The organism is Variovorax sp. JS1663 (assembly GCF_002157355.1).
Classification (GTDB): domain Bacteria; phylum Pseudomonadota; class Gammaproteobacteria; order Burkholderiales; family Burkholderiaceae_C; genus Variovorax.
Genome location: NZ_LYMK01000020.1, coordinates 1 through 110,986 on the forward strand (window position 1 = coordinate 1; position 110,986 = coordinate 110,986).

The window sequence follows — 110,986 nt, forward strand, 5'->3', positions numbered from 1 at the left end:
GGTTCACCACATAGGCGTTGTGGTGCTTGCCGTAGTGGTACTCCAGCGTTTCCTTGGAGTACTCGGGGGCCAGCGCGTCCAGGGGGTACGGAAGGGGTGGGAGGACGTGTTCCATGTCTTTTCTCGCAGGTTGGTTGTGGGGACGACGCATTCTAGAAAGGAATCAAGACGCTCGCGTCGGACGCAGTCCCGTCGTATCCGTCCGCCCGACTGTCATGTCGGCCGTGCCATCGAGCAGCCTCGCCCGCACGGCGTCGCCCGGTGCCATCTGCTGAACGCTGGTGACTGCTTTGCCGTCCGCGTCCGTGAGCCAGGCATAGCCGCGCTCGAGGACCAGGGCTGGATCCAGCAGTTGCAGCCGCAGCGCCGCACGCTCGAGCCGCTCCCTGCGTTGCAGCAGCGCGCGCGCAAACCGCTGCGGCAGCACCGCCTCCAGACCCTGCTGCGCCTGCGCGAGCCGCTGGATGCGCGACTGCGCGCCATAGCGCAGCCGCTGCGCGTGCTGCGCCAGCCGCAACTGCTGCCGCAGGACCAGCGTCGAAGGTCGCGCCAGCCTCCCGGCCGCATCGTCGACGCGCTGATGCAGCGCATCGAGACGCCCCGACAGCGCACCGCGCAGCCGCTCCTCCAGCAGCACCAGCGCGCTCAGCCAGAGTTCACGCGGGGCCGCCACCAACTCGGCGGCGGCGGTGGGCGTCGGTGCACGAAGATCGGCGCAGAAGTCGGCGATGGTGAAGTCGGTCTCGTGGCCGACACCGCTGATGACCGGCACCGGACTCTGAACGATCGTTCGCGCCAGGCCTTCGTCGTTGAAGGCCCACAGATCCTCGATCGAGCCGCCGCCGCGCACTAGCAGAATCGCCTCGACCGGCGGCTGCAGTGCGTAAAGCGCCCGCAGCGAACGCACCAGTTCCGCCGGCGCCCCGTTGCCTTGCACCGCCGCCGGCGCCAGCACGACGGGAATGTGGGGCACGCGCCGCCGCAGGGCTGTCACCACGTCGTGCAGCGCCGCGGCGCCCAGCGAGGTCACGAGCCCGACCGCACGCGGCATGGCAGGCAGCGGCCGCTTGCGAGCCGGATCGAACAGGCCTTCCGCCTCCAGCCGCGCCTTGCGTTGCATGAACTGCTCGAACAGCGCGCCCTGCCCGGCTCGGCGCAAGCTCTCGACCACCAGCTGCAGGTCGCCGCGCGGCTCGTACACGGCCAGGCGCCCGCGGACCTCGACCTGATCGCCATCGCGCGGCGAGAAATCGAGCAGCCCCGCTGCGCGCCTGAACATGGCGCAGCGCAGCTGCCCCGCCTCGTCCTTCAGGGCAAAGTAGCAATGCCCGCTGGCTGCGCGCGAGAACCCGCTGATCTCGCCGCGCACGGCCACCGGATTGAAGCGGGCCTCGAGCGCATCCGCGACGGCACGGCACAGCGCGCCCACAGCCCAGACGCGGGGTCCGGCAGCCGGTGTTTCAGGTCCGTTCATTTCCAGGCAGCGTCAACAGGAGGCCCAGTCGTCCACAACGGAGATGCCACGCACCGGCGCGGCCAGCCATGGACACCACATGCACGAGTTCACGTGCAACACATTGATTTGATTGAAGAAAGTGCTGCTCAAAATTCAGTCGTTCCAAGGCGAGGCCCGTGGAATGGGGCTGCAGCGGAGTTGCCCCGTGGGTTAGCCACAAAGTTATCCACAGAATCTGTGCGTCGTCGCCGACACGCGAATACAAATCGGAACATCTGCCGCCGACGGTGGATAATCGCCGCGCATTTGCAGTCCACGGGCCGGAGGGTTTCTTTGTTTTCGATCATAGTTGCTGCGGGCTGGCCGATCTGGCCATTGCTTGCTTGTTCGGTGGTTGGGCTGGCGCTGGTCATCGAAAGATTCAGCAGTCTCAAGACCGCCAAGGTCCTTCCTCCCAAACTGCTCGACGAGGCCATCGGCGTCTCGCGCAACGCCATACCGGGCCCGGAAGTGGTGACCAAGCTGGAAAGGAATTCAGGACTCGGCGAGGTGCTGGCCGCCGGCTTTCGCGCGTTGAACTCCAACCCCCAGTCGACCGAAGACGATCTGCGCGCGGCCATGGAAGCCGCAGGCCGCATCGTCGCGCACCGGCTGGAACGCTACCTGCCCGCGCTCGCGACCATCGCGTCGGCCGCGCCCCTGCTCGGCCTGCTGGGCACGGTGATCGGCATGATCGAGATCTTCGGCTCGCAATCGCCGAGCACCGGCGCGGTCGGCTCCGGAAATCCCGCGCAGTTGGCTCACGGCATCTCGATCGCGCTGTACAACACGGCCTTTGGCCTGATGGTCGCGATCCCGGCGCTGATCTTCTGGCGCTATTTCCGCACGCGGGTCGATGAATACCTGCTCAACCTCGAATTGGCCGGCGAACGCTTTGCGCGCCACCTGAACACGCTGCGGTCATGAGACGAATGCACTTCAGCCACGGCTCCAAGGAGGAGCCGGAGATCAACCTGATCCCCTTCATCGACGTGCTGCTGGTCGTGCTCATCTTCCTGATGCTCTCGACCACCTACAGCAAGTTCACCGAGATGCAGCTGCGGCTGCCGGTGGCCGACGTGGAAGCCCAGCGCGACTATCCGAAGGAAGTCATCGTGGCCGTTTCCGCCGATGGCCGCTATTCGGTCAACAAGACCCCGCTGGCCGAGCGCAGCGTGGAGGCCGTGGCCGACGCCTTGGGCGCCGCGGCCACCGGCGGCAAGGACAGCGTGGTGATCATCAGCGCCGACGCCAACGCCGCCCACCAGTCGGTGATCACGGTGATGGAAGCCGCGCGCCGCGCCGGCCTCGTGCAGATCACCTTCGCCACCCAATCGGCCGCCAAGGCCGGCCGCTAGCCTTGAGCCTGCAGCAGGCCTGGCTCGGGCGCGGGGCGCTCGTGCGGCTGCTGTGGCCTCTCTCGCTCGTCTTCGGGGCGCTGGCCGCGGTCCGGCGCACTCTTTACCGTCTCCAGATCCTGAAAGCCGAGCGCATCGGCGTGCCGGTGATCGTGGTCGGCAACGTGATCGCCGGCGGATCCGGCAAGACGCCGGTCGTGATGGCCGTGGTGCGCCATCTCCAGGCCCGTGGGCTTCAGACGGGCGTGGTGTCGCGCGGCTATGGCCGCATCACCGACGACTGCCGGGAAGTCGACGAAGACAGCGATCCGTGCGACGTTGGCGACGAGCCGGCCCTGATCCGGCGCGCGACAGGCGCGCCCGTCTTCGTGGCGCGCCGGCGCGCGCAGGCGGCGCGCGCGCTGCTCGCGCACCACCCGGACACGTGCTGCATCGTCAGTGACGATGGCCTCCAGCACCTCGCGCTGGCCCGCGACATCGAGATCTGCGTCTTCGACGATCGCGGCACGGGCAACGGCTGGCTTTTGCCGGCGGGCCCGCTGCGCGAGTCCTGGCCGCGGCGCTGCGACCTGGTGCTGCACACCGGCGCCCGGCCCGCTTTCGCGGGCTTCTCCGCCCGCCGCTCGCTGGCCGGCCACGCCTTGCGCCAGGACGGCACGCCGGTCCCACTCGCCGACCTGGCCGGCCGTTCGCTGGTGGCGGTCGCCGCCATCGCGAAACCGGAGGCCTTTTTCCAGATGCTGCGCGAGCGCGGACTGGTGCCGCAGCAATGCATCGCCCTCCCCGACCATGACGACTTCGCCGACTGGCGCGCCCCACCGGGCGACGGCTATGCACTGCTGTGCACCGAGAAGGATGCGCTCAAGCTGTGGCGCCGCGCGCCCGACGCATTGGCCGTTCCGCTGCTGTTCGAGCCCGAGCCCGCCTTCTTCCGCGCGCTGGACGCGAAGCTATCATCGCCCGATGGACCCCAAGCTGCTTGAACTGCTCGTCTGCCCCGTGACCAAGGGACCGCTCACCTGGAACCGCGAGAAGCAGGAGCTGGTGTCGCGCAGCGCGCGCCTGGCCTATCCGGTGCGAGATGGCATCCCGGTGCTGCTCGAGACCGAGGCCCGCACCCTCTCCGACGAAGAACTGGGACTGTGAGCCTGCAGTGGACTTGCGCTTCACCGTCCTGATCCCGGCCCGGCTCGCCTCCACCCGGTTGCCGGACAAGCCGCTGGCCGACATCGCCGGCCTGCCGATGGTGGTGCGCGTCGCCCAGCGCGCATTGCAGTCCCGAGCCGGGCGCGTCGCGGTGGCCGCCGACGATGCGCGCATCGTCGCCGCCTGCGAGGCGCACGGTATCCAGGTCCTGCTCACGCACACCGACCATCCGAGCGGCAGCGACCGGCTGGCCGAGGCCTGCAAGTTGCTCGGTCTGGCCGACGAGGAGATCGTGGTCAACGTCCAGGGCGATGAGCCGCTGATCGACCCGACGCTGATCGACGCCGTGGCCCGGACGCTGGCCGCACATCCGGACGCCGCGATGAGCACGGCTGCGCACGCGATCGATTCGCTGGAGGATTTCCTCAATCCGAACGTCGTCAAGACCGTGCTCGACGCGCAGGGCAACGCGCTCTACTTCAGCCGTGCGCCCATCCCCTGGTGGCGCGACGGTTTCGCCAAGGGTACGCCCAACGCCCTTCCGACCGCACCCGCGCCCCTGCGCCACATCGGCATTTACGGCTACCGTGCCGGCTTCGTTCGCCGCTTCCCAAGCCTGCCGCCGGCCCCGGTCGAGGCGACCGAAGCGCTGGAACAGCTGCGCGCACTCTGGCATGGGCACCGCATCGCCGTGCACGTGAGCACGCATGCACCCGGGCCGGGCATCGACACACCGGAAGACCTCGAGCGCGTGCGCGCCCTGTTCGCCACGGGCTGACACCGGCGGCCGAGTGCACGGCGTACACCGGGGTGCGTGCTATCCTCGACCTGATTGCGCCCTTGCTGCCGTCGCCTGCGACAGGCAGGCGCGCCAGAAATCGAAGAACCGTCCGAGGACACCATGAGACTGATTTTGTTGGGCGCCCCCGGGGCGGGCAAGGGCACACAGGCCGCCTTCATCTGCCAGAAGTACGGCATCCCCCAGATCTCCACCGGCGACATGCTGCGCGCCGCCGTCAAGGCCGGCACCCCGCTCGGCCTGCAGGCCAAGGCCGTCATGGATGCCGGAGCACTGGTCAGCGACGACCTCATCATCAACCTCGTCAAGGAACGCCTCACGCAGCCGGACTGCGGCAACGGCTTCCTCTTCGACGGCTTTCCCCGGACCATCCCGCAGGCCGATGCGATGCGCGCCGCCAGCGTCAAGCTCGACTACGTGCTCGAGATCGACGTGCCTTTCGCCGACATCATCGAGCGCATGAGCGGGCGCCGCTCGCACCCGGCATCGGGGCGCACCTACCACGTCAAGTTCAACCCGCCGAAGGTCGACGGCAAGGACGATGTCACGGGCGAAGACCTGATCCAGCGCGATGACGACAAGGAAGAGACGGTCCGCCACCGCCTCGACGTCTACAGCCGGCAGACCCGGCCGCTGGTCGACTACTACGCAGCCTGGGCCAAGGCCGAGCCGGAGGCGGCGCCGAAGTACCGCGCCATCAGCGGCGTCGGCACGGTCGAGGAAATCACCCAGCGGGCCCTCGCCGCGCTGGGGAGCTGATCAGGCTGGGCTGGAACGCAGCCCGTAGGCCTTGCCTTCGACGAACAGGTACTCGACGCGCATCACCGCGTCCTGCTCGTCCTTGTGCGTGAAGCCCACCGCGGAGACGGTGGTGCCTGGCTTGATCTCCGCGACCTTCCAGGCTTCCATGCGCGTCAGCGGCGCCAACTCGAGTTCCCATTGCCGCTCGCTGCGTCGAGGCAGCGCGGCGCGCGCCAGCAGGGCCGCGCCATCGACCGGCGCGCTTTGCGCCGGCAGCGTGCGCTTCGCCAGATCAGCCGGCAGCTTGAGTCCCGCCGGCACCTCGATCACCAGCTCGGCATGTGGGTTCTGCCACTTCGTGCGCACCACCTTGCCCTCGAGATAGACCGGGCGGTCCTGGTCGAAGCTGCTCCAGCCATGGTGCGCCCAGGCGAGTTGGCTTGCGAGGGGAACGGATGCGGCGGCAACGAGGATGCGACGACGTTTCATCAGGACGGCTCCTTCTTCATTCCATTCAGTACGCGATCCAGCGGCCGCAGAACACGACGGCCAGCCAGATCGAAGTAGACATCAGCATCTGTATCCGCGCCAGCGCATCGAGTTTGCGCAGGGAGCCGCGGGCGTGGAACCACCCGGCGTTGCAGCCGGCGACCAGCAGCAGGCCCATCTTGATGATGAAGGCGCGGTTGGCCAGCAGGTCCGTCGGCTGGGTAGCGAACATCATCGAGCCGCTGGCCGCCGCGAGCCCGAAGCCGACCAAGGCGATTGAGAGCGACAGCCTGGCCATCGCCGCCACCGGCAAGGCGGCGGCGCGGCCGAACACCCGCATCTCGAGTGCGACGAGGTTGCCGAGCAGCAGCGCAATGCCGACGATATGCACGACCTCCAACGCCGGATAGACCCAGGCGTGCGACTGCAGCGCGGCGAACATGCGCTCAGGCGCCGCCGGCCTCGGTTGCCATCAATTCCAGCACCAGGGCAATGCGCGCCTTGACCGGCGTCAGCGCACCCGCATCGCGCAGCGTCGCATCGGGCGTCGGGAGAATGCGGCCCTGCATGCAGCGCGTCGCGCGCACCACGGCGATTCCCGCCGCCTGCGCCCGCAGCGCCGCGGCTTCCAACGCCTCGTGCAGCGTGCCGTTGCCCGTGGCTGCGAGCACCAGGCCCTGCACCGCGCCGGGCGCACCGGCCTGCCGCTGCGCGACCAGTGCATCGACGATGCCGCCGTCCGCTTCCGCATGGCTCAGCAGGATCTCCACGCGCGGCCAGCGCGCCGCCAGGGTCATACGCTCGAAAGCCAGTCGTGCCTGCTCAGCCGGCAAGAACGGCCACTGGCGAAGCTCGCGCAGAGCACCTTCCTCCACATAGGCCACTGGCCCGGCATCGCCGGAACCGAAGGCGTCGACCCGGTAGGTGTGCACTTTCTGCACGTCGAAGGCGCCGTGGACCGCGCCCGCACACACTGCCACCACGCCCCGCGCGCCCACGCTGGCGGCAACGGCGATGGCGTCACGCACGTTCTGGGGCCCATCGGGCGTCAGCGCGGTGGCGGGCCGCATGGCGCAGGTCAGCACGATGGGTTTGGCAGGTGCCAGCACCGACTGCAGAAAGAAGGCGGTTTCTTCCAGCGTGTCGGTCCCGTGGGTGAGCACGAGGCCCACCACGTCGGGCTCGGCCAGCCAATGGGCACAGCGCTCGGCCAGCCGGCGCCAGATCGCGAAGCTCATGTTCTTGCTGTCGACCTGCGCCACCTGCTCGGTGTGCAACACGACGCCCGCAGGTGCCTCGATGCCCTCCAGCAACTGGGTCACGCCCATTTGGCCCGCCGTGTAACCGATGTTGTCGCCGACGGAGGCCGCGCGGCCGGCGATGGTGCCGCCAGTGCCCAGGACGATCACCCGGCGCCTGCTTTCTCTCGTGGAATCCGCCATGGCTTGCCAAAGCTCCGAAAACTGGTTAAAAATACAGATACTGGATGTTCAACCAGTATCGCAGGAGTCGCAAATGCAGTTCGCCGCCAAGCTTACCGCCCGCCAGCAGCAGATTCTGGACCTGATCCAGAGCGCCATCGCCCGTACCGGCGCACCGCCCACGCGTGCCGAAATCGCTGCCGAATTGGGTTTCAAGTCCGCCAACGCGGCTGAAGAACATCTGCAGGCGTTGGCACGCAAGGGCGTCATCGAGCTGGTGAGCGGCACCTCCCGTGGCATCCGTCTCAAGGGGGACGCGCTGCGGTCGCTGAACGAATCGCGCAACAACCAATACTCGCTCTCGCTGCCTGGCATGGCCCAGCTCGCGCTGCCGCTCATCGGCCGCGTCGCCGCCGGCTCGCCGATCCTCGCGCAGGAGCACGTCGACCAGACCTACTACGTCGAGAACACCCTGTTCCAGCGCCAGCCCGACTACCTGCTCAAGGTGCGTGGCATGTCCATGCGCGACGCCGGCATCATGGACGGCGACCTGCTGGCCGTGCAGGCCACCAAGGAGGCGCGCAACGGGCAGATCATCGTCGCCCGCCTGGGCGACGAGGTCACGGTCAAGCGCCTCAAGCGCAACAAGCAGGTCATCGAGCTGCATGCCGAAAACCCCGACTACCCCACGATCATCGTGCAGCCGGGCGAGCCCTTCGAGATCGAAGGCTTGGCCGTCGGCCTGATCCGCAACACGATGCTGATGTAGCCCTGACAAGGCGGGGCGCTCCGCGCGCCCCGCACCAACAGCCGCGACAGGTGGCGGGCGTATGGCTGAAGGGCCATCACCCTGCCGTGGCCGACGACAGCAATCCTGCCTGTGTTCAACCTCTGACCTTCATGGAGTTTCACATGGGAATCGCTCTGCTCAGCTTCGCCGACCTGTTCATGCCGCTGCAATCGCTGGCCACCCGCTGGATGACCTCGCGCCGCAGGCGCACGTCGGGGCTTCGCTACGTGGGCATTCGGCCCAGTTGCGCGGCCCGACCGGGCGCACCCGCAGCCTCTCGCCTGTCCTCCCCGGCCCGCCCGCTGCGTGTGGTGCGCACGGTCGATGCGCAGCCCAGCGGCCGTGGCACCGGCCGGGTCGTGATCTCGGGCCGCATGGCGGATGTCTGCGCCGAGCTCGACCGTCTGGCCGCGCTGGAAGCGGCCGGCACATCAGTGTCCTCCAGCCACCTGCATTGAACCCACGCCCGCGCGCGTCCCCTGCGCGCGGACTTAAACCCACGGGCATCCTGCGCTTCTGTCGCCAGCGCGCAGCCCCGCGGATGGTGCGAGGCACAATGGCATGCCATGAACATCGTGATCCTCGACGACTACCAGGATGCAGTGCGCAAGCTGCGCTGCGCTTCCAAGCTCGATGCGTACGCCGCCAAGGTCTATACCAACACCGTGAAGGGGATCGGGCAACTGTCCGTTCGACTCAAGGACGCCGACGTCATCGTGCTGATCCGCGAACGCACCCAGATCTCCCGCCAACTGATCGAGAAGCTGCCCAAGCTCAAGCTCATCTCGCAGACCGGCCGGGCCGGGCACCACATCGACGTCAATGCCTGCACCGAATACGGCGTGGCCGTCGCCGAAGGAACGGGCTCGCCGCTCGCTCCGGCCGAGCTCACCTGGGCGCTGATCATGGCGGCCATGCGGCGGTTGCCCCAGTACATCAGCAACCTCAAGCACGGCGCCTGGCAGCAGTCGGGGCTCAAGTCCGCGTCGATGCCGCCCAACTTCGGCCTCGGCTCGGTGCTCAAGGGCAAGACGCTCTGCATCTGGGGCTATGGTCGCATCGGCCAGTTGGTCGCGCGCTACGGGCAGGCCTTCGGCATGCAGGTCGTGATCTGGGGCCGCGAGGAGAGCTGCGCCCGTGCGCGTTCCGACGGCTTCCAGGTAGCGCCCAACCGCGAGGCGTTCTTCACCGCAGCCGACGTGCTCTCCGTCCATCTGCGCCTGACCGACGAAACCCGTGGCCTCGTGACGCTCGAGGACCTCTTGCGCATGAAGCCCACCGCGCTTTTCGTCAACACCTCGCGCGCCGAACTGGTCGAACAGGACGCGCTGCTTGCGGCGCTCAACCGCGGGCGACCCGGCCTGGCAGCCATCGACGTCTTCGAGAGTGAGCCGCCTCTGCAAGGCCATGCCCTGCTGCGGCTGGAGAACTGCATCTGCACGCCGCACATCGGCTACGTCGAGCAGGACAGCTACGAGATGTACTTCGGCCAGGCCTTCGACAACGTGGTGAGCTTCATCAAGGGCAGCCCGACCAACATCGTCAATCCGGGCGCGCTGCAGGTGCGACGTTGAAGCGCCCCGCCTTGCCGGCCTCCCTCTGGGCGCTGCTGGCAGGCAATTTCGTGATCGGCACCGGCGTCATGGTGGTGCCGGGTACCCTCAACGAGCTCAGCAGTTCGCTGCAGGTCAGCGCTGCCACCGCGGGACAGTTGATCACCGCGGCGGCAGCGGTGGTGTGCTTCGGTGCGCCCCTGCTCGCGGCCGTCGTTGCGGGCTGGGACCGGCGGGTGCTGCTGGCCTGCACGATGCTGTGGTACGCGGCGGGCCACCTGATCTCGACTCTGATGCCGAGCTTCGGCACTCTGCTCGCGGTGCGCATGCTGACGGTCATCTCCCCCGCGATCTTCACGCCCCAGGCGGCGGCCTGCGTCGGCCTGCTGGTGCCAGTGGAGCAGCGCGGCCGCGCCGTGACCTTCGTCTTTCTCGGCTGGTCCATGGCGTCCGTGCTCGGCCTGCCGCTGGGCGCCTTGATCGGCGGGCACTTCGGGTGGCGCACCGCGTTCGGCATGATCACCGTGCTCTCGCTGCTGAGCGCCGCCTGGATCTGGCGCCAGCTCCCCACCGGAATCCGTCCGCCCGCGCTGACGCGGGCCGCCTGGGCCCAGGTGCTCCGCAGCCCGATGCTCATGGGGGTGGTGGCAGTCACCGCGCTGCAGGGCGGCGGCCAGTTCGTGCTGTTCAGCTATTTCGCGCCCGTGCTTCGGCAGACCGTGGGCGCGAATGCCACCGCGCTCGGCCTGGTGTGGGCCTGGTTCGGCATCTGCGGCCTCGCAGGCAACATGCTGGTGAGCCGCGCCATCGACCGCGTCGGCGCCTCGCGCATGGTGCTGCTCACCAGCTCGCTGATCGCCCTGAGCCTGCTGCTCTGGCCGCTTGGCGTCAGCTTCGCGATGCTGGCACTGATCCTGGTGCCCTGGGGCCTGGGCTGCTTCGCCACCAACTCGGCCCAGCAGGCGCGCCTGGTGTCGATGGCACCGGCGCTCGCGCCCGGCTCGGTGGCACTCAACAGCTCCGGAATCTACGTGGGGCAAGCTGTGGGCGCCGCGGCCGGCGGCTGGCTGCTGGCCCACGACGCGATCGCCTGGATGAGCTGGGCCGGCTTTGCGATGCTGGTGTGTGCCCTGGTACTGAGCCTGGCGGTCGACCGAGCCCAGCGCCGCTCGCCGATGCTCAGCGCTTCTTGATCGGCTTCGGCGCGATCTCGGCCTCAGTGTCCGGGTCGAAGAGCTCGAAGTCGATCACATGCGGATCAGTGGAAGGCGCCGGCGGCGGCGTGGGCGTTTCGATCGGCGCCCGCATGGTCTCGAAGGCGGTGCGATCGAAGTCCTCCAGGTCCAGGCTGACATCAGGCTGCACGCGAACCGAATCGCGGTCCGGAACGTGCGGAGCCGATGAAGGGATTTCGGGCGACAGAACGGTCTCGTGGTCCAGCTTGTCGTCGATCGCGGCGTAGAGCGAGGGCGGCAGCGTCGGCCCGGCATCGATGACATCGGGCGGGCTCTCCGGCTCGATTGGCGCTGGCGCCGTCATCATCTGTTCGTGCCCGAAGGTGTCGACGAAGGACTGCGGCGTGACCGGCGCAGGCGGGGCGCTGTCCGGATCGATCACCTCCTTCGCCACCGAATAGAGCAGGAGCAGTTCCTGGTAGGCGGCCAGGTCGAAGGGCTCGTCTTCGTGCATGCCGGGCTTGCGGAAGATCAGCTCCTCGATCAACGCCAGGGTGCCCGCCGCGGGCCATTGCGACTCGATACGCGCCAGCGTGCTGCGGTAATGTTCCAGGCCCTTGCCGGTCTGGTTGAAATGCTCGAAGGCCGGCACATCGGCATTGAAGGCGCGCTCGAACTCCTCCGACAGACGCGTGTAGTCCTCCCTGCGGTCCAGCGAATGGTAGATGCGCAGCAGGTCCAGGTAGGCGAGCGCACTGGTGCCGGGGTTGGTGGCGATGTGCTCGCGCAGGACGGCGATCGCCTGGTCTTGCTGGCCCAGCGACAGGAAGAAGTCGGACTGCTGCTGGACGTCGTACAGCTCCTCGGTGTTGACCGGCCGCACCGGCATGCCGTCGGGCGTGCGCGCAGGTGGGGGCTCTGCCTCTTCCTCCTCTTCGGGCGCCAGGCCGGTGAAGGTGGTGGTGCCAAAGTTGGTGGCGTTCGCGCTGTCCCGCCGGCTGGACTTTTGGGCCAGATCGTCGTCGAGCATGTCGCCGAAGGCGTCGGGACGGGTCGGCCCCTCTTCGCTCTTGGCTGCCGGCTCGCGCCACCAGACCGGCTCGGCGCGCCGCGCGGCCAGGCGCCACAGCATCAGGATGGCGATCAGCGCAAGCAGGAGCAGGCCGACCAGGGCGTAGACGAGCGGGTTGCTGTAGCGGCTTTCCCGCGCCTGGGCGAGCTCGGTACGCAATTCCAGGAGGGCGCGCTGGTTCTGCGCCGTCTGTTCGCGCAGCGCGGTCAGCGTGGCCTCCAGCGTCTGGATCCGCTCGCTCTCGCGCTGGGCTTCACGCTGCGCGGCGCCGGGTTCGGCGCTGAGCGCGCGCCAGTCCGCTGCGGCAGCAGCGCGGCGGGCCGTATCCTCCGTCGCCGGCAAGGCCAATTGCGTCGTCGTCTTGAGACCGGGCTGAGCCACCGGAACGGGCTCCAGCGCCTCGAGTTGAAGGCGGGAACCACCTGCCGTCGCGTCGCGTCGGGGCGCCTCGGCGGCAGCCGGCGTGGCCGGCGGTGTGCGCGGCGCCGCGGCTCGCGCAACGGCCGGCGGCGGTGTCGCAGCCGGACGGCGTGGTGCGGGTGCCGGTGCAGCGCTGCGGCGCGGCGGCGTCGCATCCTCGGTCGATGCGCGGGACGCAGCAGCCGCCTGGCGTCGGACCGGTGCGCTGCCTTCAGGGTCGAACGAAGAGCCCGCTCCCGCGGTTCGCGAAGAAGGAGTGCCTTGCGATGCTCGGACAGGCGCGGCGGGCTGCGGCTGCGCAATGATTGGCAGGGAGGACTGCGCCGGCACATCTGCCAGCAATACGTAGCTGCGCGTGGAGCGCATCTCGCAACCGGCACGAACGCTCACGTTGATCACCGGCTCGTCGACGGTGGCGGACGACCGGATGCGAATGCGCGAATTGGAGGGACTGGACCCCGGCTCGAGCGCTACCCTCAAGCTGCTGTTCGGCATCGGGACATCGCCCTGCATGACCTCGGCTTCGAGGCACAGCGCGCCACCGGCCTCGGCTTCGTCCAGCGAAAGCGGGATCACCACGTCCAACGGCTTGCCGATCCAGACAGCGCCTTGCGGCCGTCCGATCGTCAAGGCAAACGATTCAAATGCGAGCCCAACAAGAAACAGGGCCGCAGCCAAACGTGGTGGTTGCAAAATGACTAGTTACGAAAGTATTCGAAAGTAGACGCATTCTGGCATGCCCGAAGGCGTGCCTTTTTCTCGGAGAGACAATTATCAAATGACTGTGCAGTTTTCCAATGTAGGAATTGTCGGAGCGGGCGCCATGGGCCGCGGCATAGCGCAAATCGCGGCGCAAGCCGGCAGCGAGGTGTTCCTGCTCGACAGCTTCGAGGGCGCGGCCGCCCGCGGCCGGGATGCCATCGTCGCCCAGTGGCGCAAGCTGCTGGAGAAGGGCAAGCTGGACCCCGCCCGTTGCGACCTTCTGTCGGGCCGCATCCATGCTGCCGACTCCATGCAGGCGCTCGCGGGCTGCGACCTGGTGGTCGAGGCGGTGGTCGAGGACCTCGAGGTCAAGCGCAAGCTGTTTCGCGAGCTCGAGGCGGTGGTGGCGCCCTCTGCCGTCCTCGCGACCAATACCTCCTCGCTCTCGGTGACGGCCATCGGGGCCGCGATGGCACAGCCGGAGCGAATGGTGGGCTTCCATTTCTTCAACCCGGTCCCGCTGATGAAAGTGGTCGAAGTCGTGGCAGGCTTCAAAACCGAGGCCGAGGTCTGCCGCCGGCTCGCTGCCTACGCGGCCGAGATGGGCCACGCAGCGGTGCAAGCGAAGGACACGCCCGGCTTCATCGTCAACCATGCGGGGCGCGGCTACGGCACGGAGGCACTGCGCATCGCGGGCGAGGGCGTGGCGGACTTCGCCACCATCGACCGCATCCTCAAGGACCAGGCCGGCTTCCGCCTCGGCCCCTTCGAGCTGCTGGACCTGACGGCGCTGGACGTCTCCCACCCGGTGATGGAGTCGATCTACCGCCAGTACTACGACGAACCACGCTACCGGCCGAGCGTCATCACCGCGCAGCGGCTCGCCGCCGGCGCGCTCGGGCGCAAGACGGGCGAAGGCTTCTACCGCTATATCGACGGCGCGGCGCAGGTGGCGCCGGAGCCGCCCACGCCGGCGCTCGAAGGCCATCCCTCGGTCTGGATCTCGCCTCGGGCGGCGCGGCGGCCGGAGTTGCTACGCCTGGTCCATGCGCTGGGCGCCCAGCTCGAAAGCGGTGCGACGCCCTCCTCCGCCGCACTCATCCTGGTCGCGCCGCTGGGCTTCGATGTCACCACCGTCGCGGCGGTCGACCGGCTGGACGCCACGCGCACGGTCGGCATCGACCTGATGGCGGACGACGCGGCCACGAAGCGCCGCGTTCTGGCCACCAACCCGGCAACACGGCCCGACATGCGCGACGCTGCCCATGCGCTCTTCGCGCGCGACGGCAAGGCCGTCAGCGTGATCCGCGACAGCGCCGGCTTCGTCACGCAGCGCGTGGTCGGCACCATCGTGAACATCGCGTCCGATATGTGCCAGCAGCAGGTCTGCACGCCGGCCGACCTCGACCTGGCAGTGAAGCTGGGCCTGGGCTATCCGCAGGGGCCGCTGGCGATGGGCGACCTGTACGGCCCGACCAATATCCTGGAAGTGCTGTTCAACATCCAGACGGTGTACGGCGACCCGCGCTACCGTCCCAGCCCCTGGCTGCGCCGTCGCGGCGCGCTGGGCCTGAGCCTCACCCATCCCGAAGAGTAGAGAGACGCAAGGACGAGAGACCCGACCCGATGACCGCAGAACTCAAGAGCACGACCGAGGGCAGCACCATGGTGCTCACCCTGTCCAACCCCTCGCAGCGCAACGCGCTGGGCCCCGAGATGTACGCTGCGGGCGTCGAGGCCCTCAACGGCGCGGAGAACAGCGACGAGATCCGCAGCGTGGTGCTCGTGGGCGAAGGCGCCTGGTTCTGCGCCGGCGGCTCCCTGCAGCGCCTGCTGGGCAACCGCGAGCGCGAGCCCGCGGTGCAGGCCGAGAGCATCGAGGCGCTGCACAGCTGGATCGACTCGATCCGTACCTTCCCCAAGCCGGTGATTGCGGCGGTCGAGGGCGCGGCCGCTGGCGCCGGCTTCTCGCTCGCCATGGCCTGCGACCTGATCGTCTCGGCCCGCGACGCCGTGTTCGCCGCCTCCTACAGCAGCGTTGCGCTGTCGCCCGATGGTGGACTGAGCTGGCACCTGGCGCAGATGCTGCCGCGCCAGCTCGCCAGCGAATGGCTGATGCTGGGCGGGCGCATCGATGCCGCGCGCCTGCACGCCCTCGGCGTGGTCAACGAGATCACCGAGAACGGCCAGGCCCTGGCGGCCGCGCTCGCGCTGGCGAAGCGCCTGGGCGAACGCGCGCCCAACTCGCTGGCCAGCATCAAGGAGCTGCTGAGCGAAGGCCGAGGCGCCACCCTCAGTGCGCAGCTCTCGCAGGAGCGCGACCATTTCGTGCGCAACCTGCACCACCCCAACGCGGCCATCGGGATCAACGCGTTCCTGGCCAAGGAAAAGCCGCGCTACGAATAGCGGCGCGTCGCTCGGGCGACAAGGCCCGGCATTTCAGTCACGCACAGGACAGTCCATGGACGAGCCCATTCTTACCATCGAAGAACGAGAAGCGATCAATGGTGGTCGCTGGTTCTCTTCTCTTTCACCTTCCCTGCGTCACGACATTCTTCGATGCACCTTCGTCAAGCGCTACAAGGACGGCGAGCTGATCGCGGCGCGCGGCGACCCGCCCGAGCAGTGGATCGCCTGCGCCAAGGGCGCGGTGCGCGTGAGTTCGACAGCGGTGTCGGGCAAGCAGGTGACGTTGACGTACGTGGAGCCCGGCATCTGGTTCGGCGACATCGCGATGTTCGACGGGGACCGGCGCACGCACGACGCGTACGCGCATGGCGACACCACGATCGTCTGCGTGGCGCGGGCGGACTTCCAGAAGATCCTGGCCACGCACGTCGAGCTCTACGAGGCGCTGATGCGCCTGCAGGCGCGGCGGCTGCGCCAGCTCTTCGGGCTGGTGGAAGACCTCAACACCCTGCCCCTGCGGGCGCGGCTGGCCAAGCAGCTGATCCACCTGGTGCGCAGCTACGGCGTGCCGAACCTGGCGGATGGCAGCCAGATGCGCATCGGCCTTCACCTGGCGCAGGAGGAGCTGGCCCAGCTGCTGGGCGCCTCGCGCCAGCGCGTCAACCAGGAGCTCAAGGCCATGGAACGCGAGGAAGTGATCCGCATCGAGCCCGGCGGTCTGGTGGTGCTGGACCGCGCCGCACTGATGCGCATCTCGGAAGCCGACGACCAATAACAGAACGCAGAGACATGACCCAGGACTTCGACAACTTCGTCGGCACCCGCGCCGTTTCCAAGCAGCACCTCTTCGACGTCGGCGCGCTCACCGACTGGCTCGAGAAGAACCTCGACGGCTTCAGGGGCCCGCTCACGGTCGAAATGTTCAAGGGTGGGCAGTCCAACCCAACCTACAAGCTGATCACGCCGGGACGGAACTACGTGATGCGCGCCAAGCCGGGCCCCGTGGCGAAGCTGCTGCCCTCGGCACACGCCATCGAGCGCGAGTTCAAGGTCATGAGCGGACTGGCCGGCACCGACGTGCCGGTGCCGCGGATGCATTGCCTGTGCGAGGACGAGAGCGTCATCGGCCGGGCCTTCTACGTCATGGAGTTCATGGAAGGCCGCGTGCTCTGGGACCAGTCCCTGCCCGGCATGAGCAACACGGAGCGCGACGCCATCTACGACGAGATGAACCGCGTCATCGCCGCGCTGCACACGGTGAAGTTCGCGGAGCGCGGCCTGGCCGACTACGGCAAGCCCGGCAACTACTTCGACCGCCAGATCGGGCGCTGGAGCAAGCAGTACAAGGCCTCCGCCGACGGCGCCGGCGAGCTGTCGCAGCCGATCGACGAAATGGAGCGCTTGATCGACTGGCTGCCCGCGCACATGCCCGCGAGCGCGCGCGACGAGAGCAAGGTCTCGATCGTGCATGGCGACTACCGGCTCGACAACGTGATGTTCCACGCCAGCGAGCCGCGCATCATCGCGGTGCTCGACTGGGAGCTGTCGACGCTGGGCCATCCGCTGGCTGACTTCAGCTACCACTGCATGTCGTGGCACATGCCGCCCAGCACCGGCCGCGGCATCGGCGGCGTGGACGTGGCGGCGCTGGGCATCCCCACCGAGGGCGAATACATCCGCCGCTACTGCGCACGCACCGGCATCAGCACGCCCGAGGCGCTGGCGCCCGACTGGAACTTCTACCAGGCCTACAACCTGTTCCGCATGGCCGCGATCCTGCAGGGCATCGCCAAGCGCGTCGAGGCGGGCACCGCCTCGAGCGAGCAGGCGGTGGCCTCGGCCCGCGGCGCTCGGCCCATGGCCGCGATGGCCTGGCAGTTCGCTCAACGCGCGTGACGGCGCCTGACCCCTTTTCCCACCCGGAGACACCCCCATGGATTTCGACTATTCGGCCAAGACCCAGGACTTGCAGAAGCGCGTCAGCGCCTTCATGGAAACCCACATCTACCCCGCAGAGGCCGAATACGCGGCCGAGTTGGCGGCGAACACCGCGGCCGGCAAGCGCTGGAGCGCTCTGCAGACGGTCGAGAAGCTCAAGCAGAAAGCCAAGACGCAGGGCCTGTGGAACCTGTTCCTGCCGGTCGACAGCGCCGAGGTCTCGGGCTACAAGGGCGCCGGCCTCACCAACCAGGAATACGCGCCGCTGGCCGAAATCATGGGCCGCGTGCCATGGGCTTCCGAGGTCTTCAACTGTTCGGCGCCCGACACCGGCAACATGGAGACCATTGCCCGCTACGGCTCCGACGAGATCAAGTCGCGCTGGCTCAAGCCGCTGCTGGAGGGCGAGATCCGCTCCGCCTTCGCGATGACCGAGCCCGATGTGGCCTCGAGCGACGCGACCAACATCTCCACGCGCATCGAGCGCCAGGGCGACGAATACGTGGTCAACGGCCACAAGTGGTGGATCTCCGGCGCGGCCGATCCGCGCTGCAAGGTCTTCATCACCATGGGCAAGACCGATCCCGAGGCGCCGAAGCATTCGCAGCAGAGCATGATCGTGGTCCCGGCCGATGCCAAGGGCATCCGCATCGTGCGCCCGCTCAACGTGATGGGCTACGACGACGCGCCGCACGGCCACGTCGAGATGTACTTCGAGAACGTGCGCGTGCCGGCCGCCAACATGCTGCTGGGCGAAGGCCGCGGCTTCGAAATCGCCCAGGGCCGCCTTGGCCCGGGACGCATCCACCACTGCATGCGCCTGATCGGCCTGGCCGAGCGTGCGCTCGAGCTGATGTGCCGGCGCGCCTCCTCGCGCGTGGCCTTCGGCAAGACCGTGGCCTCGCAGACCGTGACCCAGGAACGCATCGCCGAGGCCCGCTGCAAGATCGACATGGCGCGCCTGCTCACGCTCAAGGCCGCCTGGCTGATGGACGTGGCGGGCAACAAGGTGGCCAGGACCGAGATCGCGATGATCAAGGTGGTGGCGCCCAACATGGCCTGCCAGGTCATCGACTGGGCCATGCAGGTGCATGGCGGCGGCGGCATGAGCGACGACTTCCCGCTGGCCTACGCCTATGCGGGCGCGCGGACGCTGCGCTTCGCAGACGGTCCGGACGAGGTCCACCGCAACGCCATTGCCAAGTGGGAGCTGGGCAAATACGGCACAGGCAAGGGCGACGACGCGATGCCCGTCACCCGCTTCTGACCTGCCGCTTCGGTCACAGGACCGCCGCGCGCCTCGAGCGCCGGCGGTCTTTTTTTGCCTATAGCCTTTTCTGGAGGAACACGGCCTGGCCGAAGGCCGGATCGAGTTGATAGCCGGCGAATCCCTCCCGCGCGTAGGCACGCAGCGCGCTGTGGTTCCCCGAGAGGACTTCGAGCGTGAGCTTGCAGGCGCCCCGGACACGGGCTTCCTCCTCCACGCGCGCGAGCATCTGCTGCGTGACGCGCCGCCCGCGGTGGCTGGGCAGCACGACCACGTCGTGCACGTTCACCAGCGGCCGGCAGGCGAAGGTGGAGAACCCTTCGATGCAGTTGACCAGGCCGACCGCCTGGTCGCCGTCATAGGCCAGCACGCTGAAGGCCTGGGGCCGTGCCGCGAGCGCCACGGGCAGCCCCGCCAGGACGTCGGGAGCCAGTGGCGCGCCGCCGCCCGCCGGGTCGCGGGCATAGCTGTCGAGCAAGCCGACCACCGCCTGCGCGTGGATCGGATCGCGATAGTCGGCGAGCAGGACCTGGATCATGCGTTCAGCCGGCTTCTACCGCCGCGACGAGGCGCTTCGCGCAGGCCTCGGCCTGTGTGGCATCGCGCGCCTCCACCATTACGCGCAGCAGCGGCTCGGTGCCACTGGCACGGATCAGCACGCGGCCGGCATCGCCCAACTCCGCCTCGCTGCGCTCGATCTCGGCGGCCAATGCCTTGTTGGCCTTCCAGTCCTGCCCGGCGGCCAGGCGCACGTTGATCAGCGTCTGGGGAAACAGCCGGAGGTCCGACAACAGTTCGCCGACATTCCTCCCGCTGCGCTGGCAGGCCTGCAGCACCTGCAGCGCGCTGACGATGCCGTCGCCGGTGGTGTGGCGGTCCAGCGCCAGCAAGTGGCCCGAGCCCTCGCCACCCAGCAGCCAGCGCCGCTTCTCGAGCTCCTCCAGCACGTAGCGATCGCCCACGCGGGCGCGCACGAACTCGATGCCCTGGGCGCGCAGCGCCATTTCGACCGCCTTGTTGGTCATGAGCGTGCCCACCACGCCGGCCAGTTTCTCGCCACGCGCGGTGCGTTCCATCGCCATCAGGTAGAGCAACTCGTCGCCGTTGAAGAGACGGCCGCTCGCGTCCACCAACTGCAGCCGGTCGGCGTCACCGTCGAGCGCAATGCCGTAGTGCGCGCCCTGGGCCTTCACCGCCTCGATCAGCGCCCGGGGGTGCGTAGCGCCCACGTCCTTGTTGATGTTCAGGCCGTCGGGGGCGCAACCGATGCTGGTCACGTCCGCGCCGAGCTCGTGGAAGACCTGCGGCGCCACCTGGTAGGCCGCACCGTGGGCACCGTCGACCACGAGCTTCAGGCCGCGCAGCGTCAGGTCGTTGGCGAAGGTGCTCTTGCAGAATTCGATATAGCGGCCCGACGCGTCGTTGAGGCGACGGGCCTTGCCGAGCTGGGCCGATTCGGCCCAGGCGGGCGCTTCTTCCAGCGCGGCCTCGACGGCCAACTCCCACTCGTCGCTGAGCTTGGTGCCGTGGGCGCTGAAGAACTTGATGCCGTTGTCCGGAAAAGCGTTGTGGCTCGCGCTGATCACCACGCCCAGGCTCGCGCGCTGGGCCCGCGTGAGGTAGGCAACGCCGGGCGTGGGGAGTGGCCCCAGCAGCACCACGTCCACACCGGCGGAGTTGAAGCCCGATTCCAGCGCCGACTCCAGCATGTAGCCCGAGATGCGCGTGTCCTTGCCGATCAGCACGGCCGGCCGCGACTCCGCTTTCTTGAGCACTCGGCCCACCGCGTGCGCGAGGCGAAGCACGAAGTCGGGCGTGATCGGCGCTTGGCCGACCGTGCCGCGGATCCCGTCGGTACCGAAATACTTTCTTGTCATGGTTGGAGCTCCTGTCCCTGTTGTTGTGAAATCATGGCCCGCCGGACGGCCAGCGCCGCCACGGTCTCGCGCACGTCATGCACGCGCACGATGGACGCACCGCGCTCCACCGCGAGCAACGCGGCTGCAACGCTGGGCGCCATGCGCTCGATCGCCGCCTCGATGCCGGTGACGGCGCCGATCGAGGACTTGCGCGACCATCCGACGAGGAGCGGCATGCCTGCAGCGAGCAGTTCGCGCTGGCGCGCGAGCAAGGCGAAATTCTGCACCACGGTCTTGCCGAAGCCGATGCCCGGATCGAGCGTGATGCGCTCGCGCGCGACGCCCAGCGCCCGCAGCGCGTGGGCCTGCTCCGACAGAAACTCGCGCACCACCGGCACCACGTCGCCTTCCATCGGCGCCGCCTGCATGGTCTGCGGATCGCGGTGCATGTGCATCAGGCAGATGCCGCAGGATGGGTGGGCGGCCACTGCCTCGCGCGCGCCCGGCTGCCGCAGCGCCCAGATGTCGTTGACGATGTCGGCGCCCAGGTCCAGTACGGCGCGCATGACCTCGGGCTTGTAGGTATCGACCGAAACCGGCATGTTGAGCTTGACGGCCTCGCGCACCACCGGGATGACGCGTGCCAGTTCCTCGTCCAGCGACACGGCCGGGCTGCCGGGCCGGGTGGATTCGCCGCCGATGTCGAGGATGTCGGCCCCCTCCTCCATCAACTGGGCGCAATGGCGCACGGCAGCCTCGGTGGACGCGTGGGCACCGCCGTCGGAGAAGGAGTCAGGCGTGACGTTCACGATGCCCATCACGCACGCTTGCGCCAGGTCGATCTCGAAGCGCGCAGTACGCCAGACCGCGGTCATTGGAGCATCTTCGCCTTCGGCAGCGGTATTCGCCTTGAAAGCGGCCCGGCGGCTCATGCGGCAGCTCCTGCATCAACGAAAAACGGGGCCAGAGGCCCCGTCGTTTGGCAAAGCGTCATCGACTCAGGCGGCGGTGGGAGTCGGGTCCGGATTCACCGCCGGCGTGCCGCCGCTGCCGCCACTGCCCGAAGGAGGCGTGCGCGGCGTCCAGTCCTTGGGCGGACGCGGCTCGCGACCGGCCATGATGTCGTCGATCTGCTCGGTGTCGATGGTTTCCCATTCGAGCAGGGCCTTGGCCATGGCGTGCATCTTGTCGCTGTTCTCCTCGATCAGGCGGCGCGCCAGGGCGTACTGCTCGTCGATGATGCGGCGCACCTCGGCATCAACCTTCTGCATGGTCGATTCGCTCATGTTGGTGGTCTTGGTGACCGAGCGGCCGAGGAAGACCTCGCCTTCGTTTTCGGCGTAGACCATCGGGCCCAGGGACTCGGTCATGCCGTAGCGCATCACCATGTCACGCGCGATCTGCGTGGCGCGCTCGAAGTCGTTGCTGGCGCCGGTGGTCATCTGGTGCATGAACACCTCTTCGGCGATGCGGCCGCCGAACAGCATGCTGATCTGGTTCAGCATGTACTCGCGGTCGTAGCTGTAGCGGTCCTGCGCCGGCAGGCTCATGGTCACGCCCAGCGCACGGCCGCGCGGGATGATGGTGACCTTGTGCACCGGGTCGCACTTGGGCAGCAGCTTGCCGATCAGCGCATGGCCGGACTCGTGGTAGGCCGTGTTGCGGCGCTCTTCCTCCGGCATCACCATGCTCTTGCGCTCGGGGCCCATGAAGATCTTGTCCTTGGCCTTCTCGAAGTCCTGCATCTCGACCACGCGTGCGTTGCGGCGCGCAGCCATCAGCGCGGCCTCGTTGCACAGGTTGGCCAGGTCGGCACCCGACATGCCCGGCGTTCCGCGCGCGATGATGCTCGCGTTCACGTCCTGGCCCAGCGGGACCTTGCGCATGTGGACGTTGAGGATCTGCTCGCGGCCGCGGATGTCGGGCAGGGTCACGTAAACCTGACGGTCGAAGCGGCCCGGACGCAGCAGTGCGGCGTCCAGGATGTCGGGGCGGTTGGTCGCGGCGACCACGATCACGCCCAGGTTGGTCTCGAAGCCGTCCATCTCGACCAGCATCTGGTTGAGGGTCTGCTCGCGCTCGTCGTTGCCGCCGCCGAGGCCCGCGCCACGCTGGCGGCCGACCGCGTCGATTTCATCGATGAAGATGATGCAGGGGGCATTCTTCTTGGCGTTCTCGAACATGTCGCGCACGCGAGCCGCGCCCACGCCGACGAACATCTCGACGAAGTCGGAACCGGAGATGGAGAAGAACGGAACCTTGGCCTCGCCCGCGATGCCCTTGGCCAGCAAGGTCTTGCCGGTACCGGGAGGGCCCACCAGCAGCAGGCCGCGCGGAATGCGGCCGCCGAGCTTCTGGAACTTGGCCGGGTCCTTCAGGAAGTCGACCACTTCCTTGACTTCTTCCTTGGCCTCGTCGCAGCCCGCGACGTCGGCGAAGGTGACCTGGTTGTTGTTCTCATCGAGCATGCGCGCCTTGCTCTTGCCGAAGCTGAAGGCGCCGCCCTTGCCGCCGCCCTGCATCTGGCGCATGAAGTAGACCCAGACGCCGATCAGGAGCAGCATCGGCCCCCAGCTCACCAGCAGCGTCATCAGCAGCGAGCCTTCCTCGCGGGGCTTGACGTCGAACTTGACGTTGTTGTTGATCAGGTCGCCGACCAGGCCGCGGTCGAGGTAGGTCGCGGTGGTGCGGATCTTGCGGTCGTCGGTAGTGATCGCAACGATCTCGCTGCCGCCCTGGCCTTCCTGGATGGTGGCGCTCTTGATGCGGTTGTTGCGGACTTCCTCCAGGAAGTCGGAATAACCGACGCTGCCGGCACCGGCGACGCCGCGAGTGTCGAACTGCTTGAACACAGTAAACAACACCATCGCGATGACCAGCCAGACGGCAACCTTGGAAAACCACTGATTGTTCAAACGAAGCTCCAGTCGATAGCGCGTGACATGGGGGAATAAAAACAATACGCGCCAGGGCACGCAATTGGCGCCCATTTTAGGCTTTTCAACCTGCGAAATGCCGGATTTTCCCTATAGCAGCCATAGGACGGGCACGGTTTTGAGGGCGAAATGCCGAGGCCGGCGGGTATCAATTCGTTTCGGCCGGCTTCAGGCCAATGCCGACCATGAAGGTCTCGGCCGACCTGTCGCGAGAGGCTTTTGGCTTGACCGGTTTCACGACTCGAAAATTCTGCTTGAATAGCTGCGCGAGTTCGGCGTATCCGCTGCCATGGAACAGCTTGGCGACCAGCGCGCCGTTCGGCTTCATATGGTGGCGGGCGAAGTCGATCGCAAGTTCGATCAGGTGTGAGATGCGGGCCGCATCGGCCGAGGCGATGCCGGAAAGATTGGGCGCCATGTCGGAGACGACCACATCGGCTAGGCGGCCCGCCATGGCCTGCTCCAACTGCGAGAGCACCTCCGCTTCGCGGAAATCGCCCTGCAGGAAGGTCACGCCCTCGATGGGCTCCATCGGCAGGATGTCGAGCGCGATGATGCAGCCCTCCAGTTGCCCCACGGCGGCCCCACCGGGCGAGAGGCGGCGGCGCAGGTACTGGCTCCAGGCGCCCGGCGTCGAGCCCAGGTCGACCACCAGTTGGCCCGGCCGGATCAGCCCCAGCGCCTCGTCGATCTCCTTGAGCTTGTAGGCGGCGCGCGCGCGGTAGCCCTCCTTCGTCGCCAGCTTGACGTAGGGGTCGGTCACATGGTCGTGCAGCCACGCGCGGTTGACCTTGCTGCTCTTGGGTTTGGACTTCATCGACGCTCGATAATACGGGGATGCCCGCCATTCAACTGACCCCTGCACAGCGCAAGGCGCACCGCGCCGACGCGCACCACCTGAACCCGATCGTGATGATCGGCGGCGACGGGCTGACACCTGCCGTGACGAAGGAAGCCGACGCCGCGCTCAAGGCTCACGGCCTGATCAAGATCCGCGTCTTCTCCGACGACCGCGCAGCGCGCGAAGCCATGCTGAACACCCTGGCGGACGCGCTCGACGCTGCCCCGATCCAGCACATTGGCAAGCTGCTCGTGCTCTGGCGCCCGATCCCGGAGAAGGAGCGCGCCGCAGACGACGACCGCATGCCCGGCCCACGCGACGTGAAGGTGATCAAGTACAGCAAACGCGGTGGCCAACGGCCCGAAATCAAGACGCTGCGCGTGCTCGGCAACCAGCGGCTCACCCCTGGAGGCAACATCAAGCGTGCCAAGGCGAAGAAGGCCTTGTCCGTCAAGAAGCGCCACCAGGCGGACTGAGGAATGGCGAGCCAAGATCCGGCGGCCAGCCCGCAGCGCCACATCCTGTGCATGAAATGGGGCACCAAGTACGGCCCCGAGTATGTCAACCGCCTCTACGCGATGGTGCGCCGGCATCTCACCGGCGACTTCAGCTTCGTCTGCCTGACGGACGACCCGAAAGGCATCCGCAGCGAGGTGCAATGCTTTCCGATCCCGCCGCTGGCCCTGGAGCTGGCGCCGGGCCAGGTCGACCGGGCCTGGAAGAAGCTGACCACCTTCGAGGCGGATCTGCACGGCCTGCGCGGCCGTGCGCTCTTCATCGATCTCGACGTGGTGATCGTCGGCAGCCTGGACGCCTTCTTCGAGTACCCGGGTGAGTTCCTGATCATCCACGACTACGCCCGCCCCTGGCGGCGCCGGCGCATCACCGGCAATTCCTCGGTCTACCGTTTCGAGCTGGGCGCGCATCCGGACGTGCTGGCACATTTCCGCCAGAACATGGACGAGGTGCAGGCCCGCTACCGCAACGAGCAGACCTACCTGTCGGCCTTCATGCACCGCAAGGGAACATTGGCCTACTGGCCGGCCGAGTGGTGCCCCAGCTTCAAGTACCACGGCATCCCGACCTGGCCCACCAACTACTGGCGCGAGCCCTTCGTGCCGGAGGGGGCGCGCATCATGGTCTTTCATGGGGAATGCAATCCGCCGGATGCGCTGGCGGGGCGGCGCAACCGGCGCTTCCGCTTCATCCGGCCGGCGCGCTGGATCACGCAGTTCTGGAACGCCTGATCAGCCGGGCTGGCGCCCCATGCGCCAAAGCAGCACGCCGGCGCACAGCCACTGGCCCAGGTACATGGCGCTGCCCAGCGAATGCCAGAGCCGGAGGTTGTCGCGCGCCAGGATGCGGGGCGCGACCGCGTACTCCTGCAGCAGCGCCAGCAGCAGCGCCACGAGGATCCATCCGATCGCCACGCGCGTGGCAGTGTCCACGTGCTCGTGGATCTTCGACCTGAAATAGGTCAGCAGCGCCAGGCCGCAGGCCAGCGCCACCCAGCTCTGGGCCGAAAACAGCCGCCCCGCAAAGTTGCCCGCTATGGCGGGATTGCCCAGCTGGGCGAAAAGCATCGGCACGACCAGGAAGCCGATCGTCGTCAGGCTGCCCCACCAGAGGGCCGCCACCAGCAACGCGATGCGATCCTTCACCGCGCCGGGCTCAGAGGTAGCTGACGCCCACGATCTCGTAGCGCTTGACGCCGCCCGGCGCCTGCACCTCGGCGGTGTCGCCCTCCTCCTTGCCGATCAGCGCGCGCGCGATCGGGCTGGAGACGTTGATCAGGCCCAGCTTCAGGTCGGCCTCGTCCTCGCCCACGATCTGGTACTTGAGCGCCTCGCCGGTGTTCTCGTCTTCCAGTTCGACGGTGGAGCCGAAGACGATCCGGCCGCCGGCATCGAGTTCGGCCGGGTCGATGATCTGGGCGTTGGACAGCATGCCCTCGATCTGCTTGATGCGACCCTCGATCCAGCCCTGGCGCTCCTTGGCGGCATCGTAGTCCGCGTTCTCGCTGAGGTCGCCCTGGGCGCGCGCTTCGGCGATAGCCGTGATGACCGCGGGCCGGTCCACGGACTTCAGCCGCTGCAGCTCGTCGCGCAGCTTCTCCGCGCCTTTCTTTGTAATCGGAATGGTGTTGGCCATGTTTTGTTGCTCCAGAAAGCGAAACCGCCGAACGCTGCCGTTCGGCGGTTCATGGATGGACAAATGATCAGACGAGGGTGCGTCCGGTCAGCCGGCTCAGGATGGCGAGCGGGCTCGAATCGGGATTGTATTGCCTTGCGGCGGGCAGGTGCAGCGTCTGCTCCAGCATGTACTGGCCGGACATCACGGCGTGCGAGGTCTGGTCCGAGAAGCACACCCAGACCGATCCAGCTGGGAACGGTACGGTCTCCTGCGGGGCATTCTTCTGGTATTCAAGGTCCGACTTCATGCCGTCGTGCAGTTGCAGCATGAGGTGGTCGTATTCGCTGCGGAAAGACTTGGTCACCCGCAGGGTCCGCAACCACCGGGCCTGCCAGCGCGAGTACGGCTTGGCGCGCGGCAGGAAGCGCCGCGCCACCGTCTCGAACGGCTCGCCCACGCGCCAGACGCGCGGCGCGTTTTCCGGGTTGACGTTGGTGAAAACCCGAAGAATGCGCTCGCCGTAGTTCGGACGTGACGGAAAGGCGTCGACATGCAGGCGCCGGTCGTCCGCCCGCCAGGACTGCACGCGCGTCTCCACCTGCACCGGCCGGTAGCTGGTCGGCGCCAAGCGCAGCGCCGACGTGTAGTGCGGCAGCAGGCCGTGGATCAGCTGCCGGGCCTGCGTGCGGAAGCGCCCGACCATCTCGGCGACCGCCTTCTGTCGCGCTTCGTCACCCGCCGCGCCCTTGAGCCGGCCCTCGGCATCCAGGCTGATGTTGCGGACGCCCTCGGCCAGCACCGAGGGCGCCAGCAGCTCATGCTCCTGCGGCAGCAGCTCGAAGCCCAGCTTCGGGAAGTACAGCACCTTGCCAGCCTCGAGCTCGGCGATCCACGCCTCGTTGGGCGTGGCCGCATTCCAGTCGGCCAGGTCCAGTTCGACGAGCTGCGTTTCCATGGCGTCAAGCCAGCGCGAGCTGCGCGTGCATCTCCTGGATCGAGATCACGTCCAGGGCCTTCATGTGGCGCATGCCCTCCACCGCGGCCTCGGCGCCGAAGATGGTGGTGAAGGTGGTCACGCGGGCCAGCAGGGCCGAGGTCCGGATCTGGCGCGAATCGGTGATCGCGTTGCGGCGCTCTTCCACCGTGTTGATGACCAGCACGATCTCGTTGTTCTTGATCATGTCCACGATGTGCGGGCGGCCTTCGGTCACCTTGTTGACCGTGGCACAGGCGATGCCCGCTGCGTTGATGGCGGCCGACGTGCCCTTGGTCGCAATCAGCTCGAAGCCCAGCGCAGCCAGCCCGCGAGCGACCTCGACCGCGCGCGGCTTGTCATTGTTCTTGACCGAGATGAAGACGCGGCCCGACTTCGGCAGGTGCGTGCCGGCGCCCAGCTGCGACTTCACGAAGGCCTCGCCGAAGGTCTTGCCCACGCCCATCACCTCGCCGGTGGACTTCATCTCGGGGCCGAGAATGGTGTCCACGCCGGGGAACTTGACGAAGGGGAACACCGCTTCCTTCACGCTGAAGTAAGGCGGGGTGACCTCCTTCGTGACGCCCTGCGCCGCCAGCGACTGGCCGGCCATGCAGCGCGCCGCCACCTTGGCCAGCTGGATGCCGGTGGCCTTGCTCACATAGGGCACGGTGCGCGAGGCGCGCGGGTTCACTTCGAGCACGTAGATGACGTCCTTGCCATCCTTCTCCTGGATCGCGAACTGCACGTTCATCAGCCCCACCACGTTGAGCGCCTTGGCCATGGCCGCGCTCTGGCGCTTGAGCTCCGCCACGGTCTCGGGCTTGAGGCTGTAAGGCGGCAGCGAGCAGGCGGAATCGCCCGAGTGCACGCCGGCCTGCTCGATGTGCTCCATCACGCCGCCAATCAGCGTGGCGCCGTCGGCATCGCGCAGGCAGTCCACGTCGCATTCGGTCGCGTCGTTGAGGAAGCGGTCCAGCAGCACCGGTGAATCGTTGCTCACCTTGACCGCCTCGCGCATGTAGCGCTCCAGGTCGCGCTGCTCGTGCACGATCTCCATCGCGCGGCCGCCCAGCACGTAACTCGGGCGCACCACCAGCGGGTAGCCCAGCTGCTGGGCCTTCTCGAGCGCCTCGGCCTCGGTGCGCGCTGTCGCGTTCGGCGGCTGGCGCAGCTGCAGGTCGTGCAGCAGCTTCTGGAAGCGCTCACGGTCTTCGGCCGCGTCGATCATGTCGGGGCTGGTGCCGATGATCGGCACGCCGTTGGCCTCGAGGTCCAGCGCCAGCTTCAGCGGCGTCTGGCCGCCGTACTGGACGATCACGCCGGTGGGCTTTTCCTTGTCGACGATCTCGAGCACGTCCTCCAGCGTGAGCGGCTCGAAGTAGAGCCGATCGCTGGTGTCGTAGTCGGTCGAGACGGTCTCGGGATTGCAGTTGACCATGATGGTCTCGTAGCCGTCCTCGCGCATCGCAAGCGCCGCATGCACGCAGCAGTAGTCGAACTCGATGCCCTGGCCGATGCGGTTGGGCCCACCGCCGAGCACCATGATCTTCTTCTTGCTGCTCGGCTCGGCCTCGCACTCGTCCTCGTAGGTCGAGTACATGTAGGCCGTGTTGGTCGCGAACTCGGCCGCGCAGGTGTCCACGCGCTTGTAGGCCGGGCGCACGCCGAGCGTGCGGCGCTTTTCACGGATCGCGGTGTCGGTGGTCTTGAGCTGGCGCGCCAGGCGGCGGTCGGAGAAGCCCTTCTTCTTGAGCGCGAGCAGCGTGTCGCGGTCGATGTCGTTCAGCGACTTGGTCTCCAGCTCGAGTTCGATCTTCACGATCTCCTCGATCTGCACCAGGAACCACGGGTCGATCTTGGTCAGCGCGTGCACCTCGTCGACCGACAGGCCCATGGCGAAAGCATCGCCCACATACCAGATGCGGTCGGGGCCGGGCTCGCCCAGTTCCTTCTCGAGCACTTCGCGGTCCTGGGTCTTCTCGTTGAGGCCGTCCACACCGACCTCCAGGCCGCGCAGCGCCTTCTGGAAAGACTCCTGGAAAGTGCGGCCCATGGCCATCACCTCGCCCACCGACTTCATCTGCGTGGTCAGGCGCGAATCGGCCTGGGGAAATTTCTCGAAGGCGAAGCGCGGGATCTTGGTGACCACGTAGTCGATGCTGGGCTCGAAGCTCGCCGGCGTGGCGCCGCCGGTGATCTCGTTGCGCAGCTCATCGAGCGTGTAGCCCACGGCCAGCTTGGCCGCGACCTTGGCGATCGGGAAGCCGGTGGCCTTGGAGGCCAGCGCCGAGGAACGCGAGACGCGCGGATTCATCTCGATCACGACCATGCGGCCGTCCTTCGGGTTGATCGAGAACTGCACGTTGGAGCCGCCAGTGTCGACGCCGATCTCGCGCAGCACGGCCAGCGAGGCATTGCGCAGGATCTGGTATTCCTTGTCCGACAGCGTCTGCGCCGGCGCGACCGTGATCGAGTCGCCGGTGTGCACGCCCATCGGGTCGAGGTTCTCGATCGAGCAGACGATGATGCAGTTGTCCGCCTTGTCGCGGACCACTTCCATCTCGTACTCCTTCCAGCCGAGCAGCGATTCCTCGATCAGCAACTCGTTGGTGGGCGAGGCTTCCAGGCCGCGCTTGCAGATGGTCTCGAACTCTTCCGGGTTGTAGGCGATGCCGCCGCCGGTGCCGCCCAGCGTGAAGCTGGGGCGGATCACCACGGGGAAGCCGACCGTCTTCTGCACCGCCCAGGCCTCGTCCAGCGAATGGGCGATGCCCGAACGCGCCGAACCGAGGCCGATCTTGGTCATCGCGTCCTTGAACTTCAGGCGGTCCTCGGCCTTGTCGATGGCCTCGGGCGTGGCGCCGATCAGCTCGACCTTGTACTTGTCGAGCACGCCGTTGCGCCAGAGGTCCAGCGCGCAGTTGAGCGCCGTCTGGCCGCCCATGGTGGGCAGGATGGCATCGGGCCGCTCTTTCGCGATGATCTTCTCGACCGTGGGCCAGGTGATCGGCTCGATGTAGATGACGTCGGCCGTGGCCGGGTCGGTCATGATCGTCGCGGGGTTGCTGTTGATCAGGATGACCTTGTAGCCCTCCTCGCGCAGCGCCTTGCAGGCCTGCACGCCGGAGTAGTCGAACTCGCAGGCCTGGCCGATGATGATCGGGCCGGCCCCGATGATGAGAATGCTCTTGAGGTCGGTGCGCTTAGGCATTCTTCTGCCCTTCTTTGTGACTTTGCATGAGCGCGGTGAAGCGGTCGAACAGGTAGCCGATGTCGTGGGGGCCCGGAGAGGCTTCCGGGTGGCCCTGGAAGCAGAAGGCGGGCTTGTCGGTGCGCGCCAGGCCCTGCAGCGTGCCGTCGAACAGGCTGACGTGCGTGGGGCGCAGGTTGGCGGGCAACGTCTTCTCGTCGACCGCGAAGCCGTGGTTCTGGCTGGTGATGCTCACGCGGCGGTTGTCCAGGTCCTTCACCGGGTGGTTGGCGCCGTGGTGGCCGAACTTCATCTTGAAGGTCTTCGCGCCGGAGGCCAGGGCCATGATCTGGTGGCCCAGGCAGATGCCGAAGACCGGGATGCCGGTCTCGATCAGCGCGCGCGTGGCGGCGATCGCATAGTCGCAGGGCTCCGGGTCACCGGGGCCGTTGGCCAGGAAGATGCCGTCCGGACGCAGCTTGAGCACGTCGGCCGCCGGCGTCTGCGCCGGCACCACCGTGATGCGCGCGCCGCGCTGGGCGATCATGCGCAGGATGTTCTTCTTGACGCCGTAGTCGTAGGCCACGACGTGGAAGCGCGGCGTGATCTGCACGCCATAGCCCTGCCCCAGCTTCCACTCGGTCTGGGTCCACTCGTAGGTTTCCTTGACCGACACCACCTTGGCCAGGTCCAGGCCCGACATGCTGGGCGTGGCCTTGGCGGCGGCCACGGCCTTGTCGACCAGGGCCTGCGAGACCACCTCGCCGGCCGCCAGGCCGAGGATGCAGCCGTTCTGCGCGCCATGCGTGCGCAGGTGGCGGGTGAGCTTGCGGGTGTCGATGCCGGAGATGGCGACCGTCCTGCTGCGCGCCAGGTACTCGGTGAGCGTGGCGGTCTTGCGGAAGTTGGATGCCAGCAGCGGCAGGTCCTTGATGATCAGGCCGGCGGCGTGGACCTTGTCGGCCTCGATGTCTTCCTCGTTGACGCCGTAGTTGCCGATGTGCGGATACGTGAGCGTCACGATCTGCTGGCAGTAGCTGGGGTCGGTCAGGATTTCCTGGTACCCGGTCATGGCGGTGTTGAACACCACTTCGCCGGTGGTGGCGCCCTGGGCGCCGATCGAGTTGCCGAGAAAGACCGTGCCGTCTGCAAGCGCCAGGATGGCGGGCGGGAAATTTCCCTTGAGAGACAAAAGCACTGGGATCTCCGAATGGATGACGCCCAAGGCGTACCCAAGAGAGGACTCTGGGTCGCGACTTTCGTCGAGGAGTTGGCTTGCGTGCGCTATGGGCGGGGTGTGAGCGGGAAAGCCCTTGATTATAGCCTGCGACGGCTCAACCCTCGGCTGCGGAAGCGCTCGCGTGCAGGCAGATCGCGGCCGCCGCGGCGACGTTGAGCGACTCCTCGCCGCCTGGCTGGGAGATGCGCACCTGCAGGCCTGCGCGGGCCTCCAGCGCGGCCGAAAGTCCCTGGCCTTCGTGACCCATCAGCCAGGCGCAGGGATGCGGCAGCCGGGTTCGGTGCAGCCACTCGCCGCGGTGCGAGCTGGTGGCGATGCAGGTCACCGTCAACGCGTCCAGCGCCTCGATGCCCGCACCCTCCACCAACCGCAGCCCGAAATGCGCGCCCATGCCGGCGCGCAGCACCTTGGGCGACCATAGCGCCGCCGTGCCCTTGAGCGCGATCACCTGCGCGAAGCCGAAGGCAGCCGCGCTGCGCAGGATGGAGCCGACGTTGCCGGCGTCCTGCAGCCGGTCGAGCACCACGGTGGGCGCGTCCGGGGCGATTGGCGGGTGCGTTGGCAGGTCGAGCACGAACCCCATCGCCGCAGGCGATTCCAGCGCACTCACGTCGGCCAGCAGGGCGTCGGCGACCACCACGGTCTTGTCCGCCGCGCCGGCCCATTCGTGACGCGCCATCGGCCACGCGGACTCGGTGAAGACGGCAATGGCCGCGCGCATGCCCCGGTCGCGTGCCGCCCGGCACAGGTGATCACCTTCCAGCCAGATGCGACCCGCCTTGCGATAGGCACCCGGGTCGTGCGCCAGCTTGCGCAGTTCCTTGAGGAGCGGATTGTCCCGGGAGCTGATGTGGCTGGGGTCGGCCGTGGTCATGGCGCTGGCCGCAGCTCGACCTGCACCGTCTCGATTTGAACCGTCTCGATGAGCAGCTCGCTCGATGCGGTGACGAGCGGGACCTCCGGGCCGGCCGCGCGCGCCAGCGCAGCAGCCACCGGACTGAACGATCGGCGGTGGTGCACACAGGCGCCATGGCGCAGCAGCGCCTCCAGGTGCTCCGGCGTGCTGTAGCCCTTGTGCCCGGCAAAGCCGTAGTGCGGAAACTCGGCGTGCAACTGCTCGCAGAGCCGGTCGCGATGCACCTTGGCCAGGATCGAGGCGGCGGAGATGGCCTTCACGGTGGCATCGCCGCCGACGACGGCCTCGGCCAGCACATCCAGCCGGGGGAGCCGGTTGCCGTCCACCAGCACCTTGGCCGGCTTCAGCCGCAAGCCCTCGACCGCCCGCTTCATCGCCAGCATGGTCGCGCCGAGGATGTTGTGCTCGTCGATCTCCTCGACGCTCGCCTGGGCGATCGAGCAGCACAGCGCCTTGGCGAGAATCTGGTCGTTCAGCCGTTCGCGCTGCAGCGGCGTCAGGACCTTCGAGTCGGCCAGGCCGCGGATGCGGCGCTGGTCGTCCAGGATCACGGCCGCGGCCACCACCGGCCCAGCCAGCGGGCCGCGGCCGGCCTCGTCCACGCCGGCCACCAGACCCGGCGCATCCCAGGCGAGCGTCGCCTGTTCAGCCTTCAAGAACTTTCTGGATCGCATCAGCGCACAGTGTCGGCGTATCTCGCTGCAGTTCGGCATGCAGCGCGTCAAAACGTTGTTGCAAGGCGTGAACCTTACCCGGGGAAGCGAGCCAGGCCAGCGTCGCCTCGGCCAGCGCAGCCGGCGTGGCCGCTTCCTGGATCAGCTCGGGCACCACGAAGTCGGCGCACAGGATGTTGGGCAGGCCGACCCAGGGCTGCAGCTGCTTGCGGCGCATCAGGGCCCAGGACATCGCGTTCATGCTGTAGGCGATCACCATCGGGCGCTTGAAGAGCGCGGCCTCGAGAGTAGCGGTGCCGCTGGCGATCAGGGTGACGTCGCAGGCGGCGAGCGCTGCGTGCGAGCGGCCGTCGAGCACCTGGACGCGGCCTTGCATTCCGCTGGCGGCCAGCATCTGCTCGAGCTCGGGGCGCAGGCTGGGCAGCGCAGGCAGCACGAAGCGCAGCGCCGGCTGCGCCTTGTGCATCAGTGCCGCGGCGTCGAAGAAGCGCTGCGCCAGGTAGCGCAGCTCGGAGCGCCTGCTGCCGGGCAGCAGCGCTACGACCGGCGCGTCTGCCGGCAGGCCCAGCGCCGCGCGCGCCGCGGCACGATCGGGTGCCATGGGAATCACGTTGGCGAGCGGGTGCCCCACGTAGCTGGCCGCGATGCCGTTCTTCGCCAGCAGGGCCGGCTCGAAGGGGAAGATGCACAGCACATGGTCGGCCGCCGCGCGCAACTTGTGCACGCGCTCCGGCCGCCAGGCCCAGATCGAGGGGCAGACGAAATGGGCGGTCTTCATGCCGCGTTCGCGCAGTCCCGCTTCCAGGTCGAGATTGAAGTCCGGCGCGTCGACGCCGATGAAGAGGCTGGCCCCCTCCTCCAGCAGCCGTGCCTTGAGCTGACGCCGTATACCCGCGATCTCGGGATAGTGCCGCAGCACCTCGACGTAGCCGCGCACGGCCAGCTTCTCCTGCGGCCACCAGCTCTGGAATCCGCGCGCCAGCATCTGCGGGCCGCCGATGCCCACCGCCGGCACGCCCGGCCAACGGGCCTGCAGTCCGTCGAGCAGCAGGCCCGCAAGCAGATCGCCCGAGGCCTCGCCCGCGACCATGGCAAAGCGCCGCACCGCCTCCTGTGCCATGGGGCTCCTCAGCGAACGATGCCGCGCGTGGCGCTGGCCAGGAAGTCGGTCATCATGGCCACGTCGGCGGCCGCCTCGGGCACCTCGGCGGCCAAGGTCTGGATGGCGACGCGCGCCTCTTCCAGGGTCTTGCCCTGGCGGTACAGCAGCCGGTGCATCTGCTTCACGGCGGCGATCCGTGCGGCAGAGAAATCGCGCCGGCGCAGGCCTACCACGTTGAAGCCGCGCACCGCGAGCGGATTGCCGTCGACCAGCATGAAGGGCGGTACATCCTGCGCCACCGCGCTGGCAAAACCGACCATGGCATGGGCGCCGACCGAAACGAACTGGTGGATACCCGTCAGACCGCCCACCGTCACCCAGTCTGCCAGGTGCACGTGCCCGGCCAGAGTGGTGTTGTTGGCCAGCGTGGTGTGGTTGTCCACCCGGCAATCGTGCGCGATGTGGGTGTAGGCCATGATCCAGTTGTCGCTGCCCACGCGCGTGATGCCACCTGCCCCCGGCACGCCGATGTTGAAGGTGCAGAACTCGCGGATCGTGTTGCGGTCGCCGATCACCAGTTCGGTCGGCTCGCCGGCGTACTTCTTGTCCTGCGGGATCGCCCCCAGCGAGGCGAACTGAAAGATGCGGTTGTCGCGGCCGATGGTGGTGCGGCCCTCGACCACGCAATGCGAGCCGATCGTGGTGCCTGCGCCGACACGCACGTGCGGGCCGATGACGGCGTACGGACCGACGATGACCGTCGGGTCCAGCTCCGCCGCGGAATCGACGATGGCGGTCGGGTGAACCTGCGTCATTCCGGGATCAGTTGATCTGGCGCATCGCGCACATCAGGCTGGCCTCGCAGGCGAGTTCCTTGCCCACCAGGGCGCGCCCCTTGAACTTGGAGATGCCGGCCTTCATGCGCTCAATCTCGACTTCTAGCGTCAGTTGGTCGCCCGGCTCCACCGGACGCTTGAAGCGCGCCCCGTCGATGGCCGCGAAGTAGTACACGGTGTTGTCGTCGGGAACGATGTCGAGCGAGTGGAAAGACAGGAGCGCCGCGGCCTGCGCCATCGCCTCGAGCATCAGCACGCCTGGCATGACGGGGCGGTGCGGGAAGTGGCCATTGAAGAAGGGCTCGTTCATCGTCACGTTCTTGAGCGCAGTGATGCGCTTGCCCTTCTCCATCTCGAGCACGCGATCCACCAGCAGGAAGGGATAGCGGTGAGGGAGCAGTTTGAGGATTTGATGAATGTCGAGCGTCATGGTTGTCGGTCCTGCAGCGCCGATTTCTCCAGCGCCTTGAGGCGTTCCCGCAGGGCGTGCAGCTGTTTGAGGGTGGCGGCGTTTCTCTCCCAGGCGGCATTGTCGTCGATGGGAAACATGCCGGTGTACTGGCCCGGCTTGAGGATGGAGCGCGTGACCACGGTCGCGGCCGAGATGTGCACGCCGTCCGCCATCTTCAGGTGGCCCAGCACGATCGCGCCGCCGCCGATGGTGCAATTCGCGCCGATGTCGGCGCTGCCGGCCACGCCAACGCAGCCCGCCATGGCAGTGTTCCTGCCGACGCGCACGTTGTGGCCGATCTGGATCAGGTTGTCGAGCTTGACGCCGTCCTCGATGACCGTATCTTCCAGCGCGCCGCGGTCGATGCAGGTGTTGGCGCCGATCTCCACGTCGTCGCCGATGCGCACCGCGCCCAGCTGCTCGATCTTGACCCAGGCGCCCTGGTGGGGCGCGAGGCCGAAGCCATCAGCGCCGATCACCACGCCGGGGTGGAGCAGGCAGCGCGCGCCGATGACGCAGTCCTCGCTCACCGTCACCCGGGACTTCAGCACGGTCTGCGCGCCGATGCGGGCACCTCGTTCGATCACGCACAGCGCGCCGATGCGGGCGGTGGGGTCGATCAGCGCATCGGGATCAACCACCGCGCTCGGATGAATGCGGGCACCCTCCGGCCTGGCGTGAGCCTGCTTCCACAGCTGGGTCAGCCGGGCAAAGTAGAGGTAGGGGTCGGGGGTCTGAATGAAGGCGCCGCGCTGCGCAGCCACGTCCCGCATCGCAGGCGACACGATGACGCAGGCGGCCTTCGAGGCCGCAAGCTCTTTCTGGTACTTGGGATGGCTCAGGAAGCTGAGCCCATCGGCCTGCGCGGTCGCCAGCGGCGCGAGGCGCTCGATCGACAGCGCAGGGTCTCCCTGCAGTTCGCCCCCGAGGGCTTCAACGATCGCGCCTAGCCGCAGTGCCACGCCGCTTCGGCGTCACTTGCCGCCCGTAATGGACGCATTCAGCGCCTTGATCACCTTCTCGGTGATGTCGTGCTTGGGATTGATGTAGATCGCCTCCTGGAGGATGGCATCGTACTTCTCGGCCTCGGCGACCTGCTTGACCACCCGGTTGGCACGCTCGTAGACCTGCTGCAGCTCCTCGTTCTTGCGGGCATTGAGGTCTTCCTGGAATTCCCGCCGGCGGCGCTGGAAGTCGCGGTCCTGGTCGACCAGCGCGCGCTGGCGGCTGGTGCGCTGGCTTTCCGACAAGGTCGGCGCCTCGCGCTCGAACTTCTCGGAAGCCGCCTTGAGCGCCTCGCCCTGTGCCTGCAGATCCTTCTCGCGCTTCAGGAACTCTGCCTCGAGCTTCGCCTGCGCGGCCTTGGCGGGCTGCGCCTCGCGCAGCACACGATCGGGATTGACGAAACCGATGCGGAAGGTTTCCTGCGCCTGCGCGGGCAGGCCCACGAGCGCGAAAGCGGGGATCAGCAGCGCACCGGCGGCACGAAGCAAAGGAGTCATTAGAAGGAGGTTCCGATCTGGAATTGCAGGCGTTGAATTCTATCCTTCGGGATGGGATGCAGCGGATCGGTCACGTCTTCCTTCTGCTGCTTCACCGGGAACGCGTATGCCAGGCGCAGCGGTCCCAGCGGTGAGATCCAGCTGATGCCCAAGCCGACCGAGGCGCGCAGCTTCTTCTGTGCCTTCCACTGCGCATCCGTCATGGTCGGATCGCGCTTTTCGGCGAACACGTTGCCCACGTCGAAGAAGCCGTAGAGGCGCAATGTGCGGTCATTGCCCGCACCCGGGAAGGGCGTGCTCAACTCCATGTTGAAGATCGCCTTCTTGGTGCCGCCAAGCGCGGCGCCCTCGGTCTGGCCGAACAGCGGCACATCGCGCGGACCCAGCGAGTTCTGCTCGAAGCCCCGCACCGAACCCAGGCCGCCGGCGTAGAAGTTCTTGAAGATCGGGAAGGGCTTGCTGCCGTACGCCTTGGCGTAGCCCACCTCGCCGTTGATCGCAAAGGTGTATTGCTTGCTGATCGGGAAGAACTGCTGGTACTGGTAGCTGCTCTTCCAGTACTTCATGTCGCCGCCAGTGCCGATCTCGAGATTGGCCCGCTGCAGGCGGCCGCGGGTCGGGACCAATGCGCTGTCACGGTCGTCGCGCGACCAACCCACGGACAAGGGAACGCCCCAGACGCTGTCGTTGTTGCACTCCGTGACGATGCCCTGCGCGTTGGTGGTACAGCCGAAGTAGCTCCGGTAGGACTGCGGCGTCAGGTAGGCGACGTTGCCGCCCGGATCGAAGCGATAGCGTTCCAGGCCAATGCCGAAGTAGACGGTGTCGGTTTCGCTGAAAGGCACGCCGAAGCGGATGGTGCCCCCTTCGTTGACCAGGCGGTAGTCGCCATCAACGCTGTAGTAGGGCCGCGTGGTGGTGTGGTAGAGGCTGAAGCTGCGGGAGATGCCGTCCTTCGTGAAGTACGGGTCGGTGGTCGTGAGCGACAAGGTGCGGGCGTACTTGCTGGTGTTGACCTGCAGCCCCAGGTAGTTGCCCGAGCCGAACACGTTCTCCTGGGCGATGCCGAAGGTGAAGGACACCTTCTCGGCGCTCGAGAAGCCGGCGCCCAGCTGCAGCGTACCCGTGGGCTTCTCCGTCACGTTGATCGCCAGGTCCACCTGGTCCGGCGAGCCCGGCACCTCCTGCGTCTCCACGTTCACGTCCGTGAAGAAGCCCAGCCGGTCCACCCGGTCGCGCGACAGCTTGATCTTGTCACCGTCGTACCACGACGCCTCGTACTGGCGGAACTCCCGCCGGATCACCTCGTCGCGCGTCTTGTTGTTCCCACCGATGGCCACCCGCCGCACGTACACCCGCCGCGACGGCTCCGCCTTCAAGGTGAGGGCCACCCGGTTGTTGGTGCGATCGACTTCCGGCTCCGCCTGCACCCGCGCGAACGCATAGCCGAAGGTGCCGAAGTAGTCGCTGAAGGCCTTGGTCGTCTCCGTCACCTGCTCGCCGTTGTACGGCTCACCGGGGCGGATCGTCACCAGCGACTTGAACTCCTCGTCGCGCCCCAGGTAGTTGCCCTCCAGCTTGACCCCGGAGACCACGAACTTCTCGCCCTCGGTGATGTTCACCGTGATGCTCAGGTCCTGCCGGTCCGGCGAGATCGCCACCTGCGTGGAGTCGATGCGGAACTCCAGGTAGCCGCGCGTGATGTAGTACGAGCGCAGCGTCTCCAGGTCGGCGTTGAGCTTGGCGCGCGAGTACTGGTTGCTCTTGGTGTACCAGCTCATCCAGCCACCGGCGTCCTGGTCGAACAGGTCCAGCAGGGTACCCTCGCTGAAGGCCTTGTTGCCCGCGATGTGCACCTCGCGGATGCGCGCGGCCTCGCCCTCGGTGACGGTGAAGGTCAGGTTGACGCGGTTGCGCTCGATGGGGGTGACGGTGGTGACCACCTGGGCGTTGTAGAGGCTGCGGCTGATGTACTGGCGCTTGAGCTCCTGCTCGGCGCGGTCGGCCAGGGCCTTGTCGTAGGGGCGGCCATCGGCCAGGCCCACTTCGCGCAGCGCCTTCTGCAGTGCGGCTTTGTCGAATTCCTTGGTGCCCACGAAGTCGACGTCGGCGATGGTGGGGCGCTCCTCCACGATGACCACCAGCACGTCGCCACTGACGTCGATGCGCACGTCCTTGAACAGGCCCAGGTCGAACAACGCACGGATGGCAGCGCTGCCGCGCTCGTCGTTGTAGGTGTCGCCCACGCGCAGGGGCAGCGACGCGAAGATGGTGCCCGGCTCCACGCGCTGCAGGCCCTCGACGCGGATGTCGCGTACCGTGAAGGGCTCGACGGCCCAGGCGATCGTGGCTGAAAGCGCACTGGCGACCACCACGGCTACGCTGCGCAGGCGAAAGCGACTGAGTTTATTGTTCATCTGTGATTTGAGCCGGCGCGGAAAGGGCCGACAGATAGTTAACCAAAGAGTCGAGTCACATCGTTGAAGAGTGCAATCGACATCATGACCAGCAGTAGCGCGACGCCGCCGCGCTGGAGCCGTTCCATCCATGCCTCGGAGACGCTCTTGCCGGTCAGGCCCTCCCAAAGATAATACATCAGGTGTCCTCCATCGAGGACCGGCAGCGGCATGAGGTTCAGCACGCCGAGGCTCACGCTGATGAGGGCCAGAAACACCAGGTACTGGGTCAGCCCCATGCTGGCGGACTTGCCGGCGTAGTCGGCGATGGTCAGCGGTCCGCTCAGGTTCTTGATCGAGGCTTCGCCGATCAGCATCTTGCCCAGCATGCGCACGGTCAGCGCCGACACCTCCCAGGTACGCACGACGCCGCGCCACACCCCATCCACCAAGCCCTGCCGCACCGTGGTCATCTCGGGCGGCGTGCCCACATAGGCACCGATGCGCCCGAACTTGTTCGCGCCCTCCTCACGCACTTCGGGCGTGACCTCGACAAGCACCGGCTGGCCGGCGCGCTCGATCTGCCAGGCCTGGGTGCGCGGCTGGTCGCCGTCGACCGAAGCCCGGATTGCGTCGCGTAACTGCTGGCCATCGACGATTGCGGCGCTGCCCACCGCACGGACCACGTCGCCGCTGCGCAGGCCCGCCCGCTCGGCCGCGCCACCCGCCATCACCTCGCCGATCTCTGGTCGCGTGAGTGGCGCGACGATCCCGATCTTGCGGAACATCTGCGCGTCGGCATCCTTGGCGCCGATGCGGCTGAGCGGCAGTACGACTTCGCGCCCGGGGCGCCCGGCCTCACCCGCAATCTCGAGCGAGAGGTCGCGGCCATCGAGCGCACCGCGGGTGATGCGCCAGCGCAGGTCTTCGAAGGACTGCACCGGCTCGAACTCGCCGTCGAAGCCGGCGCGCGCGACGAACTCGCCGCCGCGCAGGCCAGCCTGCTCAGCCAGCGACGCCGCAGCCGGACGCGCGATCCGTGCGACCGGTTCCTCGACGCCGATCCAGTTGACCGCGGTGTAGAGCACGACGGCCAGCAGCAGGTTGGCGATCGGTCCCGCGGCCACGATGGCCGCACGCGAGCGCAGCGGCTGGGTGTTGAAGGCACGGTGCCGCTCCTCCGGCTCCACCGGGCCTTCACGTTCGTCGAGCATCTTCACGTAGCCGCCCAGGGGAAAGGCCGCGATCACGAACTCGGTGTCCTGGCCCGGGTGCTGGCGTTTCGGCTTCCAGCTGTAGAGCGTGTGGCCGAAGCCGATAGAGAAGCGCAGCACCCGCACCCCGCAGGCCACCGCAACGCGGTAGTGCCCGTACTCGTGCACGGCGATCAGGAGGCCCAGCGCGACGATGAAGGCAACGACGGTGAGCATGGATATCCCCTGTTTCGGATGTCAGGCCGCAAAGCGCAGCGCGGCCGCGTTGGCCGCCGCCCGCGCACTGGCGTCCAGCGCCAGCAGGTCGGCCAGCGAGGCCGGGTTGGAGGGCAGCACCGCCTCCAAAGTTTCCAGATTGACCGCGTGGATGCGGTCGAAGCGCAGGCGATGGTGGAGGAATGCGTCGACCGCCACCTCGTTGGCCGCATTGAGCACAGCGGTCGTTCCAGGCGCCGCGCGCAGCGCCTGCCAGGCCAGGTCCAGGCCGGGGAAGAGCCGCGCATCAGGCGCGTCGAAGGTCAGCGCGGCCATCTGCCGAAAATCCAGCGAAGCCGCGCCACTCTCGATGCGCTCGGGCCAGGCCAGCCCGACTGCGATGGGCACTCGCATGTCCGGCGTGCCGAGCTGCGCGATCACGGAGGCGTCGGTGAACTGCACCATCGAGTGCACCACGCTCTGCGGATGGATCACGACCTCGATCTGCTCGGGCGCGACGCCGAACAGGTGCCGGGCCTCGATCACCTCGAGTGCCTTGTTCATCATGGTCGCGGAGTCCACCGAAATCTTGCGCCCCATGACCCAGTTCGGGTGGGCGCAGGCCTGCTCCGGCGTCACCCCCGCCAAGGTCTCCGGCGAGCGGGTACGGAACGGCCCGCCCGAGGCGGTCAGGATGATCTTGTCGATGCGCCTGGGCCAGGTGGACGGATCCTCCGGCAGCGACTGGAAGATGGCCGAGTGCTCGCTGTCGATGGGCAGCAGCGTCGCTCCGCCCACCCGCACCGTGTGCATGAACAGCTCGCCGCCCACCACGAGCGCCTCCTTGTTGGCCAGCAGCAGTCGCTTGCCGGCGCGGGCAGCGGCCAGGCAGGGCCCGAGACCGGCAGCGCCCACGATGGCAGCCATCACGGCATCGCAGTCCTCGTGCGAAGCGATGGCCGCGATGGCGTCAGATCCCTGCATGACCTCGGTGCGCAGGCCGCTCTGCCTGAGCCTGTCGGCCAGCAGCCTCGCATGCGGCGCGCTGGCCATGACCGCGAAGCGGGGTGCAAAGCGCAAGCACTGCGCCAGCAACTCATCGACCTTGGTGGAGGCCGACAGCGCGAACACCTCGAAGCGCTCGGGGTGCCGCGAGATCACATCCAGCGTGCTCATGCCGACCGAACCGGTCGAACCGAGCACGGTGATGCGTTGTCGTTTCATGCCGTTCATAGAAGAGCCAGCATCATCGCGATGGGCAGCGTGGGCAGGAGCGCATCGACCCGGTCGAGCACGCCGCCGTGGCCCGGCAACAATGCGCTGCTGTCCTTGGCTCCGGCGCTGCGCTTGATCAGGGACTCGACCAAGTCGCCGACAACACTCATGGCCGCCAGGAAGATCACGCCGATAAGCAGCAGCCACCAGCCGCGTTCAGCCAGTCGGGTGTAGAGGCTGACCACGGCGGGCCGGACGGCCGCGTCTGCCCAGACCCAGGCGACGGCCAGAACGACGACCCCGAGCATGCCGCCCCAAACGCCCTCCCAGCTCTTTCCAGGGCTGATGCTCGGCGCCAGCTTGCCATGGGTGAAGCGCAGGCCGAAGGCGCGGCCGGCAAAATAGGCGAACACGTCCGCCACCCAGACCAGCACGAGGATCGACAGCAGGAAGTTGATGCCGACCATGCGTGCCTGGACTGCGGCCAGCCAGGCTACCCAGAGCATCAGCAGGCCGCCGACCAGGCGCAGCGCTCGAGGCAGCCGCGGCCAGCCCGGCACGGCGACGCGCAACAGGGCGGCACCGCCCAGCACCCAGGCCGCGCTTGCCACGATCCAGACCGTCAGCAGTGAACGGTCCAGCAGCCCGAGCCACCAGGACAGGCCGCACAGCGCCAGCGTCTCTGCGCCGAGGAACAGCGCCATGCGCGAGCTGTAGCCGTTGAGGCGCCCCCATTCCCAGGCAGCGGCCGCCACCAGGACCAGCATCACGCAGGCAAAGGGAACGTGCGACGGATAGAAGAGCGCAGGCAGAAGAATCGCCAGAAGGACGACCGCGGTGATGATGCGTTGCTTGAGCATCGCGCTCAGGCAGCCTGCGGATCGCGCCGCTCGCCGCCTGCCACCTGCGCGGACGTCTGGCCGAAGCGGCGCTCGCGGCGCCTGAAGGCCTCGATGGCCTCGTCCAGCGCGGCTTCATCGAATTCCGGCCAAAGGCGGTCGCTGAAGAAGAGCTCGGCATACGCGCTCTGCCACAGCAGGAAGTTCGACAGGCGCTGCTCCCCGCCCGTACGAACGAAAAGATCCGGATCGGGTACGTGCGACAGGGCCATTGCGGCGTCCAGGTTGGCCTCCGTCAAGGGCTCGCCGCGTGCGGCCAATTGGGCCGCGGCACGCGCGATGTCCCATCGCCCGCCGTAGTTGAAGCACACGTTGAGCACCAGCCGCGTGTTGTGCGCGGTGGCGGTCTCCGCCTGTATCAGGCCAGCGGCAATCTTGTCGGACAGGCCGCCGCGCTCACCGATGAAGTGCAGGCGCACGCCGTCCTGGGTGAGCTTCGGAACCTCGCGGCCGAGCGCGATGACCATCAGGTCCATCAGCCCCGACACCTCTTCGACAGGGCGGTTCCAGTTCTCGGAAGAGAAGGCGAACACCGTCAGGACCCCGACGCCCCGGTCGACACAGGCCTTGACGCAGCGACGCAGCGACTCGACGCCCTGCTTGTGTCCCGCCACGCGCGGCAGGAAGCGGCGCGTGGCCCAGCGCCCATTGCCATCCATGACGATGGCGATGTGGTGGGGGACGCCGGAGCTCTGGCTGCTCATCTCAGACAGCCAGGATCTCCGCTTCCTTGGCCGCCACCAGCCGGTCGATCTCCGCGATGTGGCGGTCGGTCACCTTCTGGATCTCGGCTTCGGCGCGCTTCTGGTCGTCTTCCGACGCCAGCTTGTCCTTGACCAGCTTCTTGATCGCGTCGTTGGCGTCGCGGCGCAGGTTGCGGGTCGCGATCTTGGCGTTCTCGCCCTCGGTGCGCACCAGCTTGGTCATTTCCTTGCGGCGCTCTTCGCTCATGGGCGGCATCGGCACGCGGATCAAATCGCCCATCGAAGCCGGATTCAGGCCCAGGTCACTCTCGCGGATGGCCTTCTCGATCTTGGCGCCCATGCCCTTCTCCCAGGGCTGCACGCTGATGGTGCGCGAATCGATCAGCGCCACGTTTGCCACCTGGGACAGCGGCACCGAGGAGCCGTAGTACTCGACATGGATCGAGTCCAGCAGCGCCGGGTTGGCACGGCCGGTACGGATCTTCGTCAGGTTGTTCTGGAACGCCGCGATCGACTGGTTCATCTTGGCGTCGGTCGTGCTGCGGATGTCGGCAATGGTCATCTTCTCTTACTCCTCAGGCATGCACCAGCGTGCCTTCGTCCTCGCCCATCACGACGCGCTTGAGCGCGCCGTTCTTGAAGATCGAGAACACCTTGATCGGCAGCTTCTGGTCGCGGCACAGCGCGAAGGCCGTGGCGTCCATGATGCCGAGATTCTGCGCAATGGCCTCGTCGAAGCTCAGGCGCGCATAGCGCGTGGCGCCGAGATCCTTCTTGGGGTCGGCGGTGTAGACGCCATCGACCTTGGTGGCTTTGAGCACCAACTCCGCACCGATCTCGGCGCCGCGCAGCGCGGCGGCGGTGTCGGTCGTGAAGAAGGGGTTACCGGTGCCGGCCGCGAAGATCACGACCTTGCCCTCTTCCAGGTACTGCAGGGCCTTCGGCCTCACGTAGGGCTCCACCACCTGCTCGATGGCGATGGCCGACATGACCCGCGCGGTCAGTCCCTGCTTGTTCATGGCGTCCGCCAGTGCCAGCGCGTTCATGACGGTAGCCAGCATGCCCATGTAGTCGGCGGTGGCGCGGTCCATGCCCACCGAGCCGCCGGCCACGCCACGGAAGATGTTGCCACCGCCGATCACGACGGCGACTTCCACGCCCATGTTCACCACTTCCGCCACCTCTTCCACCATGCGGACGATGGTCGCGCGGTTGATGCCGAAGGCGTCGTCACCCATCAATGCCTCGCCCGACAGCTTCAACAAGATTCGCTTGTGGGCCGGACGGGATTCGAGCATGGGGGTTTCCTTTGAGGTGGGCGGGGCGAGTGTAAAACGTGGAGGTGAAGAAGCGGCGGCGCCCTCGCGCCGCCCGGGGATGCCGCTCAGGCAGCCGCCGCCTTGGCTGCCGCGACCTGCGCCGCCACTTCGGCGGCGAAGTCGTCGACCTTCTTCTCGATGCCTTCACCGACCACATAGAGCGTGAAGCCCTTGATCGTGGTGTTGGCGGCCTTGAGCATCTGCTCGACGGTCTGCTTGTCGTTCTTGACGAAAGGCTGGTTGTGCAGCGAAACCTCCTTGAGGTACTTCTGCACGCCGCCTTCGATGCGCTTGGCGACGATGTCGGCCGGCTGCGGCTGCTTGCCGGCGGCCTCGGCCGTCTTGCGGTCTTCCTCGGCCTTGCCTGCCGCCACGGCGCGCTCCTTCTCGATCAGTTCGGCCGGCACGTCCGACGCAGCGATCGAGACCGGCTTCATGGCGGCCACGTGCATCGCCACGTCCTTGGCGGCAGTGTCGTCACCTTCGAACTCGACCATCACGCCGATGCGCGTGCCGTGCAGGTAGGAGGCCAGCTTGCCGTTGCCGGCGAACCGCTTGAAACGGCGGAAGCTCATGTTCTCGCCGATCTTGCCGATCAAGCCCTTGCGCACATCTTCCAGCGTGGGGCCGAAGCTGTCCTGCTCGTAAGGCAGCGCGCCCAGCGCGGCCAGGTCGGCCGGGTTGCGCTCGGCGACCAGCTTCGCGGCAGCGTTGGCCAGGGCCAGGAAGCTGTCGTTCTTGGAAACGAAGTCGGTCTCGCAGTTGATCTCGACCATGGCGCCGACACCGGCTTGGACATACGCGGCGACCACGCCTTCGGCCGTGATGCGGCTGGAAGCCTTGCCGGCCTTGTTGCCCAGCTTGATGCGCAGCAGCTCCTCGGCCTTTTCCATGTTGCCGTCGGCTTCGGTCAGTGCCTTTTTGCACTCCATCATCGGGGCGTCGGTCTTGGCGCGAAGCTCGGCGACCATGCTTGCGGTGATTGTTGCCATGTCGTTTCTCCGTTCGGTTTAGCAGTTGCGGCCACCCACGCCGGGCGCCGCGAAAATCAAGTTAAAAAAAAGGGGCATCGAAGCCCCTTCTTCAGGCGCTTGCAGGCGCGAATCAGGCGGAAGCGCCCTCTTCGACCTCGACGAACTCATCGGAATTGCCTTCCGACACGGCCTTGGCCACGTCGGCCACGGCGCTGGCACGGCCCTCCAGGATCGCGTCCGCGATGCCGCGGGCGTACAGCGTGACAGCCTTCGACGAGTCGTCGTTGCCGGGGATCACGTAGTCGATGCCCTCAGGCGAATGATTGGAGTCCACCACGCCAATCAGCGGGATGCCCAGCTTCTTGGCCTCGGCCACAGCGATCTTGTGGAAGCCCACGTCGATCACGAAGATGGCGTCCGGCAGCGCGCTCATGTCCTGGATGCCGCCGATATCCTTCTCGAGCTTCTCGATCTCGCGGTTGAAGGTCAGCTGTTCCTTCTTGCTGAGGTTGTCGAGGCCGGCTTCCTGCTGGGCCTTCATGTCCTTCAGGCGCTTGATGGAGGTCTTGACGGTCTTGAAGTTGGTCAGCATGCCGCCGAGCCAGCGGGTGTCGACGAAGGGGACGCCGGCGCGGCGCGCCTCGGTTGCCACAATCTCGCGGGCCTGGCGCTTGGTGCCCACCATCAGGATGGTGCCGCGGTTCGCGGTGAGTTGCTTGGCGTACTTCATCGCTTCCTGGAACATCGGAAGCGTCTTTTCCAGGTTGATGATGTGGATCTTGTTGCGATGGCCGAAGATGTACGGAGCCATCTTGGGGTTCCAGAAGCGGGTCTGGTGCCCGAAATGGACACCGGCTTCCAGCATTTCGCGCATGGTCGTCGACATAAGAAATTCTCCAAAGGTTGGGTCTAAAATCCAGCCCGTTTTGCGTCCCTCGTAAAGGGCCGCAACACCTTGAATGGGCTGGTTTGCGGATATGTTTTGCGCCGGGAAAAGCACCCAGAGTGAAACCCGTTGAGTATAGCACGCACCACCCCCTCGCCTTCCCTCGCAGCCACCTCACACCATGCGCCCTGACCTGCACGCCACCCGCCTCGCCCTGCTGGCGGGCGCTTCCGATGCGCGCACCGAGATGGAGCACTCCATCGCCACGGCGGACTCCCCGGCCTGCGACCACGTCTTCACCCGGCCCCTGTTCGAGGACGGGCGCCTGGCGGCCGCGGCCGGCCAGCCGGCGCAGCGCCTGGCGGGCCTGGCCTTTTCGGTCAAGGACCTGTTCGACCTGGCCGGCCAGCCCACCCCGGCCGGCTCGGTGGTCCTGGCCCATGCACCTGCGGCCCGGTCCGATGCGGCCGCCGTCGCCCGCCTCCGTGCCGCAGGCGGCGCCCTGATCGGTCGCACCAACATGACCGAATTCGCCTTTTCGGGCGTGGGCGTCAACCCGCACCACGGAACGCCGGCCAACCACGCAGATCCTGCAACGCCGCGCATTCCCGGCGGTTCTTCCTCGGGCGCCGCCATTTCGGTGGCCAGCGGTGCCGCCTTCATCGGGCTGGGCTCCGACACCGGCGGCTCCATCCGCATTCCTGCGGCGCTCAACGGCATCGTGGGCTTCAAGAGCACGGCGCGGCTGGTGCCGGCGGACGGCGCCCTGCCGCTTTCGACGACGCTGGACACGGTCTGCGCCATGACGCGTTCGGTGCGCGATGCGGTCGTCGCCCACGAGGTCCTGGCCGCCCGCCGCGTGACGCCGGGAACCGCGCCCCTCGCCGTCTACAGGCTGGCGGTGGTCAAGGGCCTGTTCCTCGACGAGCTCGAACCCGCCGTGGCGACCGCCTTCGAGCGCACCCTGCGCACCCTGCGGACCGCCGGTGCCCGGATCGACGAGATCGCCCTGCCGGAGCTGGCCGAGCTGCGCACCATCAACGCGACCGGCGGCTTCTCCGCCGCCGAGGCCTACGCTTGGCACCGCCTGCTGCTGGAGCGCAGCGGCGCCGGCTACGACCCGCGGGTGGCCCAGCGCATCCTCAAGGGCGCGACCATGAAGGCGCACGAGTACATCGACCTGGTCCACGCGCGGCGCGACTGGATCGCGCGCATGGAACTGGCTCTCGCCCCCTTCGACGCCCTGCTCTCGCCCACGGTGCCGATGGTCGCGCCGGCCATCGCCGAGGTCGCGCCGGGTACCGAGCGCGACGAGGCTTTCTTCCGCATCAACGCATTGCTGCTGCGCAACCCGTCGGTGGTCAACATGCTCGACGGCTGCGCCATCTCGCTGCCATGCCACGCCGAGGGCGAACTGCCGGTCGGTCTCATGCTCTGGCATGCGGCCCTGCACGACGACGCCATCCTGGCCGTCGCGCTGCAGGTGGAACGCGAGTTGCAAGCACCCCACTAGCCAGTGACCGCCTGTCCACCCGCGGGCAGGCTCATTTTTTCACCGCAAAGAATCGAATGAAGATCGCGATCGTGGGCGCCGGCATCATCGGCGTCACCACAGCCTGGGAGCTGGCCTCGGACGGGCATGAAGTGATGGTCTTCGAGCGCCGCGGCGCCGCCGCCGAGGAGTCCAGTTTCGCCAACGCCGGCGTGGTTGCCCCCGGCTACGTCACGCCCTGGGCCGGACCCGGCATGCGCGGCAAGGTGTTGCGATCGCTGCTCTCCACGCATGGCGCGGTCAAGCTGCGCTGGCCGCTCTCCGGGCGCGACCTCGGCTGGATGTCGCGCTGGCAGCGTGCCTGCAAGCTCGAGAGCTACCTGGCCAACCGGGCACGGATGCAGCGCCTGGCCTTCTACAGCCGCACCCGGCTGCACGAGATCACCGAGGCGCGGGAGCTCATCTACGAGCGCAGCGACGGCTACCTCGTGCTGTTGCGAACCAAGCGGGACAAGAAGTTGGTGCAGGCGGGACTCGAGGTGCTGCGCCAGACGGGCAGCACCTTCCGCGAGGTGGACGCCGACGAGGCGCGCCGGATCGAGCCCGCGCTGAGCACCGAGACCGCACTGGCCGGCGCCATCCACCTGCCGGACGACGAAGTCGCCAACTGCCGCCAGTTCGCCCTGTTGCTCAAGTGGGAGGCCGAGGCGCTGGGCGCGCAATTCCACTTCAACTGCGACCTCGCACCCTTCAGCCGCGCCGCGCCAACCGAACTGCGGCTGGCCAGCGGCTCCGAGGGCCTGCGCTTCGACGCGGTGGTGGTGTGCGCCGGCGTGGCGTCGGCCGAACTGCTGAAGCCGCTGGGCCTGCGCATCCCGTTGGCGCCGGTCTACGGTCATTCGATCAGCGCCCAGATCCGCGAGCCGCTCAACGCGCCGCGCAGCGCGGTGATGGACGAGCGCTTCAAGGTTGCGATCTCGCGCCTGGGCCTGCGCGTGCGGGTGGCAGGCAGCGCCGAGATCGGTGGCTCGCTCGGCAACATGCATCCGGATGCGCTGCGCACGCTCTACAAGGTGCTGCAGGACTGGTTTCCGGGGGCCGTCACGCTGCAGGCCGGCGTCCAGCAATGGAAGGGTGCGCGGCCGATGCTGCCCGACGGCCCGCCCATCATCGGCCCGAGCGGCGTGCCTGGCGTGTGGCTGAACCTCGGCCATGGCTCCAGCGGCTGGGCGCTGTCCTGCGGCAGCGCGCGGGTGCTCGCGGACCTGATGGGCGGGCGGGACGCCGGCATCGACCTGGAGGGGCTGGGCATCGAGCGTTTGCTGCAACACTAGCGGCTTCCGCAGCCTCTCCGAAACCGGAACGCCCCGCATGCAACGCATCACCGCCGCCACCGCTGCACCGCTGTTCGGCACGGCCGCCTCGCGCCGGATCGAACAGGCCGCCGCGGCCATCCTGCCGGCCCACACCCTGATGCAGCGCGCCGGGCTGGCGGTCGCACGGCTCGCGATGGCCGTGGCGCCGCATGCCCGCACGATCTGGGTCGCCTGCGGCCCAGGCAACAACGGCGGCGATGGCTTCGAGGCGGCGACCCAGCTCCAGCGCCGCGGCTTCACACCGGTCGTCACGCGCATCGGCGACGACGCCCGCCTGCCGGCCGATGCACGCGCCTCGCTGCAACGAGCGCAGGACGCCGGCGTGCGCTTCGCCGACGCGCCGCCCGCGCACGCCGATCTGGCCATCGATGCCCTGCTCGGCCTCGGCGCCGGCCGCGCCCCCGACGGCCTGATGGCGGATTGGCTGCGGCGCATGCACATGGGCACCGCGCCCGTGCTGAGCATCGATCTGCCCGCCGGGTTGAATGCCGATACGGGCACCCTCTCACTGGACTTCCTGGCACCCACCGCCGACCGCGTCCAGGAGACCCGCCGGCTGTGCCTGAGCCTGCTGACGCTCAAGCCCGGACTCTTCACTGGGCAAGGACGCGACGCCTCCGGCGAGCTGTGGTTCGATGACCTGGAGGCCTCGCCGGGCGCCGAGCCGCCCACTGCTCGCCTGCCCGGCGCGCCGGGCGCAATGGCCCGGCGCCATGCCACGCACAAGGGCAGCTACGGCGATGTAGCGGTGATCGGCGGGGCGCCCGGCATGGCAGGGGCCGCCTTGCTGGCGGCCTCCGCGGCACTCCATGCCGGCGCCGGCCGGGTGTACGTGGCATCGCTCGATGCGGAGCTTCCAGCCCTGGCCGCTGCACAGCCCGAGTTGATGTTCCGGCTCCCCGTCGCGCTGGCGCTGCCGGATCTGAGCGTGGTCTGCGGCTGCGGTGGCGGCGAGGCCGTGCGTGACCTGCTTCCCAAGGTGCTCGGCGCCTCCCAAGCCTTGGTGCTCGATGCCGACGCGCTCAATGCCATTGCCGCCGACGATGTGCTGCAACGCCAGCTCGCCGCCCGCGCCGGCCGGCCCACGGTCCTGACGCCGCATCCCCTGGAAGCCGCGCGCCTGCTGGGCACGAGCACGGCCGAGGTGCAGGCCGACCGATTGCGCACGGCGTGCGAACTCGCGCGACGCTTCGGTGCCACGGTTGTTCTCAAGGGATCGGGCACCATCGTCGCAGCCCCGGGCGAAACGCCGCTGATCAATCCCACAGGCAATGCGCGCCTCGCCACCGCCGGCACGGGTGACGTGCTGGCCGGCATGATCGGCGCAGCACTCGCAGCCGGACGCCCGCCGATGGCAGCCAGTTGGGAAGCCGCCTGGGAGCATGGCGCGCGGGCAGAGCGCTGGCCGGCACGCCTGCCCCTCACGGCCGGCGCACTGGCACGAGGTTGAAGCCCGTCTACCCGCGCCCGACGAAGGGCATCTTGGTCGCCATCACTGTGTGGAACAGCACGTTGGCCTCCAGCGGCAGGTTCGCCATGTAGAGCACGGACTGGCCGACGATGGCCACATCCATCACGGGCTCGATCGCGATCTCGCCATTGGCCTGCGGCACGCCCTTGGCCATCCGCGCGGCCAGCTCGGTCAGCGCGTTGCCCACGTCGATCTGGCCGACCGCGATGTCATGCTTGCGGCCGTCGAGCGAAGCCGTCTTGGTCAGCCCCTGCACCGCATGCTTGGTCGCGGTGTAGGCGATCGAATTGGGTCGCGGCGCGGTGGCGGAGATCGATCCGTTGTTGATGATGCGGCCGCCGCGCGGCGTCTGTGCCTTCATCGTGCGGAAGGCCTGCTGGATGCAATAGAACATCCCGTTGAGGTTGATGTCGACCACGCCGCGCCATTGTTCCGGCGTCCAGTCCTCGAAGGGTCCCGGCGGGTTGCCGACGCCGGCGTTGTTGAACAGGAGGTCGACCCGCCCGAAGCGCTCCACCGCGGCAGCAAACAGGGCCTGCACCGACTCCGGATTGGCCACGTCGGTCGGCACCGCGAACGCACGGCCCCCGGCGCCGGACTCGTCGGCCACCTGCTCCAGAGGCTCCAGCCGGCGGCCGGCCAGCACCACGCTCCATCCGTCGCCCAACAGGGCCAGCGCTGCTGCGCGGCCGATGCCAGTGCCGGCGCCCGTCACGATCGCGATGCGGCTCTTCTTGTCTGCACTCATCTTCGTTTCTCCTTCAGCGACGCGTCTTGCGCCCTTTCATCTTGTTGGCAGCCTTCTTGACGGCCGAGCGAAAAGCCTGCATCGCGGATTGCGGCGCTGCCCCCGGCACACGCTCCACCGCCGCCACCGCCTCGGGCTTCTTCCGCGCGCTGCGCTTGGTCGAAGCCTTGGCCGGCACACCGGCGGCGGCCACGCCCTTGTCCTTCATCGCGCGCGCCGCAAGCTCCTCGCCTTCGCGCACGAGACGGAAGTCGATCTTGCGGCCATCGAGGTCGACCCGGCTGACCTGCACCCGCACGCGGGTGCCGATCGCGTAGCGGATGCCGGTGCGCTCGCCGCGCAGCTCCTGCCGCTGCTCGTCGAACTTGAAGTACTCGCCGCCGAGCTCGGTGATGTGCACAAGCCCTTCCACGTACATCGCATCGAGCGTGACGAAGATGCCGAAGGTGGTGGCAGCCGTGACCACGCCCCCGTATTCCTCGCCCAGGTGCTCACGCATGTACTTGCACTTGAGCCAGGCCTCCACGTCGCGGCTGGCCTCGTCGGCACGCCGCTCATTGGCGCTGCAGTGCAAGCCTGCCGCTTCCCAGGCCAGCACTTCCTTGCTCGGCGCCACGCTGGTCTTCTGCGGCTTGGCAGTGGGCGATTTCACGCGCGAGGCCAGCCGCTTGGCAAGCTTGGCGTGGGCCTCGCCCGGCGTCGGCAGCATCGGCAACTGGTACTTGGTCCGGCTCAGGATGGCTTTGATCACGCGATGCACCAGCAGATCCGGGTAGCGACGGATCGGGCTGGTGAAATGGGTGTAGGCCTCGTAGGCCAGGCCGAAATGGCCGCTGTTGATCGGCGTGTAGATAGCCTGCTGCATCGAGCGCAACAGCATGGTGTGGATCTGCTGCGCATCGGGCCGCTCCTTCGTCGCCTCGGCAATCGCCTGGAACTCGCCGGGCCGGGGATCGTCCGTGATCGACAGGCCCACGCCCATGGCCTTGAGGTAGCCGCGCAGGATCTCCTTCTTCTCGGGGGTCGGACCTTCGTGCACACGGTAGAGCCCCGGGTGCTTGCCCTCGGCGATGAAGTCTGCGCTGCAGACGTTGGCAGCGAGCATGGCCTCCTCGATCAGGCGGTGCGCCTCGTTGCGCACGCGCGGCACGATCTTCTCGATGCGGCCGGCCTCGTCGCAGATGATCTGGGTCTCGGTGGTCTCGAAGTCCACCGCGCCGCGCTTGCCGCGCTGCTGCAGGAGCGCGCGATAGACGTCGTGCAGGTTCAACAGGTCCTTCACCCGCTCCTTGCGCCTGGCCGCCTCGGGGCCGCGGGTGTTGGCCAGGATCGCTGCCACCTCGGTGTAGGTGAAGCGTGCATGGCTCCACATCACCGCGGGGTAAAACTGATAGGCGTAGATCTCGCCATCAGCCGCCACCAGCATGTCGCACACCATGCACAGCCGCTCCACCTCGGGGTTGAGCGAGCACAGGCCATTCGACAGCTTCTCCGGCAGCATCGGGATCACGCGGCGCGGGAAGTAGACACTGGTCGCTCGGTCATAGGCATCGATGTCGATGGCCGAGCCGGTGTGCACATAAGCGCTGACGTCCGCGATCGCGACCAGCAGGCGCCAGCCCTTGCCGCGGCCCACCTTGGCGGGCTCGCAGTAAACGGCATCGTCGAAGTCGCGCGCATCCTCGCCATCGATGGTGACCAGCGGGATATCGGTCAGGTCGACGCGGCCCTTCTTGTCGGTGGTCCGCACCTTGTCGGGCAAGGCCTTGGCCTCGGCCAGGCAGGCTTCGGAGAACTCGTGCGGCACGCCGTACTTGCGCACCGCGATCTCGATCTCCATGCCCGGATCGTCGATCTCGCCAAGCACTTCCTTCACGCGGCCGACGGGCTGGCCGAACAACGCGGGCGGCTCGGTCAGTTGCACGACGACCACCTGGCCGACCTTGGCCGTGCCTGTCGCACCCTTGGGGATCAGCACGTCCTGGCCGTAGCGCTTGTCTTCGGGAGCGACCAGCCAGATGCCGCCTTCGTGCAGCAAGCGACCGATGATCGGCTGCTCCGGCCGCTCGATGATCTCGACAACGCGACCCTCGGGTCGGCCGCGCCGATCCTGGCGCACGACGCGCGCCTTGACGCGGTCCTTGTGCAACACAGCGCGCATCTCGTTGGGGGGCAGATAGATGTCGGCTTCACCATCGTCGCGCTGCACGAAACCGTGCCCATCGCGATGACCTTGCACCGTGCCTTCGACTTCGTCCAGCAGACCGCCGGAGTGGCTCAAATTTTTGATATATACTCTCTTTCTTTCCTGAAATTCAAACCTGTTGCGAGGGGTCAAACCCCAAGCAGCAAGTGGGCCCAGATGGCGGAATTGGTAGACGCACTAGTTTCAGGTACTAGCGAGTAACATCGTGGAGGTTCGAGTCCTCTTCTGGGCACCAAGTTTAGACAACCCTTCTGGGTATTCTTCGATTGAAGCCACCGGTCTCCGGTGGCTTTTTTCTTGTCCGTTCCAGACAGCATCAGATGGGCAGCGCGACCAGGTCGTGCCCCTCGGCGCCGACGATGCGGGCGCGCGTGAACTCGCCGACCTTCAGCGTCTTGCTGATCTTCTCCGGCGGCAGCAGGCGCACCGTGCCGTCGATCTCGGGTGCATCGGCATAGGTCCGACCCACGCCACCTTTGCGTCCGAGAGCCGGCGCTGAATCGACCAGCACCTGCATGGTCGCGCCGATGCGCCGCCGCAGCCTGGCAACAGACACCGCTTCGGCCACTTCCATGAAACGCGCACGACGCGCCTCGCGCTCGGCCTCCGGCAGCATGCCTGGCAGCTCGTTGGCGGCCGCACCCTGGACGGGGCTGTAGGCGAAGCAGCCGGCGCGGTCGATCTCGGCCTCGCGGATGAAGTCGAGCAGGTGCTCGAACTCCGCCTCCGTCTCGCCGGGAAAGCCGGCAATGAAGGTGCTGCGGATCACCAGGTCCGGGCAGATCTCGCGCCAGCGCGCAATGCGCTCCAGGTTCTTCTCGCCGCTGGCGGGGCGCTTCATCCGTCGCAGCACATCGGGATGGCTATGCTGCAGCGGCACGTCGAGGTACGGCAGCACCTTGCCGCTCGCCATCAGCGGAACCACTTCGTCCACGCTCGGATAGGGATAGACGTAGTGCAGACGAACCCAGGCGCCGTAGGGCTCGGCGATCTCGCCCAGCGTATGCACCAGTTCCAGCATGCGGGTCTTGACCGGCTTGCCGTCCCAGAAGCCGGTGCGGTACTTCACATCGACGCCATAGGCCGAGGTATCCTGGCTGATCACCAGCAGTTCCTTGACGCCGCCTTCGAACAGGGCCTTGGCCTCGCCGAGCACATCGCCCACAGGCCGCGACACGAGGTCGCCGCGCATCGAGGGAATGATGCAGAAGGTGCAGCGGTGGTTGCAGCCCTCGCTGATCTTCAGATAGGCGTAGTGCCGCGGCGTCAGCTTCAACCCCGCGACACCGAAGGCCTGCGGCACCAGGTCGATGAAGGGATCGTGCGGCTTGGGCAGGTTGGCGTGGACCGCGTCCATCACCTCCTGCGTCGCGTGCGGGCCGGTGACAGCCAGCACGCTCGGATGCATCTGGCGCACCAAGTTGCCGCCGGCCTCGCCGGTCTTGGCGCCCAGGCAGCCGGTGACGATCACGCGGCCGTTCTCGGCCAGCGCCTCGCCGATGGTGTCCAGGCTCTCCTTGACCGCGTCATCGATGAAGCCGCAGGTGTTGACGATCACCAAGTCGGCGCCTTCGAAGGTCTTGGAGGTCTGGTAGCCCTCGGCACTCAGTTGGGTCAGGATCAATTCGGAATCAGTCAGCGCCTTGGGGCAGCCCAGGCTGACGAAGCCCACCTTGGGCGCGGCGGCCGACACGGTCGTGGGTTCGGGGGAAGCTACTTCGCTCATAGCCCCCTATTGTCAGCGCTAACGGTCGGTCTGCCCGTTTTGGGGTCGCTTGAGGCCGAAGGCGCCCAGCACCTGCTCGGTGTTTTTTTGCATCTGCTCCTGCATCTGCAGAAAGACATTCTTGGACTGTTCAACGTAGCTGCCCATCAGGCCCTGGAGCACCGGGGATTGCAGGGTCATGAAGCGTGACCACATCTCGGGCGTGAGCGCCTGTGCCTTCTCGGCCAGTTGCGCCTGCACCTCCGCCATGGCCTGGATGTTCTTCTCCAGATAAGGCCCCATGTAGCCCTGCATCGCATGGCCATAGAAGCGGATGATGTTTGCGAGCACCTGCTCGGTGAACATCGGTGCGCCCCCGGCCTCCTCTTCCAGGATGATCTGCAGCAGGATGCTGCGCGTCAGGTCGTCCCCGCTCTTGGCATCCCGCACCACGAAGGGCGACTTGTCCATCACCAGCTGCCTGACCTCGGTGAGGGTGATGTAGGCGGAGGTTTCCGTGTCGTAGAGCCTGCGGTTCGGATATTTCTTGATGACCCGCTGCGCCGGCTTGTCACCAGCGGACTTCTTGCTCTGCACTACGGACTCCTTGAGGTTTGGCGCTTCAAGCGCAAACCATTCTAGGGAGCGGGTTTGCTGCACCGCGCCAAGGTTTACCCTGACCGGCCAGCGCCGTCAATCCAGCGTCGTGGCGTACTCGGCGCCGCACACCTTGCAGACCGCCGACTCGGGGCGCTCCTCGGTGCTGTCGCGAAAGTGCAAGGGACTCTTGACGCCGTTGAAGACCCAGCAGCGCGGGCAGTGCTCATGGCCCGCCAGCGGCAGGTAACCCCGTGCGCGCTGCTCGGCCCGTTCCCGCGTGACGGGTGACCCCTGCCGCACCGTTCGCGCGACGTCCTCGGCGGCCATGGTGCCGGCCCGACCATTGGCCCGGTCATTCAGCCCATAGACCACGCGTGCGAACTCCAGCGGGGCCTGGCGCAGCAACGCTGCCAAGCGGAGTTCCTCGAGTGCCGGACCGGTCTCAGTCTCAGGCGTGGTCATCGTTTCTCCGGATTGCGGGGTGTGGTGGTGATGGCGAGCGGCCAAGTTACCACAACTGTCGACGTATTCGCCAGTCGACGAAGGCCGTAGGCCATGCGGGGGAAGAAACGCCGTCGCGGAGGGGCAGCCGCTGGTTGTCGGCTGCTTCGCTTCGGGAAAGGATTGGTAGGCGCGATTGGACTCGAACCAACGACCCCCACCATGTCAAGGTGGTGCTCTAACCAGCTGAGCTACGCGCCTGAGTTCGTTCGAGAGATGGGAGTATAGCAGGCCGCGTGATGCACTTTTTCAGCGGCGTCGTGCGGAACGCACCCCGGGCACCACCGCGACCACGGCCAGCACCTGCGCGAGCCGCGCCGCGTCACCGATCTCGATCGTGAAGGTCATCCATGCGGTGCCCTTGACCGATTGCGTCTGCACGCCGATCACGTTCATCTTCTCGCGCGCAAATACGTCGGAGATGTCGCGCAACAGGCCCTGGCGATCTGCCGCCTCGACCGCCACGTCGACCGCATACACCGACGCATCGCCGCCGCCATGCGGCTCGCCCCACTCCACGTCGATCACGCGCTCGGCATCGCGGGCTGCCATCATCCGGAAGCTGCTGCAGTTGGCGCGGTGGATGCTGACGCCGTGCCCGCGCGTCACGAAGCCGCGGATCGGATCGGGCGGCGCCGGCTTGCAGCACTTGGCGAGCTGGGTCATCAGCGATGAGACGCCGACCACCAGCACCCCGCCCTTGCCGGTATTGGTACCGGCACGCGCCTTCTTGATGACCACGCCGTCATCCGGTGCCTGCACGGGCTCCGGCGGCGGACGCAACAGCATCTCGATGTTGCGCAGCGAGAACTCGTCCTTGCCCACCACCTCGAACAACTGATCGGCGGACTTGAACCCCAGCTGCGAAGCCAGGTCATCGAGCTTCAGCGCGGTCTTGCCCTCGCGCTGCAGCACCTTCTCGACCGCTTCGCGTCCGCGCGCCACCGTCTCATGCGTAATCTGCGCATTGAACCAGGCACGCACCTTGGCACGCGCCCGATGGCTGGCGAGATAGCCCAACTCCGCGTTGAGCCAGTCGCGCGACGGACCGCCCTCCTTGGCCGCGATGATCTCCACCGTCTGCCCGTTCTGCAGCGGCGTGTTCAAGGGCACCATCGCACCGTCGACGCGCGCACCACGGCAGCGATGACCCAGGCTGGTGTGCACCGAGTAGGCGAAGTCGACCGCCGTCGCACCCTGCGGCAATTCGACGATGGCTGCATCGGGCGTCAGCACGTAGATGCGGTCATCGAAGAGGCCCTGCCCCTGCGAGCCGCCGGACAGGTCGCGCTCCCAGGCCAGCAGTTGCCGCAGCACGGCGATCTTGGCGTCGTATTCGCCGCTCGCCCACACGCCCGCGTAGCCCTTCTGGCCCGCTTCCTTGTAGGCCCAGTGGGCCGCCACGCCATGCTCCGCATGGTCGTGCATCTCCTGCGTGCGGATCTGGATCTCGATCGGCTTGCCCACATGCCCGCCGACCACCTCGCGCACGACCGTGTGCAGCGACTGGTACCCGTTCGGCTTGGGCCGCGCGATGTAGTCGTCGAACTCCTCGGTGATCGGCTGGAAGTGCGAATGCACCCAGGCCAGCGCCGCATAGCAGTCCTTCACGTCGGCCACCACGACGCGCAGCGCCAGGATGTCGAAGACCTGCGCGAAGTCCAGCGACTTGCCGCGCATCTTCTTGACGATGCTGTAGATGTTCTTCGGCCGCCCCTGCACGGTGGCCTTGACGCCCTCCCCGGCCAGCTCGCGCTCCAGCCTCGAGCGCAACTGCTCGACGTAGCCCTCGCGCTCGATGCGCTTCTCGTCCAACAGGCGGGCGATCAGCTTGTAGGTGTCGGGCTCCAGAAAGCGGAAGGACAGGTCCTCGATCTCCCACTTGACCTGCCAGATGCCCAGCCGGTTCGCCAGCGGCGCAAACACCTGCAGCGATTCGCGCGCCACGCCCTCCGGCACCGGCTGCTTGCTCGCCGCCGCATAGCGCAGAGTCTGAAGCCGCGAAGCGAGCCGCAGCATCACGACGCGCAGGTCGCGCGAGAAGGCGAGCAGCATCTTGCGCACGTTTTCGGTCTGCGTGCCGGCCCCGTCCGCCAGGTGCGCGCTCGCCGTGGCCGTGCGTGCCTGCTTCTGCACGTGCACGAGCTTGGTGGTCTCCACCGCGAGCGCGGCGAAGTTGTCGCCGAAGACCTTGGCGATCACCTCCTGCGGACGGTTCAGGTGCTGGCAGGAATAGACCAGGTAGCTGGCCGCCTGCATCGCCTCCGAGCCGCCCATCGCGGCCACGATCGCGGCGACCGCGTCGGCATGCGCAAGCGTGTTCTCGCCAGTGTCCAGCGTCTCGTCGGCGATCAGCGGCTCGGCGAAGGCGCGGGCCCGCGCAAGCATGTTCGCCTGCACGGGCGTGCGCTCGGCGGTCGCGGCCGACAGCGGATAGTCGACCACGGAAGCGCCGGACATCGAGAGGCCGGGTTGATCGCGCTTCACTCGATCGCCCCCTCCCGGGCGGCGTGACGGACGACGGGCTCGATCATGAAACGGAGCAAAAGGCGATGAAGATAATGGGCTCGTCGCATCCTAATTCATCCGGAGATTGATCATCATGCTCAAAGGCAAAACCGCGCTTGTCACGGGGTCCACCAGTGGCATCGGCCTCGGTATCGCGAAGGCGCTGGCGCAACAGGGCGCCAACATCGTGCTCAACGGTTTCGGCGACGCCGAGGGGTCGAAGACCGAGATCGCCTCGTTGGGCGTGAAGGTCGACTACCACGGTGCCGACATGAGCAAGCCGTCGGACATCGAGGACATGATGCAGTTCGGCGCCTCGAAGTTCGGCCGCATCGACATCCTCGTCAACAATGCCGGCATCCAGCACGTCGCAAAGGTCGAGGACTTTCCGGCGGAGCGCTGGGACGCGGTGATCGCGATCAACCTCAGCAGCGCCTTCCACACCACGCGCCTGGCAGTACCGGCCATGCGCGAAGCCAATTGGGGCCGCATCATCAACATCGCTTCGGCCCACGGGCTCGTGGCCTCGGCGCAGAAGTCGGCCTACGTGGCGGCCAAGCATGGCATCGTCGGGCTCACCAAGGCAGTGGCGCTGGAGACCGCCACCACCGGCGTGACCTGCAATGCAATCTGCCCGGGCTGGGTGCTGACGCCGCTGGTCCAGAAGCAGATCGATGACCGCTCGGCGCGCGAAGGCATATCGGTCGAGCAGGCCCAGAAGGATCTGCTCGGCGAAAAGCAGCCGTCGCTGCAGTTCACCACGGTCGAGCAACTGGGTGGCCTCGCGGTCTTCCTGTGCTCGACAGCCGCCGATCAGGTGCGCGGCGTGGCCTGGCAGGTCGACGGCGGCTGGACCGCCCAGTAGTAGAGCCCCCCGGCTTTTCACTGCGCTTCGCTGCGTGTACCCCCCGAGGGGAGGCTCGGCCGCCTTGGGCCGGCCCGGGGCAGCCGACTACTTCAGCTGCACCGAGCCCGAGACGTTGACCACCACGCTGGTCTTGCCAGCCTCGACCGGCACGGCCGAGTCGTAGGCCATCTTCGAGGACGCGGCCTCCACCGCCATCATGCGGGGCCGGATCGGCCCGCCCTGGTTGGCATTGACCGAGACCTCGCGCAAGGTGTAGCCGCCGAAGCCGAAGCCCTTGGCGAGCTCTGCGGCCTTCTGCTTGAAGTTCTCGATCGCGATGGTCTGCGCCTCGGCTTCCACCTTGGCGCGCTGTTCGCGGCTCAGGCCAAAGCCGATGCCTCCCACGGTGAGGGTGGAAATGCGGCCGGCCGTCTGCGTGATGCGCGGAAAGTCCTTGCCTTCCAGCACCAGTTCAGTGGTGCCAGACCACCCGGTGATCTTGCCGTCGCGCGTGTAGCGCGGCACCAGGCTGAAGTTGCCGGTGCGCACGTCGAGCAAACCCACCTGGGCATTCTTCTTCGCCTCGGCCAGCGCGGCGTCCAACGCGGTCTTCAGCTGCGTCTGCACCGTTGCCGCGTCAGCTGCGTCGCGCGTGGTACTCAGGGTCATGGACAGCAGGTCCTGCTGCACCTCCACCGTTCCGTCGGCCGACAGCTGAAGCACGTTCTGCGGCGGCGTCCAGGGTGCGCTCTGGGCCATCACAGCGCCGGCGCTCATCAATGCGGCGCACGCCGCGATCTTCTTGATCTTTTTCAAGCTGAGTATCTTCCCGATGGAATAAAGAAAAGAACGACCGGCCCTTGCGGGCCGCGCTCACGGGCGTTGGCTGCGCGGTGCCGTCAGCAGGTTGCTGCCCGGGGGCGGCATCAAGCGCTCGGCCGGCTGTGATTCTGCCGAGTGGATCAGTTCCTGCCGGGGATCCTGCCTCGGCACCCACTGCTGCCGCACCTGCTGCCGCAATTCGACGAGCTCGGCCGGCGTTAGCCGGCGGCCGACGGCGGCCTCTTCCCGCCGGATTTCCTCCCGCTTCGCCGCCCGATGGGCCTCGACCGCTTCGCGCACCTCGGCGCGCACTTCGCTGCGCCGCTGGTCTCCGACCCGGATGAATCCCCAAGGTTCCGCTTGCGCAGACAGGGCGCAGCACAGCAGCAGGAGGGAGGAACTGACAAAAGCGGATTTCATGGATGGGAATTGGCGGGCTCGGGACGACTGTGCCACCGCCACATATGTGGCAAGCGTCAAGAGGGCTAGCGCCCGCAAGTTTTGTAACTTAGTGTCAAACGAGTACGAAAAGAGGCCTCAATGGCTCCTCATCCCCTTCAAAATCGGCACTGTTACAAATTTGGCGTTGTAGAAATGAATCAATCACCCGCTCGCACAGACAAGATCGTGATCGTCGACGACGACGCACGCATCCGCGACCTGCTGCGTCGCTACCTGACCCAGGAAGGCTTCGAGGTCATCGTGGCGGAAGACGGCAAGGCGCTCAACCGCATCCTCCTGCGCGACACGGTCGACCTGATCGTGCTCGACCTGATGATGCCCGGCGAAGACGGCCTCTCGGTCTGCCGCCGCCTCCGTGCCGCCAATGACCGCACGCCCATCATCATGCTCACCGCCAAGGGCGAGGACGTGGACCGCATCGTCGGCCTGGAGGTCGGCGCCGACGATTACCTGGGCAAGCCCTTCAACCCGCGCGAGCTGCTGGCCCGGGTGCACGCGGTGCTGCGGCGCCGCCCGCCACTGGAGGCGCCGGGTGCCCCCTCCACGGACAACGAGACGGTGAACTTCGGCCCCTTCAGCTTCGACCTCGGCTCGCGCACCCTCAAGAAGGACGGCGAGGAGCTGTCCCTCACGACCGGCGAGTTCGCGATGCTCAAGGCCCTCGTGCGGCATCCGCGCCAGCCGCTGTCACGCGAGAAGCTGGCCCAGCTGGCGCGCGGCCGCGAATTCGAGCCCTTCGACCGCAGCCTGGACGTGCAGATCTCGCGCCTGCGCAAGCTGGTCGAATCCGACGCCGCGCAGCCACGCTACATCCAGACCGTCTGGGGCGTCGGCTACGTGTTCGTGCCGGACGGCACGACCTGAGGCACCGAGTTTCCGTGGCCGCCACCTTCGGCCCCAAGACGACATCGCCCACCCCCTTCGGCGAAGACGGCCCGCAAGTCACTTTGCCGAGCCCGCTGGAGGGCCTCGGCCAGCCGAAGCGCAAGCCACGGCTGCAGCTCGGGCTGAGCCTGTTCTGGCGCACCTTCTTCCTGCTGGTGCTCCTGCTGATCGGCTGCACGGTCGCCTGGCTGCAGACCTTCCGCGCTCTCGAATACGAGCCGCGCGCCATCCAGACCGCGCACCAGATCGCTTCGCTGGTCAACCTTACGCGCGCCGCGCTGGTGTATTCCGACGCCATCACCCGCGTGTCGCTGATCAAGACCCTGGCCGACCAGGAAGGCGTGCGCATCCTGCCGCGCGAGCCCAACGACCGCTTCATGCCCTACACCACCGGCGCGCTGGACCAGCGTGTGACCGAGGAGCTGATCGACCGGCTCGGCGAGGGCACGACGGTCGCGAGCCGGGTGAACGACGAGCCCGGCCTCTGGATCGGCTTCACCATCGAGAGTGACGCCTACTGGCTGCTGCTCGACCCCACCCGTTTCACCCGCCTGGGCAGCCGCACCTGGCTGGTGTGGCTGGTGACGACCATGGCGCTCTCGCTGGCCGGGGCGGCGCTGATCACGCGCCTGATCAACCTGCCGCTCAAGCAGCTGTCGCGCGCCACCATGCAGGTACGGGAAGGTGAATACGAGGCGCACCGGCTGGACGAGCGCGCCCGCACGAACGAAATTCGCGCGGTGAACGTCGGCTTCAACCGCATGGCCGACCAGTTGGCCAAGATCGAGCAGGATCGCGCCGTGATGCTGGCGGGTATCTCCCATGACCTGCGCACCCCGCTGGCGCGCCTGCGGCTGGAAACCGAGATGAGCGTGACCGACGAGGACGCCCGCGAGCACATGGCGGCCGACATCGCCCAGCTGGACGCCATCATCGACAAGTTCCTCGACTACGCGCGGCCCGACCACGTGGAGTTCAAGCCGGTGCTGCTGCGCGACGTGGTCGACGCCTGCGTCTACGCGGTGCAGGACCACGAGGACATCAAGATCACGGTCGACGTGCCCGCCGACCTACGCGTGATGGCCGACGAGGTGGAGCTGCAGCGCGTGATCTCCAACCTGGTCGAGAACGCACGGCGCTACGGCAAGACGCCTTCCAGCGGCGTGGCCGACATCACGATCCAGGCGCAGGCGCACAACGATGCCGTGCTGATCAAGGTGCGCGACCATGGCGCCGGCGTCGCGCCCGCCCTGCTCTCCCAGCTCAGCAAGCCCTTCTTCCGCGGCGACACGGCCCGCACCTCCGCGGCCGGCGCGGGGCTGGGCCTGTCGATCGTGACCAAGAACATCGAGCGCATGGGCGGGACCTTCGCCCTCACCAGCACGCCGGGCCGCGGCCTCGCGGCCCACATCCGGATGCCGCGCGCCGCCTCGGCCAAGGTCGAAGGCCCGGTGGCGACTTCCTCCAAGTAGCCGAGCCTCAGCGATGCAGCAGCGCCACCGCGCGCGCTTCCATCGCCCGCCCCTCGCCCACCGGCCCCAGCTTCTCGGCCGTCTTGGCCTTGACGTTGACCTGGCCGGCCTCGATCCCGAGCGCAGCGGCGATCCGCGTGCACATGCCCGGGATGTGCGGCGCCAGCTTCGGCGCCTGCGCGATCACGGTGCCGTCGACGTTGCCGATCTCCCACCCCGCGGCGCGCACGCGGCGCGCCGCCTCGGCCAGCAGCACCGCCGAATCGGCGCCGCGGAACTGCGCATCGGTGTCGGGGAAATGGCGGCCGATGTCGCCCAGCCCCGCCGCGCCCAAGAGGGCGTCGGTGATGGCATGCAGCAGCACGTCGGCGTCCGAGTGGCCCAGCAGGCCGGTGGTGTGCGGGATCTCGACGCCGCCCAGGATCAGCCTGCGTCCGGCGACCAACTGGTGCACGTCCCAGCCTTCGCCGATGCGGATGTTGAAAGCGCTCATGTGGATGCGGCGCGCCGAGTCTGCAGCAGCGCCTCGGCCAGCGCGAAGTCCTCGGGGAAGGTCAGCTTGAAATTCTGCGCGCTGCCCGGAACCAGCAGGGGCGCCAGGCCGATCGCCTCGATCGCGCTGGCCTCGTCGGTCACCGTGTCGCCGGTGCGCTCGAGCGCGTCGAGCAGCATGCCGATGCGGAACATCTGCGGCGTCTGCGCCAGCCACTTGTCGGCACGGGTCAGCGTGTCCGCCACCCGGCCGTCCGGCGAGGCGGCCTTGAGGGTGTCCGCCAGACGCTGGGCCAGCAGGCCGCCGACGGCATCGTGCTCGCAGGCCGCGATCAAGGCCTCGATCTGGGTCGGCGTGACCAGGCAGCGCGCCGCATCGTGCACCAGCACCCAGTCGTGCGGGCCCGCACCGGCCACCTGCTTCAAGGCCTGCAGGCCGTTGCGAACACTCGCCGCCCGCGTGGCGCCGCCGACCTGCAGCAGGTGCTCGCCCGCCGCCGGAAAGAGCGGCAGCGCGGCCGAGATCTCGCGGTCCTGCGGCGACACAACCACCGCGATGCCGGCAAAGCGCCCGGCCAGCGCGCGGAAGGCTTCCAACGTGTGCCGCACCATCGGCCGCCCGGCCACGCGCTGGTACTGCTTGGGACCGACGCCGCCGGCGCGGCTGCCCGAGCCCGCGCAGGGAATCAACACGAAAAGACGGGAAGCGATCATGGATCGGTAGGCTGCGCCCAAAAGGCAGCCATTCTAGAATCGGGCCTCACACCCCTCGCCGCGCGGCGCGGGGTGTTCTGCATTTCTCCGGCATCCCATGGACCTCCCCCACCTCACGCCAGGCAAGCGCTTCACGCTGCCACGCCCCGCCCTCTCCGCCGATGCGCTGCTGCTGGGCCAGCTCGCCGGCCGCGAAAGCGCAGCAGGCCGCGCCACCGCCGTCTTCACCGCCGATGCCAACGACGCGCAGCGGCTGATCGACGAACTCGCCTTCTTCGCGCCCACCCTGCGCTGCGCCCTCTTCCCCGACTGGGAGACGCTGCCCTACGACAGCTTCTCGCCGCACCAGGACCTCATCAGCGAGCGCCTGGCCACGCTCTGGCGCATCAGCCAGAAGGAGGCCGACGTGGTGCTGGTGCCGGCCACCACCGCGCTCTATCGCCTCGCGCCGCCGTCCTTCCTGGCCGGCTACACCTTCCACTTCAAGGTCAAGCAGAAGCTGGAGGAGTCCAAGCTCAAGGCCCAGCTCACGCTGGCAGGTTACAGCCACGTCACGCAGGTCGTGAGCCCAGGCGAATACGCCGTGCGCGGCGGCCTGATCGACCTGTTCCCGATGGGTTCGCAGGTGCCGTTCCGGGTCGACCTGTTCGACGACGAAATCGACTCCATTCGTACCTTCGACCCGGACACCCAGCGCAGCCTCTACCCCGTGCCCGAGGTGCGCCTGCTGCCGGGCCGCGAGTTCCCGATGGACGACGACGCCCGTGCGCGCTTCCGCCATCGCTGGCGTGAGCTGCTCGAAGGCGACCCGACGCGCAGCCGCCTCTACAAGGACATGGGCAACGGCGTCGCGACCGCCGGCATCGAGTACTACCTGCCGCTCTTCTTCGAGGAGACGGCCACCGTCTTCGACTACCTGGGCGCCGACACCACCGTGGTGCTGCACGGCGAGCTCGAGCCGGCCTTCCAGCATTTCTGGCAGGACACCGGCGAGCGCTACCGCCTGGTGCGCGGCGACCCGGAGCGGCCCGCGCTGCCGCCGGAAGCGCTGTTCCTCAACGCCGAGCAGTTCTACCAGCGCGCCAAGCCGCATGCGCAGCTGGCGATCCGATCCGCCGAAGGCACGCCCTACGCCGAGTTCGACGCGCTCCCGCCCTTCGCGGTGGTGCGCGGCGCGGACGATCCGCTGGTCAAGCTCAAGGCCCACATCGCCGCCACGCCGCACCGCGTGCTCTTCATCGCCGAAAGCGACGGCCGCCGCGAGAGCCTGCTCGACTTCCTGCGCGCCAGCGGCCTCAATCCCCCGGCCTTCGACTCCCTGGCCGAGTTCGAGGCCGCGGCCGACGAGAAGACCGGCATCGCCACCGCCGCGCTCGCCGCCGGCTTCGCCTGGACCGAGCAGGGCATCGACTTCGTCACCGAGACCGAGCTCTTTGCCACCGCCCCCAGCACCCGCCGCCGCAACCGCAAGCAGGAGCAGGTCAGCGACGTCGAGGCGCTGATCAAGGATCTGAGCGAGTTGGCGGTCGGCGACCCGGTGGTGCATTCGGCGCACGGCATCGGCCGCTACCGGGGCCTCGTCCACATGGACCTGGGCCAGGGTACCGGCCCTGACGGGAAGCCCCTGATGCAGGAGATGCTGCACCTGGAGTACGCCGACAAGGCCACGCTCTACGTGCCGGTCGCGCAACTGCACCTGATCAGCCGCTACACCGGCGTCAGCGCCGACGAGGCCCCGCTGCACAAGCTGGGCTCCGGCCAGTGGGAAAAAGCCAAGCGCAAGGCGGCCGAGCAGGTGCGCGACGCCGCCGCCGAGCTGCTCAACATCTACGCCCGCCGCGCGGCGCGCGAAGGCCATGCCTTCCGCTTCTCGGCGGCCGACTACGAGGTCTTCGCCAACGACTTCGGCTTCGACGAGACCGCCGACCAGAAGGCCGCGATCCATGCCGTGATCCAGGACATGATCTCGCCCCGGCCGATGGACCGGCTGGTCTGCGGCGACGTCGGCTTCGGCAAGACCGAGGTGGCGCTGCGCGCAGCCTTCGTTGCGATGACCGGCGGCAAGCAGGTGGCTTTCCTCGCACCCACCACGCTGCTGGCCGAGCAGCACTACCAGACGCTGGTGGACCGCTTCGCCAAATGGCCGGTCAAGGTGGCGGAGATGAGCCGCTTCCGCTCGACCAAGGAAATCAACACCGCCGCCAAGGGCCTGGCCGACGGCAGCGTCGACATCGTGGTCGGCACGCACAAGCTGCTGTCCTCCAGCGTCCAGTTCAAGAACCTGGGCCTGCTGATCATCGACGAGGAGCACCGCTTCGGCGTGCGCCACAAGGAGGCCATGAAGGCCCTTCGCGCCGAGGTGGACGTGCTCACCCTCACCGCAACGCCCATCCCCCGCACCCTGGGCATGGCGCTCGAAGGCCTGCGCGACCTCAGCGTGATCGCCACCGCGCCGCAGCGCCGCCTGGCCATCAAGACCTTCGTCCGCAACGAGGGCACCGGCGTGATCCGCGAGGCCGTGCTGCGCGAGCTCAAGCGCGGCGGGCAGGTCTACTTCCTGCACAACGAGGTCGAGACCATCGAGAACCGGCGCCAGAAGCTGGAGCAGATCCTGCCCGAGGCGCGCATCGCCGTGGCCCACGGCCAGATGCCCGAGCGCGAGCTGGAGCGCGTGATGCGCGACTTCGTGGCCCAGCGCTACAACCTGCTGCTGTGTTCCACCATCATCGAGACCGGCATCGACGTGCCGAGCGCCAACACGATCGTGATGAGCCGCGCCGACAAGTTCGGCCTGGCCCAGCTGCACCAGCTGCGCGGCCGCGTCGGCCGCAGTCATCACCAAGCCTATGCCTATCTGATGGTGCCGGACATCGAGGGCCTGACCAAGCAGGCCGCGCAACGCCTCGACGCCATCCAGCAGATGGAGGAACTGGGCTCGGGCTTCTACCTCGCCATGCACGACCTGGAGATCCGCGGCGCCGGCGAGGTGCTGGGCGAGAACCAGAGCGGCAACATGATGGAGATCGGCTTCCAGCTCTACAACGAGATGCTGGCAGAGGCCGTGCGCTCGCTCAAGGCAGGCAAGGAGCCCGACCTGCTGGCGCCGCTGTCGGTCACCACCGAAATCAACCTGCACGCGCCCGCCCTGCTGCCAGAGGACTACTGCGGCGACGTGCACCTGCGCCTGTCCTTCTACAAGAAGCTCGCCACCGCCCGGACCTCCGACCAGATCGACGCCCTGCTCGAGGAGATCGTCGACCGCTTCGGCAAGCTGCCGCCGCAGGCGCAGACGCTGATCGACGTGCACCGCCTGCGCGTGCTGGCGCGGCCCTACGGCGTGGTCAAGGTCGATGCCGCGCCGGGCGTGATCAACATCAGCTTCAAGAAGGATCCACCGGTCGATTCGATGGCCATCATCCAGCTGATCCAGAAGAACCGGCACATCAAGCTGGCCGGCAACGAGAAGCTGCGCATCGAGCGCGAACTCAAGGAGCCGAAGGACCGGGCGCAGATGGTGCGCGACGTGCTGCGCAGCCTTGGACAACCGAAAGTACAGGAAGCCGAACCGGCATGAATCCCGCCCTGCCCCTCTCCCCCGGCCTCGTCGTCCAAGGCTTCACACCGCCTCTCGCCCTCGCCGACTTCAAGCTGATCGCCTTCGACATGGACTCGACGTTGATCAACATCGAGTGCATCGACGAGATCGCCGATGCGGTCGGCAAGAAGGCCGAGGTCGCGGCCATCACCGAGGCCACGATGCGCGGCGAGATCAAGGACTTCAAGGAAAGCCTGCGCCGCCGCGTCGCCCTGCTGCAGGGCGTGCCCGTGACGGCGCTGCAGGAGGTCTACGACCGGCGCCTGCGCCTCAACCCGGGTGCCGAGGCGCTGGTGGCGGCCTGCAAGGCCGCGGGCCTCAAGGTGCTGCTGGTCTCCGGCGGCTTCACCTTCTTCGCCAACCGGGTGAAGGATCGCCTGGGGATCGATTTGGCGCGGTCCAACCTGCTCGACGAGGCCGACGGCCACCTGACCGGACGCGTGGTCACGCAGTCCTGGGGCGACATCTGCGACGGCGCCGAGAAGCGCCGCACGCTGCTGGAAGTCGCATCGCTGCTGGGCGTCTCGCCCGGCGAGTGCATCGCGGTGGGCGACGGCGCCAACGACCTGCCGATGATGGGCGAGGCCGGCCTCTCCGTGGCCTACCACGCCAAGCCCAAGGTGCGCGAGCAGGCCATGGTGGCCATCGACGAGGGCGGCCTCGACCGGCTGCTCGAAGTGCTGCGCTGAAGCAGCCGGCAAGAGCACACTGACGCCATGAACGACACATCGCCCCGCTACGACGCCACCGCCCTCACCCGCTATGCCGCAGGGCTGCTGCAGCGTGCCGGGCTGGCTGAGCCGCTCGCCGACACCGTCGCCGACACGCTGGTGCAGGGCGACCTGCTCGGCCACGACACGCACGGCCTCGCGCTGCTGGCGGGTTATCTGAAGGAGCTGGAAGGCGGCCGGATGACGCGCGACGGCGCGCCGCTCGTCGTCTCCGACCGCCCCGCCGCCGTGCTGTGGGACGGCCAGCGCCTGCCCGGCCCCTGGCTGGTCCACCAGGGTCTGGACCTGCTGGTGCCGAGGGCGCGCGAACTCGGCACCGCCTCGCTGGTGATCCGGCGCAGCCACCACATCGCCTGCCTGGCCGTCTACCTGCTGCGCGCGCTCGAGGAGGACATGCTGCTGGTGCTCGCCTGCTCCGATCCCAACACCGCGAGCGTGGCGCCCTTCGGCGGCACGCGGGCGGTGTTCACGCCCAACCCGCTGGCGCTGGGCTTTCCGCTCGGCAACGGCGGCGTGATGGTCGACATCTCGGCCTCCATCACCACCAACGGCATGAGCAACCGCAAGCACAAGGCAGGCGAGCGCTTCGACGAGGAATGGCTGATCGATGCCCAGGGCCGGCCCAGCAGGGATCCCGCCGTACTGTTCGCCAATCCGCCCGGCACGCTGCTGCCGGTCGGCGGCCTGAGCCACGGTCACAAGGGCTACGGGTTCGCCCTGCTGGTCGAAGCGCTCACGGCGGGGTTGGCCGGCCACGGCCGCGCCGATGCACCCGAGGGCTGGGGTGCGACCGTGCACCTCACACTGCACGACCTGAGTGCCTTCGGCGGCAAGGCAGCCTTCCTGCGGCAGATGGACCACCTGGCCGAACAATGCCGTACGAACCCGCCCGCCGATGCCGGCAGGCCGGTGCGCATGCCGGGCGAGCGCGGATTGCAGCGGCGTGCCGAACAGCGCGCGGGCGGCGTGCGCCTGCACCCGTCGATCGCGCCCTCGCTGCAGGAGGCCGAGCAGCGCTACGGCCTGCGCCTGGCCGACGCGCTGCGCTGAGGCAGGCTCAGAGCGCCGCGCCCAGGCGCTGGATGCCCTCTTCGATCTTCTCGACGTTGGCGGTCGCGAAGCTCAGGCGCAGGGTTGCCAGATCGGGCTTCTCTGCGTAGAACGGCGCGCCGGGCACGAAGGCCACCAGCTTCTCGATCGCGCGCTGCGCGAGCACGTTCGCATCGGCCAGCTTGCCGCCCGCACCGGTCAAGCGTGCCCAGAAGAACAGACCGCCACCCGGTTGCGTGAAGGTGATCGCATCGCCCAGCTCGCGCTTCAGCGCGGCGCCCATGGCGGCCGCACGCTCGCCGTAAACCTTGCGCACGTGCGCCAGCGTGTCGGGCATGCGCCCGCTCTTGAGGTACTGCGCTGCGGTGGCCTGGGAGAAAGTGCTCGTGTGGGCATCGCTGAACTGCTTGCACATGGTGGCCTTCGCCAGCAGTTCGGGCGGCGCGATCATCCAGCCGATACGCAGGCCCGGGCTCAGCACCTTGCTGAGGCTGCCGCAATGCACCACGAGCTCGCGGCTGCCCGGCACTTCCCGGGTGAGCGCCATCAGCGAGGGCGGCGGCGCCTTGCCGAAGTAGAGGTCGCCATAGGGATCGTCTTCCACGATCACGGTCCGATGCTTCACCGCCAGTTCCAGCACCTTCCGCCGGCGCTCCAGGCTGAGCGTGGCGCCGCTGGGATTGCCGAAGGTCGGGATCAGGTAGACGAACTTGGGCTTGTGCTCCACGATCAGTTGTTCCAGCTGATCGACCTGCACCCCGTCGGCGTCGACGGGCGCGCTGATCAACTGGGCGCCATAGAGGCGGAAGCACTGGATGGTCGCGAGGAAAGTCGGCCCTTCGACGATCACCTTGTCACCGGGCGAGACAAGCGTCTTGCCCAGCAGGTCCAGCGCCTGCTGGCTGCCGGTGGTGACGATCAGGCCGTTCGGGTCGACCTCCACGCCCTTGCCCTTCATGAAGGCCGAGAGCTGCGCGCGCAGGGGCTCGTAGCCTTCGGTGGCGCCGTACTGGAGCGCGCCCCCCGGCTCTTCCGCGAGGGCCTTGGTACTGGCTTCGCGCAGTCCCTCGACGTCGAACATCGCGCTGTCCGGAAAGCCGCCTGCGAAGCTGATGATGCCGGGCTTGCCCAGCAGCTTGAAGAGTTCTCGGATGGCAGAGGTTTCGACGTTGTCGAGGCGGGTGGCGAATTGCATGGCTGCTCTCTCTTTCAGGGGCATGTATTGTCGCAAGGCCGAAGCGCAGCTATCCGGCCATTCACTGGGGGACGAAGCCGCTTTCCTGCACGAGGCCCGCCAGCATACGGGAGACCTGGGCCAGCCGCTGCGCATGCTCGGCGGGCGTGCCTGAGAGCACGGTCATGGCATGGCCGCGCAGCCTGGCCGCCACCTCGGGCATGGCGAGCACGCGCTGCAGCGCCTGGTTGTAGCGCGCGACGGTGGCCTCTGGCGTCGCAGCCGGCGCGTAGAGGCCCAACACGTCCGTGGCCTCGAGCCCGCCGAGGCCCGCATCCGCGAACGAAGGCACGCCGGTCAGCAGGGAAGTAGCGCGGGAGACGGCCAGGATCCGCAGCCTGCGGCCTTCGTGGTACGGCAGGAAGTCGGAGATGCCCGAGACGCCCGCCGCGAGTTGGCCGCCGAGCAGGTCCTGCACCATCGGCGTCGCGCCGCGATAGGCCACCGGCACCGCGTCGACCTGGAAGGCCCGCGCGATCCTTCCGGCCACGAATTCCGGCGCGCTGGCCGGTGCCGGCACGCCGATGCTGGCATCCGCCCGGTGCGCCGCGAACCAGGTCTTCAGCTCGGCCAGCGTCCTGGCGCCGGTCTTCGGATGCGACGAGCAGCCGGATCGCGCCCCGGTGCTCCTGCGCCTGGCCGATCGAGGATGACATCAACGCGCAGGCGGCGAGCGATGCCAGCAGCAGCCGCCGTGCGCGGCGGGAGGAGGACGTTGGCATGCTGTTCCCCGATCAGCTCAACACGGGCGCTTGCGCTGGGCGCGCGGCCAGGATCGCGCGGCGCTCTTCCACGATGCCGCGGACCTTCTCCCGCGCCGCCCGCACCATCGCGGCAGGCGCCTTGTGCGGCGTGCCGGTATCGAAGGGCGGCTGCGGGTCGTACTCGGCGAACAACTGAACGCCCTGGGCCACTTCGGCGCCGCTGACCTCCGCGATGGCCTGCAGGGCGGCATCGATGCCCGAGGTCATCCCCGCGCCGGTAATCCGGTTGCGGTCCACCACCACACGCCGGTCCACCGCGGTCGCGCCCACCAGCGGCAGCAGCGCATGCGAAGCCCAGTGGCAGGTGGCCTGGTAGCCGTCCAGCAGCCCGGCGGCGCCCAGCACCAGGGGACCGGTGCAGATGCCGACGACCCACCGCGCCTGCGCGCCCTGCCGTGCCAGGAAGCGCAGCACCTCCTCGTCCTGCATCAGCGCGCCGACACCCGGGCCGCCCGGCACCACGATCATGTCGAGCGGCCCGCAGTCGTCGAAGCTGGAGGTGGCGCGGAACTCCCACCCGAGCTCGGTGCGGATCGGGTCCCGGTGCTTCCACACCAGTTGCAGGCGCGCGCCCGGGATGCGCGCCAGCAGGTCGGCCGGGGCCACGTAGTCGATGGCGGTGATGTCGGGGAATACAAGCATGCCGATGTTCATGGCGTCGTTCGCTCCTGCAGGTCTTGAAGGTGGGCGCAGTGTAGGATTCGTCCTCCTGTCCTTTGCGACAATCTCCCCACGATTCCTGCCAACGCCTCCATGCCGGCTGCACGCACCTCCGGGCGCACCGACGACGTTCATCACGTCTGGTTCCTGGCCTACGAGCGCTTCCAGCTGCTCGATGTCTGCGGGCCGCTGCAGGTCTTCGCCCACCGCCAATGACGAACTGGCGCTGGCGGGCCGCCCGGCCCGCTACGACACGCGCGTCCGCGCCTTTGCCGCCGGCGCGGTGCACAGCTCCAGCGGCGCCGCACTCGAGGCCGCCGCCCTGCCCCGGCGGCCATCGCGCATGCCGGACACGCTGATCATTCCCGGCGGTCCGGGTGTCTGGCAAGCCGGCCGGGCCGCGGCTCAGCAGGAGCTGGTGGCCTGGACGCGCCGCGCCGCGCCACGGGTGGCGCGCCTGGCCTCGGTCTGCACCGGTGCCTTCGTGCTCGCGCGCACCGGCCTGCTCGACGGCCGCCGCGCCGTCACGCACTGGGCCGCGTGCGAACAGCTGGCCACGCTTTTCCCTGCGATCGAGGTGCAGCAGGACGCCATCTATTTCCGCGACGGCCGCTACTGGACCTCGGCCGGCGTCACCGCGGGCATCGACATGGCCCTGGGCATGGTGGAGGCCGACATGGGCCGCGACATCGCGATGGGCGTGGCCAAGAAGCTGGTGGTCTTCTACAAGCGGCCCGGCGGCCAGTCGCAGTTCAGCAGTGCCCTGCTGGAGCAGGCGGCCGGCGACACGCGCATCGCCGAACTCCACCGCTGGATCGCGAGCCGCCTGCGCCAGGCGCTCACGGTCGGGCAGATGGCCGAACGCCTGGACATGACACCGCGCACCTTCGCCCGCTTCTACCGCCGGCAGACCGGCACGACGCCTGCCCACGCGGTGGAACGGATGCGGCTCGAGCAGGCCTGCCGCCTGATGGAGTCACGCCGGATCGCGATCAAGGCCGTGGCGCAGCAATGCGGCTTCTCCTCCGAGGAGGTCATGCGCCGAAGCTTCATCCGCCACCTGCGCGTCTCGCCCACCGAGTACCGTGCGCGCTTCTCCAGCGAATCCCCCACCGTCCAGCCCTCATGAAAAAAGAACGCATCGAGCCCTTCTTCGCCACGCTGCAGGCGGCCAACCCCGAGCCCGAGACAGAGCTCGAATACAGCACGCCCTTCGAGTTGCTGGCCGCGGTGCTTCTGTCGGCGCAAGCCACGGACGTGGGCGTGAACAAGGCCACCCGCAAGCTGTTCCCGGTCGCGAACACGCCGCAGGCCATTCTCGACCTCGGCCTCGAAGGGCTGGAGGACTACATCAAGACCATCGGCCTCTACCGCAGCAAGGCGAAGCACCTGATGGAGGCCTGCCGCATGCTGATCGAGCAGCACGGCGGCGAAGTGCCGCGCACGCGCGCCGAGTTGGAGGCACTGCCCGGCGTGGGCCGCAAGACCGCCAACGTGGTGCTCAACGTGGCCTTCGGCGAGCCCACCATGGCGGTCGACACGCACATCTTCCGCGTCAGCAACCGCACCGGCCTGGCGCCGGGCAAGACGCCGCTGGAGGTCGAGCTCAAGCTGGAAAAGCGCGTGCCGCCGGCCTACCGCCTGCATGCGCACCACTGGCTGATCCTGCACGGCCGCTACGTCTGCGTGGCGCGCAAGCCGATGTGCTGGAAATGCGCGGTCGCTCCGTATTGCGACTACAAGCCGAAGACGCCGGCGCCCTGAGCTCAGATCTCGACCACGACCCACTCGCCGAAGGCAACGGGGCGCGAAGGCCATTGGTCGGCGCGCTCGATGCAGCGCTGTCCGTCGCGCAGGGCCCAGACCGCTCGGATCACGCCGGCATGCGTGATCCACAGCGCATCGCGCCCGCGGTCGCGCCATTCGTCGAAGGCCTCGCCCACCCGCCGCATGAACTGGCGCGTGCTCTCGCCGTCGCCGCCCGCGGGCGCGTCGGCGAAGGCGCGGGTCCATGCATCGAGCTCGGTGCGCCCGATGCTGCTCCAGGCGCGGCCCTCCCAGCTGCCGAAATCCATCTCGGCGATGCGCGGATCGATGCGCAGCGTCAGCGCCGGCCGAAGCGCGACCAGGGCCTGGGCCAAGATGGCGCAGCGTTGGAGAGGCGAGCAGACCAGCTCGATGCCGGCTGGCAGCGCCGGCGCGATGCGCTCGGCAATGACCCGCGTCGCTTCCGGCGGCACGCCCACGTCGCTGCGGCCGTAGCAGGAGCCGGCCACCGCGGTGGTCTCGGGGTGGCGCACCAGGCCCAGCTTCACTGGAGTACCTCCGCCTTCGGCTGCGGCGCTATTCGCCTTCGGAACGGCCGTGCGGCTCATGCCTGCCACGCCAGCGCCAGGTAGATGGCGAGCTCGCACACCTGCTGCGTCGCGCCGAGCCCATCGCCGGTGAAGCCCTGCAGCCGGCGCAGCAGCAGCCGCGCCATGAACAGCGCACCGAGCCCGCAGATCGCCAGCGCGACCGCCGCCTGCACCGGCGGATGCGCCACCAGCAGCAATGCCGCGGCCGGCAATGCATACAGCACGCCCACCAGCAGCGCCCCGCCGCCGATCGCATCGGCCAGCGGCTTGGACTTGCTCGTGCCTTCGTCGCCCACATGGGGCAGCCAGCGGATCAGGAACAGCGGCGCCAGCCGCGACAGCACATGCGCCGCCAGCAGCGCGGTCGCCGCGCTCATTGCGCCCTGACCCGCCAGCACGGCCAGCAGCGCGATCTTCAGGCCCAGCGCCAGCACCAGCGCGATGGCGCCGAAGGCACCGATGCGCGAGTCCTTCATGATCTCCAGCGCCCGCCTGCGGTCCGCCGAGCCGCCCAGGCCGTCGGCGACGTCGGCCAGGCCATCCTCGTGAAAGGCGCCGGTCAGCAGCACCGTCGCGATGGTCGACAGCAGCGCCGCCGCGGCGGCGCCCGCCACTCCATGCAGCGCCGACTGGGCCAGCAGGAACACCCCCGCCGCCACCGCACCGACCAGCCAGCCCACGCCCGGAAAATGCGCCGCGCTCGCCCGCAGCATCGTGGGACTGAAACCGACCCAGCCGGCCAGCCGCCCCGTGACCGGCACGCGCGTGAAGAACTGCAGCGCCAGCAGGAAATGGCGCAGGCCCTGCATCATGCGTCCCGCTGCGACACGCCGGCCGATTCGAAGCTGGCCATCTCGCGCAGGATGCGGCAGGCCGATTCGAGCAGGGGCCAGGCCAGCGCGGCGCCGGAGCCTTCGCCCAGGCGCAGGTCCAGCGCCAGCAGGGGCGAGAGGCCCAGCGCCTCCAGCAACAGCCGATGCCCCGGCTCCGCGGAGGCATGCGCCGCGACGCAGCGCTGCACCGCGTGCGGCCGCAGCGCGCCGGCCACCAGCACGGCCGCGCTGGCGATGAAGCCATCGACCACGATCACACGCCGCTCCTCGGCCGCCTGCAGCACGGCGCCGACCAGCGTCGCGATCTCGAAGCCACCGAAGGCAGCGAGCGCACCCAGCGGCGTGCCCGCATCGGCATGCAGCGCCAGCACATCGCGCAGCAGCGCGCGCTTGCGCGCCAGACCGGCCGGGTCGAGGCCGGTGCCGCTGCCGGTGCAGGCGTCGATGTCCAGCCCCGCGAGCCGCGCCAGCAGCAACGAGGCGGCGGAGGTGTTGCCGATGCCCATTTCGCCCAGCAGCAGCGCATTGCCCCGCAGTTCGCGCACCAGCGCCATACCGTTGGTGATGGCCTGCTCGCACTGCGCGGCGCTCATCGCGGGTCCGGCCGACGCATCGGCAGTGCCCGGCGCGATCTTGCAGATGCGCAGGCCCTCCCGCGGGACGAAGTCGTGCCGCACGCCGCAATCCACCACCGTCAGCGCCAAGCCATGTTGCCGCGCCAGCACGCTGACGGCCGCCCCGCCGGCGAGAAAGTTCTCCACCATCTGCCAGGTCACGTCGCTCGGATAGGCCGAGACGCCGCGCGCCGCCAGGCCATGGTCGCCGGCGCAGACCAGCATCTGCGGCGCCTCGAGCACCGGCGCCTCGCTGCCGAGGATCAACCCCAGACGCAGCGCCAGCGCCTCGAGGCGGCCCAGCGCGCCCAGCGGCTTGGTCTTGTGGTCCAGCAGGTGCTGCAGGCGGCCGGCGAGCACGGCATCGTCGATCGCCGCGATGGCGGGAAGTTCAAGCGTCATTCGATCAGGGCGCGCAACGCGCCGGCTTCAAAGTGGGAATCGATCTGGTCGGCCAGGCCGTCGAACACGGACTCCAGCGTGCGCGCACGCGCGCCGAACAGCGCCTGCAGCACGGCCGGGTCCTCGAACAGGCCATGCAGGTACAGGCCCAGCACATTGCCCCGCGCGTTGCGCCAGGCCAGGTCCTCGGGCATGGCCGGGTGCGCATGATCGCCGGCGGCGGCCATCGCGGGATGCGGCGCGGTCTGTCCGTGGTGGATCTCGTAGCCCCGCAGCGCCACGCCGGACAGCGCGGCCCAGCAGCCCTCGAGCGCGCCGAAGCGCGTCTCGCGCAAACGCACCGTCTTGTCCTGCGCGAACACGGTGACCAGCGGCAGCAGCCCCAGGCCCGGCCCGTTGCCGTCCACGCCGTGCGGGTCGATCAGGGCCTCGCCCAGCATCTGCAGCCCGCCACAGATGCCCAGCACCGCGCCGCCTTGCGCCGCATGCGCCGCGACCGCACGGTCCAGGCCCTGCGCGCGCAGCCAGGCCAGGTCGCCACTGGTGTTCTTGGAGCCGGGCAGCACGATCCAGTCCGCGCCGGCCAGCTCGGCCGGGCTGCGCGCCCAGCGCAGGCGCACACCCTCGATGTTCTTGAGCGGCTGGAACTCGTCGAGGTTGCTGATGCGTGGATAGGCGACCACGGCCACCGTCAGGCGGACTTCGCCGGCCGCGCCGCCGCGCTCGTCGAACACGCCGTCCTCTTCGGGCAGGCCATGCTGCCACCACATGGGCAAGGTCGCGATGGTGGGCACGCCGGTCAGCTCGCGCAGGCGCTCGGGCGCGGGCGCGAGCAGCGCGGCATCGCCACGGAACTTGTTGAGCACGAAGCCCGCCAGCCGCGCGCGGTCAGCTTCGGGCATCAGCGCCCAGGTGCCGTAGAGATGGGCGAAGGCGCCGCCGCGGTCGATGTCGGTCACCAGCAGGCAGCGTGCATCGGCCTGCCGCGCGACCCGCAGGTTGACGATGTCGCTGTCCATCAGGTTGATCTCGGCCGGCGAGCCGGCGCCCTCGATCACGACGACGTCGTTGTCGGCGCGCAGTTCATCGAGCGCCTGGGCGACCTGGGGCCACACGCGCTCGCTGCGGCCGCGCCAAGGCATGGCGGTGAGCTCGGCGCTCACCTGCCCCATCAGCACCACCTGGCTGTGGGTGTCGCGCTCAGGCTTGAGCAGCAGCGGATTCATACGCACCTCGGGCACGGCGCGCGCCGCCAGGGCCTGGAAATACTGCGCGCTGCCGATCTCCCCGCCGGCCACCACGCGCGCGTTGTTGCTCATGTTCTGCGCCTTGAAGGGCGCCACCATCAGGCCCTGCCGCGCGTACCAGCGGCACAGGGCGGTGGCGAGCCAGCTCTTGCCGGCACCGCTGGTGGTGCCCAGCACCATGACGCTGCGGGCCTTGTCACGCCCGGTCCTCTGTTTCATGCGGGCGATTGTCGTGCACGGCCCCGCACAGGGGGGTCGGTCGCGCCAAATGCGCAGTTCATCACATTTTGGCGGGTTGCATTTGGATGCACCTGCATCCGACCCGCAGTGCCTACGTAGCCTTTTCTGCTCAATAAGCAAAAGAAAAGGTGTTGATGGCTTCGTTACGCGACATGGCGCTCACCATCGAGGAGCGCACAAAAGGGAAGTTCTACTGGGTGCTGATCGAAGCCTTCGAGGATGACGGATCCGAGGTCCTGCACTACCGACGCGTCAGATCGGCCGCCACGCCGCAGGAAAGCTATTCGAGTGCGCTCGCGCTGGGCGCGGCCGCGCTGCGCCGGCTGGCACAGGCGCGGCCGCCCGCCGATCCGCCGCAGCCGTGAGGCTGCCGCTCAGCGAACGGCCACCTGTGCCGCAGGCTGCGCGGCAGCCACGGCATCGCCCGTCGTCCAGCCGCCGCCCAATGCGCGTATCAGGCCGACGGTGGCCTGGTACTGCGCGGAGCGCACCTGCAACGCCTGCCGCCGGTTGCGCAGTTCGCTGCGGCGCGCGTCGAGCAGGTCGAGCTGGCTGATGTAGCCGTTGCGGTAGCGCGTGTCGGACAGCTGCGTGGCCCGGGTGGCCGAGGCCACCGCCTTGCCCTGCACTTCCGATTGCGCCTCCAGGATGCGCAGCGAGGACAGCTGGTCCTCCACGTCACGGAAGGCGCCCAGCACCTGCTCCCGGTAGCCCGCGAGTGCGCCGTCGAGCTGGGCATTCGCGCCCTGCACGCCGGCCTCGCGCCGGCCGCCGTCGAGCAGCGGCAGGGAGAGCAGCGCGCCGATGCCCCAGGAGCGCGCCGACCACTTGAACAGGTCACCCAGTTCGGACGAGGCATAACCGGCCCCGCCGGTCAGCGAGATGTCCGGGAACCAGGCCGTCTGCGCGACGCCCACGCGGGCCTGCGCCGCCAGCACGCTCTTCTGCGCGGCCGCGACATCGGGCCGGCGCGTCAGTACCGTCGCCGGCACGCCGGCCGGGATCACCGGCAGTGCGGTGTTCCAGCGGTCGGTCTTCATCTCGAAGCTGGACGCGGCCTCGCCGGTCAGCACCGCCAGTGCATGCTCGAGCTCGGCACGGCGGCGGTCCAGGGTGAGCGCATCCGATTCGGTGGAGGCCATCTCGGTCTCGACCCGAGCCACGTCGAGCTCGGCGATGTCGCCGGCCTGGTGGCGCTGCTGCGTGAGGCGCAGCGTGTCCCGGTAGGCCTCGACGGTCTCGCGCACCAGCTGGCGCTCGTCGTCGATGGCACGCAGCGACAGGTAGGTCTGCGCGGTCTCGGCCTGCACCAGCAGGCGCGTGCTCTGCAGCAGGCCTTCGCGCGATTCGGCGTCGAGCCGCGCGGCATCGCTGGCCTTCGAGAGCCGGCCGAACAGGTCGAGCTCGTAGGAGAAGTCGAGTCCCGCATTGATCAGCGTGGACGGCTGCGTGCTCTGGTTGCGGTCCAGCCCGCGCTGCCGGCTGGCGCCCGCGCCCAGGCCGAGCTGCGGCGCCCGGTTCGCGTCGGCGCTGCGCACCAGCGAACGCGCCTCGGCCAGCCGCGCCGCCGCGGCCTGGATGCTGTTGTTGGCGGCATCGGCACGCGCGACCAGCGCATCGAGCACCGGGTCGTTGAAGGCGCGCCACCATTCGCCGCGCGGCTGCGCCTCGGCCGGCTTGGCGCGCGTCCACTGCCCTTCGGCCGGCGCCGCGGCCTGTTCCTTGAACTGGGCCGGGGTCTGGACGCTCGGCGCCTCCGGCGTTGCCGTGGCGCAGCCGGCCAGCACCAGGGCCGCCACGAGCGGCACCAGCGCCGCGCGCAGGGGCCGGGTGAAAGTGCTTCGATCGAATTTCATGATCCGCTTTCTTCTTTCAGGAAGGCTTGCGCCCTCGTTCTTCAGTCATGTGCCTTCAGGGGCGCGGCAGGCAGGGGCCGCAGGCCGCCCGCGCCACCGGAGGAGCCGCCGGCATCGTGATGCGGCGCCGGGTGCTCGGCCGAGACGAAGCTGTCGTCGTCCGCCAGGTGCGGCACCTCGCCGTGCAGCTTGAGCGGCTTGTTGCCCGTCAGCTTGCGCAGGGCCACGTAGAACACCGGCGTCAGGAACAGGCCGAAGGCCGTCACGCCGATCATCCCGGCGAACACCGCCACGCCCATCGCCGAGCGCATCTCGGAGCCCGCGCCCTTGGCCAGCACCAGCGGCAGAACACCCATCACGAAGGCCATCGAGGTCATCAGGATCGGGCGCAGCCGCAGGCGGCTGGCCTCGATCGCGGCCTGGACAGGCGTTCGCCCGGCAAATTCGAGCTCGCGCGCGAACTCCACGATCAGGATCGCGTTCTTCGCCGACAACCCGACCAGCACGATCAACCCGATCTGCGTGAAGACGTTGTTGTCGCCGCCGGAGATCCACACGCCGGTCATCGCGGCCAACAGGCCCATGGGCACGATCAGGATGATCGACAGCGGCAGCGTCAGGCTTTCGTACTGGGCAGCCAGCACCAGGAACACCAGCAGGATGGCGAGCGGGAACACCAGCACCGCCGAATTGCCGGCCAGGATCTCCTGGTAGGTCAGCTCGGTCCACTCGAAGCTCACGCCCTTGGGCAGGGTCTCGGCGGCGATGCGCTCGATCGCGTCCTGCGCCTGGCCCGATGAGAATCCGGGCGCCGGCGCGCCATTGACGTCGGCCGAGAGGTAGCCGTTGTAGCGCATCGCGCGCTCGGGGCCGAAGCTCGAGTCCACCTTCATCAGCGCCGACAGCGGCACCATTTCGCCGGTGTTGGAGCGCACTTTCAGCAGGCCGATGTCCTCGGCGCGTGCGCGGTAAGGCGCATCGGCCTGCACCCGCACGGTGTAGGTGCGGCCGAACTTGTTGAAGTCGTTCACGTACAGGCTGCCGAGGTAGACCTGCATGGCCTCGAAGATGTCCGTCACCGGCACGCCGAGCTGGCGCGCCTTGGTGCGGTCGATGTCCGCGTACAGCTGCGGCACGTTGACCTGCCAGCTGGTGAACATGCCGGCCAGCTCGGGTGCCTGGCGGGCCTTGGTCATGAAGGCCTTGACCGCCGCATCCATCTGCTCGTAGCCGACCGAGCCGCGGTCCTCCAGCTGCAGCTTGAAGCCGCCCGTGGTGCCCAGGCCCGCCACCGGCGGCGGCGGGAACATCACGATGAAGGCGTCCTGGATGCCGGCGAACTGCTGGTTCAACTGACCCGCCACCGCGGCGCCGCTCTGGTCGGCACGCCGACGCTCGTCGAAGGGCTTGAGCGTGGTGAACACGATGCCCGAGTTGGAGCTGTTGGTGAAGCCGTTGATCGACAGGCCCGGGAACGCGACCGCATCCTCCACGTTCGGGTTCTTCTTGGCGATCTCGCCCATGCGCTGGATCACGTCTTCCGTGCGGTCCAGCGTGGCGCCGTCGGGCAGTTGGGCGAAGCCGATCAGGTACTGCTTGTCCTGCGTCGGCACGAAGCCGCTGGGCACGGCCTTGAACAGGCCGAAGGTCACGCCCACCAGCGCCAGGTAGATGACGAGCATCAGCGTCTTGCGCGAGATCACGCCCTTGACGCCGCCGCTGTAGGCCTCCGAGCCGCGGTGGAAGACCTTGTTGAAGCCGCGGAAGAACCAGCCGAACGCGCGATCCATGCCGCGCGTGAGCGCGTCCTTGGGCTCGTCGTGGCCTTTGAGCAGCAGCGCGGCGAGCGCGGGCGAGAGCGTGAGCGAGTTGATCGCCGAGATCACCGTCGAGATCGCGATCGTGACCGCGAACTGCTTGTAGAACTGGCCCGTCAGGCCGCTGATGAAGGCCAGCGGCACGAACACCGCCACCAGCACCAGCGCGATGGCGATGATCGGCCCTGACACTTCGCGCATGGCGCGGTAGGTCGCCTCGCGCGGCGTGAGCCCGGCCTCGATGTTGCGCTCGACGTTCTCCACCACCACGATCGCGTCGTCCACCACGATGCCGATCGCCAGCACCAGCCCGAACAGCGACAGCGCGTTGATCGAGAAGCCCAGCACGTGCAGCACGGCGAAGGTACCGACCACCGACACCGGCACGGCCAGCAGCGGGATGATGGACGCGCGCCAGGTCTGCAGGAACACGATCACCACCAGCACCACCAGCAGGATGGCCTCCAGCAGCGTGTGCACCACCGATTCGATGGAGGCACGCACGAACTGCGTCGGGTCGTAGGCGATGCGGTATTCCACGCCCTCGGGCATGTTCTTCTTGATCTCGTCCATCGTCTTGCGCACGTTGGCCGAGATGTCGAGCGCGTTGGAGTTCGGCGCCTGGAACACGCCGATACCGACCGCCTGGTCGTTGTTGAGCAGCGAGCGCAGCGAGTAGTCGGCAGCGCCCAGTTCGATGCGGCCGAGGTCGCGCAGCCGCGTCACCTCGCCGTTGGCACCGCTCTTGACGATGATGTCGCCGAACTCCTCTTCGTTCTGCAGCCGGCCCTGGGCGTTGATGGACAGTTGCATGTCCACGCCCGACAGGCCCGGCGAGGCCCCGACCACGCCGGCCGCGGCCTGGATGTTCTGGCTGCGGATGGCCGCCACCACGTCGCCGGCCGACAGGCCGCGCTGCGCCACCTTCTGCGGGTCCAGCCAGACGCGCATGGAGTAGTCGCCGCCGCCGAAGATGTTGACCTGGCCCACGCCCTCGATGCGCGCGAGCCGGTCCTTGACGTTCAGCACCGCGAAGTTGCGCAGGTAGTTGATGTCGTAGCGCTCGTTGGGCGACACGAGGTGCACCACCATCGTGAGGTCGGGCGAGCTCTTGATCGTGGTCACGCCCAGGCGGCGCACTTCCTCGGGCAGGCGCGGCTCGGCCTGCGTGACGCGGTTCTGCACCAGCTGCTGCGCCTTGTCGGGGTCGGTGCCGAGCTTGAAGGTCACCGTCAGCGTCATCACGCCGTCGGTGGTCGCCTGGCTGAACATGTAGAGCATGCCCTCGACCCCGTTGATCTGCTCCTCGATCGGCGTGGCCACCGTCTCGGCGATCACCTTCGGGTTCGCGCCCGGGTACTGGGCGCGCACCACCACCGAGGGCGGCGCCACTTCGGGGTATTCGGAGATGGGCAGACCGCGCAGCGCGATCAGGCCCGCGATCAGCATCAGCAGCGAGAGCACGCCCGCGAAGATCGGCCGATCGATGAAGAACTTCGATAGATTCATGATGTTTCCCTCGGGATGCCGCAGCCCATCAGGACTTGGCGGCGCTGGCCACGCTCTGGGCCTGCGCTTCGGTCTTGCCGTCCATGCTCACTGCCGTCGGTGCCACCAGGGCGCCCGGGCGGATGTGCTGCAGGCCGTTGACCACCACGCGCTCACCGGCCTTCAGGCCCTTGGTCACCACGCGCAGGCCGTTGGCCGGCGCGCCCAGCGTGACTTCGCGCCACTCGGCCTTGTTGTCCTCGCCGATCACCATCACGAACTTCTTGTTCTGGTCGGTGCCGACCGCGCGCTCGCTGACCAGCAGCGCGGTGTCGCTCTTGGCCTGGCCCATGCGGATGCGGGCGAACTGGCCGGGGATCAGCGTGCCTTCCTTGTTGTCGAAGGCGGCGCGCACGCGCACCGTGCCGCTCCTGGCGTCGACCTGGTTGTCGATCAGCTGCAGCCGGCCTTCGTAGGGCGTGCCTTCGAGGCCGGCGGTGCCCATCTGCACCGGGATGCCGTCCAGCTTGCCGCGCGCGGCAGCCCCTGCGGGCAGTTCCCTCAGCGCCTTGACCACGACCTGCTCGTCGGCGTCGAAGCTCGCGTAGATCGGGCTGACCGACACCAGGGTCGTCAGCACCGGCGCGCCGGGGCCGGCCGCGACCAGGTTGCCCACGGTCACTTCCAGCTTGCCGACGCGGCCCGAGACCGGCGCCTTCACCTGTGTGTAGCCCAGGTTCAGGCGCGCGCTCTGCAGTTGGGCCTGCGCGGCACGCAGGCTGGCCTCGGCCTCGCGGCCGGCGTTGACCCGCTCGTCCAGCTCGCGCTGGGCGATGGCCTTGTCGTCCCACAGGCGCTTCGCACGCTCCTGCTCGCTGCGCGTGAAGGCTGCGCGGGCCTGGGCCGAAGTGACCTGCGCCTCGGCCCGCTCCACCTCGGCGGCGTACGGCGCCGGGTCGATGGTGACCAGCAGGTCGCCCTGCTTGACCAGCGCGCCTTCGCGGAAGTGCACCGACTGCACGGCGCCCGAAACGCGGGAGCGCACGTCGACGCGCTCCACCGCTTCCAGGCGGCCGGAGAACTCGTCCCAGGTGTTGACCTCTGTCGCGGCCACCACGGCCACCGACACCGGCGTGGCGCGCGGCGCGGCGACGGCAGGCGCGTCGTTGGCCTCGGCCTTGAAGCTGGGGAAGCCGAGCAGGATCGCCGAGGCGATCGCCACCAGGGCGGTGACGCCGGTCACGGCAGGCCAGACGCGGCGGCGGAGGTTCGACTTGTTGTTGGTTGGCAGCATGGTGAAGGTCCTCGTGATGACTTTGAAAAAACAACAACCCGGCCCGCCGCGGTGGCGGCAGGAAGGCGACAACCGGCCCTGCCGGTGATACCGGCAAGCCGAGCGAAACTTCGAGAAAGGTCTACCGGCGCAGCCGGCTGTGCCTAGGCCGGGGGAGGCAGCGGCGGCACCGTGGAAGCGAAGAACGCGCGCAGATGCCCACCCACTGTCTCCGTGCACGCGCAGTCCCCGGAAGCGGGGTCATACAACTCGTCCGGACACTTGGCGGACGAAGGCAGCACCGCCTTCGTCACCGGAATGCCCGCTTCATGCAGCCGCCGCGCGAAGCTCAGGGCCTCGTCGCGCATCGCATCGTCCTCGCCGACCAGCACCAGGGTGGGCGCCAGCTCGGCCAGCCTCAACGCGGCGCCCGGCACCGCGTAGGGATGCGTCGCGTTCATCGGGCTGCTCAGGTATTCCTGCCATCCCGAGGCCCAGCGGCAGCGGACGACATCGGCAGAGGCATTCCGCAGCGACAGCGTGCCGGCGCAGGGGTCCAGCATCGGCGACAGCAGGATCTGGCCGGCCAGCGGCGGATGGGCGCGATCGCGCGCCATCACGCCGACCGCGGCCGCCACGTTGCCGCCCGCCTCTTCGCCCGCCAGGTACAGGCGAGCGCCCTTCCCGGCCAGCTTGACGCGCTGCTTGTAGGCCCATTCCAGCGCCGCGAATCCGACCTCGATCGGCTCGGGGAAGGGCTTGAGCGGATAGTCCACCGACAGCACCACCGCGCCGGCGCCGGCCAGCATCCGGGCCACGTTGCGGCCGTCATCCAGGCCCCCGCTCACGAAGGTGCCGCCATGGAAATGCACCACCAGCGGCGTCGAAGCGCCCTTGGCCTTCTGCCCATAGAGGCGGGCCTGTACGGGCTCACGGTCCGGCAGGGGAATGCTGATGTCGGTTTCGGTACCCGACGCAGCAGCGGCCGGCGTGGCCGCAACGGCTTCGGCAGGACGCGGAATGGGACGGGATGACATGGCACAGGCTCGGTGTGTGGACGATGGTTGAATATTAAGGGCCTCATTGGCGGCTACAACGGCCCCACAAACCCCACTCTGTTTCCAATCGACTAACAATGGCCTAAGACGGGGCATGCAAGAATCCCGCCCCGCCCCAGAGATGGGCGGGTTTTCCCCAGGAGCACCATAAATGGATCAGATCCAGGCCATGCGGATCTTCGTCCGCGTCGTGGAAGCCGGCACCTTCACCCGTGCCGCGGACTCGCTCGGACTGCCCAAGGGCACGGTCACCAAGCAGATCCAGGCGCTGGAGTCGCGCCTGCACGTCAAGCTGCTGAACCGGACCACGCGGCGCGTCACGGTCACGCCCGACGGCGCCGCCTACTACGACCGCACCGCCCGGCTGCTCAACGATTTCGACGACATCGAGGCGAGCATGACCAACGCGCAGGCCAACCCGACCGGGCGGCTGCGCATCGACGTGGGCTCCTCGACGGCGCGCATGATCATCCTGCCGGCGCTGGCCGGCTTCTGCGACCGCTATCCCGACATCCAGGTGGACCTGGGCGTGAGCGACCGGCCGGTGGACCTGATCAGCGACAACGTGGACTGCGTGATCCGCGCCGGCGACCTGACCGACCAGTCGCTGGTGGCACGGCGCATCGGCTCGCTGGATTTCGTGACCGTGGCCTCGCCGGCCTACGTCAAGCGCTACGGCATGCCCCAGCATCCCAGCGACCTGGAGAAGCGCCATCACGTGGTGAGCTACTTCGCGGCCGGCTCGCGCCGGATCTACCCGCACGAGTTCAGCAAAGGCGAGGAGCACATCGAGATCTCGGGGCCCTACCGCGTCTCGGTCAACGAGGCCAACGCCCACCTGGCCGCCGTGCTCGGCGGCTTCGGCATCTCGCAGTGCGTCGGCTTCATGGCCGATCCGCACATCGAGAGCGGCGAGCTGGTCCGGCTGCTGCCGGACTGGACGCGCGAGCCGCTGCCGGTGCACGTGGTGTACCCGCCCAACCGGCACCTGAGCGCCAAGGTGCGGGTGTTCGTGGATTGGGCGGCGGACCTGTTCTCGAGGAATCCGGCGCTGCAGCGACGCTGAGCGCTTCCCTTCAGGCCATCGCGCGCCAGGCCTGCCCCAGCGCGGCCTGGCTGGCGTGCGGCAGCACGCCCAGGCGCACATGGCCCGGCAGGCCGAAGGAAGCGGTGTCGCGCAACTGGATGCCGGCTGCGCGCAGCGGGGCCGCCCGCGGCGTATAGGGCGCCTCGGGGCGCGCACAGAAGTAGTTGGCGACGCTTGGCAGCACGGACCAGCCCAGCGATTCGCACAGGGCCTGCTGGGCGTGCTTCCATTCGCGCAGGCGGTCGAGGCTGTGCGCGAGCCAGTCCTGCGTTTCGGCGCGGGTCCACGCGTCGAGCAGCGCCACACCATGTGCGCCCAGCGGCCAGGACGGCGCGAGCCGGTCGAGCCGCGCAACCATGCCGGCAGCCTCGCGCGGCGCGATCGCATAGGCCGCGCGGATGCCGGTCAGGCCCAGCGCCTTGTTGGGTGTCCACAGCTGCCAGACATGGTCCCGCTGCACAGGATCGAGGTCCAGGCTGGCTTCAAGACGCAGCGGCTCGTAGGCCAGGTCGAGCACGCAGGTGGACGCGTCGGTCAAGGCGGCCACGCGCTGGGCCAGGCCGGGTTGCGCCTGGCCCAGCGGGCTGGACGGATCGCAGCACCAGACCAGCGCGTCGCCGTCTGCCATGTCGGGCCCGCGCTTCACCTCGAGTCCCCAGGCGAGCGCCGCGCGCTCGCAATCGCCATAGCTGTGCGCCGGCAGCCAGGCCGCGCGGCCGCCCTGCTGCGCGACCGCCGCGGTGATCCGCACGATGAATTCACTGGCACTCGCGGCGATCACGATGCGCGCCGGCGCCACGCCGTGGAAGCGGCCCAGCGTCTCGCGCAGTGCCGTGTAGCGTGGATCGGGATAGCGGCTGGCGTCGGCCTCCCGCAGCGCGCGCCAGGCGACGGGACACGGGCCGCAGGCATTGGCGTTGGTCGAGAAGTCATGCGGCGCCGCGCCCCGGGCATCGGGTCCGCCGTGCCGGGCCGGCTCGTCATCGGGTTCCCGCGATGCATTCATGCTCGATGCCATGCTGCCAGAGCGACAAGCCCCGCAGCCGCCATGAGGGTCATCAAGCCCACCGCCCTGCCGCCCAGCGCCGCGGCATGCCGGGTGTCGGCGGCCGCCGCCTCGCGCCCCGCCGCGTTCAGCACGTAGACCCCGGGCTTGGCCAGCCGCACGCCCAGCCGCAGCGCCATGGCGGCCATGGGCCAGCCGCTGTTCGGCGAAGGGGTCCGCGCGGCCTCGCGCCGCGCCGCGGCGAGCCCGGGCGGCCACAGCAGCAGTGCCGTCAGGCGCGCCGGCAGCCAGGACAGGACATCGTCCGCCCGCGCGGCCCACTTGCCGGCCCATTCCCAGACACGGCCATCGCGCACGCCGCGGTAGCCCCACATCGCATCGGCCGTGTTGGCGAAGCGGTAGAGCACGGCGCCGGGCAGTCCCAGCAGCAGGAACCAGAAAAGGGGCGCGATCACCGAGTCGTTGAGGTTCTCGGCCAGCGACTCGATGGCGCTCTCGCGCACCTGGCCTTCGTCGAGCAGCCGCACGTCGCGGCTCACCAGGCGCGCGAGCTGGTCGCGGCCTTCGTCGAGGGAGCGGGCCAGCGCGGCCTCGACTGCGAGCACCTCGTCGCGCAGCATGCGCCAGGCGAGCAAGGGCTTGAGGGCCAGGGCCAGGACCACGGCCTGGGCCCAGGCCGGCAGGCGGGCCGCCACCAGGGCCACGAGACAGCCAAGGGAGACGGCCCCGGCCGCACCCGCGCACCACGCCAGCATGCCGGCTGCGAAAGGCCGGACCCTGCGGGATGTCGATGCATCGGTCCGCGGTGCAACGCGCCGGCCGGCCCAGGCGAGGTAGTGCCCCATCCACACCACGGGGTGCCAGCGCGCGCGCGGCTCGCCGAACCAGCGGTCGATGGACAGGGCCAGGCACAGGGATGCGGCGTGGACAAGGGCCGTGCTGCCCCCACCCCAGCCCTCCCCCAGAGGGGGAGGGAGCCAGAACGGGGACATGTCAGTCTTCGATGCCGCGCTGCGCGGGAATGCCCGCCTGGAAGGCGTGCTTGACCATCTTCATCTCGGTCACGGTGTCGGCCAGCTCGACGATCTCCGGCGGGCAGCGGCGGCCGGTCAGCACCACGTGCACCTCGCGCGGCCGCGCGCGCAGGGTCTCGAGCACGCCCTCGAGCGGCAGCCAGCCATAGATCAGCGGATAGGTGATCTCGTCCAGCACCACCAGGAAGTGCTCGTCCGAGAGGATCGCCGCCCTTGCCTTCTCCCAGCCATCGCGCGCGAGCTGCGCGGAGCGCTCCAGGTCCTGGCTCTTCCAGCTGAAGCCGTCGCCGAGGCCCTCGATGGGAATGCCGATCTGCTCGAACATGCGGTGCTCGCCGAAGCGCGCGCTCGGCACCTTCATGAACTGGAAGATCTTCACCGGCTTGCCGCGCCCGTGCGCGCGCAGCGCCAGGCCGAATGCTGCCGTGCTCTTGCCCTTGCCATCGCCGGTGTGAACGATCACGAGGCCGCGGCGCTCGCCTTCGGGCTTCTCGTACGGCTTCTCGGTGGGCGGGGTTTCGATCTGCATCTTGTCTTTCTCAGTTGCTTCACCGCGCTTCGCGCGACCCGCGACGCATGATGCGTGCACGGACATTCGGGGAACACCGCGGAACCGGCTTTGCCGGGCCGCTGGTGTTGCCCCCGGTGAGGGGGTTGGCGGACCACACGAAGTGGGGGAGCCTGGGGGAGAGCGTCATTTCGGGATGGCGATCCACTGGCCGGCCACGCGGTGCACGACGACCCGGCCGTCGAACACCGACTCCAGCGCCTGGTGGCTCGCGGGGTCGTTGCAGCGGCCATGGTGCAGCACGCGGCCGCCGGCCATCACGACCATCGCGTCGGCCGCCAGCGCGACGTTGAGTTCGTGCAGCACGCTGACCACCGTTCGGCCCTGTTTCACCAGCGAGCGCGCGAGCGCGATCCAGTCGGCCTGGTGCGGCGGGTCCAGGTTGGCCAGCGGCTCGTCCATCAGCAGCAGCTCGGCCTCGACGGCCAGTGCGCGCGCCAGCAGCACGCGCTGCCGCTCACCACCGGACAGCTGGCCGAGGGGCCGCTCGCGCCACTCCCAGGCCTGCGTGCTGCGCAGCGCGTGCTCGACCGCGGCCCGGTCGGCCGGGCCCGGCGCTGCCAGCCAGCGCTGGTGCGGCAGGCGGCCGAGCATGGCCACGTCGTAGACCATCAGGTCGTCGGCGCTGCCCTCGCCGGCCCCACCCTGCCCCAGCCAGGCGAGCCGGCGCGCCCGGGCGCGCGCGCCCAGCCCGGCCAGCGGCTGGCCATGCAGACGCACCTCGCCACGATGGGCCAGCAGGCCGGCCAGCACCTTGAGCAGCGTGGACTTGCCGGCGCCGTTGGGGCCGACGATGCTGGTCCACTGGCCGGCGGTCAGCGCGAGGTCGATGCCGTGCAGCACCTCGGCGTCGCCCAGCGCGGCGCTGACCTGGCGCGCCTCCAGCGCCACCCCGTGCAGCAGCTGCCGCGTCATCGCCAGGCTCCGCGCGCGCTGCGCCGGTGCATGAGCCACAGCAGGTAGCTGCCACCGAGCACCGCGGTCAGCACGCCCACCGGCAGCTCCTGCGGCGCGATCAGCCAGCGCGCCAGCAGGTCCGCCGCCATCAGCAGCAGCCCGCCCATGGCGGCGGACAGCACGATCAGCCGGGCATGCGTGGTCTTCACCGCCGAGCGCACCAGGTGCGGCGCCGCCAGGCCGACGAAGGCGATCAGCCCGGTCTGCGCCACCGCGGCGCCGGTGGCCAGGGCCAGCACCGCCACCAGCGCCGCCCGCATCGCGGGCAGCGGCAAGCCCAGGCTGCTGGCGGTGGCCTCGCCGAGCGCCAGGCCGTCCAGCACCGGCGCCAGCATCCAGGCGAGCAGCAGGCAGGCGACGCCGAGCACGCCCATGACCCCGCAGGCGCCCCATCCGACCAGGCCGGTGCTTCCGAGCATGAAGCCTTGCAGGGCCTGCAGGATGTCGGCCGAGGCGATGCTGATCAGGTCCTTGGCAGCGCCCAGCACCACGCCGACGATCACCCCGGCCAGCAGCAGGCGCAGCGTCTGCTGCACGCCGCGCGCAAGCAGAAGGGTCAAGAGCACCGCCAGCACCGCGCCGAGGAAGGCGGCGCCGGTCAGGCCCAGGCGCACCACCCATTCGGTGCTGGTCGGCGAGACGCCGAAGAGGGTCAGCGCGATGGCCACGCCCAGCGAGGCGCCCGAGGCGCTGCCCAGCAGGTACGGGTCGGCCAGCGGATTGCGGAACAGCCCCTGCGCCACCGCGCCGGCCAGGCCGAGCAGCGCGCCGGCCAGCCAGGCGCCCATGGTGCGCGGCAGGCGGATGTCCCACACGATCTGCCACGCGACCGGGTCGCTGCCCGCAGCGAGCACGCTTTCGAAGCCGGTGCTGCCGATGCCCGCGCCGAGCGCCAGCAGCCCGGCGCCCGACAGGAGCAGCACCAGCCCCAGCGCGAGCGCGCGCCGATACTCGCTCTTCAACCCGTGCCTCCACGCGCTTTCTGCTGCAGGCAGCGGACCATCAGCTGGGCGGCCTCCCCCATGCGCGGGCCCGGCCGCACCAGCACGTCGGCTTCGTCGGCCGTGAATCGGCAGATCCGGCCTTCGCGCACGGCGCGGATGCCGCCCCAGCCCGGGCGCTGCTCCAGCCCCTGCGCGCTGCGCACGCTGACCATGATCAGGTCGGGGTCGGCGCGCACCACGTACTCGGGGTTGAGCTTGGGAAAGGGGCCCATCGAGGCCGGCACGATGTTCTTCACCCCGAGGCGCGTGAGGGTCTCGCCGATGAAAGAGCTCTCGCCGGCCGCGTAGACCGCGTTGTTGATCTCGAAGTAGACCCGCGTGCGCGCAACGGATGCAGGCAGTGACATGGCCGCCGCGGAGACGCTGGCGTCGATGTCGCGCCAGACACGCTGCGCATCCGGCGTGCCCAGCACCTGGCCCAGCGCGTCGAGCACGCGCCGCATGTCCTCATGGTTCTTGGGCTCGAGCACCAGCACCTTCAGACCCAGCGCCTCTAGCCGCTGCGTGACGCGCGAGGACCGCGCGAGCAATACCACGTCGGGCTTGAGCGCGACGACGGCTTCCACGTTCGGGTCGATGCCACCGCCCATCTGCGGCAGCGCGCGCACCGAGTCGGGCCAGTTCGAGTAGCGATCCACGCCCACCAGGCGATCGCAGGCGCCCAGCGTGCAGATCGATTCGGTCAGCGAGGGCAGCAGCGTCACGATGCGCTGCGGCGGCCGCGGCAGTTCCACCCGCACGCCGCGCTCATCGGTCACGACGTAGGCCTGCGCGGCGAAGGCCAGCGCGGCCAGCAGCCCGGCGAACAGGCGCTTCATGAAGGCTCCTTCAGGGAAAGCGGCAGGCCGGCCGCCATCAGGGTCACGCGCTCGCAGGCCGCCGCCACCGCCTGGTTGAGACGGCCCAGGGCGTCGACATAGGCGCGCACCTCGCGGCCCATCGGGATCACGCCCAGCCCGATCTCGTTGCTCACCAGCACCACCGGGCCGCGCACGTCGTGCAGGGCGTGCAGCAGCGCGGCCTGCGCCGTCTCGGCGTCGTGGGGCGCGGCGTCGGCAGTGGCCGGCATCAGCAGCTCGGTCAGCCAAAGGGTCAGGCAATCGACCAGCACCAGCGTGCCGGGCTCGCTGTGCCGGGCCAGCGCCGCGCCGAGGCGGAGGCTTTCCTCCACCGTGGCGAGGGCCGGCACGCGCAGCGCCCGGTCGGCGCGGTGGCGGGCGATGCGCGCGCGCATCTCCTCGTCGTGCGCCGTCGCGGTCGCGATCAGCACGGCCCGGTGCGACGGCGCGAGCGCCAGCCATTCGGCCGCGCACTGCTCGGCACGCCGCGACTTGCCGCTTCGCTGCCCGCCGAGGATCAGCTCGCGGCGGACGGTGGGCTTCAGGACTTCGGTTGCCACCGCAGGGTCAGGTAGAGGGAGCGTCCACGCTGGTTGTAGCCAGCAACGGTTTCGTAGGTGACATCGTTGAGGTTGGTGAGGCGGGCCTGCACCGTCCAGTCCTTCGCGACCCTGTACTCCCCATAGAGATCGACCGTGGTGAAGTTGCCGAGCTTGATCGTGTTGAGCGTATCGTCGAAGCGCCGTCCCACATGCAATGCCGAGGCGCCGAATTTCCACGGACCTACAGCGTAGTCGATCCCGACCGAGGCCTGGTTCTTGGCGCGCCGCGGCAGTTGCTTGCCGGTGCCCTCGTTGCGCGGGTCGAGCGAGTCGACACTGGCGCGAAGCGTCCATGGGTCGAACTGGCCCTCGTAGCCCAGGGTCCAGCCCTCGATGCGGGCCCGCGGAATGTTCTCGGGGCGCGTGGCATTGGTGATGAAGCCGCGGATCTTGTTGTCATAGCGCACCAGCTTCACGCTGTGGCCGTCCTGGCTCCAGGTGATGCCCACGTCGGTGTTCTTGCCTTCCTCCGGTTGCAGCGCCGTGTTGCCGAAGCTCGGGAAGTAGAGCTGGTTGAAGGACGGCGCCACGAAGCTGGTGCCGTGCGAGACATTGACGCGCCAGTTCGGCGCGATGCGGTAGCCGTAGCCCGCGAACCAGGTGTTGTTGTGGCCGAACTGCGAGTTGCGGTCGTAGCGGGTGTTGAGCTGCCAGGTGTGGTCGCCGGCATTGCCGTTCAGGCCGACGAAGGCCGAGTCGATGTCACGCTTGTTGACCGTGTAGCGGGTGTCGCTGTTCACCTCCTGCACGCGGCGCTCCAGGCCGGCGACCACGGTGCCGATCGGCGTCGCGATGTCGTTCTGCCACAGGTACTGGTCCTGCGTGGTCTCGAACAGGCCCGGCAGGTTGAATGTCGAGGCAACGATGTTGCGCGTGTAGTCCTCGCTGCGCCCATAGCGCAGCTGCGTGTTCCAGTTCGACATCACCTTGCCGCTCACGCCGATGTAGGCGAGCTGTGTGCGCACCCGGCCGCGGGTGTCGCGGCCCGGGCCGTCGTCGTAGTGGTTGAGGCCCTCGGCATACAGCAGGCCGGAATCGATCTTCCAGTCGGGGTTGATCTGGAAGCCGAACGACGCGTTGAGGGCGCTCTGGAGGAAAGGGTCGCGGTCGGCGTTGAAGTTGCCGAAGGGCACGCGGCGATTGGTGGCCGAGAAGCCCTTGTCGATCGTGCGCGAGGCGTCGAGCGAGTAGGTGAAGGGCCCCGAGGCGCCGGTGAAGCCGCCGGTGATCTGCTTGTAGCCTTCGCTGCCGATGGTGGTGGAGGCGCGCGGGCTGAACAGGGACTCGCCCGGCCGGGCCTTGCGCGTGAAGATCTGCACCACGCCGCCCACGCCTTCGCTGCCGTACAGCGCCGAGGCCGGGCCCTTGACCACTTCGATGCGCTCGATCATCTCCACCGGAATGTTGTCCCACACCGGCGTGCCCAGCGTGGCGGAGCCGTAGCGCACGCCGTCGATCAGCAGGATGGTGTGGCGCGCCTCGGCACCGCGGATGAACACGCTGCTGGCCTTGCCCGCCCCGCCGTTGGACGTGATCTGCACGCCGGCCACGCGCTGCAGGATCTCCGGCAGCGTGCGGTTGGCCTGCTGCTCGATCTGCGCACGGTCGATGACCACGGTGTCCGACACCAGCTCGTCGGCGCGCGTGGGCGTCCGGGTGGCGGTCACGACGGTTTCGCCAAGTGCCGGGGCGCCCTGCGCGAACGCAAGGCCCGGCACGGCGGCCAGGCCGCCGAGGGCTGCGGCGATCGAAACAAGCAGGGGACGGGGACGCGGCGCGGCACGGCCGGCATGCGCAGGAAGAACGCGGGAAATCATCATGGAACACAGGAGTTCAACGTCCGCCACCGGCCTCCCCGCCAGTGCTTGGACCTCATGGCGTCTCGCCTGCTCGCGCAGGCGGCACGCCGCCTCGTTGGCCGGTATCCGGGCTGGCAGCGCATCCCTCGCCGCCTTCCCAGGTGCCTGTTTCAGGGCGCCCAGTGGCCTGTTGACGAGAGTGGCACACGAGGTGCCGGCTGCTTGACCGTTGCGGGGGCAGCGCAGGCTGGCTGGGCCCGATGGGCTTCGACTCCTGCTTCCCGTTGAACTGCGCCGCGTGAACCACGGCGCGAGCACCAACGCGGCGGATTTTAGTTGTAAACCCGGGAACTTCCGGAAACTACAATCGCGACCCATGCCTGCACCCAGCCGTATTGAACAGATCGCCGAACGTGTCGAGCGCCTGCTCGTACGCCATGAGGAAGTGCAGCGCACCAACGCGTTGCTGCAGGACCAGGTGAATGCGCTCACGCGCGAGCGCGATGCGCTCAAGTCGCGCCTGGCCGCCGCGCGCACCCGGCTTGATGCACTGCTCGAGCAGTTGCCGGCCGATCCCTCCCAAGACGCCTCGACGTCCAACAACCATCATCGATGAAGCAGATCGAAGTGCAGATCATGGGCCAGAGCTACCTGCTTGGCTGCCCCGAAGGCGGCGAACCGCAACTGCGCGAGGCCGTCGAGCGCGTCGACGCCGCCATGTGCAAGATCCGCGATGCGGGCAAGGTCAAGGCGCGCGACCGCATCGCGGTGCTGGCCTCGCTGAACCTGGCCTTTGACCTGGCCCAGCGCGAGGCCTCCCTCGCCAGCGCCCAGCCCGCCCCCGCGGCGGTCGCACCAGTCGCACCCGCCCCGTCCGCGGGCACCGGGAACGACGACGTCGGCGACGCCCGGGCCTCCCAATTGATCCAGCGCCTCGACCAGGCTTTGGCTGGTGACGGCCATCTGCTTTGAATGTCAAGTCTCCCGCGGAATGCGCGGGGCGCGTAAAATCGAACGGGTCTGCGGTGCTGGTCAGGCTTTAATTTCCTTGAACCAATGCTCCTTGGAGCAGGGCTTGGTATATCGCTTGGCGGGTGTGATCATCTCGCGTCAGATGAACCCGAAGCCTTGCTGCCCTCGCCCACCTGAACCCCGGTTCAGGACGCGAGTCTGGCCCCACTCGCAGACACCTATTCCAGGCCACGGCCCCGCCATCGGGGCCGTGGCTTTTTTCCGAGGACCCCGATGACGATCGACCCCTTGCTGGTCGCCGAGCTCGCCCTGCTGGGCGTCGGCACCGGTTTTCTCGCCGGCCTGCTGGGCATCGGCGGCGGCATGCTGATGGTGCCTTTCATCACCATCATCCTGGGTCATCGCGGGGTGTCATCCGACCTGGCCGTGAAGATGGCAATCGCCACCTCGATGGCCACGATCATCTTCACCTCCATCTCCAGCGTGCGCGCGCACCACAAGCGCGGCGCGGTGCGCTGGGACATCGTCACGCGCCTGGCGCCCGGCATCGTGATCGGCAGCCTGGCGGGCAGCCTCGGCGTGTTCGCGCTGCTCAAGGGCCAGGCGCTGGCCATCATCTTCGGGCTCTTTGTCGGCTTTTCGGCCACGCAGATGTTCCGCAACAAGAAGCCCGAGCCCTCGCGCCAGATGCCCGGCACCGCCGGCCAGCTCGCGGCCGGCGGCTCGATCGGTTTCGTCTCGGGGCTGGTGGGCGCGGGCGGCGGCTTCATCAGCGTCCCTTTCATGACCTGGTGCAACGTCGCCATCCACAACGCGGTGGCCACCAGCGCGGCCCTGGGTTTCCCGATCGCCGTGGCCAACGTGGCCGGCTACGTCGCGAGCGGCCGGGCGGTGCAGAACCTGCCGGCCGGATCCGTGGGCTACATCTGGCTGCCGGCGCTGGCGGTGATCGCGGTCTGCAGCTTCCTGACTGCCCCCATGGGCGCGAAGGCGGCGCACAGCCTGCCGGTGGCCAAGCTCAAGCGCGTGTTCGCCAGCGTGCTGTACGCGCTGGCCGCCTACATGCTCTGGAAGGGCCTGCACGGCTGAGCATGGCCCCCGGGCCGCATAGGCTTCTCCACGATCGGGACGCGGCCCCGTATAAGCTCGGGCTGCGGCAGCGTCGCCGCGCTCCTGACACACAGAGAGGCAGTGCATGAAGATCCTGATCGCCGTGGACGGCAGTACCCATACCCGCAAGGCTCTCGACTATCTGGTGACCCATCGCGGCATGTTCGTCGAGGGGAATGAGCTGGTGGTGGTGCACGTGACCACCGGCGTTCCCGGCCACGTGACCCGCCACCTCAGCCGCGATCTGGTGGAAGGCTACTACACGGAGGAAAGCGCCAAGGTGATCGACCCGGTCAAGGCCTTCCTCGCCGAGAAGGGCATCGCCAACTACCGCGTCGAGGCGCGCCACGGGCATGCCGCCGAGGAGATCCTGAAGACGGCCAATGCGGCTGGCGTCGAGATGATCGTGATGGGCACCCATGGCCACGGCATCTTCGGACGCGCGCTGATGGGCTCGGTGGCGACCAAGGTCGTCGCGGAGACGGACATCTCGGTCCTGCTGGTCCAGTAGCAGCGCCGCCTGCGCGGAGCGCTGCGCAAAGCGCATATCCATCCGCGCATTCCTTCTTTGTGCCGCGCGCGCCGCGTTGGTACGGTCGCTGCTCTTTGCAACGAGGGCAACGACCATCATGGGCGCAAGAGATTTCGAGGGACAGGCGCTGTCGGGCGCCGAGGGTTCCAGCCGGCACGAAGCAGACGTGCTGGTGATCGGCGGCGGGCCGGCCGGCACCTGGGCCGCGGTGAGCGCGGCGGCGCGCGGCGCGCGCGTGGTGCTGGCCGACAAGGGTTTCTGCGGCACCTCGGGCGCCACCGCGCCCTCCGGTACCGGACTGTGGCATGTCTCCCCCGAAGGCTCGGCGCGCGAGGAGGCCAAGGCCAGCCGCTACGCGATGGGCGGGCAACTGGCCGAGCATGCCTGGATGGACCGCGTGCTCGCCCAGACCTGGGCCAACGTCGAGCGCCTGAAGGAATGGGGCTACCCCTTCCCGGTCGACGAAGAGGGCGAGCTGCGCTGCACCTCGCTGCAGGGCCCCGAATACATGCGGCTGATGCGCAAGCAGGCCAAGGCCTCGGGCGTGCGCATCCTCGACCACAGCCCCGCACTCGAGCTTTTGGTGGACGAGCACGGCACCGTGTGCGGCGCCGCTGGCGTGAACCGCCAGCGCGGCGACAGCTGGGTGGTGCGCGCCGGCGCGGTGGTGATCGCCACCGGCGGCTGCGCCTTTCTCAGCAAGGCGTTGGGCTGCAACGTGCTGACGGGCGACGGCCAGCTGATGGCCGCCGAGGTGGGCGCCGCGCTCTCGGGCATGGAGTTCTCCAATGCCTACGGCCTGGGACCGGCGTTCTCCTCCGTCACCAAGTCGCTGTTCTACAACTGGGCCACCTTCTACGACCGCGAGGGCCGGGCGATCGAGGGTGCGGGCTCCTCGCGCGGGCGCAGCGTGATCGCGCAGACGCTGCAGACGCAGCCGGTGCTCGCCTGCCTGGACCGCGCCGACGCGCAGATCCGCGCCTGGATGCGCACGGCGCAGCCGAACTTCTTCGTCTCCTTCGACCGCCAGGGCATCGATCCCTTCACGCAGCACTTCCCGGTCACGCTGCGGCTGGAGGGCACGGTGCGCGGCACCGGCGGACTGCACCTCGTCGACGAACACTGCGCCACCACCGTACCCGGCCTCTACGCCGCGGGCGACGCCGCCACGCGCGAGCTGATCTGCGGCGGCTTCACCGGCGGCGGCAGCCACAACGCTGCCTGGGCCCTGTCCTCCGGCTTCTGGGCCGGCGCCGGCGCGGCCGACTTCGGCGTGCAGGCGCGCGCCCTGTCGCGCCAGCAGACCGTGCGGCGTGCGGGCGGCGTGGGTCTCGCCACCCGCGGCGCCACGCCCATCGACAGCCAGGCGGTGGTGCGCGCGGTGCAGGCCGAGGTCTTTCCCTACGAGCGCAACTGGTTCCGCGAAGGCGGCGTCCTGGAGGACTCGCTGGCGCGGCTCGACGCCCTGTGGGAGCGCCTGCGTGCCGCCGCGCCGGCCGCCGGCGCCGCCGAGGCCATGCGCGCCCGCGAGGCCGCCGCCATGCTGGCGACCGCCCGCTGGATGTACACCAGCGCCCTCTGGCGCACCGAGACGCGCGGCATGCACCGCCGGCGCGAGCACCAGGCCCAGGACCCGGCGCAGCGCCATCGCCTGCTCAGCGGCGGGCTGGACCGGGTCTGGGTGCAGCGCCACGCCGTGCGCGAGAACGAGGAGGCCTTGGCATGATCGAGCTCGTCAGCACCGCGCGCTGCACCGCCTGCAACATCTGCGTCAGCGCCTGCCCGACCAACGTGTTCGAGGCCGTGCCCGACGCGCCGCCGCGCATCGCGCGCCAGGAAGACTGCCAGACCTGCTTCATGTGCGAGCTCTACTGCCCCGAGGACGCGCTCTACGTCGCGCCGATCGCCGACGGCAGCGCGGTGGTCGACGAGGCCGAACCCGCCACGGCCGCGCTGATGGGCAGCTACCGCAGCGCGATCGGCTGGGGCCGCGGCCGGCAGTCCACCGCCTCGGCCGATGCCAGCTTCGAACTGCTGCGGCGGGCGCATTGAGCATGAGCCCCCCGCCCGGCCGCTCCGAAGGTACTCCCATGCCCCTCTCCCCATCCAGCCCCGTACGCCGCCGGCTCCTGCGCACCGCCCTCGCCGGTGCCGCCGCCTGCGCCCTGCCCGCCTTCGCCCAGGGCACGCCGCCCGTGCTGCGGCTCGGCTACATCGGCCCGGCGAAGAAGCCGGCCACCGCCACCGGCTGGGCGCTGCGCGAAGGCCACCTGCTGCGCGAACTGGCGCCGCTGGGCATCCGCGAGATCGCGACGCGCAACTTCCCCAACGGCCGGACCTCAACGAGGCCTTTCTCTCCGGCGCGCTCGACGTCGGCATCTACGGCGACACGCCGGCGGTGGTGGCGCGATCGCGCGGCCTGGATGCGCGGCTGATCGGCTTCGACTCCGTCGGCATGAACGTCTGGCTGCTCACGCCCCGCGGCGGCGCGCGCAGCGTGAAGGCGCTCGAGGGCCAGGCCATCGGCGTGGCGCGCGGCTCCTACATGCACCGCTACGTTCTGGGCCTGCTCAAGGAGCAAGGCCTGCAGCAGTCCGTCAAGGTGATCCACATGTTCCCGCGCGACGGGGAGGCGGCACTGGACCAGGGCTCGATCGCCGCCTTCGCCGCGCAGATCGACGTCGGCCCCCTGCTCGCCTCGCGCGGCTACCCGGTGATCGACGAGGCGCGCCACCATCCGCACCTGCGCGGCAGCTCGGTGATCGTGGCCTCGCAGAAGCTGCTGGCCGCCGCACCGGCGCTACCGGCCGCCTGGACGCGCGCCCGGCGCCGCGCCCTGGCCGAGATGCGACAGGACAGCGAGCGCTACTACGCCTTTCACGCCGAAGTCAGCGGCTTCCCGCTGGAGGTGGTGAAGGTCTCGCACCCGCTCGGCCAGTTTCCGGAGACCGCCTTTCCCGCCGAGGGGCTGGCGCTGCTCGACGAGGTCAAGCGCTTCCTGCTGGCCGAGAAGCTGGTCGCCCAGGACTTCGCGTTGGCGCAGTGGCGAGCAGGGGAAGCCTGAATCAGGTCTGCCGCCAGGCGCGTGGCGAGCAGCCGAAGCGCTCCCGGAACGCCCGGCTGAAATGCGCCGCGTCGTTGAAGCCGCTGGCGAAGGCGATCTCGGCCACCGTACGGCCGGCCAGGCGCGGATCGCGCAGGTCGCGGCTGCACGCTTCCAGGCGGCGCTCCCAGATGTACTGCGCGGGCGTCAGCGGATCGCTGCCGAAGACGCGATGGACCTGGCTCACCGACAGGCCCAGCCGCGCCGCCACGCTGCTCACGGACAGGGAAGGATCGCCGAGCTGCTCGTCGATGCAGCGCTTGATGCGTGCGAGGTGAAAGGCGGCGAGCTGGCTCAGTCCCGGCGCATGCGCCGCCGGCAGCGTCTGCAACCCGGCCACCAGGATGTTCAGCACGCCGTTGGCCACCGCCAGGGCGGAGGCCGGCTGCAGCATGTCGATGTCCTCGCGCAGCGTGCGGATCATGCTGATCAGCAGATGGCCCGCGCCCTCGCGGCCGGAGACAGTGGTGGCCGTCAGCGCCTGGGTGTCGCGCAGCTCGCTGCGAAGCCGCTCGCCGGGGAGCTTGAGCACGATCTGCTCGAAGTCGTCGTCGAAGAGCAGCTGGTAGGGCCGCGTGCTGTCGTAGAGCGCGAAGTCGCCGACCGAGAGCACCGCATCGCGCCCGTCCTGCCGCACCACGCCCTGGCCGGCGGTCTGGATGCCCACCAGGAAGTAGTCGTCCGTCCCGCGAGCGATGTGGCCGGGCGTGCGCATCACGCTCTGCGCGCCCGAACGCACCACCGACACGTCGAGGCTGGGCAGGCTGTGGCGGCGGATGCTGCCTTCGAAGGTGGCCGCGCGGGCGCCGCGCACCGGATCGCAACCGAGCTGCACGTAGACGTTGCAGATCATGTCGGTCCAGTAGGCGAGCCGCTGGTCGCGCGGAACGGCATCGGTGCTGAGCACTTGCATGGTGGGCGCTTGGTGATGCGACGCTGGAACAAGAACGCCGCGACATCCGGGCAAGAGGATTTCAGGTCGCGAACTTACGCTGGAAGCAACCCGCATGCCACAGCGCTAACCCGATGCGCGGCGGCGTGCGGCGCCCTTCGTTCAACGCTTCGGAGCCCACCATGTCCAGCAAGACCCATCCCCGCCTTCGCGTCGCCGCGGTGCAGGCCGCACCCGTGTTTCTCGACCTCGACGGCACCCTCGACAAGACCATCGACCTGATGGCCCAGGCCGCCGGCCAGGGCGTCAAGCTCATTGCCTTCCCGGAAACCTGGGCGCCCGGCTACCCCTGGTGGATCTGGCTCGACTCGCCCGCCTGGGGCATGCAGTTCGTGCAGCGCTACCACGACAACTCGCTGGTGGTCGGCTCGCCCGAGTTCGACCGCATCCGCGAGGCGGCGCGCAAGCATGGGATCTGGGTCTCGCTGGGCTACAGCGAGAAGGCGGCCGGCAGCCTCTACATCGCGCAGGCGCTGATCGACGACCAGGGCCGCACGGTGCAGACGCGCCGCAAGCTCAAGCCCACGCACGTCGAGCGCACGGTCTTCGGCGAGGGCGACGGCTCGGACCTGGCCGTGTGCGAGACGGCGATCGGCAACGTCGGCTCGCTCTCCTGCTGGGAGCACCTGCAGCCCCTCAGCAAGTACGCGATGTACGCGCAGAACGAGCAGATCCACTGCGCCGCGTGGCCCAGCTTCTCGCTCTACCGCGGCGCGGCCTACGCGCTCGGGCCGGAGGTCAACAATGCCGCCAGCCAGATCTACGCCGCCGAGGGCCAGTGCTTCGTCATCGCGCCCTGCGCCACCGTCTCCCCGGCGATGAGCGAGCTGCTGTGCACCGACCCGGGCAAGCAGCAGATGCTGCGGGTGGGCGGCGGCTTCGCCCGCATCTACGCACCGGACGGATCGCCGCTGGGCACGCCCCTGCCCGAGGACCAGGAAGGGCTGGTGGTCGCGGACATCGACCTGGGCATGATCTCCCTGGCCAAGGCGGCGGCCGACCCGAGCGGACACTATGCGCGGCCCGACGTGACGCGGCTGCTGCTCGACAGGACGCGCCGCCAGCCGGTGGTGTTCCGGCAGCCGTCGGAGGCCGAGCCCGCCTCCCCCGAGACGGTGGTCGCCAGCCCCGAGCCGGCCGCCACGCCGGCGCGCCAGCCCATCGCGGCTTGAGGACGGGGGGCGCGCCATGGAATCCGCCATCGCCGAGCACCTGAAATGCCCGCGCACGCGACACCGCCGCATCGAGGACGACTACGCGCCGCCCTACCCCGCCTGGTCGGCACGCGCACCCCAGGGGGTCGGGCAGGTGGTCATGGGCTTCTTCGGCGTGCAGTCGCGCGGCCGCGAGATGCAGGGCCGCGCCTGCGCCGCGCTGCTGGAGATCGCGCGCGGCTTCACGCGGGCGGACGGCCCCGGGCATCACGACCTCGCGCATCACGTCGATGCCGATGGCTACGACAACATGATCGCGATCGCCTACTGGGACGACCCCCAGCGCTTCGAACGCTGGAGCGCCACGCCCGGGATCGACGCCTGGTGGCAATCCGACGAGCGGCTGTCCGACGGCATCGGCTACTTCCGCGAGATCGCCCTGCCGCGCAGCGAGCGCTACGAAACCCTGTTCAACACGCCGGACCGGCTCGAGGGCATCGGCGTGGTGATGGGCGGCGTCAGCAGCGACATCCAGGAACACGCCTACTGGGGCTCGATGCGCGACCGCATCCCGCTGTCGCAGACCGACGCGATGGCGCCCGCGGGCACGCGCACCGTCCTGGCCGGCCGGTCGGCACCGGGCCAGCGCGTACGCGTCGGCGGCCATCAAAACATCGCGATGATCCGTTCCGGCCAGGAGTGGACCGACACCCAGGGCCAGGAGCGCAAGCTCTACCTCGAGGAGATGGAGCCGGTGCTGCACGAGGGCATGGACTTCCTGCGCGACCAGGGCCTTGGCATCGGCTGCTACAGCAACCGCTACATGCAGCACCTCGATCCCACCGGCGCGCCCCTGCAGAAGTCCTTCGGCCTGAGCTTCTGGCGCTCGCTGGCCGACATGGAACGCTGGGCCGAATCGCACCCGACGCACGTGGCGATCTTCGGCAGCTTCATGCGCTACGTGCAGGCGCTGAACTTCCAGCTGCAGCTGCGCGTGTACCACGAGGTCTCGGTGCTCAAGCCGGACGAGCAGCGCTACGAGTACATCAACTGCCACCCGCGCACGGGGCTGCTCAACGGACTGTCCGTCTGAGCCGGCCGGCGTCTTGAGCACACGAACTAATTCCTTAGCACCGGAAAAAATTTCAGCCCCGGCAGGGAATACCGCGCTCCTCCCCATCGGCGAACGCGAATAATCGCGACCGTCAAAAAACCATCTCAAGGGAGGAGATGTCATGAAGGTGTTCCATGCCGCCGCACTGTCGGCGGGGTTGATGCTTGTGCTCGCGGGCTGTGCCCGCATGCCCCTGACCCAGCCCGTGAAGAGCGACGTCCTGGCGGCCATGCAGCCCATGGACGTGAAGATCGGCGTCACGCAGTCCGAGCTGTATGCGAGCTTCGTCCGCTCCAATGCCGGCGCGGCCGGCGCCGCCGGATGCGGTGCCGTTCCAGGGATCGGCATTCTCCTGGCCGCGGCCTGCGGCGGCGCCTTCGGCGCGGTGGATGCCGGCGTCAACGCCCAGCGGGCGAAGGAAGCCGAGGAACGCGTGCGTCCGCTCAAGGACGAACTCGTCGACCTTGGCTTCGATCCACTGATGCGTGATTCGGTGCAGCAGTCGCTGACATCGTCGCCACGGATGCAACTGGCGGATCTGGCCGTGACCAAGTCCGTCAGCGACAAGGCCTACGAGGAGTTGTTCAAGGCGTCCACCTCGAATGCGGTGATGTTCGTCACGGTCGACTACCGCCTGTCGCCGGACTTCTCCGCGCTGGAACTGTCCGCGCGCAGCATGATCTATCCGCGCAGCCCTCAGGCGCGCACGGTGTCCGGCCTTCCGGCGACGGCGCAGACCCCTGCCCCGGGCAGCGCTGCCGAACCGGTGCTGGCGCCGAAAAATGCGGTGTACCGTGCCAGCATCCACTACCGCACGAGGCTGCCAGCGCCCGGCGCGGACATTCCGCAGAACGTCGCCACCTGGAAGGCCGACAACGCCCGGCTGCTGCGCGCGGCGCTGCACGGCGGCATTGACCAGGCCGCCCGCCTGCTGGCAGATGACCTGCAGCGCCAGACCGTTGCGGAGCCGATCGTGGCGGAAAAGTTCGACATCGCCATCGGCAACGGTGTCAGCGTCGGGGCCGACGTGATCCGACAGGACGACAGCGGCTCGCTGTACCGCGCGCCCGACGGGTCCCTGCACTTCCATGCAAGCCTGGAAGCTGCGGCGGCGGCCTTCGATGCCACCCGCACGGCGCGCGCCGCCGTCGCGACCTCGGCCACCAACGCCACGCCACGTTGAAGCGGCCGGCCTGTCATGCCGCTGCCCTGTGCATCGGGGTGGCGGTGCTGGCGCTCGCCGGTTGCGCCGCCGATCACGTTGCCGGCATTCCCAGGGCGGCTCATCCGAACTCAAGCCCCGTGGGCGCTCCCGCTCCCGCCTGCGCGTTCAACCTCGAAGACATCGAGGATCGCCGTGAGACGACGGAGCTGGGCCAGATGGGCCGCACGCGCATCGGCGGCGAAGGGTTCACCCGATGGTTCGCGGATGCCATGGCAGCGATGCCCGGCCACACCCACGAACGAACGACTCGAACGGTCAAGGTGACGGTTTTGAAGGCCTATATCCAGGGCCTCGCCACGCTGAAGTCGGCCCACCTCGTCGTCCGCGTGCAAAGCGCGCGGGAAGGAAAAGCATCGGATGCACGCATCTACCGTGGAGCCGACGCGAGCATGAACTGGGCAAACACCGAGGCCGAAATCCAGGAAGCCTTCGACCGCGCCCTGACCGACCTCACCGCCCAGATCGCCACGGACCTGCAGGCCTCGTGCAAGGGCTGAGGCCCGGCTGCCTGCCACGTCGTCAGGCAAACAGCTTCTTGTGCTGCTCCCGCAGCAACGCCTTCTGCACCTTGCCCATGGTGTTGCGCGGCAGCTCGGGCACGACGAAGCAGCGCTTGGGGATCTTGAAGTTGGCGAGCTTGGACTTCAGCGCCCCGATCACCGCCTCGCCCTCCAGCGCCGCGCCGGGCTTGGGCACCACGATCGCCACGCCGACCTCGCCGAAGTCCGGATGCGGCACGCCCACCAGGGCGCTTTCGGCCACGCCGGCCATCTCGTTGATGTAGCCCTCGATCTCGGCCGGGTAGACGTTGTAGCCGCCGCTGATGATCAGGTCCTTGCTGCGGCCGACGATGGTGACGTAGCCCAGGCCGTCGACCTGGCCGACGTCGCCGGTCTTGAAGAAGCCGTCGTGCGTGAACTCCTCCTTCGTCTTCTCGGGCATGCGCCAGTAGCCGGCGAACACGTTCGGCCCGGCGACCTGGATGTGGCCGATCTCGCCGCGGGGACAGGGCTCGCCGGCGTCGTCGCGCACGCGCAGCTGCACGCCCGGCAGCGGGAAGCCGACCGTGCCGCCGCGGCGCTCGCCTTGCACCGCGCTGTAGGGGTTGGAGGTGAGCATGACCGTCTCGCTCATGCCGTAGCGCTCCAGGATGGTGTGGCCGGTGCGCTCGCGCCAGGCCTCGAAGGTCTCCAGCAGCAGCGGCGCCGAGCCGGAGATGAACAGGCGCATCCCGTTGCAGGCCTCGCGCGTGAGCGTGGGCTCGGCCAGCATGCGCACGTAGAGCGTGGGCACGCCCATGAACACGGTGGCGTCGGGCAGCCGCGCCACCACACGCTTGGGGTCGAAGCGGTTGAGCCAGATCATGGGGCTGCCACTGATGAGCGCTCCATGGATCGCGACGAAGAGGCCGTGCACGTGGAAGATGGGCAGCGCGTGGATCAGCACGTCGGCGCCCTTGCGCCAGCCCCAGTAGTCCTTCAGCACCTCGGCGTTCGAGCGCAGGTTGCGGTGCGTGAGCATCGCGCCCTTGCTGCGACCGGTGGTGCCGCTGGTGTAGAGGATGGCGGCCAGGTCGTCCGGCTGCTTCTGCGCCACCCGGTGCTGGTCGCTGCACTGGGCGGCCACCTCCAGCAGCGTGCCCTTGCGGTCGTCGTCCAGCGTGAACACGTGGGGCGTACCGGCCGCGGTGGCGATCGGGGCCACCCAGCCGGCGTTGGCGCTGGTGCACACCACCACTGCCGGTTCGGCATTGCCGATGAAGTACTCGATCTCGGCCTCGCGGTAGGCGGTGTTGAGCGGCAGGAAGACGTAGCCGGCGCGCAGGGTGGCGAGGTACAGCATCATGGCCTCGACCGATTTCTCGACCTGCACCGCGACGCGGTCGCCGGCCTTCAGCCCCAGCGCGTCGAGCAGGTTGGCGATCATCGCGCTCGCGCGGTCGAGGTCGCGCCAGGAGTAGTAGAGGCCGTCGTCGGTCTCGACCGCGATGGCGTCGAGGTCCGAGGGGAAGGCGGCACGCAGCGCGGCGAAGAGGTTGGCGTTGTTCGGATCGGTCATGGCGTCGGTTTCAGAAGACGGGCGGGCGCTTGGCCAGGAAGGCCGCGATGCCCTCGCGGTGCTCGGACGAATCGGCGTAATCGTAGGCCGTCGCGAGCAGACTTTCGACGGAAACGGCCGCCAGTGTGCGCTTGTTGGCGCGGGCCGCCTCCGGCGCCAGCGCGGCGATGCGCTGCGCATGCGCCAGCGCCTTCGGGGCGAGTTCCGCATCGGGCAGCACCTGCAGCAGGAAGCCGGCGTCGTACAGGCGGCGTGCGCCGTGCACACCGGCAGCCAGCAGCATGTCGCGCGCCAGCACGTCACCGACCGCGCCGCGCACCAGGTCGGCCTCCCGTGGCGCCATCGGGAAGCCCAGCTTCGCGATCGGCGCCCCGAACTTGGCGCTCTCGCCGGCCAGCCGGATGTCGCAGCAGCTGGCGATCTCCAGGCCTGCGCCCATGCAGGCGCCCTCGATCTGCGCCACCAGCGGCAGCTCGCAGGCCCGCATCGCCGCCAGCGCGGCCCAGACCTCGTTCTCGTGGAATTCGCGCAGCGAAGCCTCGCCGAAGCGGAAGCCCGGGTACTCGGAGATGTCGCCGCCGGCGCAGAACTGGCCCCCTTCCCCGCGCACCAGCACGCAGCGCAGCGCCGGATCGGACGCGATCTGCGTCTCGAACAGGGCGCGCAGCAGGCGCCACATGGCACGCGACATCGCGTTGAGCCGGCCGGGGTTGGAAAGGGTCACGAGGGCGATCGCACCCTCGCGCTCCAGCCTGACGGCATCAGGCGTCATTCGATCTTCGCGCCCGAGGCCTTCACCACGGCGGCCCAGCGCTTGACCTCCGAGCTCACGAAGCCGCCGTAGGCCGCCATCGTGAGATTCGGAATCTCGGCACCATTGTTGGCCCAGATGACCCTGAGCTCGTCGGTGGCCAGCGCTTTCCTCATGTCCTCCACGATCTTCGCCTGCGCCTCGGCCGGCGTGCCCTTGGGCGTCCACAGGCCGTACCAGGTGGTCACCGTGTAGTCCGGCAGGCCGACTTCGGTGGCGCTGGGCACGTCGGGGAAGGCGGGGTTGCGCTTGCCGCCGGCCACCATCAATGCCTTGATGCGGCCGCCCTTGATGTGCTGGGCCGAAGAACCCAGCCCGTCGAACATGCAGTCGACGTTGCCGGAGATCAGGTCCGACAGCGCGGGCCCGGCGCCGCGGTAGGGAATGTGGGTGATGAAGGTGTTGGTCTGCAGCTTGAACAGCTCGCCGGCCAGGTGGTGCGAGGTGCCGGCGCCGGCCGAGGCGTAGTTGAGCTTGCCCGGATTGCGCTTGGCCTCGGCGACGAAGTACTTCAGGGTGGTGGCGCTGACGCGCTTGGGATTGACCACCACCACCTGCGGCACGCTGGCCAGGAGCATCAGGGGCACGAAGTCCTTCTCGATGTCGTAGTCCAGCTTGGGATAGACCGATGGCGCGATGGCATGGTGCACCGCGCCCATGAACAGCGTGTAGCCATCGGGCTGCGCCTTGGCCGCGATGCTCGCGCCCAGGGTGCCGCCGGCGCCGCCGCGGTTGTCGATCACCAGCGACTGGCCCGCCACCTTGGCGAACTGGGCCGCGAGCGGCCGCGCGAAGGCGTCGGTGCCGCCGCCCGCCGGGAAAGGCACGATCAGCGTGACCGGCTTGGTGGGCCAGCCCGACTGCGCGCGCGCGGGAACGCCGAGCATGGCGGCCGCAGTGCCGGCTGCGGCGAAACGCAGCACGTCGCGCCGCTGGAAGCTTGGGGTCATCTTTTGTCTCCTGCTACGGGTGGTATCGAAAGCGCCGGGGCCCACGGCGCACGGGACATGGCCCCTCAGGGTGCACAGTTTGTCAGCCCTTGAGAAAGAGATCGTCCACGTCGCCTGACACGGCCACCTTGCCCTGCGCCAGCAGCGCGCGGTGCTTGTCGAGCCGCTTGAGATCGTAGAGGTAGTTCACCATCAAACCATAGGATTGCTTCACGCCCTTGGGCGAGGGGTCGCCGGCCCAGTTGAGCCGCTCCACCCGTGCGCCGTTGCCCAGGTGGAAGCGCGCGACCGGGTCGACCGGCTTGCCGTCGGCCGTCGCGCGGCCCAGGTACTCGGCGGCGGCGTTCATCAGGAACTGCCGCACCGGCGACTTGGCATCCAGCGCGGCGCCCTCCTCCGCGGCGGCCAGCAGACGCTCGGCCGTGGGCGGCAGCGAGCCGATCACGCGGCCCAGCTCGGCCTGGCGCTTCTCGTCCAGGCGCTGGATCAGCGCGTCGGCCTGCTTGCCCAGCCAGCCGCGGAAACCGGGGATCGGCGACAGCGTGGCGAAGATCTTCAGGCGCGGCAGTTCCTCCTGCAGCGTCTCGACCACCCGCTTGATCAGCGAATCGCCGAAGCTCACGCCGCGCAGCCCGTCCTGCGTGTTGCTGATCGAATAGAAGATGGCGGTCGTGGCCCGGTCGGCCTTGACCGGCGCGGCCGCCTCGTCCAGCAGCGGCACGATGCCGTCGCTGATGCGGTCCACCAGCGCGACCTCGACGAAGATCAGCGGCGTGTTGGGCAGGCGCGGGTGGAAGAAGCCGTAGCAGCGGCGGTCGCTGTCCAGCCGGTTCTTGACGTCGGCCCAGCTCTTGATGTCGTGCACCGCCTCGTACTGGATCAGCTTCTCGATCAAGGAGGCCGGCGAGTCCCAGCTGATGCGGCGCAGGTCGAGAAAGGCCACGTCGAACCAGGTGGAGAACAGGTGCTCCAGCTCGGCGTCCAGCGGCAGCAGGCGGCGGTCGCTCTTGAGGTAGGGCAGCAACTCGGCGCGCAGGTCGACCAGGAAGCGCATGCCCTCCGGGTCGATGGCGAAGCGCTGCAGGAGGCGCGCGCGCGGCGACACCAGGGCGCGGCGCAGGTGCACTTCGGCCTGGGCCTCCTCGGACGTGCCCATGGCCGCCTGGTGGCGGTCGCGCGCGCTGCTGACCTTCTTCACGTCGGGCGCGAAGCGCTCGCTCATCAGCAGCCACACGTCGCGCCGCTCGTCGAGCTCGCGCCCGGCATACCACTGGACCACCGCATGGGCGCGGCGGCCGGCCTCGACCTCGCTGACGCGCGGGTCGATCACCGCCTGCAGGTCGGCCATCGCCCGGC

At 68.6% G+C, this 110,986-nt stretch carries 107 protein-coding genes, 2 tRNA genes, 1 other RNA gene, 2 pseudogenes and 1 riboswitch (1 of these 113 cut by a window edge); of the genes and pseudogenes, 45 read left to right on the forward strand and 67 right to left on the reverse strand.

Annotation, left to right across the window (positions count from 1 at the left end; genetic code table 11):
• Positions 1-115: pseudogene (locus A8M77_RS17610) on the reverse strand (superoxide dismutase [Fe]); the annotation flags it as partial.
• A 48-nt stretch (positions 116-163) separates the two neighbouring features.
• Positions 164-1,474 carry an exodeoxyribonuclease VII large subunit gene (gene xseA, locus A8M77_RS17615; protein WP_086922809.1) on the reverse strand — a complete coding sequence of 437 codons (1,311 nt, stop codon included), beginning with the start codon at positions 1,472-1,474 and terminating at the stop codon, positions 164-166.
• A 315-nt stretch (positions 1,475-1,789) separates the two neighbouring features.
• On the opposite strand from xseA, the gene A8M77_RS17620 reads away from it, so the two are divergent.
• The 6 genes from A8M77_RS17620 to adk all read left to right on the forward strand — a co-directional run bounded on the left by A8M77_RS17620 (position 1,790) and on the right by adk (position 5,557).
• On the forward strand, positions 1,790-2,422 hold the full coding sequence (locus A8M77_RS17620; protein ID WP_086922810.1) for a MotA/TolQ/ExbB proton channel family protein: 633 nt from the start codon (positions 1,790-1,792) through the stop codon (positions 2,420-2,422).
• Between the two features lie 5 nt (positions 2,423-2,427).
• Positions 2,428-2,853 (forward strand): ExbD/TolR family protein, encoded by a 426-nt coding sequence (locus tag A8M77_RS17625; protein WP_086922811.1) that lies wholly within the window; start codon positions 2,428-2,430, stop codon positions 2,851-2,853.
• On the forward strand, positions 2,829-3,836 hold the full coding sequence (gene lpxK / locus A8M77_RS17630; protein WP_086922812.1) for a tetraacyldisaccharide 4'-kinase: 1,008 nt from the start codon (positions 2,829-2,831) through the stop codon (positions 3,834-3,836). The genes A8M77_RS17625 and lpxK overlap by 25 nt, the downstream gene beginning before the upstream one ends.
• The gene (locus A8M77_RS17635; protein ID WP_086922813.1) at positions 3,817-3,999 is read left to right on the forward strand and encodes a Trm112 family protein; all 183 of its coding nucleotides are present in this window, start codon (positions 3,817-3,819) and stop codon (positions 3,997-3,999) included. The genes lpxK and A8M77_RS17635 overlap by 20 nt, the downstream gene beginning before the upstream one ends.
• 13 nt (positions 4,000-4,012) lie before the next feature.
• The gene (gene kdsB / locus A8M77_RS17640; RefSeq protein WP_238136862.1) at positions 4,013-4,777 is read left to right on the forward strand and encodes a 3-deoxy-manno-octulosonate cytidylyltransferase; all 765 of its coding nucleotides are present in this window, start codon (positions 4,013-4,015) and stop codon (positions 4,775-4,777) included.
• Between the two features lie 123 nt (positions 4,778-4,900).
• The gene (adk, locus tag A8M77_RS17645; protein WP_086922815.1) at positions 4,901-5,557 is read left to right on the forward strand and encodes an adenylate kinase; all 657 of its coding nucleotides are present in this window, start codon (positions 4,901-4,903) and stop codon (positions 5,555-5,557) included.
• On the opposite strand, the gene A8M77_RS17650 is transcribed toward adk, so the two are convergent.
• Genes A8M77_RS17650 through A8M77_RS17660 form a run of 3 tightly spaced genes read right to left on the reverse strand, consistent with a single transcriptional unit; the run spans position 5,558 to position 7,470 of the window.
• A complete protein-coding gene (locus tag A8M77_RS17650) occupies positions 5,558-6,028 on the reverse strand; it encodes a DUF6152 family protein (RefSeq protein ID WP_086922816.1) in 471 nt (156 codons plus the stop codon).
• Positions 6,029-6,053: 25 nt separating this feature from the next.
• Positions 6,054-6,470, reverse strand: a complete 417-nt coding sequence (locus tag A8M77_RS17655; protein WP_086922817.1) for a hypothetical protein — start codon at positions 6,468-6,470, stop codon at positions 6,054-6,056.
• A gap of 4 nt (positions 6,471-6,474) precedes the next feature.
• Positions 6,475-7,470: an asparaginase gene (locus tag A8M77_RS17660; protein ID WP_086922818.1), complete on the reverse strand. Its 996-nt coding sequence runs from the start codon at positions 7,468-7,470 to the stop codon at positions 6,475-6,477.
• Between the two features lie 73 nt (positions 7,471-7,543).
• Between A8M77_RS17660 and lexA the strand changes: the two genes are divergently transcribed.
• From lexA to A8M77_RS17680, 4 genes are all read left to right on the forward strand, one after another.
• Positions 7,544-8,218: a transcriptional repressor LexA gene (gene lexA, locus A8M77_RS17665; RefSeq protein WP_086922819.1), complete on the forward strand. Its 675-nt coding sequence runs from the start codon at positions 7,544-7,546 to the stop codon at positions 8,216-8,218.
• Between the two features lie 143 nt (positions 8,219-8,361).
• On the forward strand, positions 8,362-8,697 hold the full coding sequence (locus A8M77_RS17670; protein WP_086922820.1) for a hypothetical protein: 336 nt from the start codon (positions 8,362-8,364) through the stop codon (positions 8,695-8,697).
• Between the two features lie 108 nt (positions 8,698-8,805).
• The gene (locus tag A8M77_RS17675; protein ID WP_086922821.1) at positions 8,806-9,813 is read left to right on the forward strand and encodes a D-2-hydroxyacid dehydrogenase family protein; all 1,008 of its coding nucleotides are present in this window, start codon (positions 8,806-8,808) and stop codon (positions 9,811-9,813) included.
• Complete coding sequence (locus tag A8M77_RS17680; RefSeq protein WP_086922822.1) at positions 9,810-10,985, forward strand: MFS transporter; 1,176 nt, start codon at positions 9,810-9,812, stop codon at positions 10,983-10,985. The genes A8M77_RS17675 and A8M77_RS17680 overlap by 4 nt, the downstream gene beginning before the upstream one ends.
• On the opposite strand, the gene A8M77_RS17685 is transcribed toward A8M77_RS17680, so the two are convergent.
• Positions 10,972-13,089: a type IV pilus assembly protein FimV gene (locus A8M77_RS17685; protein ID WP_143694643.1), complete on the reverse strand. Its 2,118-nt coding sequence runs from the start codon at positions 13,087-13,089 to the stop codon at positions 10,972-10,974. The genes A8M77_RS17680 and A8M77_RS17685 overlap by 14 nt on opposite strands.
• Positions 13,090-13,237: 148 nt before the next feature.
• Here A8M77_RS17685 and A8M77_RS17690 point away from each other — a divergent pair, with 148 nt between their 5' ends.
• Genes A8M77_RS17690 through A8M77_RS17710 form a run of 5 tightly spaced genes read left to right on the forward strand, consistent with a single transcriptional unit; the run spans position 13,238 to position 18,775 of the window.
• Positions 13,238-14,758: a 3-hydroxyacyl-CoA dehydrogenase gene (locus A8M77_RS17690; RefSeq protein ID WP_086922824.1), complete on the forward strand. Its 1,521-nt coding sequence runs from the start codon at positions 13,238-13,240 to the stop codon at positions 14,756-14,758.
• 29 nt (positions 14,759-14,787) lie between these two features.
• Positions 14,788-15,567 carry an oxepin-CoA hydrolase, alternative type gene (locus tag A8M77_RS17695; protein WP_086922825.1) on the forward strand — a complete coding sequence of 260 codons (780 nt, stop codon included), beginning with the start codon at positions 14,788-14,790 and terminating at the stop codon, positions 15,565-15,567.
• Between the two features lie 55 nt (positions 15,568-15,622).
• Positions 15,623-16,345 (forward strand): Crp/Fnr family transcriptional regulator, encoded by a 723-nt coding sequence (locus tag A8M77_RS17700; protein WP_086922826.1) that lies wholly within the window; start codon positions 15,623-15,625, stop codon positions 16,343-16,345.
• 14 nt (positions 16,346-16,359) lie between these two features.
• On the forward strand, positions 16,360-17,466 hold the full coding sequence (locus A8M77_RS17705; protein ID WP_086922827.1) for a phosphotransferase: 1,107 nt from the start codon (positions 16,360-16,362) through the stop codon (positions 17,464-17,466).
• 37 nt (positions 17,467-17,503) lie between these two features.
• Positions 17,504-18,775 (forward strand): acyl-CoA dehydrogenase family protein, encoded by a 1,272-nt coding sequence (locus A8M77_RS17710; RefSeq protein WP_086922828.1) that lies wholly within the window; start codon positions 17,504-17,506, stop codon positions 18,773-18,775.
• 58 nt (positions 18,776-18,833) lie between these two features.
• Here A8M77_RS17710 and A8M77_RS17715 read toward each other — a convergent pair whose 3' ends face one another.
• The 5 genes from A8M77_RS17715 to A8M77_RS17735 all read right to left on the reverse strand — a co-directional run bounded on the left by A8M77_RS17715 (position 18,834) and on the right by A8M77_RS17735 (position 24,387).
• Entirely contained in the window at positions 18,834-19,313 is a 480-nt protein-coding gene (locus tag A8M77_RS17715) for a GNAT family N-acetyltransferase (RefSeq protein ID WP_086922829.1), read from the reverse strand.
• A gap of 4 nt (positions 19,314-19,317) precedes the next feature.
• The gene (gene glmM / locus A8M77_RS17720) at positions 19,318-20,652 is read right to left on the reverse strand and encodes a phosphoglucosamine mutase (protein WP_086922830.1); all 1,335 of its coding nucleotides are present in this window, start codon (positions 20,650-20,652) and stop codon (positions 19,318-19,320) included.
• Positions 20,649-21,509: a dihydropteroate synthase gene (gene folP / locus A8M77_RS17725; protein ID WP_086922904.1), complete on the reverse strand. Its 861-nt coding sequence runs from the start codon at positions 21,507-21,509 to the stop codon at positions 20,649-20,651. The genes glmM and folP overlap by 4 nt, the downstream gene beginning before the upstream one ends.
• 123 nt (positions 21,510-21,632) lie before the next feature.
• Positions 21,633-23,549 carry an ATP-dependent zinc metalloprotease FtsH gene (gene ftsH, locus A8M77_RS17730; RefSeq protein ID WP_086922831.1) on the reverse strand — a complete coding sequence of 639 codons (1,917 nt, stop codon included), beginning with the start codon at positions 23,547-23,549 and terminating at the stop codon, positions 21,633-21,635.
• Between the two features lie 169 nt (positions 23,550-23,718).
• Positions 23,719-24,387: an RlmE family RNA methyltransferase gene (locus tag A8M77_RS17735; RefSeq protein WP_086922832.1), complete on the reverse strand. Its 669-nt coding sequence runs from the start codon at positions 24,385-24,387 to the stop codon at positions 23,719-23,721.
• 20 nt (positions 24,388-24,407) lie between these two features.
• Between A8M77_RS17735 and A8M77_RS17740 the strand changes: the two genes are divergently transcribed.
• Positions 24,408-24,887 (forward strand): YhbY family RNA-binding protein, encoded by a 480-nt coding sequence (locus A8M77_RS17740; protein WP_086922833.1) that lies wholly within the window; start codon positions 24,408-24,410, stop codon positions 24,885-24,887.
• A 3-nt stretch (positions 24,888-24,890) separates the two neighbouring features.
• Entirely contained in the window at positions 24,891-25,658 is a 768-nt protein-coding gene (locus tag A8M77_RS17745; protein WP_086922834.1) for a glycosyltransferase, read from the forward strand.
• On the opposite strand, the gene A8M77_RS17750 is transcribed toward A8M77_RS17745, so the two are convergent.
• The 21 genes from A8M77_RS17750 to rpsB all read right to left on the reverse strand — a co-directional run bounded on the left by A8M77_RS17750 (position 25,659) and on the right by rpsB (position 47,233).
• Positions 25,659-26,072 carry a DUF4149 domain-containing protein gene (locus A8M77_RS17750; protein ID WP_086922835.1) on the reverse strand — a complete coding sequence of 138 codons (414 nt, stop codon included), beginning with the start codon at positions 26,070-26,072 and terminating at the stop codon, positions 25,659-25,661. It abuts the gene before it with no gap.
• A gap of 10 nt (positions 26,073-26,082) precedes the next feature.
• A complete protein-coding gene (greA, locus tag A8M77_RS17755) occupies positions 26,083-26,562 on the reverse strand; it encodes a transcription elongation factor GreA (protein ID WP_086922836.1) in 480 nt (159 codons plus the stop codon).
• A gap of 67 nt (positions 26,563-26,629) precedes the next feature.
• On the reverse strand, positions 26,630-27,499 hold the full coding sequence (locus A8M77_RS17760) for a Kdo hydroxylase family protein (RefSeq protein WP_086922837.1): 870 nt from the start codon (positions 27,497-27,499) through the stop codon (positions 26,630-26,632).
• A gap of 4 nt (positions 27,500-27,503) precedes the next feature.
• Positions 27,504-30,731 carry a carbamoyl-phosphate synthase large subunit gene (gene carB / locus A8M77_RS17765; protein ID WP_086922838.1) on the reverse strand — a complete coding sequence of 1,076 codons (3,228 nt, stop codon included), beginning with the start codon at positions 30,729-30,731 and terminating at the stop codon, positions 27,504-27,506.
• A complete protein-coding gene (gene carA, locus A8M77_RS17770) occupies positions 30,724-31,908 on the reverse strand; it encodes a glutamine-hydrolyzing carbamoyl-phosphate synthase small subunit (protein ID WP_086922905.1) in 1,185 nt (394 codons plus the stop codon). Before carA ends, carB begins: the two co-directional genes overlap by 8 nt.
• Positions 31,909-32,044: 136 nt before the next feature.
• Entirely contained in the window at positions 32,045-32,824 is a 780-nt protein-coding gene (locus tag A8M77_RS17775; protein WP_086922839.1) for a TrmH family RNA methyltransferase, read from the reverse strand.
• Positions 32,821-33,540: a ribonuclease HII gene (rnhB, locus tag A8M77_RS17780; RefSeq protein WP_086922840.1), complete on the reverse strand. Its 720-nt coding sequence runs from the start codon at positions 33,538-33,540 to the stop codon at positions 32,821-32,823. Before rnhB ends, A8M77_RS17775 begins: the two co-directional genes overlap by 4 nt.
• Positions 33,512-34,660 (reverse strand): lipid-A-disaccharide synthase, encoded by a 1,149-nt coding sequence (gene lpxB / locus A8M77_RS17785; protein WP_192871631.1) that lies wholly within the window; start codon positions 34,658-34,660, stop codon positions 33,512-33,514. Before lpxB ends, rnhB begins: the two co-directional genes overlap by 29 nt.
• Positions 34,661-34,668: 8 nt before the next feature.
• On the reverse strand, positions 34,669-35,457 hold the full coding sequence (gene lpxA / locus A8M77_RS17790) for an acyl-ACP--UDP-N-acetylglucosamine O-acyltransferase (protein ID WP_086922841.1): 789 nt from the start codon (positions 35,455-35,457) through the stop codon (positions 34,669-34,671).
• 7 nt (positions 35,458-35,464) lie between these two features.
• On the reverse strand, positions 35,465-35,908 hold the full coding sequence (fabZ, locus tag A8M77_RS17795) for a 3-hydroxyacyl-ACP dehydratase FabZ (RefSeq protein ID WP_086922842.1): 444 nt from the start codon (positions 35,906-35,908) through the stop codon (positions 35,465-35,467).
• Complete coding sequence (gene lpxD / locus A8M77_RS17800; protein WP_086922843.1) at positions 35,905-36,891, reverse strand: UDP-3-O-(3-hydroxymyristoyl)glucosamine N-acyltransferase; 987 nt, start codon at positions 36,889-36,891, stop codon at positions 35,905-35,907. The genes fabZ and lpxD overlap by 4 nt, the downstream gene beginning before the upstream one ends.
• A gap of 12 nt (positions 36,892-36,903) precedes the next feature.
• A complete protein-coding gene (locus tag A8M77_RS17805) occupies positions 36,904-37,431 on the reverse strand; it encodes an OmpH family outer membrane protein (protein WP_086922844.1) in 528 nt (175 codons plus the stop codon).
• Positions 37,431-39,848, reverse strand: coding sequence for an outer membrane protein assembly factor BamA (gene bamA, locus A8M77_RS17810; protein WP_086922845.1), 2,418 nt, complete (start codon positions 39,846-39,848; stop codon positions 37,431-37,433). Before bamA ends, A8M77_RS17805 begins: the two co-directional genes overlap by 1 nt.
• A gap of 38 nt (positions 39,849-39,886) precedes the next feature.
• Positions 39,887-41,257, reverse strand: coding sequence for an RIP metalloprotease RseP (gene rseP / locus A8M77_RS17815; protein WP_086922846.1), 1,371 nt, complete (start codon positions 41,255-41,257; stop codon positions 39,887-39,889).
• Positions 41,258-41,278: 21 nt separating this feature from the next.
• A complete protein-coding gene (ispC, locus tag A8M77_RS17820; RefSeq protein ID WP_443271619.1) occupies positions 41,279-42,460 on the reverse strand; it encodes a 1-deoxy-D-xylulose-5-phosphate reductoisomerase in 1,182 nt (393 codons plus the stop codon).
• 5 nt (positions 42,461-42,465) lie between these two features.
• Positions 42,466-43,311, reverse strand: coding sequence for a phosphatidate cytidylyltransferase (locus A8M77_RS17825; protein ID WP_086922848.1), 846 nt, complete (start codon positions 43,309-43,311; stop codon positions 42,466-42,468).
• A 5-nt stretch (positions 43,312-43,316) separates the two neighbouring features.
• Positions 43,317-44,054: a polyprenyl diphosphate synthase gene (uppS, locus tag A8M77_RS17830; protein ID WP_086922849.1), complete on the reverse strand. Its 738-nt coding sequence runs from the start codon at positions 44,052-44,054 to the stop codon at positions 43,317-43,319.
• Between the two features lies 1 nt (position 44,055).
• A complete protein-coding gene (gene frr / locus A8M77_RS17835) occupies positions 44,056-44,616 on the reverse strand; it encodes a ribosome recycling factor (protein ID WP_086922850.1) in 561 nt (186 codons plus the stop codon).
• A 13-nt stretch (positions 44,617-44,629) separates the two neighbouring features.
• On the reverse strand, positions 44,630-45,352 hold the full coding sequence (gene pyrH / locus A8M77_RS17840) for a UMP kinase (protein ID WP_086922851.1): 723 nt from the start codon (positions 45,350-45,352) through the stop codon (positions 44,630-44,632).
• 86 nt (positions 45,353-45,438) lie between these two features.
• Positions 45,439-46,365 carry a translation elongation factor Ts gene (gene tsf / locus A8M77_RS17845; RefSeq protein WP_086922852.1) on the reverse strand — a complete coding sequence of 309 codons (927 nt, stop codon included), beginning with the start codon at positions 46,363-46,365 and terminating at the stop codon, positions 45,439-45,441.
• 112 nt (positions 46,366-46,477) lie between these two features.
• Positions 46,478-47,233 carry a 30S ribosomal protein S2 gene (rpsB, locus tag A8M77_RS17850; protein WP_086922853.1) on the reverse strand — a complete coding sequence of 252 codons (756 nt, stop codon included), beginning with the start codon at positions 47,231-47,233 and terminating at the stop codon, positions 46,478-46,480.
• 181 nt (positions 47,234-47,414) lie between these two features.
• Between rpsB and A8M77_RS17855 the strand changes: the two genes are divergently transcribed.
• Genes A8M77_RS17855 through A8M77_RS17865 form a run of 3 tightly spaced genes read left to right on the forward strand, consistent with a single transcriptional unit; the run spans position 47,415 to position 51,551 of the window.
• The gene (locus A8M77_RS17855) at positions 47,415-48,746 is read left to right on the forward strand and encodes an amidase (RefSeq protein WP_086922854.1); all 1,332 of its coding nucleotides are present in this window, start codon (positions 47,415-47,417) and stop codon (positions 48,744-48,746) included.
• A gap of 56 nt (positions 48,747-48,802) precedes the next feature.
• The gene (locus A8M77_RS17860) at positions 48,803-50,059 is read left to right on the forward strand and encodes a D-amino acid dehydrogenase (protein WP_086922855.1); all 1,257 of its coding nucleotides are present in this window, start codon (positions 48,803-48,805) and stop codon (positions 50,057-50,059) included.
• Between the two features lie 37 nt (positions 50,060-50,096).
• The gene (locus tag A8M77_RS17865) at positions 50,097-51,551 is read left to right on the forward strand and encodes an NAD(P)H-hydrate dehydratase (protein WP_086922856.1); all 1,455 of its coding nucleotides are present in this window, start codon (positions 50,097-50,099) and stop codon (positions 51,549-51,551) included.
• Between the two features lie 7 nt (positions 51,552-51,558).
• Here A8M77_RS17865 and A8M77_RS17870 read toward each other — a convergent pair whose 3' ends face one another.
• Positions 51,559-52,320 (reverse strand): SDR family oxidoreductase, encoded by a 762-nt coding sequence (locus tag A8M77_RS17870; protein ID WP_086922857.1) that lies wholly within the window; start codon positions 52,318-52,320, stop codon positions 51,559-51,561.
• Positions 52,321-52,333: 13 nt separating this feature from the next.
• Entirely contained in the window at positions 52,334-54,601 is a 2,268-nt protein-coding gene (rnr, locus tag A8M77_RS17875; RefSeq protein WP_443271627.1) for a ribonuclease R, read from the reverse strand.
• A 75-nt stretch (positions 54,602-54,676) separates the two neighbouring features.
• On the opposite strand from rnr, the gene A8M77_RS17880 reads away from it, so the two are divergent.
• A tRNA-Leu gene (locus A8M77_RS17880) sits at positions 54,677-54,761 on the forward strand.
• An 81-nt stretch (positions 54,762-54,842) separates the two neighbouring features.
• Here the strand turns inward: A8M77_RS17880 and rimO are convergent.
• The 5 genes from rimO to A8M77_RS17905 form a co-directional block, all read right to left on the reverse strand.
• The gene (rimO, locus tag A8M77_RS17885; protein ID WP_086922858.1) at positions 54,843-56,252 is read right to left on the reverse strand and encodes a 30S ribosomal protein S12 methylthiotransferase RimO; all 1,410 of its coding nucleotides are present in this window, start codon (positions 56,250-56,252) and stop codon (positions 54,843-54,845) included.
• Between the two features lie 18 nt (positions 56,253-56,270).
• Positions 56,271-56,828 carry a polyhydroxyalkanoate synthesis repressor PhaR gene (phaR, locus tag A8M77_RS17890; RefSeq protein ID WP_192871632.1) on the reverse strand — a complete coding sequence of 186 codons (558 nt, stop codon included), beginning with the start codon at positions 56,826-56,828 and terminating at the stop codon, positions 56,271-56,273.
• Positions 56,829-56,924: 96 nt separating this feature from the next.
• Complete coding sequence (locus A8M77_RS17895) at positions 56,925-57,293, reverse strand: hypothetical protein (protein ID WP_086922860.1); 369 nt, start codon at positions 57,291-57,293, stop codon at positions 56,925-56,927.
• 163 nt (positions 57,294-57,456) lie between these two features.
• Positions 57,457-57,533 (reverse strand) — tRNA-Val (locus tag A8M77_RS17900).
• A gap of 48 nt (positions 57,534-57,581) precedes the next feature.
• Entirely contained in the window at positions 57,582-59,792 is a 2,211-nt protein-coding gene (locus A8M77_RS17905) for a RelA/SpoT family protein (RefSeq protein ID WP_086922861.1), read from the reverse strand.
• A 142-nt stretch (positions 59,793-59,934) separates the two neighbouring features.
• On the opposite strand from A8M77_RS17905, the gene A8M77_RS17910 reads away from it, so the two are divergent.
• A complete protein-coding gene (locus A8M77_RS17910; protein WP_086922908.1) occupies positions 59,935-60,705 on the forward strand; it encodes a 3-hydroxybutyrate dehydrogenase in 771 nt (256 codons plus the stop codon).
• Between the two features lie 87 nt (positions 60,706-60,792).
• Here A8M77_RS17910 and A8M77_RS17915 read toward each other — a convergent pair whose 3' ends face one another.
• The gene (locus A8M77_RS17915) at positions 60,793-61,503 is read right to left on the reverse strand and encodes an SIMPL domain-containing protein (protein ID WP_086922862.1); all 711 of its coding nucleotides are present in this window, start codon (positions 61,501-61,503) and stop codon (positions 60,793-60,795) included.
• A 57-nt stretch (positions 61,504-61,560) separates the two neighbouring features.
• Positions 61,561-61,929 carry a hypothetical protein gene (locus A8M77_RS17920; RefSeq protein WP_143694644.1) on the reverse strand — a complete coding sequence of 123 codons (369 nt, stop codon included), beginning with the start codon at positions 61,927-61,929 and terminating at the stop codon, positions 61,561-61,563.
• A gap of 174 nt (positions 61,930-62,103) precedes the next feature.
• Between A8M77_RS17920 and ompR the strand changes: the two genes are divergently transcribed.
• Entirely contained in the window at positions 62,104-62,835 is a 732-nt protein-coding gene (gene ompR / locus A8M77_RS17925; protein ID WP_076997046.1) for an osmolarity response regulator transcription factor OmpR, read from the forward strand.
• A gap of 83 nt (positions 62,836-62,918) precedes the next feature.
• Positions 62,919-64,328 (forward strand): sensor histidine kinase, encoded by a 1,410-nt coding sequence (locus tag A8M77_RS17930; RefSeq protein ID WP_086922910.1) that lies wholly within the window; start codon positions 62,919-62,921, stop codon positions 64,326-64,328.
• A gap of 7 nt (positions 64,329-64,335) precedes the next feature.
• Here the strand turns inward: A8M77_RS17930 and ispF are convergent, their stop codons facing one another.
• Together ispF and ispD are read right to left on the reverse strand one after the other, a co-directional pair.
• Positions 64,336-64,821 carry a 2-C-methyl-D-erythritol 2,4-cyclodiphosphate synthase gene (gene ispF / locus A8M77_RS17935; protein ID WP_086922863.1) on the reverse strand — a complete coding sequence of 162 codons (486 nt, stop codon included), beginning with the start codon at positions 64,819-64,821 and terminating at the stop codon, positions 64,336-64,338.
• Complete coding sequence (gene ispD, locus A8M77_RS17940) at positions 64,818-65,534, reverse strand: 2-C-methyl-D-erythritol 4-phosphate cytidylyltransferase (protein ID WP_086922864.1); 717 nt, start codon at positions 65,532-65,534, stop codon at positions 64,818-64,820. The genes ispF and ispD overlap by 4 nt, the downstream gene beginning before the upstream one ends.
• Positions 65,535-65,631: 97 nt before the next feature.
• Here ispD and mfd point away from each other — a divergent pair, with 97 nt between their 5' ends.
• The 3 genes from mfd to A8M77_RS17955 are packed head-to-tail and all read left to right on the forward strand — an operon-like array spanning position 65,632 to position 70,910.
• Complete coding sequence (gene mfd / locus A8M77_RS17945; RefSeq protein WP_086922865.1) at positions 65,632-69,108, forward strand: transcription-repair coupling factor; 3,477 nt, start codon at positions 65,632-65,634, stop codon at positions 69,106-69,108.
• Complete coding sequence (gene serB / locus A8M77_RS17950; RefSeq protein ID WP_086922866.1) at positions 69,105-69,818, forward strand: phosphoserine phosphatase SerB; 714 nt, start codon at positions 69,105-69,107, stop codon at positions 69,816-69,818. The genes mfd and serB overlap by 4 nt, the downstream gene beginning before the upstream one ends.
• A 27-nt stretch (positions 69,819-69,845) precedes the next feature.
• A complete protein-coding gene (locus A8M77_RS17955; RefSeq protein WP_086922867.1) occupies positions 69,846-70,910 on the forward strand; it encodes an Ldh family oxidoreductase in 1,065 nt (354 codons plus the stop codon).
• Between the two features lie 7 nt (positions 70,911-70,917).
• Here A8M77_RS17955 and A8M77_RS17960 read toward each other — a convergent pair whose 3' ends face one another.
• Both A8M77_RS17960 and A8M77_RS17965 read right to left on the reverse strand, forming a co-directional pair.
• On the reverse strand, positions 70,918-72,105 hold the full coding sequence (locus tag A8M77_RS17960; RefSeq protein ID WP_086922868.1) for an aminotransferase-like domain-containing protein: 1,188 nt from the start codon (positions 72,103-72,105) through the stop codon (positions 70,918-70,920).
• 61 nt (positions 72,106-72,166) lie between these two features.
• A complete protein-coding gene (locus tag A8M77_RS17965) occupies positions 72,167-72,664 on the reverse strand; it encodes a tripartite tricarboxylate transporter substrate-binding protein (protein ID WP_238136863.1) in 498 nt (165 codons plus the stop codon).
• Positions 72,665-72,668: 4 nt separating this feature from the next.
• On the opposite strand from A8M77_RS17965, the gene A8M77_RS37250 reads away from it, so the two are divergent.
• Positions 72,669-72,797 carry a hypothetical protein gene (locus A8M77_RS37250; RefSeq protein WP_272947443.1) on the forward strand — a complete coding sequence of 43 codons (129 nt, stop codon included), beginning with the start codon at positions 72,669-72,671 and terminating at the stop codon, positions 72,795-72,797.
• An 81-nt stretch (positions 72,798-72,878) separates the two neighbouring features.
• Here the strand turns inward: A8M77_RS37250 and A8M77_RS17970 are convergent, their stop codons facing one another.
• Positions 72,879-73,562 (reverse strand): DJ-1/PfpI family protein, encoded by a 684-nt coding sequence (locus A8M77_RS17970; RefSeq protein ID WP_086922870.1) that lies wholly within the window; start codon positions 73,560-73,562, stop codon positions 72,879-72,881.
• A 99-nt stretch (positions 73,563-73,661) separates the two neighbouring features.
• Between A8M77_RS17970 and A8M77_RS17975 the strand changes: the two are divergent.
• Both A8M77_RS17975 and nth read left to right on the forward strand, forming a co-directional pair.
• Positions 73,662-74,697 (forward strand): annotated as a pseudogene (locus A8M77_RS17975) (GlxA family transcriptional regulator).
• On the forward strand, positions 74,694-75,332 hold the full coding sequence (nth, locus tag A8M77_RS17980; RefSeq protein WP_086922871.1) for an endonuclease III: 639 nt from the start codon (positions 74,694-74,696) through the stop codon (positions 75,330-75,332). Before A8M77_RS17975 ends, nth begins: the two are co-directional and overlap by 4 nt.
• A gap of 2 nt (positions 75,333-75,334) precedes the next feature.
• Here nth and A8M77_RS17985 read toward each other — a convergent pair whose 3' ends face one another.
• The 4 genes from A8M77_RS17985 to A8M77_RS18000 are packed head-to-tail and all read right to left on the reverse strand — an operon-like array spanning position 75,335 to position 79,240.
• Positions 75,335-75,943: a histidine phosphatase family protein gene (locus tag A8M77_RS17985; RefSeq protein WP_192871633.1), complete on the reverse strand. Its 609-nt coding sequence runs from the start codon at positions 75,941-75,943 to the stop codon at positions 75,335-75,337.
• Positions 75,940-76,734: an adenosylcobinamide-GDP ribazoletransferase gene (gene cobS / locus A8M77_RS17990; RefSeq protein ID WP_086922911.1), complete on the reverse strand. Its 795-nt coding sequence runs from the start codon at positions 76,732-76,734 to the stop codon at positions 75,940-75,942. The genes A8M77_RS17985 and cobS overlap by 4 nt, the downstream gene beginning before the upstream one ends.
• Positions 76,734-77,774 carry a nicotinate-nucleotide--dimethylbenzimidazole phosphoribosyltransferase gene (gene cobT, locus A8M77_RS17995; RefSeq protein ID WP_086922873.1) on the reverse strand — a complete coding sequence of 347 codons (1,041 nt, stop codon included), beginning with the start codon at positions 77,772-77,774 and terminating at the stop codon, positions 76,734-76,736. Before cobT ends, cobS begins: the two co-directional genes overlap by 1 nt.
• Entirely contained in the window at positions 77,771-79,240 is a 1,470-nt protein-coding gene (locus A8M77_RS18000) for a cobyric acid synthase (RefSeq protein ID WP_238136864.1), read from the reverse strand. The genes cobT and A8M77_RS18000 overlap by 4 nt, the downstream gene beginning before the upstream one ends.
• Positions 79,241-79,395: 155 nt before the next feature.
• On the opposite strand from A8M77_RS18000, the gene A8M77_RS18005 reads away from it, so the two are divergent.
• Complete coding sequence (locus tag A8M77_RS18005; RefSeq protein ID WP_086922875.1) at positions 79,396-79,626, forward strand: hypothetical protein; 231 nt, start codon at positions 79,396-79,398, stop codon at positions 79,624-79,626.
• Positions 79,627-79,635: 9 nt separating this feature from the next.
• Here A8M77_RS18005 and A8M77_RS18010 read toward each other — a convergent pair whose 3' ends face one another.
• The 4 genes from A8M77_RS18010 to A8M77_RS18025 all read right to left on the reverse strand — a co-directional run bounded on the left by A8M77_RS18010 (position 79,636) and on the right by A8M77_RS18025 (position 86,732).
• A complete protein-coding gene (locus A8M77_RS18010; RefSeq protein ID WP_086922876.1) occupies positions 79,636-81,117 on the reverse strand; it encodes an efflux transporter outer membrane subunit in 1,482 nt (493 codons plus the stop codon).
• A gap of 41 nt (positions 81,118-81,158) precedes the next feature.
• Positions 81,159-84,443, reverse strand: a complete 3,285-nt coding sequence (locus A8M77_RS18015; protein ID WP_086922877.1) for an efflux RND transporter permease subunit — start codon at positions 84,441-84,443, stop codon at positions 81,159-81,161.
• 28 nt (positions 84,444-84,471) lie between these two features.
• On the reverse strand, positions 84,472-85,716 hold the full coding sequence (locus A8M77_RS18020) for an efflux RND transporter periplasmic adaptor subunit (RefSeq protein ID WP_086922878.1): 1,245 nt from the start codon (positions 85,714-85,716) through the stop codon (positions 84,472-84,474).
• Positions 85,717-85,859: 143 nt separating this feature from the next.
• On the reverse strand, positions 85,860-86,732 hold the full coding sequence (locus A8M77_RS18025; RefSeq protein ID WP_086922879.1) for an alpha/beta hydrolase: 873 nt from the start codon (positions 86,730-86,732) through the stop codon (positions 85,860-85,862).
• A 172-nt stretch (positions 86,733-86,904) separates the two neighbouring features.
• Here A8M77_RS18025 and A8M77_RS18030 point away from each other — a divergent pair, with 172 nt between their 5' ends.
• A complete protein-coding gene (locus tag A8M77_RS18030; protein WP_086922880.1) occupies positions 86,905-87,819 on the forward strand; it encodes a LysR family transcriptional regulator in 915 nt (304 codons plus the stop codon).
• Between the two features lie 10 nt (positions 87,820-87,829).
• Here the strand turns inward: A8M77_RS18030 and A8M77_RS18035 are convergent, their stop codons facing one another.
• The 8 genes from A8M77_RS18035 to A8M77_RS18070 form a co-directional block, all read right to left on the reverse strand.
• Positions 87,830-88,846 carry an aminotransferase class I/II-fold pyridoxal phosphate-dependent enzyme gene (locus tag A8M77_RS18035; RefSeq protein WP_086922881.1) on the reverse strand — a complete coding sequence of 339 codons (1,017 nt, stop codon included), beginning with the start codon at positions 88,844-88,846 and terminating at the stop codon, positions 87,830-87,832.
• Positions 88,843-89,838 (reverse strand): adenosylcobinamide-phosphate synthase CbiB, encoded by a 996-nt coding sequence (gene cbiB, locus A8M77_RS18040; protein WP_086922882.1) that lies wholly within the window; start codon positions 89,836-89,838, stop codon positions 88,843-88,845. Before cbiB ends, A8M77_RS18035 begins: the two co-directional genes overlap by 4 nt.
• Position 89,839: 1 nt before the next feature.
• The gene (gene cobO, locus A8M77_RS18045) at positions 89,840-90,409 is read right to left on the reverse strand and encodes a cob(I)yrinic acid a,c-diamide adenosyltransferase (protein ID WP_086922883.1); all 570 of its coding nucleotides are present in this window, start codon (positions 90,407-90,409) and stop codon (positions 89,840-89,842) included.
• A gap of 165 nt (positions 90,410-90,574) precedes the next feature.
• Positions 90,575-91,363 (reverse strand): ABC transporter ATP-binding protein, encoded by a 789-nt coding sequence (locus A8M77_RS18050; protein ID WP_086922884.1) that lies wholly within the window; start codon positions 91,361-91,363, stop codon positions 90,575-90,577.
• On the reverse strand, positions 91,360-92,367 hold the full coding sequence (locus A8M77_RS18055; RefSeq protein ID WP_086922885.1) for a FecCD family ABC transporter permease: 1,008 nt from the start codon (positions 92,365-92,367) through the stop codon (positions 91,360-91,362). The genes A8M77_RS18050 and A8M77_RS18055 overlap by 4 nt, the downstream gene beginning before the upstream one ends.
• Positions 92,364-93,227, reverse strand: a complete 864-nt coding sequence (locus A8M77_RS18060) for an ABC transporter substrate-binding protein (protein WP_086922886.1) — start codon at positions 93,225-93,227, stop codon at positions 92,364-92,366. Before A8M77_RS18060 ends, A8M77_RS18055 begins: the two co-directional genes overlap by 4 nt.
• A complete protein-coding gene (cobU, locus tag A8M77_RS18065) occupies positions 93,224-93,808 on the reverse strand; it encodes a bifunctional adenosylcobinamide kinase/adenosylcobinamide-phosphate guanylyltransferase (RefSeq protein ID WP_238136865.1) in 585 nt (194 codons plus the stop codon). The genes A8M77_RS18060 and cobU overlap by 4 nt, the downstream gene beginning before the upstream one ends.
• Positions 93,790-95,670, reverse strand: coding sequence for a TonB-dependent receptor domain-containing protein (locus A8M77_RS18070; RefSeq protein WP_238136866.1), 1,881 nt, complete (start codon positions 95,668-95,670; stop codon positions 93,790-93,792). The genes cobU and A8M77_RS18070 overlap by 19 nt, the downstream gene beginning before the upstream one ends.
• Before the next feature lie 79 nt (positions 95,671-95,749).
• Positions 95,750-95,986, reverse strand: a riboswitch (cobalamin riboswitch).
• 39 nt (positions 95,987-96,025) lie between these two features.
• Between A8M77_RS18070 and A8M77_RS18075 the strand changes: the two genes are divergently transcribed.
• From A8M77_RS18075 to A8M77_RS18105, 9 genes are all read left to right on the forward strand, one after another.
• Positions 96,026-96,265, forward strand: coding sequence for a DUF904 domain-containing protein (locus A8M77_RS18075; protein WP_086922887.1), 240 nt, complete (start codon positions 96,026-96,028; stop codon positions 96,263-96,265).
• The gene (locus A8M77_RS18080; protein WP_086922888.1) at positions 96,262-96,621 is read left to right on the forward strand and encodes a cell division protein ZapA; all 360 of its coding nucleotides are present in this window, start codon (positions 96,262-96,264) and stop codon (positions 96,619-96,621) included. Before A8M77_RS18075 ends, A8M77_RS18080 begins: the two co-directional genes overlap by 4 nt.
• A gap of 42 nt (positions 96,622-96,663) precedes the next feature.
• Positions 96,664-96,842: non-coding RNA, 6S RNA (gene ssrS, locus A8M77_RS37440), on the forward strand.
• A 52-nt stretch (positions 96,843-96,894) separates the two neighbouring features.
• Positions 96,895-97,710: a sulfite exporter TauE/SafE family protein gene (locus A8M77_RS18085; RefSeq protein WP_086922889.1), complete on the forward strand. Its 816-nt coding sequence runs from the start codon at positions 96,895-96,897 to the stop codon at positions 97,708-97,710.
• Positions 97,711-97,816: 106 nt separating this feature from the next.
• Positions 97,817-98,242 carry a universal stress protein gene (locus tag A8M77_RS18090; RefSeq protein ID WP_086922890.1) on the forward strand — a complete coding sequence of 142 codons (426 nt, stop codon included), beginning with the start codon at positions 97,817-97,819 and terminating at the stop codon, positions 98,240-98,242.
• A 118-nt stretch (positions 98,243-98,360) separates the two neighbouring features.
• Positions 98,361-99,989 (forward strand): FAD-dependent oxidoreductase, encoded by a 1,629-nt coding sequence (locus tag A8M77_RS18095; RefSeq protein WP_086922891.1) that lies wholly within the window; start codon positions 98,361-98,363, stop codon positions 99,987-99,989.
• Positions 99,986-100,315: a 4Fe-4S binding protein gene (locus A8M77_RS18100; protein ID WP_086922892.1), complete on the forward strand. Its 330-nt coding sequence runs from the start codon at positions 99,986-99,988 to the stop codon at positions 100,313-100,315. Before A8M77_RS18095 ends, A8M77_RS18100 begins: the two co-directional genes overlap by 4 nt.
• Positions 100,316-100,353: 38 nt before the next feature.
• A complete protein-coding gene (locus A8M77_RS36870) occupies positions 100,354-100,698 on the forward strand; it encodes a hypothetical protein (protein WP_238136868.1) in 345 nt (114 codons plus the stop codon).
• Positions 100,662-101,327, forward strand: coding sequence for a hypothetical protein (locus A8M77_RS18105; protein WP_337590021.1), 666 nt, complete (start codon positions 100,662-100,664; stop codon positions 101,325-101,327). The genes A8M77_RS36870 and A8M77_RS18105 overlap by 37 nt, the downstream gene beginning before the upstream one ends.
• A gap of 1 nt (position 101,328) precedes the next feature.
• On the opposite strand, the gene A8M77_RS18110 is transcribed toward A8M77_RS18105, so the two are convergent.
• The gene (locus A8M77_RS18110; protein ID WP_086922893.1) at positions 101,329-102,279 is read right to left on the reverse strand and encodes a helix-turn-helix domain-containing protein; all 951 of its coding nucleotides are present in this window, start codon (positions 102,277-102,279) and stop codon (positions 101,329-101,331) included.
• A 161-nt stretch (positions 102,280-102,440) separates the two neighbouring features.
• Here A8M77_RS18110 and A8M77_RS18115 point away from each other — a divergent pair, with 161 nt between their 5' ends.
• The 4 genes from A8M77_RS18115 (at position 102,441) to A8M77_RS18130 (ending at position 106,308) form a co-directional block, all read left to right on the forward strand.
• Positions 102,441-103,490, forward strand: coding sequence for a carbon-nitrogen hydrolase family protein (locus A8M77_RS18115; protein WP_086922914.1), 1,050 nt, complete (start codon positions 102,441-102,443; stop codon positions 103,488-103,490).
• A 16-nt stretch (positions 103,491-103,506) separates the two neighbouring features.
• On the forward strand, positions 103,507-104,565 hold the full coding sequence (locus A8M77_RS18120) for a phenylacetaldoxime dehydratase family protein (RefSeq protein WP_086922894.1): 1,059 nt from the start codon (positions 103,507-103,509) through the stop codon (positions 104,563-104,565).
• Between the two features lie 142 nt (positions 104,566-104,707).
• Positions 104,708-105,769, forward strand: a complete 1,062-nt coding sequence (locus A8M77_RS18125) for a hypothetical protein (protein WP_086922895.1) — start codon at positions 104,708-104,710, stop codon at positions 105,767-105,769.
• A complete protein-coding gene (locus A8M77_RS18130; RefSeq protein ID WP_143694645.1) occupies positions 105,766-106,308 on the forward strand; it encodes a hypothetical protein in 543 nt (180 codons plus the stop codon). Before A8M77_RS18125 ends, A8M77_RS18130 begins: the two co-directional genes overlap by 4 nt.
• Before the next feature lie 22 nt (positions 106,309-106,330).
• Here the strand turns inward: A8M77_RS18130 and A8M77_RS18135 are convergent, their stop codons facing one another.
• The 4 genes from A8M77_RS18135 to A8M77_RS18150 form a co-directional block, all read right to left on the reverse strand.
• Positions 106,331-107,869, reverse strand: coding sequence for a malonate--CoA ligase (locus A8M77_RS18135; RefSeq protein ID WP_086922897.1), 1,539 nt, complete (start codon positions 107,867-107,869; stop codon positions 106,331-106,333).
• 10 nt (positions 107,870-107,879) lie between these two features.
• Positions 107,880-108,641: an enoyl-CoA hydratase/isomerase family protein gene (locus tag A8M77_RS18140; RefSeq protein WP_086922898.1), complete on the reverse strand. Its 762-nt coding sequence runs from the start codon at positions 108,639-108,641 to the stop codon at positions 107,880-107,882.
• Positions 108,638-109,630 carry a Bug family tripartite tricarboxylate transporter substrate binding protein gene (locus tag A8M77_RS18145; RefSeq protein WP_086922899.1) on the reverse strand — a complete coding sequence of 331 codons (993 nt, stop codon included), beginning with the start codon at positions 109,628-109,630 and terminating at the stop codon, positions 108,638-108,640. Before A8M77_RS18145 ends, A8M77_RS18140 begins: the two co-directional genes overlap by 4 nt.
• A gap of 82 nt (positions 109,631-109,712) precedes the next feature.
• Positions 109,713-110,986, reverse strand: partial view of a malonyl-CoA decarboxylase gene (locus A8M77_RS18150; RefSeq protein ID WP_086922915.1) — the 3' portion only. 205 nt of this gene lie beyond the right edge of the window; 1,274 of the gene's 1,479 nt are visible here — the last part of the coding sequence; its start codon lies off the right edge, out of view; it ends in the stop codon at positions 109,713-109,715.

Coding starts and splice junctions, on each gene's coding strand:
- serB (WP_086922866.1), top strand. CDS start 69,105: ATGAATCCCGCCCTGCCCCTCTCCCCCGGCCTCGTCGTCCAAGGCTTC.
- glmM (WP_086922830.1), bottom strand. CDS start 20,652: ATGACAAGAAAGTATTTCGGTACCGACGGGATCCGCGGCACGGTCGGC.
- A8M77_RS17635 (WP_086922813.1), top strand. CDS start 3,817: ATGGACCCCAAGCTGCTTGAACTGCTCGTCTGCCCCGTGACCAAGGGA.
- ispD (WP_086922864.1), bottom strand. CDS start 65,534: ATGATCGCTTCCCGTCTTTTCGTGTTGATTCCCTGCGCGGGCTCGGGC.
- A8M77_RS18025 (WP_086922879.1), bottom strand. CDS start 86,732: ATGTCATCCCGTCCCATTCCGCGTCCTGCCGAAGCCGTTGCGGCCACG.
- A8M77_RS17775 (WP_086922839.1), bottom strand. CDS start 32,824: ATGACCACGGCCGACCCCAGCCACATCAGCTCCCGGGACAATCCGCTC.
- A8M77_RS17955 (WP_086922867.1), top strand. CDS start 69,846: ATGAACGACACATCGCCCCGCTACGACGCCACCGCCCTCACCCGCTAT.
- A8M77_RS18140 (WP_086922898.1), bottom strand. CDS start 108,641: ATGACGCCTGATGCCGTCAGGCTGGAGCGCGAGGGTGCGATCGCCCTC.
- cobO (WP_086922883.1), bottom strand. CDS start 90,409: ATGCAGATCGAAACCCCGCCCACCGAGAAGCCGTACGAGAAGCCCGAA.
- rpsB (WP_086922853.1), bottom strand. CDS start 47,233: ATGTCGACGACCATGCGCGAAATGCTGGAAGCCGGTGTCCATTTCGGG.
- A8M77_RS18120 (WP_086922894.1), top strand. CDS start 103,507: ATGGAATCCGCCATCGCCGAGCACCTGAAATGCCCGCGCACGCGACAC.
- A8M77_RS17985 (WP_192871633.1), bottom strand. CDS start 75,943: ATGAGCCGCACGGCCGTTCCGAAGGCGAATAGCGCCGCAGCCGAAGGC.
- A8M77_RS17905 (WP_086922861.1), bottom strand. CDS start 59,792: ATGTCCGGCGCTTCCGTGGTCGACTATCCGCTGTCGGCCGCGACCGCC.
- A8M77_RS17625 (WP_086922811.1), top strand. CDS start 2,428: ATGCACTTCAGCCACGGCTCCAAGGAGGAGCCGGAGATCAACCTGATC.
- A8M77_RS17735 (WP_086922832.1), bottom strand. CDS start 24,387: ATGAAGTCCAAACCCAAGAGCAGCAAGGTCAACCGCGCGTGGCTGCAC.
- lpxB (WP_192871631.1), bottom strand. CDS start 34,660: ATGGCACAGGAGGCGGTGCGGCGCTTTGCCATGGTCGCGGGCGAGGCC.
- A8M77_RS17670 (WP_086922820.1), top strand. CDS start 8,362: ATGGGAATCGCTCTGCTCAGCTTCGCCGACCTGTTCATGCCGCTGCAA.
- A8M77_RS17650 (WP_086922816.1), bottom strand. CDS start 6,028: ATGAAACGTCGTCGCATCCTCGTTGCCGCCGCATCCGTTCCCCTCGCA.
- A8M77_RS18145 (WP_086922899.1), bottom strand. CDS start 109,630: ATGACCCCAAGCTTCCAGCGGCGCGACGTGCTGCGTTTCGCCGCAGCC.
- rimO (WP_086922858.1), bottom strand. CDS start 56,252: ATGAGCGAAGTAGCTTCCCCCGAACCCACGACCGTGTCGGCCGCCGCG.
- A8M77_RS18085 (WP_086922889.1), top strand. CDS start 96,895: ATGACGATCGACCCCTTGCTGGTCGCCGAGCTCGCCCTGCTGGGCGTC.
- A8M77_RS17700 (WP_086922826.1), top strand. CDS start 15,623: ATGGACGAGCCCATTCTTACCATCGAAGAACGAGAAGCGATCAATGGT.
- ispF (WP_086922863.1), bottom strand. CDS start 64,821: ATGAGCGCTTTCAACATCCGCATCGGCGAAGGCTGGGACGTGCACCAG.
- A8M77_RS18030 (WP_086922880.1), top strand. CDS start 86,905: ATGGATCAGATCCAGGCCATGCGGATCTTCGTCCGCGTCGTGGAAGCC.
- A8M77_RS17740 (WP_086922833.1), top strand. CDS start 24,408: ATGCCCGCCATTCAACTGACCCCTGCACAGCGCAAGGCGCACCGCGCC.
- A8M77_RS18010 (WP_086922876.1), bottom strand. CDS start 81,117: ATGAAATTCGATCGAAGCACTTTCACCCGGCCCCTGCGCGCGGCGCTG.
- cobT (WP_086922873.1), bottom strand. CDS start 77,774: ATGACGCTTGAACTTCCCGCCATCGCGGCGATCGACGATGCCGTGCTC.
- A8M77_RS18050 (WP_086922884.1), bottom strand. CDS start 91,363: ATGACGCGGCAGCTGCTGCACGGGGTGGCGCTGGAGGCGCGCCAGGTC.
- A8M77_RS17860 (WP_086922855.1), top strand. CDS start 48,803: ATGAAGATCGCGATCGTGGGCGCCGGCATCATCGGCGTCACCACAGCC.
- A8M77_RS17960 (WP_086922868.1), bottom strand. CDS start 72,105: ATGCAATTCGCCACCCGCCTCGACAACGTCGAAACCTCTGCCATCCGA.
- A8M77_RS17865 (WP_086922856.1), top strand. CDS start 50,097: ATGCAACGCATCACCGCCGCCACCGCTGCACCGCTGTTCGGCACGGCC.
- A8M77_RS17715 (WP_086922829.1), bottom strand. CDS start 19,313: ATGATCCAGGTCCTGCTCGCCGACTATCGCGATCCGATCCACGCGCAG.
- A8M77_RS17910 (WP_086922908.1), top strand. CDS start 59,935: ATGCTCAAAGGCAAAACCGCGCTTGTCACGGGGTCCACCAGTGGCATC.
- adk (WP_086922815.1), top strand. CDS start 4,901: ATGAGACTGATTTTGTTGGGCGCCCCCGGGGCGGGCAAGGGCACACAG.
- A8M77_RS18095 (WP_086922891.1), top strand. CDS start 98,361: ATGGGCGCAAGAGATTTCGAGGGACAGGCGCTGTCGGGCGCCGAGGGT.
- carB (WP_086922838.1), bottom strand. CDS start 30,731: ATGCCTAAGCGCACCGACCTCAAGAGCATTCTCATCATCGGGGCCGGC.
- A8M77_RS17825 (WP_086922848.1), bottom strand. CDS start 43,311: ATGCTCAAGCAACGCATCATCACCGCGGTCGTCCTTCTGGCGATTCTT.
- A8M77_RS17660 (WP_086922818.1), bottom strand. CDS start 7,470: ATGGCGGATTCCACGAGAGAAAGCAGGCGCCGGGTGATCGTCCTGGGC.
- A8M77_RS17970 (WP_086922870.1), bottom strand. CDS start 73,562: ATGAACATCGGCATGCTTGTATTCCCCGACATCACCGCCATCGACTAC.
- xseA (WP_086922809.1), bottom strand. CDS start 1,474: ATGAACGGACCTGAAACACCGGCTGCCGGACCCCGCGTCTGGGCTGTG.
- lexA (WP_086922819.1), top strand. CDS start 7,544: ATGCAGTTCGCCGCCAAGCTTACCGCCCGCCAGCAGCAGATTCTGGAC.
- A8M77_RS17710 (WP_086922828.1), top strand. CDS start 17,504: ATGGATTTCGACTATTCGGCCAAGACCCAGGACTTGCAGAAGCGCGTC.
- A8M77_RS17920 (WP_143694644.1), bottom strand. CDS start 61,929: ATGAAATCCGCTTTTGTCAGTTCCTCCCTCCTGCTGCTGTGCTGCGCC.
- A8M77_RS18075 (WP_086922887.1), top strand. CDS start 96,026: ATGCCTGCACCCAGCCGTATTGAACAGATCGCCGAACGTGTCGAGCGC.
- A8M77_RS37250 (WP_272947443.1), top strand. CDS start 72,669: ATGCTGGCATCCGCCCGGTGCGCCGCGAACCAGGTCTTCAGCTCGGCC.
- ompR (WP_076997046.1), top strand. CDS start 62,104: ATGAATCAATCACCCGCTCGCACAGACAAGATCGTGATCGTCGACGAC.
- A8M77_RS17855 (WP_086922854.1), top strand. CDS start 47,415: ATGCGCCCTGACCTGCACGCCACCCGCCTCGCCCTGCTGGCGGGCGCT.
- cobS (WP_086922911.1), bottom strand. CDS start 76,734: ATGCAGGGCCTGCGCCATTTCCTGCTGGCGCTGCAGTTCTTCACGCGC.
- A8M77_RS17805 (WP_086922844.1), bottom strand. CDS start 37,431: ATGACTCCTTTGCTTCGTGCCGCCGGTGCGCTGCTGATCCCCGCTTTC.
- A8M77_RS18005 (WP_086922875.1), top strand. CDS start 79,396: ATGGCTTCGTTACGCGACATGGCGCTCACCATCGAGGAGCGCACAAAA.
- frr (WP_086922850.1), bottom strand. CDS start 44,616: ATGACCATTGCCGACATCCGCAGCACGACCGACGCCAAGATGAACCAG.
- uppS (WP_086922849.1), bottom strand. CDS start 44,054: ATGAGCAGCCAGAGCTCCGGCGTCCCCCACCACATCGCCATCGTCATG.
- nth (WP_086922871.1), top strand. CDS start 74,694: ATGAAAAAAGAACGCATCGAGCCCTTCTTCGCCACGCTGCAGGCGGCC.
- A8M77_RS17705 (WP_086922827.1), top strand. CDS start 16,360: ATGACCCAGGACTTCGACAACTTCGTCGGCACCCGCGCCGTTTCCAAG.
- A8M77_RS17745 (WP_086922834.1), top strand. CDS start 24,891: ATGGCGAGCCAAGATCCGGCGGCCAGCCCGCAGCGCCACATCCTGTGC.
- pyrH (WP_086922851.1), bottom strand. CDS start 45,352: ATGCTCGAATCCCGTCCGGCCCACAAGCGAATCTTGTTGAAGCTGTCG.
- A8M77_RS36870 (WP_238136868.1), top strand. CDS start 100,354: ATGCCCCTCTCCCCATCCAGCCCCGTACGCCGCCGGCTCCTGCGCACC.
- A8M77_RS18110 (WP_086922893.1), bottom strand. CDS start 102,279: ATGCAAGTGCTCAGCACCGATGCCGTTCCGCGCGACCAGCGGCTCGCC.
- bamA (WP_086922845.1), bottom strand. CDS start 39,848: ATGAACAATAAACTCAGTCGCTTTCGCCTGCGCAGCGTAGCCGTGGTG.
- mfd (WP_086922865.1), top strand. CDS start 65,632: ATGGACCTCCCCCACCTCACGCCAGGCAAGCGCTTCACGCTGCCACGC.
- A8M77_RS18090 (WP_086922890.1), top strand. CDS start 97,817: ATGAAGATCCTGATCGCCGTGGACGGCAGTACCCATACCCGCAAGGCT.
- A8M77_RS18035 (WP_086922881.1), bottom strand. CDS start 88,846: ATGAATGCATCGCGGGAACCCGATGACGAGCCGGCCCGGCACGGCGGA.
- A8M77_RS17760 (WP_086922837.1), bottom strand. CDS start 27,499: ATGGAAACGCAGCTCGTCGAACTGGACCTGGCCGACTGGAATGCGGCC.
- A8M77_RS17695 (WP_086922825.1), top strand. CDS start 14,788: ATGACCGCAGAACTCAAGAGCACGACCGAGGGCAGCACCATGGTGCTC.
- A8M77_RS18100 (WP_086922892.1), top strand. CDS start 99,986: ATGATCGAGCTCGTCAGCACCGCGCGCTGCACCGCCTGCAACATCTGC.
- A8M77_RS17655 (WP_086922817.1), bottom strand. CDS start 6,470: ATGTTCGCCGCGCTGCAGTCGCACGCCTGGGTCTATCCGGCGTTGGAG.
- folP (WP_086922904.1), bottom strand. CDS start 21,509: ATGACCGCGGTCTGGCGTACTGCGCGCTTCGAGATCGACCTGGCGCAA.
- A8M77_RS18115 (WP_086922914.1), top strand. CDS start 102,441: ATGTCCAGCAAGACCCATCCCCGCCTTCGCGTCGCCGCGGTGCAGGCC.
- A8M77_RS18020 (WP_086922878.1), bottom strand. CDS start 85,716: ATGCTGCCAACCAACAACAAGTCGAACCTCCGCCGCCGCGTCTGGCCT.
- A8M77_RS18135 (WP_086922897.1), bottom strand. CDS start 107,869: ATGACCGATCCGAACAACGCCAACCTCTTCGCCGCGCTGCGTGCCGCC.
- A8M77_RS17895 (WP_086922860.1), bottom strand. CDS start 57,293: ATGACCACGCCTGAGACTGAGACCGGTCCGGCACTCGAGGAACTCCGC.
- greA (WP_086922836.1), bottom strand. CDS start 26,562: ATGGCCAACACCATTCCGATTACAAAGAAAGGCGCGGAGAAGCTGCGC.
- tsf (WP_086922852.1), bottom strand. CDS start 46,365: ATGGCAACAATCACCGCAAGCATGGTCGCCGAGCTTCGCGCCAAGACC.
- ispC (WP_443271619.1), bottom strand. CDS start 42,460: ATGAAACGACAACGCATCACCGTGCTCGGTTCGACCGGTTCGGTCGGC.
- A8M77_RS17870 (WP_086922857.1), bottom strand. CDS start 52,320: ATGAGTGCAGACAAGAAGAGCCGCATCGCGATCGTGACGGGCGCCGGC.
- A8M77_RS18125 (WP_086922895.1), top strand. CDS start 104,708: ATGAAGGTGTTCCATGCCGCCGCACTGTCGGCGGGGTTGATGCTTGTG.
- fabZ (WP_086922842.1), bottom strand. CDS start 35,908: ATGACGCTCGACATTCATCAAATCCTCAAACTGCTCCCTCACCGCTAT.
- A8M77_RS18070 (WP_238136866.1), bottom strand. CDS start 95,670: ATGATGATTTCCCGCGTTCTTCCTGCGCATGCCGGCCGTGCCGCGCCG.
- A8M77_RS18015 (WP_086922877.1), bottom strand. CDS start 84,443: ATGAATCTATCGAAGTTCTTCATCGATCGGCCGATCTTCGCGGGCGTG.
- A8M77_RS17675 (WP_086922821.1), top strand. CDS start 8,806: ATGAACATCGTGATCCTCGACGACTACCAGGATGCAGTGCGCAAGCTG.
- rseP (WP_086922846.1), bottom strand. CDS start 41,257: ATGCTCACCGTCGTTGCCTTCATCGTCGCGCTGGGCCTCCTGATCGCC.
- rnhB (WP_086922840.1), bottom strand. CDS start 33,540: ATGCGATCCAGAAAGTTCTTGAAGGCTGAACAGGCGACGCTCGCCTGG.
- A8M77_RS18080 (WP_086922888.1), top strand. CDS start 96,262: ATGAAGCAGATCGAAGTGCAGATCATGGGCCAGAGCTACCTGCTTGGC.
- cbiB (WP_086922882.1), bottom strand. CDS start 89,838: ATGTCCCCGTTCTGGCTCCCTCCCCCTCTGGGGGAGGGCTGGGGTGGG.
- A8M77_RS18000 (WP_238136864.1), bottom strand. CDS start 79,240: ATGAAACAGAGGACCGGGCGTGACAAGGCCCGCAGCGTCATGGTGCTG.
- A8M77_RS18060 (WP_086922886.1), bottom strand. CDS start 93,227: ATGAAGCGCCTGTTCGCCGGGCTGCTGGCCGCGCTGGCCTTCGCCGCG.
- lpxA (WP_086922841.1), bottom strand. CDS start 35,457: ATGACGCAGGTTCACCCGACCGCCATCGTCGATTCCGCGGCGGAGCTG.
- A8M77_RS17690 (WP_086922824.1), top strand. CDS start 13,238: ATGACTGTGCAGTTTTCCAATGTAGGAATTGTCGGAGCGGGCGCCATG.